This is a genomic window from Microbulbifer maximicatervae (SeqCode) (genome assembly GCF_052468295.1).
Genome location: NZ_CP174340.1, coordinates 3190514 through 3305856, shown reverse-complemented (window position 1 = coordinate 3305856; position 115343 = coordinate 3190514). Strand labels below are relative to the sequence as shown.

The following is a 115343-nucleotide window of genomic DNA, read 5'->3' as shown; positions in this document are numbered from 1 at the left end:
TTTTTCCTGCAGCGAGCGCAAATTAGCAGCCGCCCCCTAAAACAGTTTGGGGAGGGGGAATTACAGCAAGCTGGGGAAAAGTTACAAAGCTGGAAATTGGTACCGGCGGGCACTGAGGGTTATCGCACTGCTGAGGTAACATTAGGTGGAGTCGATACTGCACAGGTCTCTTCCCGTACTATGGAATGTAAAACCCGGCAGGGGCTTTATTTTATTGGTGAGGTTCTCGACGTAACCGGCTGGCTCGGTGGGTTTAATTTCCAATGGGCTTGGGCTTCAGGTCATGCTGCAGGAGAGGTGGCTTAATGGTGTGCCGGTACAATAAAGTTTGAACACTGTAGAAAAAGTTTGAACACTGAATAATAAAGTTTGAACACTAATTATAAAGTGTGAATATTGCCACATCTGCGAGTGCACTCAGCGGGAGAGGTAGTCGTGCAGCCTATGCAGCAGGAATAAATGAGGATGAATATAACAATATATCCTTCGTTACTAGTTCAAAATCGATAACAAACCAAATCTTATATATAGATATTAAGTGCAAACTGTTGATTTGAATGCCACCTTTTAAGGCCTTCCGTATTTTAAGCCAAGCTCAGAAGTTGTGTAAGGCTTTATATGGCTCACAAAATACTCATTAAATGAGTCATAGAGCCTATTTCTATGACTCACAAAATACCCATTAAATGAGTCATAGAGCCTATTTCTATGACTCATAGTAGATTTACTTTGGCTGAAAATTTTATGAGATATTTTCTTTTTATAAGAAATTATCAAGACAATCCTTAAATCATATAACATAAAAAAATCAGATTTATAATAGGTAGAAACACTCTACGGTTTAGGCGTAGCGGTCCTACGAATTTGTAAGATCTGCTAAATTTCATAATGTTTGAATAAGGATGAACACAACCACTTAAATATGACCTCAGTATGTATACTATAGATACCGGATTAATAAATCTTACAGACCTAAGATGTTAATGCTTTAGTCATAAATCAGATTGGGGTGAAAAGTTTTGGCGCGACACAGAAGGTTAGAGAGGCTAACTGATTTTCAAAGAGCTCTGAAAAACAAGTATGGGCTGGGAGCTGGAGAAGAATACAAACCCTGGCTGAGAGTTCAGGATGTTAAATCTAAGGGAAATAGTGGAAAAATTCAGGGTATTAAAGTTAATAGAGAGCATCATACCCTCTCAGAAAACGAAAGCTGTCTCTTCTATCTGGTTGAAAACTGTGATTCAGTAATCGATATAAGGGAACAGTTTCCCCTTCTCCCCCTAGACTTTTCTATCAAGATTGCAAAGAATCTAGATATAAATCATCCAAAAGTGCCTGGTTCTGGATCATACAATGTCATGACTACAGACTTTGTTTTGACTTGCACAGATAAACACGACTTTTGGTATGAGGCTATCTCTGTTAAATCAGCCCAAGAACTATCAATAAAGCGTACAGCTGAAAAATTAGAAATTGAACGTATTTGGTGGGAGCTTCTGGGGGTAAATTTCCATATATATACTATGAATGAAATATCGGTTATTCAATCTAAAAATATTCAGTGGTTTACCTCTGCATATAGACAAGGACGTAGATTTAAGGAAAGTATAGAAAAGCAAGCCATAAAGACATTACATGTCGGGATCAATTTGATCGAAGATATATGCAATGGATTCTGTAAAAATGTAGATGTTAAGAACGATGAAGCTTTAGTACTTTTGAAGCATTTAATCGCTATTAAGAAAGTTGAGGTAGACTTAAGTAAACCGATAGCAGAGTCTGGAGTTATAGATATAACAAATATTCTTTCATCAATCGGTAGGTAAGCATGCGAGTTGAACGAAACAGTGTTTGGAGTATAACTGATATTGATGGGGTTGATAGTGGTGTGTATCGTGTTCTTGAACTTTTTTATGATATAAATATTCTGGTTCTTTTTAATCTTGAAGAATCTGGAGGTTTAAGAAGGCCTATTAAGATTGATAGCTCCAGATTTTTGTGTGCGATTAAAGGAGGAGCTGTGAAAAGAAACTTTAGTCCTCTTCCCTACTATCAGCTAGCTGATGAGGGGTTGATACCTGAAGCTCATATTAAAAAACGTGATAGAAATATTGAGCTGATAAGTGAGCTAATAGAAAATCCAGATTTTCTCCTTGAGATTTCTACTGAAGAAAGAAGCAAAGTTCTGGTAAATCAGGCGAAAAGTAAAGGGGTAAGGGCTCAGAGAATATATAGGTTATTAAATCAATATTGGAGGGGTGGGCAAGAAAGAAATGCCCTCCTGCCTGCTTACAAGAATTCTGGAGGAGCTGGAAGAGTTAGGGTCTCAGGAGGTCTTAAACGTGGAGCTCCAATAAGAATGCTTACACCGAGCATGGAAATACATCAAGGGGTTAACACTTCGGAAAATGATAAGAATAATTTTATTTTAGCGATGAAGAAGTATGGCTTGAAAGGGCGTCGAGTTCCATTTAGTCAAGTTTATGAAAAAATGTTGAAGGAGCTATACTCACAAGAACTAATACTGGCAGAGAGTGAATCTAGGTCGCCGAATGTTCCATCATATCGTACTTTTATATATTGGGTTAAAAAATTAATCCCAAAAAATGAAATAATCCGAAAGCAAACTACAGTGGGTGACTTTGAAAGAAACAAGCGTGGGTTAAGAGGAGCTGCGACAGATCATACCGAAGTTCCTGGAAGTTGCTTTGAATTGGATTCAACAGTACTGGATGTTCATATTGTCTCTGAATTTAGGCGCTCTCATGTTCTAGGTAGGCCTACTGTTTATTGTGTGGTAGATAAAGAAAGCAGGATGATTGTTGGGCTTCACGTTTCTATGGAATATGCTTCTTGGCGTGCGGGTCGTCAAGCTCTTGTCAATAGCTTTACGGATAAGAAAAGTTATTGTTCTAGGTTCGGTATCGAAATCGAAGATCATGAATGGCCTTGCCATCATATCCCCCAGCGTTTGCTTTGCGATCGAGGGGAGTTTATATGTAAGAGCGCTGAAAAATTAGCCGTTCCATTAATCGGTCACCTGAGTATAGCTCCACCTTATCGCGCCGATCTTAAAGGCATTGTGGAACGAAGATTCGAAATATTGAATAAAAATCTAGTCCATGAATTATTAGGGACAACTAGAGGACATCATTATATTCGAGGTGATCGTGATCCACGTCTCGATGCAACATATACATTAGATGAAGTAACAAAATTACTTATTGATGAGGTTATGGAGCATAATAATTCTCTATTTGACGGTTTAGCTGCACAATCCGTCTTGTTAGTGCAAAATGGATTGCCCCCTACACCGCTTAATTATTGGAATATCCATCTAAAAAAGCATCGGCATGCTTTAAGTAGATCAGAGGAGTCCGAAGTAAGGGCTAAACTTCTACCTGCGGTAGAAGTATCTATGACGAGTAAAGGTATCCGCTTAAATGAGGATATGTACTATGAATGTGACCGGGAAGAATTTCAAGAATGGAAAGTGCTTGCCAGGTCTACCAAGTGCTGGAAAATGGAAGCTCGTATCGATCAAGATAACTCTTCATTCATATATGTTCGCCTTAAGGAGCGCGAAGGGTTCACTAAATGCAACTTGATGAAGTTTTCTGCAAGCCTTAGTGATAAGCATCAAGCTGATATATTGTATTTTAAAGATTGGAAAAAGAAAGAAAAATGTAAAAATAAACCAGGTAAAAAGTCTATAGAAAGACATAATAGACGTAAATTAGTTAGCCAAGTAGCAAAAAGTGAAACAAAAAAAGATGTACAAGATAAGAGTAAGACTGAGCGAATAAAGGGAATGAGAACACGAAGAAAAGAGGCGGTTCTTGATAGACGAATTGAATACGGTGAATCCATTAGAGAAGAGAAATCAGAACTATATCCCGATGATGAGAACTTAGAGTCAAAAAGGAAAAATGAAGCTGTCTCATTAATAAAAAGGAAGAGGCGGAACCAGTGAGAGGTGTAAATTATGCAGAGTATAACATTGCAATACTCCCGGAGCATCGGGGGAACCCCTTGATCGAAGCATTACCAAAAAAATTGAAAGATGAGGATTTGGTAGAAAAATTAAGTAGCTATCCTTCATTTTCTGAAAACGAGAGAAAGTTGAGTGCTTTCGAGCGTATTGAATACCTTACAAGAATCGAAGAGTTAAGGCAGCCTCTTCCAGTATATCTAGAATGCTTTAGAGCAATTGAAATTGCGATTAAGAAAGGTTATTCAAGCAAGAATCCCCTGTCGCCGACAACCATGAACTATTTACACTACCCTGTAGACCAACGATCTAAAGTTGCTCCTAGAACAGGTTATTTCAAATCTAACGGGAGTGGTATAACTTTACTTGGGGAAAGCGGTGTCGGAAAAAGTTGTATGCTAGAGCAGATTTTAAATTGTTTTCCAGAAGTTATTGAGCATCGTAAATACCAAGGTGAGCCTTTATATATTAAGCAAGTAGTATGGGCTAAAGTAGATTGCCCAGAAAACTCAAGTATCAGAGCCCTTTGTCTTAAGATTTTATCGGAAATTGATAGAAAGCTTGGAGGAGAAGAGACTAAGCCAGAAAAAACGAGTGATCTACTTGTTAAGCAAATTGAAGCTAAAATAAAGTCTAGCTTTTTAGGTGTCATAATAATAGATGAAATGCAGCATTTAAATTTGGCAAAAGCTGGAGGCGAAGATAAATTTCTGGGGTTTCTTCATAATCTTATGAATGAATTGGGAGTTCCCATTCTTCTGTGTGCAAACCCTCCTTTTGACAAATTATTAGGGAAAACTCTAAAGACAGCAAGACGTGCAGAAAGTCAAGCTTCTTTTACTATGGACTTGATGAAAAATGATGAGGAGTGGACCATGTTTGTTGAAGAACTTTGGGTGTTGCAATGGACAAAGGAAAAAACTCCTTTAACTAAATCTCTTAGTGACAAATTATATGATCTATCTATTGGTAATATGGATCTGGCTGTAAGAATTTATAGGGAGTCTCAGCGTTTAGTAATTGGTTCAGATAACGAGTCTATAACAGAATATGTCCTGGAGTATGCAGCAAAAAAAGCTATAAATTTCTCCAAAAAATCTGTAGATGAAGCAAGGATAAATAGGCTTGAAAAATTTCGGCGTATCAGAAGGGAAAAGAGTAATAATAGGTCTAAGGTCGAAACTAGTGAAATTTCCGTTAAATCTATAGATACTTCGAAATCAGAAGTTATGATTATCCCCGGAGATTTAAATCGCCCCCAGCACCATGAATTTCATCAGAAGCTATCTTACTTGCAATCTATTGGTGACTTAAATGAACTTATTAAAGATCCAGACTTGATAAGGCGAGCATCTATTGCAGAGAATCCTGAAGCTGAGTTAAAAAAAATGGAAATTTTATTTAAAAATCCGATCAAGCATCTATCCTCAAAGTAAGTTTCACCCCATATTTGACAATATGCTCCTGCCCAAAGCTTTTCCTGATGAACTTTTCTTTAGTCGAATTATTCGCTTTGCTACTATTTCTGGATTAAAGGGTAAAGAGTTTAATAAAATATATCTTGCTGAGGAGAGGGCCTCCATACACCCCTTTTTGACATCGAATCTAAAAAAACTTTCAGCCCTGACAGATGATGAAGCGTACGAAATTTTATTTGGTCAGACATTGGCTCCAATATATATATTTTATTTGCCTAAGTATTCAAATAACATAATAAAATTTATGTTGAGTAATGATAGCGCGAGATCAATAAGGGAAAGTCAGCTCCCATCATTTGGTGCAGGTTCTTCGCTATGCTTGAAATGGTGTCAAGAGTGCGCCTGTAGCGATATAAATCAATATGGAGTTGCTTATTGGCATAGGTCGCATCAAATCCCTGGGGTCTCTTCTTGTGGTATACATCCAGTACTCTTAGAGAGAATTGACTTACTTAATCGTCAACGAATTAACCTTGGATTGTTACCATCAGTGACCTGCTGTGCTAAAGAAGCATCTAGTGTTGAATATAAGGTAGGTAAGTTTGGATATGATTTTTTAAGAAAGATCAAATGGCCTATTCCGTTAATAGATGTTACTTCAAAATATCGCCTTAAATTAAATAATATGGGCTTGGTAACGAATAGTGGCCGTATTAGGCGTCTAAAATTAATGCAAAATTTTTATGTATATTCACAGCAGTATCGGCCATTTTATAATAGCTCGCTCCCAAAATCTTCTGAAGACTTCAGATATGTTTCTCAACTTTTAGTTCAAGGAGCAAGCCATAATCCCTTCCAGCACATTTTTTTCTCAAGTTGGCTTTTTTCTACCTTCCAGCAATTATTAGAGGATCATAATAGTGTAGAGTTTGAATTCCAAACCCGTAAAAAGGATTTTGCTATGAGGACGAAAAGGAAAGAGAGGAAATGTATTGATATTCTACGAAGCAGGTCGCTTAATGAAACCTCTAAAATTACAGGGAAAAGTAGAACTTATCTGAAAAGACTTGCAGCGCTCCACGATATCCCCTTGAATCTTAAGCCAAAGAAATTATCTAAGGCTTGTAGAGATGAAATTATTCACCTTGGGTATACAAGAATGAACCGGCATCGAATAGCTACAATTTGTAAAATTGGTGTAGGATCAGTAGAACAAGTTATCTCAACTCATCCTGAACTAGTAACTTATCGTAAACGATGCCATATGGAGTCAATGCGACGTCGCTATAGGCTAAAAATCCTTAAATATTACAAATCCCACCCTAAAGCAATTCGTAAAGATATTAAGTTACACTGTAATAAAGCCTTTTATTGGTTGTATTTATATGATCGTGAATGGCTAGAGGTTGCTCTACCTAAACCTCTAAAGGCTAAGGGGAGGTATCCTAAAAAATAGAGAACATATTTATTGATTGAGAGGTGCAGGAAGGCCTAAGGGATGTTTATAACCATACTTCTTGCGAAACTCATATCTCTGTATGTTTAGCCAAGTAATAGCACATCTTTTTGTAAAGTCAATATAATTATTGCTGTTAATTTCCATTCTTGAATAATCGCTTTCACGAGAGCTAGCTATAACACCAGAAATTGAACAGTCAGTGAAAGAATCTATATTCCATCGGGAACAAGATGCGCAGGCTCCCTTTTTATCTTTAAGTATAGGGAACTCCATTCCCCATCGTTTAACTTTTATAGTTTCAAAATTTTCTTTTTCGAAGTTTTTAATGATTTTATAGTTTGATTGCAATTCTTTACTGTACACATCATAAAAACTCATATGACAATATCTCTTCAATCTTGCTCTTAAGAGGTTCAGGTCGCTCTTCGTGGGTTCTGCTGATCTCCTATCAGAAAATTTCCCAATGTAATTTTTCTGATAGGATAAAGTCTGAACAAAATATTCTATGTAGGTTAGTTTTGCACAGGGAGAAAAGTAAAGTTTCCACTTACTTATGGGGTCCTCATAATGTTTATTATTGTAAACTTCTGAAGTTAAATGTTTTATTGAGCTGGATACTTTCTCCCAGTTAGCCGATAAAACACCTAAAATCACGCTTTTAATTTTGTTTTTTACTGAAGGGGTTCTTTTGATTTGCCATAACGGACAGTTATGCTTTTCGCAATATGATATATATAACCACTTGCTTTCGAAAAACGCATGGCCCTGATTTGCAAGTTTTTCTTCAATACACCTTTTACAAAACTTAATAGGTATTCGTTTTCCAGTAAATTGTCCATGAGAGTAGTTAAGAATTTGCGGGAAGCCTTTAAAATGTGTAAATCTATTTCTGCTAAAAGTGTCCTCTGTTCCGATAGAGTAAGTAGAGTCAAAAATGTCAATCAGTACTTTCTCGGGATAAAAAGTGAAATATTTTTTGGCTGTATCCGGAATTGAAGGGTACTCTCTCCATCCACCCCCGCCAGCTATTAAGCTATTTATATTCCGAAACCCAGCTTTTATAAAAACTCTTAATATAAAGGAATGGATGGATTCACCCGGCTGTTGCAGTGCTCTAAACATAGTTATACCATATTGTAAAGATAGAAATATTGTGTGGTTTGTAGTTTCTCTATCTAGCTTGCTGATAAGTTTGTTCTGAGAGCTATAGAGCTTCATAAATATACACACATATATTTTGAAATGGCTTATTATTTTTTATGAATACCTAATGATATACCAAGAAATCTAATATTTAATAATTAAAAGTACTTAAAGGACATGTTATTGTTTCCATATAGTATATCCCTTGAAAAATTTACAATACTCTATTGAGCCATGTCAATTGATGACGGGCTCGTTCTAAATATCTCACTCTGTTTATATGTATATTATAATTTTCGTATACTAATGGGATTTTTTTCATTTTTAAAAAATACTATAGGGTTTAGCATGGTTTTTCAGAATTGCTTCAATGGTATTAAGCACCTGCTGATTGTAGATCTTGAGGCAACTTGTTGGAATGATCGCCCACTATCTGTTGGGGTAATGGAGGTCATTGAATTCGGACTTGTACTGACTACTTTGGATGGTGAAATCTTAGCTAGTCATAGTCAATTTGTTAGACCAATGATTAATCCGAAACTTAGTAAGTTTTGCAGTGAACTTACAGGTATCAAAAATAGCATGGTGGCTAGTGCGCCTGATTTCAGAGAAAGCACGAGTCTCCTTAACTTATGGTTATCTCATTATGAGTATCAAGCCTGGGCTAGCTGGGGGGAATACGATTGGAAGCAGATCAAAGTAGAGCTGATACGGCACGGTTGCGCGCCAGATTTTTTTGCTAAACCGCATATCAACCTGAAAGCAGTATGGCAAGAAAAGACAGGTAAGAAGCGTCGTTCAGGACTTGGATCTGCTCTACAGTCTCTCGGTATTGTCTTTGAAGGTCAGCAGCATCGCGGTGTGGATGATGCACGTAATATTTCGAGAATACTTCCTTACTTGACTATTTAAAAAATGTATCGTTGGTTTGATGCGAATAGGTGATGTACTTATTATAAATATAATTTTGATTGTATGAGAGGCTTAACCTCTGCCTTTCATGTCATAGAAATTTGTCTCATTTATTCATAGATGGCTATTGTATTTTATGACTCTTAATCTTTTATTGCGGGAAGATCAAGAGTACTCGATTTAATATTGTTTAGATACTCCGCTTTGATTGGTTGTTGATATGAAAGTTAAATTATTTTATATGATTATGTAATCCTGGGTTTGTTCAAAAAGATTGTTTTATATTTTCTGGGACTCATTATAGATATCGTATCTAAAGGAAATGATACCCACCATATCTCCTATAGTGGCAGTTAAGTTACATATTTAGATCTCAGACTAGAGCTAGAGGGGTAGTGTTCAGAATTCTGTGTCATTTCTTTACTATTAGCAAAAAAGAGATGACCCATGACCAAACCTACTTTCGATATGGATGCCGCCGTCAAAGCCTTATGCGAGGGTAAAGACCTCAATGGCAAAGATGGCATCCTCACCCCTCTGATCAAACAACTCACTGAAGCTGCCATGAAAGCGGAGCTGGAAGAGCACCTCGCCAGCGAGGATAAGCCCAACCGCAAGAATGGCACCACCTCAAAAACTATGAAAAGCCCCGCTGGCAGCTTCGAGCTGCAGGCGCCGCGGGATCGTGCCGGCACCTTCGAGCCTCAAATCGTCAAGAAGCATCAAACTCAGCTTACCGACGAACTGGAACGCAAGATTACCGCCCTGTTTGCCCTGGGTAACAGCTATCAGGACATCCGCACACATATTGCCGATATCTACGGAATGGAGCTTTCCAACGGCACCATCAATGCCGTTACTGACAAGCTGCTGCCTGAACTACAAGCTTGGCGTGAGCGCGACCTGGAGGCTGTCTATCCTATTGTCTGGCTCGATGCTATCCATTACAAAATCAAGGAAAACGGTCGTTATGCCAGCAAGGCCATTTACACGATTCTTGGCCTCAATATCGAAGGCAAGAAGGAGTTATTGGGGCTCTACCTATCCGATCAAGAAGGCGCACATCATTGGCTGAGTGTTCTGACCGATCTCCACAACCGTGGGGTCAAAGATATCCTCATTGCTTGTGTTGATGGCCTGCAGGGTTTCCCTGAGGCCATAGAGAGCATCTACCCTAAGACCGAGATCCAGCACTGCATCATCCATCAGATCCGCAACTCACTAAAGTATGTAGCTTCAAAGAATCAATAGGCCTTTATGGCCGATCTCAAATGCATCTACAAGGCGGCAACGCTCAATGCCGCCGAGCACGCTTTGGACGAGCTGGAGACCAAGTGGGGTGACAAATATCCAATGGTGATTAAGTCCTGGCGGGGTAAATGGCCGACTCTCTCGGCCTACTTTAAATACCCGGAATACGTCCGCACACCGATCTACACTACGAATGCGGTGGAGGCTGTACACAGGCAGTTCCGCAAGTTGACCAAGACCAAGGGCGGCTTCGCCAATGAGAATAGCTTACTGAAGCTTCTCTATGCCGGTATACTAAAAGCCTCCGAACGCTGGACGCACCCAATTCAAAATTGGAATCTGACACTATCACAGCTGACGATCCACTTCCCAGATCGACTGGAGAAATACATCAGCCTATGAGGCTATTTGGCTGACACAGAGTTTCCTAATTACCACCCTTGCTAAGTCACATGTAACTGTATATAAATACAGCTATCATGTTGATCTGTAAGGGAATACACCATGGCTCGCAACAAGGTACAGTTCCAGAAGGGTATTAGTTTGACCCAATTCCTTAAAGCTTATGGTACAGAAGAGCAGTGCTTCGATGCTCTCTGTCAATGGCGTTGGCCAAATGGCTTCTGTTGCCCTCACTGCGGACATGACAAACATTGCAACCTCGCTTACCGCAAGCTCAAGCAATGTAACCGGTGTCGACGTCAGACATCGATTACTTCTCGTACGATATTTGACTCCACCAAACTGCCCCTTACTACTTGGTTTCTCGGTATCTTTCTGATTACCCAGGATAAGAAGGGTATTTCCTCTATGGAGCTGGCTCGTCATCTGGGTCTCTCTTACAACGCTGCCTGGCGTATGAAGCAGAAACTCATGCAGGTGATGATGGAGCGGGACCAACAGTACAAGCTATCCGGTTTTATTGAATTGGATGATGCCTATCTCGGTGGTGAACATACTGGATGCAAGCCGGGGCGCGGAGCTAAGGGTAAAACTCCCTTTGTGGCTGCCGTTGAAACTACCAAAGATAGACGTCCTACTCGTATCAAGCTCTCTATTATCAAGGGCTTCAGGAGCAGTGAGATTTCTACCTGGAGCAAAAAGCATCTTTGCAGCGGTAGCATGGTTATCTCAGATGGCCTTGCATGCTTCAATGCTGTCACAGAGGCTAATTGTGTACATGACAAGATTGTTTGTGGTGGTGGTCGAGCTTCTGTTGAAGAGCCTGAGTTCTATTGGGTGAATACGGTACTCGGCAATCTAAAAAGTGCACTGCGTAGTACCTACCATGCGATTAGGCCGAAATATGCGCAGCGATATTTGGCAGAATTTCAATATCGATTTAATCGACGGTTCGACTTATCAGCACTCATTCCAAGACTTTTTTTTTCTCTCTTCGGACACCTCCAATGCCGGAAAGACTGCTGAAAATTGGCTTAGTATAGGTGGTAATTAGGCAGAGTTTTGAACACCCTCGCTAGAGGTGGTATCGCTATACTTTATCAGCTTAATTCTAAGGTATTACATTTACCTAAGCCCTTTGCTCGAATCCGTTTAACATTGATATTTATTAAATGACGGATCACGAAGCGAAATAGTAATTTCTTAATGCCAGTTAAATTACTTCCATAGAGCAGATAAAAATCATCAGGTTGCGTATAAACTCCGAAATCGTCTGCGATACCTTCTTTCTGTATAAATGTATCTTTATCCTCCCAGTCAATGGGTGGGTTTTGTAGGCATTTTGTGGCAATACCATAGCCTTTAAACTCAGAGCATTGATTACGGAACCCTTCTTGGACTTTGTTCAGGTATGGGCGGTCGATAATATATCCTTCAAGGTTGATCCACCTATCATTTGAATATACTTCAACCCAGCTGTGGATAATTCGTTCAGGTACGATATAGAATAGATAACTAGGTATGGCACCTTTCTGAAGGTCTTTAAAAATAGTAAATCCATGAATGCGTGTAGGAATGCCAACAGCGCGAAGCAAAGCCATTAGCAATGTTCCTTTAGTGTTACATTGTCCGTACCCGTCTTTCAGTACCCTGCTAGCCGGAATACGATCATCACTATTGTAACCAAATAAAATATCATCACGAACAAACTTATAGATGGCACCAATGGCGTCATACTGAGATAGCTTACGCCATTTCTTATTTTCAATTAACATCTGAATGGTTTTATTCTCAAAGTCAAGCATAGGGGTTTCTGATAAGTATTCACGAGTAAGTGTCTTCATTCATTTGTTCTCCAAGGTAAGTTATAATGTGGGCTTATTTAAACTCTGCCCTCTCGTATAATTGAATAAACCTCCTAAGACTTCACGAAAGCTCTCTTATCAAAATCATTCCTAAATGAATGTCGCATAGACTTTTATTTGGGCTGCTTATTCAAAGTTAATCCCCCACTTTCATGCAAGGTTAACGGTTCCTGAAAGAATTTTAATCTACTTAATGAATTTAACATTAGTATTATGATCTCGCATCCCGATTACTTGAAGAATATAGCCCTTTTAAAGCTCTACCTTTCCAACCCAAATTCCGTGGACTATGGGACCGATAGACTCCTTACTAGTGTAAGTGTCGTTAACTGTAAATTGACCTCTTCTAGAGGCTGACTCCTCACTTGGAGAGAAGGTGTGACCAAATAGCCACTTTGGGGTTAATGATAACTTTAGGGCAGTGAGTTAAGTTGAGGTGTCTGAATTTACTTGCTAGAATCCCATTCAGTAGATTCTGGTCTCTTTGTAACTTTTATGAATGTAGTTCGACTATCATTTCTATTAATTGTGCTTATGGTCTTTCAGACCGCAGGTGCATTCTATGATAGCCATGAAGAAGTTCAGGAGGTAACGAATCACCTGTCTCTACATCATGATGAAGATCTGCCCGGCAATTTACCGTTTCAACCGGACAGCTCCCCTTCTGATTTAAGCTTACAGATCCCCTCCAGCGGGGATGAGGCTGATCAATCTTCGTTTCTTCTGGATTTATGTAATCACTGCTGTCATTGCCATGGAAGTACCTTTACCGCCCTGGTAGGTCAATCATTACTCTCTATTCTGAGCGGAATCGTTAATTATCGAGAATTCGGCAATACACGTGTTCCCAGTGGTTATTTTACCCCTCTACTCCGCCCACCTATAACCCAAGTCTGATTGCTCTAATGCCGCGCGAGTAAGGAGAGCTACAAGGCCCCCTTGCGCAATTAAAAACTGACTTGGGAGATACCCATGGATTTTTACTGCACGCTCACTGAGAGTGTGATTCGTCGTCGTGCCATATTCCAGTTGATGGTGGCGATAATGTATTTAGCTGCGCAATCAGTATCCGCGCAGGAGGGGGATTTACTGACATTACCAGATGCGATTGAGCTGACGCTCGCACAGAATCCGGAGCTTGCGGTATTCCCATTACAGAGAAGAGGTCTAGATGGTGCTGAAGAGACTGCAGCACTGCGGCCTGCGTTAAGCCTAGGAGGTGAGGCTCAATACAAGAACTTTGGTGATGGTGGCTCCAATAATGCGCCAGATCCCGAGGATGATGCCGACAATGAGCTTGAGTTGACGGTAACTTTATCCTCCGTAATTGAGCTAGGAGATAAACGTAGAGCTCGAATAGATGTAGTCAATGCCCAGCGTAATTTACTGATCGCGGATGAGCAAGCTAAGGCGCTAGATCTTCTGGCAGAAGTTATCCGTCGCTATGCTCAGGTTCTTGCTGCCCAGGAATTAGCTGTATTGGCTAGGGAGAAGGTATTACTCGCACGTGAAACGCTAAGCGCTGTCAGCGCCAGAGTCAGCGCTGCTGCTAGCCCGGTTTCTGAACGCCTACGAGCGGAGTCCGCCCTGACAAAAGCAAGCCTCGCTAAGCAGACGGATGAGAGCATGCTAGTGTACTACAGGCATGCCCTATCGGCTCTGTGGGGACAGCCGAGTATAGATTATCGAGTAGACTCCAGTGAGCTCTATCGTTTTGAGCCCGGCGCTAGTTTTGAGGAACTTTATGCGCGTGCGCAGGAAAACCCAGCTATAGCGCGCTTTGCTTCCGAAGAGCGACTGAGTGCTTCACAGCTTCGTCTCACCCAGTCCAACTCAAAGCCTGATGTTGGATGGTTTGCAGGTCTTCTCGTGAATCGGGCTGTTGACGAAACTACAGCTTTAGCTGGTTTCGAAGTTCCACTCTTTACCGCAAAACGCAATCGTGGTGCCGAGCTAACAGCAATGACTGAATTGGATGAGGTTATGCTCCGTCGTGAGGCGGCATTACTACAACTTTATCCTCAGCTATTTCTTGCCGTAACCGGTCGCGAACAGGCCCTGGCTACTGTCTCCAGTTTGCAGGATTCTGTAATCCCTAAGCTTCGCGAGGCATTGACTGAAGTAGATCGTGCCTATCGTCGTGGCCGGAGTTCTTATCTTGACTTAATTGTTGCTCGGGAAGAGTTGCTCGATGCTGAACGTGCACGAATCGAAGCAGCGCGGTCTGTACTTCTTTTCGGCGCTGAGATTGAGCAGCTTACAGCAGGGCCTTTAGGTTCCGAGAGTGTAGGAAGCGGAAAATAATTTTGGATTTAGATATGAGCAGATTAAGTAAAGTAATTCGCCTGGCAATATTATCCATACTCCTCATTTTCTCTGGATTTTGGATTGCAAGCCTGGGTCATGCAAATGGTGGTCATGATGAACATGTTAAGCAAGATGAAGAGCTGGGCTCCAATGATAGCCATGATGAGCATGATGAACAGGAAGGGAAACAATTCTCTAGTCATGGACATAGTGATAACCATGGCGGACATGATGAGCATCAGGAGGAAAAGGGCCCCAATGGTGGCCGTTTACTGACTGAGGGGGATCTAACGGCCGAGTTGCTTATTTATGAAAGTGGTGTAAAGCCAGAGTTTCGAGCCTGGATTTCTCTTAATGGTAAACCTTTAGAGAATGCTCGTGTTTCCGTAGAGCTTGAAAGACTTGGTGGAAAAGTGGATCAAATACCCTTTGCCTGGGAGGATAGTGTTGGGTATTACCGCGGTGAAGGCGTAGTAAAGGAACCTCACTCTTTTGATGTTGCCGTTTCTGTTTTTTACAACGGCGAGCGCACAAGTTGGGATTATGAGTCCCATGAAGGTCGAGTGCAGATCTCTGAACAAATGGCAAAAAAGGCAGGCATTAAAACTGCAATTGCTGCTCCAGGTATAATTAAAGAAAGCGTTACCTTATATGGTAAAACTGCGATAGATCATCGTAACCTCAGTCATGTGCGTGCACGTTACCCAGGAACCGTAATCACTGTTAAAAAAACGCTTGGCGATTTGGTAGCGAAAGGGGAAGAGCTTGCTTCTATCGAATCCAATGACAGCTTGCAAATTTATCCATTGGTCGCTCCTATTAGCGGTCAGATAATTGATAAGCAAGCCAGCCAAGGTGAATTCAGTGGCGAACGGGTGCTGTTTACCATAGCTAACTACGACCAGCTGTGGGCTGAGTTGCAAGTATTTCCGATGCGTCGCGATCAGATCAAATTAGGGCAACAGGTTTCAATTACAGCTGGTGAGCGTTCTTTTGAGTCAACTATCAGCAGCCTTGCTCCGAGCAGTAATGGTCAGCCCTTCGCGATTGCAAGAGCGGTGATTGAAAACCCCAATGAGCTCTGGACTACCGATCTAATGGTCCAAGGCCAAGTAGTAACCAATGAAAAATCTGTGCCTTTAGTGGTCGAGAATCGTGCACTACAACCTTTCCGCGATTGGACGGTGGTATTTATCAAAGTGGGAGAAACCTATGAAATTCGTCCACTAAAACTCGGCCGTAGCGACGGCACTGTAACCGAAGTGCTGAGTGGCCTCAATGAGGGTGATCGCTATGTCACCGAGAACAGCTACCTGATCAAAGCGGATATTGAAAAGTCCGGCGCTGCACATAGCCATTAAATGAGGCCAGAAGATGATTGAAAGTATACTGCGCTTCTCAATTGAGCGGCGCTACTTCGTACTGTCCCTGATCTTTGTATTGGTGGGCCTGGGGGTTTGGAGTTATCAGAGACTTCCAATTGATGCGGTTCCCGATATCACCAATGTTCAGGTACAGATTAATACCGAGGCTCCTGGTTATTCACCTTTAGAGGCGGAGCAGCGGATTACTTACACTGTGGAGGCGGCACTCGCCGGCTTGCCTAATTTAGAATATACCCGTTCGCTCTCTCGCTACGGTTTGTCCCAGGTCACTGTTGTTTTTAAAGAGGGTACAGATCTCTATTTTGCTCGGAACTTAATTAATAGCCGTCTCAGTAGTATTAAAAGTCATTTGCCTCCGGAGTTAGAGCCTGAAATGGGTCCCATTGCTACCGGACTCGGTGAGATTTTTATGTACACAGTGGAGGCTCTGCCTGGCGCCACCCAGCCCAATGGGCAGCCTTACGACGCCACTTCACTGAGGGAAATTCAAGATTGGATTATAAAACCGCAATTATCCTTAGTCCCCGGAGTTACTGAAGTTAATACCATCGGTGGCTATAACAAGCAGTATCACGTAACACCCGAACCTCGACAGATGCTTAACTTTGGCGTATCCATGGAAGATATCGCTCTAGCGCTGAGCCGCAATAACGAAAGTCGCGGCGCTGGTTACTTGGAGGGGAATGGACGGCAACTTCTGGTGCGTTCACCAGGGCAGTTGCGAAATATTGCCGAAATTGAGGATGTGGTAATTACCAGTCGCGCCGGGGTGCCGGTTAAAATTTCGGATGTAGCCGAAGTAGCTATTGGAAAAGAGCTTCGCACCGGTGCTGCCACTCGCGATGGTGAAGAGACCGTATTGGGCACAGCTATGATGCTGGTAGGGGAAAACTCCCGGGAGGTAGCTCGAAGTGTAGCGGAAGCCTTAAAGCGAATAAAATCAACCGTACCTGAAGGTATTAAGGTAGAGGCGGTTTATGATCGGACCACTCTGGTAGATAAAGCTATCGCTACAGTGCAAAAAAACCTTGTTGAGGGTGCGCTGCTGGTTATCGTGGTATTGTTCTTGTTGCTGGGAAATATTCGAGCCGCCTTTATTACTGCAGCGGTAATCCCGCTTTCCATGCTTGCCACCATTTTCGGCATGGTGCAAACGGGTGTTTCCGCCAATCTGATGAGTCTCGGAGCCCTTGACTTTGGCCTGATTGTCGATGGGGCCGTGATAATTGTGGAGAACGCGATTCGCCGACTTGCCGAAGCCCAGCATCGCAACGGAGGCAAGCTGCCCCTACAAGAGCGTTTGGAGCTAGTATTCCAAGCTACCAACGAAGTGATTCGCCCAAGTTTGTTTGGTGTTTTGATCATTACCGTGGTGTATATCCCTCTATTTTCGCTTACAGGTGTGGAAGGGAAGATGTTCCACCCCATGGCTGCCACTGTAGTGATGGCTTTACTCGCTGCACTGGTGCTTTCATTGACCGTTGTGCCTGCAGCAGTTGCTGTTTTCCTGACAGGTAAAATCAGTGAAAATGAAAACAAAGTTATTGTTGCGACCAAATCTTTATATAAACCACTGTTGATTGCTGCAATGAAAGTGCGCTGGTTAGTACTTTCTGGGGCTCTTGCATTAGTACTGTTCTGCAGCTGGCTTGCAACAACACTGGGTTCTGAATTTATTCCTCAGCTCAATGAGGGTGATATCGCTTTACACGCCCTGCGTATTCCTGGTACCGGTTTAGAGCAATCTGTAGAAATGCAAAGCTTGTTGGAGCAGCGTATTAAGGAGTTTCCTCAAGTAGATAAAGTATTCGCAAAAATTGGTACACCAGAAGTAGCAACAGACCCAATGCCGCCAAATGTAGCCGACAATTTTGTGATCCTGAAGCCCCGTGACCAATGGCCCGATCCGAAACTGCCCCAGGAACAATTGGTTGCTGAAATCGAAGAAGCTGTGCGTCAGTTACCGGGAAATAACTACGAGTTCACCCAACCAATCCAAATGCGCTTTAATGAACTAATTTCCGGCGTACGTGCAGACCTGGGTATTAAAGTATTCGGTGATGATCTGGATCAGCTGGTGGCTTCTTCAAATGAAATTCTCGGTGTGCTAAATGGAATTGAGGGTGTTGCTGATGCTCGTGTAGAACAAGTGGAGGGTCTACCGATTCTATCAATAGTGCCGAATCGAATCGCACTCGCCCGCTATGGAATAGATCTGCAAACCTTGCAAGATTTGGTTTCAGCGGCTATTGGAGGTGAAGAGGCTGGATTGATTTACGAAGGCGATCGCCGTTTTCATCTGGTAGTGCGTCTGCCGGAAGGCTTGCGACGAGACTATGAGAACCTTGGGGATTTACCTGTTCCGTTACCTACTGGTAGCCCATTGGGTAGCTATGTGCCCTTGTCAGAAGTTGCTAACTTGGAAATGACCCCTGCCCCCAACCAGATCAGCCGGGAAAATGGTAAGCGCCGTGTTGTGGTAACTGCCAACGTCCGCGACCGTGATTTGGGGTCCTTTGTTGAAGAGGCGAAGAGCCGTATTGATCAGCAGGTCTCTTTGCCTGCAGGTTACTGGCTAGTATACGGCGGCACTTTCGAGCAATTGGAATCCGCCAGTACTCGCCTCTCAATAGTGGTTCCACTGACACTATTGGTAATTCTGGGACTTCTGGTGATGGCCTTTGGTTCATTCAAGGATGCCTTAATTATTTTCAGTGGAGTACCCCTGGCGCTTACTGGAGGTGTCTTGTCCCTATGGTTGCGCGATATGCCTTTATCTATTTCTGCTGGAGTAGGATTTATTGCACTATCTGGTGTGGCGGTGTTAAACGGTTTGGTAATGCTCTCCTTCATCCGACAACTTCGTCAGCAAGGTGGTGAGTTGCTCACATCCATTATCGATGGTGCTATGATCCGCCTGCGTCCAGTATTGATGACTGCGTTGGTTGCAAGTCTCGGTTTTGTTCCTATGGCTTTGAATGTAGGTACTGGAGCAGAGGTTCAAAGACCACTAGCTACGGTGGTAATTGGAGGCATAATTTCTTCTACTCTCCTAACCTTGTTTGTACTGCCATTGCTTTATCGGATAGTGCATGGAAGAGAAGGTATATTGAAAATATAAACATAATTTATGATGCTCACCTTTGCTTATATTTAGGTAGGGGTGAGCAAAATTTTAATGAAAATATTTAAGTGTTTGTTGGTTCATTTTTGAGCATGAAAGAAATGGATGCGCTTGATATTTATATAAGATAAATAGAAAATAATAGATGTTTCTATTGCCTCAATGGAGTGACGGGTTTTTAGTGTGTAGGTTTAGTATGAGTTTACTGCTTGCAGATTTTTATTCTAGTTCAATGCCAACCTTTATAGGTCCTAAATTGAGTGGGCGGAAGTGCTGGTGCCCTTGATCTCTGATTTTAGTGAATTGTAATTTGACTTCTCATGAGGTTGACTAATAAATATGATCTGAATTTTTAAAGAAAGACAGGATCTAGCCTCGAGAGAGAATTTGAAGTAAGTAATTGTTGATGTTTAAAACATAAATATCCCTAAGTGGAGTTCTGTTTAGAGAGGGCATGAATATGTCTGAATGTGGTTGCGGTGTAGAGCAAGCAGATAAATTAGAGAGAAGCACTTTAATGGTGCTGCTAGTGATCAACGCAATTATGTTTGTGTTTGAATTAATTCTTGGATGGTTTGCTCAGTCAACAGGACTGATTGCTGACTCTCTAGATATGTTGGCTGATGCTGCTGTGTATGGGATCTCTTTATTTGTTGTAGGTAGAGGGGTTATATATCAAGCTAAGGCAGCTAATGTCAGTGGAATAATTCAAATTATATTGGGATTGTGGGTGTTGTATGAGGTTTGTAGGAGATCACTTTTTGGAAGCGAGCCAGAAAGTATACTAATGATATCAATAGGGGCCTCTGCCTTGTTAGCAAATGTTGTTTGCCTCCTAATAATATCAAAGTATAGGGAAGGGGGTGTACATATGAGAGCCGCTTGGATTTTTTCAGCCAATGATGTTGTCGCAAATTTAGGAGTGATTGTGTCAGGACTACTAGTGGCGGTAATCGATAGTCGTTTTCCTGATCTTGCTATAGGCTTAATAATTTCGGCTGTTGTCACTCGAGGTGGTTTTTTGATTCTTAAAGAGGCGAGGGAGTCCACTCGAAAAGCCAAAATATCCTAAGTGACCTTAAGGTTTTAATAGTATGAGTAATATCAACTTCTTAGTGGCTTGTCTAAAATAGTTTGTAGATCAATGGGAGTCTTACCTGAAGATGCTTGTCACTAATTTCTGAGAGCAAAAGATGCAATGATCCCTTAAGGTTTGAGTTGGCGAACTTATGAGTGCTTTTCTCTCATAGAGCAGTTTTGTGCATCCATTTTAATGCGTTATGACATGACGCACTTTTTTCACCTTTGACCTAGATGGTCTAGGCAGAAATTTTATTATTATATGCTGCCGAATATTCCCTTACAGCCTCCAAAGGATCTAGTCGAAGTATTGTTAGGTGTTGAATATCTTTCATTGGGGCATAAAAGCCTAAGAAGTCCTCAAGTGTTTTTTTTATAGCTCTAAATTTTTAGCCGACTGTAACTAAAAATTGATACGTACCTTCTGTTGAAAAGAATATTGAGCCGCGACATTAATGTCTACTAGGTGAGCTTCATGGCAAAGTATGGTGCAATGCTTTAGATCGGTGATTTGATCTATATCTCTTCAGTCTTAAAGCCGTATGGCAAATAATTGTCGAGCAGCTGTTTCATCGAGTTAGATGTTTCAGAAAGTTCTCTGTCGCTCATATTCTATAGGTAATATTGGTAATGATAACGATTTTCAATTAAGTGTGTGGTTCTGTGCCTGTAAAAATTTATACTCTTCATAACTTCCGGTCTAGTGGATACTTTTGGTGGGAAAGTTGAGTTTAATAATTTAACACTAAGTTAGGGTGAAGTATGGGGCTTAATTGGGAGGTGGCTCGGAGGTACTAGGAAGGTGTTCTGTTTCTTTTGATACTAAATATCGCCATTGCTAGATGAAATAAGAAAATGTTACGTAGATTGCGTGTGCCGTATGCTCTCTCATTTTGCAAAGTACTCCTAAAGTTAGCTAGAAATCAGATCTTATCTTCAGCCACATCTACGAGGTTTGGTATGCGCTTTATAATTGAAGCCGATTTTGTAGTGCTTCTTTAAGCTGGCCGGCAAAGATAATGTTTTTCAGTTCATCGGCGGATGTAGGTAAATCTATCCCTGGTGCTCAGCTTTCAGCATTTTTAGTTTGGTGGATGCTTCTAAAGTGCCTGCTGAATAGATATTTTCCCATGGTAATAAAATGTGTAAGCACGATTGGGTATTTCTGAGGGATGTCTAAAGCGGTATTCTGGTTTTTTGTGTGTTGAAAATGGCCATTGTTTCTGTGGTTTTAATTGTGCAATAGGGAATCTCGCAAAGATAATGTGGATAATTTTTTATTGATAGTTAAAAAATAAAGAGTAATAAATAGATTATTATGGATGGTTGTCATAAATGAGACTGAGTTTTCTATTTTAGTCATGAGAATTAATGGCGTTTAGTTGGTGTAGGTAAAAGAAAAGGAGGTGGAAGTACAGTTGCGCCTTACTTGGTACTATTCTCCTTAAAGTAGATCGTTGTAATAAAAAAATATCCAATAAATTACTTGGTGTTGCGGGGCGTGTTGTTAATTGTGGTGTGGTTTATATGAATGTGATGTATCAATCTTTACTTAAAAATACGAATTTTCTGCTGAAAAATAGCAGGGAGATTAAAGATTGAGGAAAAACGACAATGTAAGCTTGAATATTTGTGCGAATTTACTCTACCCCTAAGATTGAATTAATTCTATTAAGCTTGTCATCAAATAGTTTATATTTGTTAATTGGCTGGTCACAATATGTTACCAAAATATAAGCTGTAATTTGCTGTAATTGGCGGCAAGGTGCTTTCTTGGGTTTCCCGTTGGGAGTCGGAGTTCAGGTGTGAGTGCAAGCTTCAATAGTAAAAAAAATATGTATAAAGCCTGTTCGTTTTGTTGTGAGTTCATGATCGCAAGATGATTTTTATGTGATTGGCGGACCGATTGTTCTGGCTAATTTTTAGAGGTAATTTGAAGGGGTAAGATTGTAAGTGGGTGTAAGTGAGAGGGGCTGGTCATGTAGCAAAAAAAAAACCATACTACGCGGCAAGAAAAATAAAAAAATAAAGAAAATTACTTTGAAGTGATTGTTAAAATTTCTAATGTGTTTAATATTTCTCTCGGAAAATAATAAATAGAATCGATAAGTAGAGACTCTTGATGGTGGTCAAAGATTTACCCGGCAGATTTACCCGGCAGATTTACCCGGCAGGTTTACCCGGCATGATTCCCGGATGGGTCTTTCAGTCGAGTTCTAAATTCTCTGATGTTTAAACCATTCTTAATTCAAGCTTTGAGGTTTTTGTTAAGTTTTTTGATATATATCAGCTTGATTAAAACAGTAAAAAAATAGCCTAAATGCCTCCGCATAGACGATTGAGGCCGTGTCTTATTTGACTTTAAAAATGGAGATTGAAATGTCGATACAGTTACAAAACATACTCAAGGAAAACGGGTTAGACCCTTTAAAGGTGGCACTGTCATCTGTGGCGGAACTCTATTCGATGACAGAGGATAACTTACTGGATTTCAAGACAGGCTTGATCCATGAGGCATTCGCTTATCACTATGAGAACAATGCTTTTTTCCGCTCCGCTTGCGATAGCAAAGGAGTGACACCGGATATGATCTCAACTCCAGCTGACCTGATCAAAATACCTCTGATTCCCATTGAGCTTTTTAAATCAAACGATAGCCATAAGTTACTTTCAGTCAGCCTACGTGATGTAGAGCTAGAAATGCGAAGCACAGGTACCTCTGGTATTCCCAGCGTTTCGCGCCGCTGCGCGGACACCGTTGACAATGCGGTGCTGGGGATTTACTCGATGTATCGCGAATTCCTAAAGATCTCCAAAGGTGCCGGCCTTTATCTTTGCCCCTCAACCGAGGAAATTCCTGAAATGGGCATGATCAAGGCCCTCAATATGCTCGCAGGTCTGCTGGACACTCATAGATTCATGGTTCGGCAAGAATCTTTTAAGCCCGAAGAGGCCTTAGAACAGCTTGAGGATTGGAATGATAAATTCAGTCGCCATTTGATTGGTCCTCCATTCCTGATCAATCGTTTTATCAGCTACCTCAAAGCTACCAACACCCGAATTAAACTCGATAAGAGTAGTTACATCATCACTCTTGGGGGGTGGAAGCGCTTCTCAGGCCAGATGTTGTCACGTGCAGAATTCAACAGTGAATGTATCGAGTACTTGGGCGTTGAAGAGAGCCAGATCCGTGACATCTACGCCTTGGTTGAATCCAATGTCATTGCTATTGACGATGAGTATGGAATCAAGCATGTCTCCCCCTTCGTTCATTTCTCGGTAAGAGACCCCAAACAACTAGATCGAGAGGTCGAACCGGGCCAGACCGGCCAATTGGCAATTCTTGACCCTCTCGCACGTTCGACGCCTGGTTTCATGCTTACTGAGGACTTGGTGCGACTGTTGCCTGAAGCGAGTCGTTCGGGAAGAAGTGGTCAACGCATGCAGTATGTAATGCGCCTACCTGAGTCAAAAGAATTTGGTTGCTGTGCGGTTAATTTAGATAAGCGGCTTGAAGATTTGGACGCAGAGCAGGCTGCTAGCGGCAGTTGTCCAGTCGTCGCCTAATTACAGCTGTCCAAGATGGAGCTACAACATGTACAACGACATCATCATTGACAACTTTTCCGACCCGGCTCATGTCGGTGATATCAACGAACCCAATTACGAATATGAAATTGGCAATCCAGTATGTGGAGATCGGATTCGCGTTCAGATCAACATCACCAATGGACTGATTGACAGTGCTCGCTTTAGAGCTTGGGGCTGCGCTACTTCGGTGGCGACGGCCAACATTTTCTGTGCCTCGCTTGAGGGGTTGGCACCGGAACAGCTTGCCGGGAGAACAAGTAGCGAAATAGAAGGCATGCTTGGTGAACTAGAGCCATCACAACACCATTGTGTTGAGATTTTGCAGCAGCTTCATCATAGGTTGCTGAGCTTAGTTGGCAAAGATTGTCGGGAGGTGATGCCATGACAAATGCTCACTCGATTGAGGGTTACTTCGACTACAACGCCACAACCCCGGTGTCGGAGGCTGTAGCTACGGCTATGTCCTCTGCGCTTCGGCTCTTTGCTAATCCATCGGGGCGTACGCTTCCTTCGACCAGTAATCGTGAGCTAATCCAGCGAGCAAAGACCCATGTCGCTAGCCTACTGGGTACCGCGCCGGAAAAAGTTTTCTTTACCTCCGGCGGTTCTGAAGCCAATAACTGGGCTATTAAAGGAAGCCTGATGAACGACCTGGGTAGGGCCGGCCATATCCTAACCACGGCGATTGAGCACCCTTCAGTTCTAGAAACTATCCGATACTGCGCCCACCAATTCGGATTCGAAGTCACCTGCTTGAAGCCGGGACCGAGTGGCGCCGTCAGTTTTGAGGCTGTCGCTGAAGCTATCCGGCCTGACACCAGATTGATTTCCATGATGTATGCGAACAATGAAACCGGCGTTATTCAACCTGTGGATCAGGTGGCAAGGCTGACCCGCTCCCGAGGCATTCCGTTCCATGTCGACGCAGTGCAAGCAGTAGGTAAGCGGCCTCTTGATGTCGAGGCATTAGGTGCTGATTTTGTTTCTTTTTCCGCACACAAATTCTATGGTCCCAAGGGTATTGGCGGCCTATATATCCAGAATATAGATCGCATATCTCCCTTGATTCATGGTGGTGGACAAGAGATGGCAATGCGCTCTGGTACCGAGAATTTGGTCGCTATCGCCGGACTCGGTGAGGCTGCTGACGAATGTCGCAGGGAGCTTGAGTACTGGGATCATCACTGTCTGAAGTGCAAACAGCACTTGATCGAACAGCTTGGCAAATCCTCTATCGAAACACATATCAATGGTGCTAGTCATTATGAGGGGGCGATTTCCAATACCTTAAACCTATCGATTCCAGGCATTCGGGGTGAGGCGCTTGCTCTGTTAATGGAAAAGAAAGATGGGATTGTGGTGTCGATTGGCTCTGCATGCAGTAACAACAAGACCCGTCAACTATCGCCTGTATTACAAGGAATGGGGCTAAGTGATGAAGAAATACAAAGTGCGATCAGGATTAGCTTCGGCCGCTTTACCAGCCTTGATGATATAGATCGTTTTGTTGATTCATTGCAGCGGTGCGTGGCACAGCTCAAAAGCATGAGCTTTAAAGGGTGAGGAGTTGGGCTCATGACGGATAAGATTTTTCCAGCTCAGCGCTTCATGGATCAGTTCGCCCGACACGTGGTTAATGAGCCTAGCCGTACCGCCTGCGTATTCCAGCCTCATGGGCCTGATAGTGCTCTATCGCTGAGTTACGGTGAACTGAATCAGCAGGTACTGGAACGGGCCCGACTGTTAGTCGAGCGCGGATATAGAGGCCAGCCGCTTGCTCTGCTTTTCCCTGCTGGTCTTGATTTTGTGGTCAACTTCCTCGCCTGCCTCGCGGCTGGCGTCATTGCTGTACCCCTGAACCTGAGTCGCAATGCTCAGCAATTAGAGCGCACTGTTCGTATTCTTGGTGATGCAAAGACCAAAGCCATTCTGACGACCGCTGAGACTCGTGAACAGCTATTTGAGCAATTAGCAGAATTACCGGCGATTAATTTGGGCGACCAGGCCTGGATTGATGAGCAGCAGGTTGGTGCTGCTAAAGATGTAGAGTTACCTCTTCCGGCTCCAGATGAGTTGGCGTTTGTTCAGTACACCTCAGGCTCTACTGATCTACCCAAAGGTGTGATGGTAAGTCACGCCAACATTATCGATAACCAATTGGCTATCCAGCAGGCGTGTGGCCACCGCGAAGGTGTAATTGCTGGCGGCTGGCTGCCACAGTTCCACGATATGGGACTGATAGGCCATATGCTGCAGCCATTGTTCCTTGGTGGTACCTACGTCTTCATGCCACCGATGAAGTTCGTTCAGCGTCCACGCCGGTGGTTAGAATTGATATCTCACTATCGAATTCATAGCTCTGCTGCACCTAATTTTGGCTATGAGCACTGCATCAAGTTCATAGGTGAGCGAGAGGACTTATCGGGATTAGACCTGAGTTGCTGGAAGGTGGCTTTGAATGGCTCTGAGCCTGTCAGCGCCGACACTATGAGGATATTTGCTGAACGTTTCCAGCCTTACGGTTTTTCCTCTACTGCTTTCTTTCCCTGCTACGGCATGGCTGAAACCACTTTGTTTGTCTCTGGAGGACCGAAAGGCGTAGGCATTGAAACCCTGGCTTTCGATCCCGCAGCATTTGACTCTGGTCGACTGCAATCTACTGGTGAGGGGCGTCAAGTGGTTAGCTGCGGTCGTATCACGCCAAGGATGATTTTGAAGGTTGTTGATCCGGAGAGTGGCCGGCTAGCAGATGAGGGTTGTATTGGTGAGATATGGATTAGTGGTGCCTCAATAGCACAAGGTTATCTTAACAACCTTGAGATTAGTAAGCAGCAATTCGGTGCTCGTATATCGCCCTGCGACGGTCATTATTACCTCAAAACCGGGGACATGGGCTTCGTCCGTGACAATAAGTTGTATATCACCGGGCGGATTAAGGAAATGTTAATCCTGCGCGGCCGCAACCTTTATCCATACGATATTGAACGTACCTGTAGTGACCATCCTGATGCGGCAGGCAATAACGGAGCCTCGGTTTTCACTGTGGATAGCAATGGCCAAAACCGACTGGCAGCCATTGTTGAGATTCGCCGCCACGCCTTTCTTAACCGAAACCACGATGAACTCCGACAGGAGCTGCGTGAGGCAGTGATGTTGGCACATGATGTCGCCCTCGACCAGCTTTTGCTGGTCAAGCCTGGCGGTATTCCGAAAACCACCAGCGGCAAAGTTCGTAGGACTGCCTGCAGGGATCTGATTGCAGCCGAAGAGGCGCAGCTCGCATGAACCGTTGATAGGAAATATAAGATGACGAATGAATTTAGAATGAAAAACCTGGTGGAACAGATCACAGATTTTATCGCTGCTAAGACACCAGAATTTTCGATTGATAAGCACAGTGACACCTCTTTCTCAAGTCTAGGTCTAGACTCGGCAGACCATGTCCAGCTATCGACTATGGTGGAGGACCACCTCTCTGTTGACATCGATCCGACGCTAGCCTTCGACTACCCAACGATTAACGCTCTTGTGGCACATCTCGAAAAGAATTTTTCAAGAACAGCTTTGGAGCGCAGTTGATGTCGCGACTTGATTGCATAGTTATCGGTGGAGGCCAGTTCGGTCTTCACACCGCACGAATGCTGCAGCAGGCTGATCTCAACTACCTTCTGCTTGAACGGGATAGTATTGGCGACGTTTGGCGTAACCGGCTCGAAGGTATGAAGCTATTCACTTCACGTCAATTCTGTGCCCTGCCAGGACTAGCCTTTCCGGGCGATCCTGAGGGCTTCCCGACTACAGTAGAAATAGCTGATTATTTGGTCAGCTATGCAGGCCACTTTGATCTTCAGGTTCGAGAAGGCTGTGAAGTTGTTGGTCTCGATCGCCTTTCGAACGGCAGTTTTCAGGTCGACCTTGCCGACGGCACGTCTCTGCTCGCCACCAGTATCGTCAATGCAACTGGTGCTAATCAGATACCCCAGGTGCCGGCGATAAGTTCCCAACTTGCTGGAGAGGTGCAGCAACTAGACGGTAGTCTCGCCTCAACCGATGTCATTTCTGATGGCCACACTGTTGCCGTTATTGGGGATGGTGCTACTGGGCGTCAGATCGTGGACCGGCTAGCGGGACGTTGCAATGTGTTTTTGGCCACGGGTTCCCCACGTGGCCTGCCTCCCAACCGTTTGTTCGGACGTGATATTTTTTGGTGGCTTGATCGCTTGCGTATCCTTTCCGCCGATAAGAACAGCCTCATCGCGAAGATATTAAAAAAGCGTAACCCTGTCCCCTGTGGTGAATACAACAATAGACGGCTGAAGGCTAAAGGCGTAAAGATTGTTGGCCGTGCTTTGGAGTGCTCTGGCCGTCAAATCCGTTTCGACTCCGTCGGTTGGCATGACATAGATACAGTGATTTGGGCAACAGGCTATTGCGACCGAACGAGCTGGCTAAAGTTGCCGCACTGTGTCGATGAGAGGGGCTTCATTGAAAACTATGGAAGGACTCCAGAGCCTGGGCTTTTCTTAGTGGGACGTAAATGGCTTAGTTGTCGAGCGTCGGAGCTGGTAATGGGGGTTGAGAAGGATGTAGAGCGAGTAATGGTGCCGCTGCGAGCCTTTTTATCCGAAAGGAAAGAAATACCTTGAACAAAAATATAAAGACCGATTGGATCATTCGCTCTGGCGCCAGTAAGTGGCTATTAGCGCTGGTGCTGTTGCTCACATTGATGTCGGCTGTTGGCCTAAAACGGATGGGGCTGGCCAGTGATTATCGCGTTTTCTTCGATGATAACGATCGTGACCTACTGCGCTTGGAGCAGATGCAAGATACTTATAGCACGACTGATAACGTGTTCATCATGATTGAACCGGTGGATGACAACATCTACAACCAGCGTACTCTGAGCCTTATACATGAAATGACACGCGCGTTGTGGCGGACGGCCCATGTCTCTCGAGTAGATTCGCTAACGAACTTCCCCTATAGCTCTGCTGAAGACGATGATATTTTGATTGAGGAGTTCGTCTACGAGCTTGACGAATTGACGCCGCAAAGGATCGCCTTTATTGAAACTGCCGCTAGTAGTGAGAGGGACTTGGTTGGCAATTTGGTTAGTAAGAACGGACGATTTACCGCGATCAATGCGACCATTCGGTTGCCAGGGTTAGACCATAAGGCCGAAGTGCTAGCCGTTACCGGTGCTGTCGATGAATTGATTAAGTCATTCAAGATGGAATATCCGGATCATCGTTTTTTTGTCACCGGTGTGGTGGAGATGAACGGTGCCTTTTTCCAGGCGGCAAAAAAAGACTTCATCACGCTGATACCGTTGATGATCCTTTTTGTGCTGGTCAGCGCTGCTCTAATTCTCGGATCACCTGCTGCAGGTGGCGCTATTTTGACGGTAGTAGTGTTGGCACTGCTAGGGTCTTTGGGTCTAGCTGGTTGGCTCGGTATTCAATTGTCTGCGCCATCAGTATCGGCTCCAATCATCATGTTCACGGTGATAGTAGCGTCGGCCATCCACATCCTCAGCTATATTCAGCGCCAGATACGCAGTGGTGTTTCTCGTGAAGAAGCAGTCTTGCAATCCTACCGGCGCAATCTCAAGCCGATTGCGGTGAGCCATGTCACTACTATTATCGGTTTTCTGGCGATGAATTTCAGTGACTCACCGCCGTTTCGAGATCTTGGCAATATAGTTGCCTTAGGTGTGCTCTTCTCGCTACTTTTGTCGTTGACGGTTCTACCACAGCTTCTGCTGCGTATTCGTTTTTCAACGCGGGAAACAGGTGCCAACCGACTGATTAATCGCATGGCTTTGTTGTCAGGCTGGGTTATCGCTTACCGCCAGCGGATATTGTGGCTAATGCTACCTTTGTCCCTATGCGTCGCTGCACTCAGTCCATTGAATCAATTAAACGATGATTTAATCCGCTATTTTGATGAGTCGCAGCCCTTCCGTGCTGATTCTGAACGTATCGATCGCCACTTTTCTGGTATTTATACAATCGATTACTCGCTCTCGGTACCAGAGCAGAACGGTATGTTTCAGCCAGAGTTTTTACAGTTTCTTGATACATTCGATGACTGGCTACATGAGCAGCCAGAAGTTTTTACAACTGCAAGCCCCCTGCACCGAATCAAGGATCTTAACCGTTTGATGAATGGTGGTGATGAGGACTCTTACCGGTTACCTGGCGATACAATTACCGCTGCACAGCAGTTCCTGCTATACGAGATGTCGTTGCCGTTTGGTCGTGATGTGACCCATCAGGTGAATTTGAATAAATCCTCGGTGAAACTGACTGCACGATTAAAGAATCTAAGCTCGGTGGGCTTAATTGCTTTTGAAAAACGGGTCGAAGAGTGGTTATTGCAAAACCAACCTCGCTCCATTGATATCTATCACAGCAGTCCCGCAGTGATTTTTTCCCACATTGGTCAATCAAATATTGTAAGTCTCCTTGAAGGTGCCTCGCTAGCGTTTGTGGTGATTTCATTGACGTTGATGCTGGTATTCCGCTCACTCGATATTGGTCTATTGAGCTTGGTTCCAAACCTGCTTCCAGTCGCGGCAGCATTTGGATTTTGGTATCTCGTTAATGGTCAAATCTCAATGGGGCTGGCTGGGGTGTCGGCAATGGCGATCGGCATAATCGTCGATGATACAGTTCACTTCCTCTATCAGTATGTCAACGGTCTAAAGCGGGGGCTCAGTCCTGAAGATAGCGTAAGCGAAACCATTAGTAAGACTATGGGTGGGATCGTGATTAGCTCAATGCTGCTAGTGATAGGCTTCCTTCTATTGTCGACCTCGGCGTTCGAGAAAAATGCCCAGATGGGTATGCTCACGGGGATGTCTATTGTGTTGGCATTGGTGTTTGACTTGATATTACTACCGGCCTTGGTTCTAACCTTTATGCGCAGGACACGTACGTCGAACCTGCAATTTCGTACCGACAAGGAACTAAATAATGCGAACTGATTACCGTCTCCTCCTTCCAGTGACAATACTTTGTGGCCTAATCGGTTTGCCGGTTCAAGGCGCTGCTAGCGATGTTAGAAAGGGGCGGGAGGTCGCAGTGGCAGTGGATAACCGTGATCTTGGTTACGGCGACAGTGTTGCCGAATTGACGATGATTCTACGCAACAGGGCCGGAGATGAAACTCGACGTGAACTGCAGATCAGCTCACTTGAGAGTCACGAGGGTGGAGACAAATCGTTAATCCGCTTCAATTTTCCTGCCGATATCCGGGGCACGGCGCTTCTAACGCATCCGCAGTTAGAGGATACCGATAAGCAGTGGTTATATTTGCCTGCCTATTCCCGTATTAAGAGGATCTCATCTCGCAATAAGAGTGGTGCGTTCGTCGGTAGTGAGTTTTCGTTCGAGGACTTGTCTGATAAGGCGGTCGACGATTTCCGCTATACCTACGTGAGAGAGGAATCATGCGAAGATGGTGCCCTGGTTTGTGACGTAATTGACCGAGTGCCAGAAGACTCTCACTCTGCATATAGCCGGCAGCGGGTCTGGGTTGATCAGAGTGCTCGACGTATCTTCCGTATAGACTATTTCGACCGTAAGGAAACGCTGCTCAAGACTTTTTCCGCAAGGGATTTTCGCCTCTACGACGATCGTTATTGGAGGCCCATGGAGGTGGTTATGCATAATCAGCAGAGTGGAAACGTAACGATCTTAAGCTATAGCCGCATCGAGTTTGGTACCGGTCTCTCAGTTGCGAATTTCCATCGCAATACACTCCGGGATTAAGGGTATGGGGGTCTTGCGTTTAGCGTTTTGGGTGCAGCTGTGTCTAAGCCTTACCATTATGCCGGTCCTCGCAGAGGTCAAGGTTGACAAGTATTCTGTTGATATCGCGGCCACGGCTCGTATATTTGCAGAAGAGGAGTCGCTGGCCATTGATGATAGCTACCGCTTCGGACCGGGGCTGGAAATTGAAGCAAATGCTGAGGGGGATATTGGTGATACTGGCTATAAGCTGCGGTTGTTTGGTAGCTGGGATAAGCAGGATGGGGAGCGTCGTTATGCCGATATCCGCCAAGCCAGCCTTCACTGGCGCCGTGATCAGTTATCGCTGAATCTTGGTGTTAGCACTTTCTTTTGGGGCGTTTCTGAATCTCTGAATATAGTCAATGTACTTAATCAGGCTGACTTGCGCCAAGCTATCGACGGAAAGGAAAAGATGGGGCAGACCTTCGCATCTTTAGGTCTGCGTTTTGATAACGGCGAACTATCGATATTCTATCTGCCAACTTTTCGTGAGCGAGAATTTCCAGAGCGCCCGTCATTCGGACTACCGATTTCGGACCGGGCACTTTTTGAAAGCTCGAATAGAGGTGGAGATGTTGCTCTGCGAGGCCATTTTTACGCTGGTGATTTAGAAACAGGGATCGGTTACTTCAGAGGCACTAGGCGGGCGCCACTACTGGTAAGGCCTAGCCCTTCAGCGACGATGTTGACTCCCTTTTACATCGAAACCGAGAATTTTTTACTGGACACACTTTATCTCCTCGGCGACACGACCTTGAAGTTGGAAGCGAAAACTGGTCGCGAACTGGAGCAAGGTTTCTTTGCTGCAAACGTTGGCCTTGAGCACCCGATTTATTCGCTACCGGATAGTATGCAAGATCTGTCCTTGATCGCCGAATATCTAATCGACGATAGGGATGAGCAAGCTGAAACATTAGGTCAGAACGATCTCTTTGTCGGCCTTAGAGCTAGCTTCGGTGATACCGGTGACAGCGAATTTCGAGGGGTCATAAGTTATGACTTCGATAGTCATGGCAACTACCTCGACTTAGGCTTAGAACACCGTCTGAGCGATTATTTTAGAATCGAAACTCGGGCGTTTTTATTCCTCAATGTGGGCCGCAGTGATACTTGGCTGTATCCAGTACGGGATGAGGATTTTATCGAGTTTAAGTTGCATTATTCTTTTTGAGCGGACCCTATGAAGACTGGAGTTAACAGGGATATAGGTCTTTGGATTGCTACCGTGAAGGAGTTTGAAACTCTAATCGAGCATGATCCGCAAACTGTCTTCACCACAGTTAGCGAGGCTGAGCAGAAAAGATATAGTGGGATTGTTAATCGAGCGGCGGGCCTACATTTTCTGCTTGGTCGTTACCTATTGCGTTATGTTTTATCCGCTAAAAGTGGCGTAAGTATTTTGCCGGCAGATTGGGAAATTTTCCCTGATGAGCAAGGCAGGCCTAGAGTTTTAAACCAAAGTGTGGCCCCAATAAAATTTAGTATTTCTCATGCTAGTGGTGTGGTCGCGATTGCGCTTAGCTCTACCGTTGATCCAGGTATAGATCTGGAGCCCCTTGCTCGTGAACTGGGCTCAGGTCTAAATTTCAGGCATTTACTTAGTCCAGAGCAATATGACCAGGTAATGACTATCCCAAGCACTGCTCACTGTGAATTGTTAACAAGGGTTTGGTGCATTAAAGAGTCTGTGTCCAAAGTGTGTGGTTTGGGGCTTCGACTGCCTTTTTCTACGATCGAGTTTGATCTTGTATCTTTGCTTAACTCGCAACCAGCCACGTGGCTTGAGTGTAAGGTAAGAGAAATGGGGAGCTTTTGGTTTAACCTTTGCACGTTGGCGCAACGCTATTGGCTTTGTGTAGCGATGGAGTCGCCGGCGTTGTCGCCTTTGGGTCGATTGGAAACAAACCATTTTAACCTACTCAGCCGCAAGGCGTTTTAGAAACAAGACGTGGAGTTGGAAGTAGCTGCCGCACAAAATTAATTTTAGGTCCAGTTACGCTGCTTCAATGTCATTAATACAGGATGAGATGATGGACGTGCTCGAGTACATCAGGGAAAAGGAAAGGTTGCTTAGGGCTCGGATTAACAATTTGGACCTCAAAAGCACCCATGATAATCACCTGCATCAGTTGTCCTATTACATCAGTAACTTGCTTAAAAATTCATGGACTTCGAAAGCTGGGCCGGTTGTTGATCCTGCTACCAATCGTGAATTACAAGTCATTAAGAACCCTAAGGCCATCGCTTTCTACCAAGACTGGCAAGCACGTATTGGTCAGCAGATATATATTGGGCGCTGGATTGTAGTTGACCAGTCGCGCATTGACAGTTTTGCCGAAGTAACTGGAGACCGCCAGTGGATTCATATTGATCCAGAACGAGCAAGGGCTGAATCGCCGTTTGGAGGCACAATTGCCCACGGCTTTTTGGTCCTATCGCTAATTCCCGAGCTCACCGATGCTGTCAATCCGGAAAAACCGCCTTACCCTGAAGCTAGAATGATTATAAACTGCGGCCTTGAACAGGTGCGTTTTCCTTATCCAGTTAAGACTGGCAATCGTATCCGAGCTCGTACGACTTTAAAGTCCCTGGTGCCATCGAAGCGTAGTGTGGAAATGATCAATCATATTGAGGTAGAGGTTGAAGGTTCAGGTCGCCTGGTTTGTGTTGCGGATAGTGTGCTGAAACTTTACTTCTGAATTCAAAATGCACGCGCACCCTCCCGGCACTTACTAATTATCATAGGCAAACTGGGAGGAGAGTAATTCTCGATTGATCGCTCTTGCAAGAGCGCAGAATTAGCCATCTCTGGATAGAGATATGAACCTTGAGTATCTGTGATTATCGAAAGGTGTATTCCTGCTATCTGATAGGGAATTTCAGAGGCTATGGGGGCTGGGGTTTATTAATTTCCCTGGTTAAGTAGGGAAATGCAGCTGGGGGCGGCGTTAGACGTAAGACTTACCCACGTTTAGTAGACACCCTGTATAGTTAGGTTTAGGCCTAACACGGAGGTGTATCATGGGTAAGAAAAGAACTCAGGCGTATACGGAGGAGTTCCGCAGAGAAGCAGTTAAGAGAGCGGAAAAGGCTGGAGCAACAACGGCTTCTGTGGCGCGAGAGCTAGGCGTCAGCGCACAGCAGATCTACAACTGGCGTCGTCAATTTAATCGACTGTCTGATAAGCAGTTCAATAGTTTAGACGGTGTCGACTATTCCAAACAGGAAAGCGCTGAAGTTCGCAAACTCAAGAAGGAGCTGCATGAAGCTCGTCAGGAGGTTGAGTTTCTAAAAAAGGCAGCTGCGTACTTTGCGAACCACCAAGAGTAAAGTACGCATTGATACAAGAGCATGTAGGGTCATTCCCGGTTAGCTTGATGTGTCGGTGTTTAGAAGTCTCAAGATCGGGTTATTATCGATGGCGGGGGCGATTGCCATCTGCTCGCACGATTAGAGAGATACGAACAATCGAGAAAATCCGAGAGACGTTTGTTGAGTTTAAAGGTCGTTATGGCGCGCCTAGAATTGCTTGCGAGCTTCAAGAGTTAGGTGAGCCATGCTCGCGGAACTACGTCGCTAAGCTTATGCAACAGGAACATATTAAAGCGAGAAACGGCAAAGGCTTTCGATATAGTCAGCCCGTAGAGGGGAGCATTAACGTCTCCGCCAACTTACTTAAGCGTTGCTTTGATGTGGATCGACCAAATTGCCGCTGGACCAGTGACATTACGTATATCTGGGTTCTGGATAGGTGGCTATACCTCGCGGTAGTTATGGATCTGTACTCTCGACGTATTGTAGGTTGGGCATTCGACTCGCAGATGACCGATGAATTGACACGTCGAGCATTGAAAATGGCCCTAGAGCGACGACCAATAAAGCCTGGACTGCTAGTTCACTCTGACAGGGGTGTGCAATATCGATCGCAGAAATACCAGGATCTCTTGTCCGAAAGCAAGTGCAAGCCGAGTATGAGTCGCCAGGCTAACTGTTGGGATAATGCGGCAATGGAATCATTCTTTAGCAGGCTAAAAGTCGAGCTGGTCTATGCCGGAACATTCGAAAGCGAAGAGCAAGCAAAATCTGAGGTGTTTGAATACATTGAGATTTTCTACAATAGAGTTCGTAGGCACTCTGCATTGGGCTATGTAAGTCCAGCAGAGTATGAGCGAAAATACGCATAGTTAGAGTGTCTACTTTTTGTGGGCAAGACCAACGTGTCTTTACCACCTAGATAACTCTTTTATTTCTGACCTTTCTGACTGAGCGCTCCATTGCCGAGGATTAGTGGCTGCGTTGCTACAAATCTAGATGGATTCCATCAAAGATCGGGTGGTTCACTTGTAATGATGAGGTATGAGCGCTAGATTTGTAACCAACCAATAAGCAAATAAATAGAAAGAATTTTTTTAATAAAGATTTTTTTGGTATGCTATATCTAATTTTTTCTTTTTTTAGGATAAAATTGTCGGTATGTGTGTGTAATTTGAAGCAACTTACCTCTTCATTTATCTCACCTGTTTGATACCCCAAAGGTACATTTAGGCTCTTGAAGTGATTAGTGTTCAAACTTTATTGTTCCAAAATAAAATTAGTGTTCAAACTTTATTGTGCGAGAACAAATGGGAGATGTTATTCCTTTCAAAAGAAAAACCGCTTGGCAAAAGCACAAGGGCAGTACCCTATGCAGGGAAGGTTTTCATAAATGGAAAGTGGTCACCGAACGCAAGTTTGATGTAAAGCAGGGAAAGTTGGTTACTGAATATCGCTGTGAGCGCTGTGGTAAAACCAAAACCAAACTTCTTTAAGTGGTCTTCCTACGTGACCGTTTGCCGTAATTGGTGTTCTGCGTTTTTAATGTGGCGCCCAGGCTCTATAATTCCCACCTTGAAAGAGCTGCGGGTCTTTAATTGAGATGGTTCTCATTTTTATTGCGAGGCATTTATTACTTTATTGGCTGTTAGGCTGCGAAGGGGGTAAATGTGAGGTATGTAGTCTAATTCAGAGTAGGTGAATTTTTGTTTTTCCTGTGGAGTTCAGCTTACAAACTTTTTTATTTTTGCGTAGATAAAATAAATGATGATTTTGATAAAGATTGTAAAGTGGGGCTTTGTTATTTTGTTTTTCTGTTAGCATTTCTGTTGATTTATTTCGTTTAATAGCTGTTCTACCTTCTGTTTATAAGCATTATTTGTTTCTGCGTTTTCTAATGCAGATTCAATTATAGTTTTTAACATGCCTCCTGGAACTCTATGTGAAAACTCTTCATTTAAAATGATCCTGATTAATTCCTCGCGTTGTCTTTTGATGTCGGCCCCTTCTCTTTGAAGTCCTTGGATTCTTTCGGTCACTAATGACTTGAGATCGGAGGCTCTGCCGGTAGAGAAGGGGGGGGCTTCCTTTTTAGCTGTCTCTGTCGCAGTTGATTTTGAAGGGGGGGCTGCGAAGGGGATGGGTTGATTTTCTATTTTCATGGTGGCTAGTTTGATCCGTATTTGGAAAGTAACATTTCATTCATGACTATATTGCTTGAGGCTTCAGTCGTATTGCCCTCTGTATCGGATGGGGAGGTTAGTTGAATTATCTTGTCTATATCAGAGTTTAAAGCTGGGTTTTCATTATTCTTTTCTTTTCCCTTTTCGAGTAACTGTATTCCCTCTGGGTATTTTTCCTCTGTTATTAATAGAAGGCCGCTGGAGAATAGTTGAAAATAATCTGGAGCTTCCGGACTGCTAGCTAAATATTGCCAAACTTCCCTGGCCTCTGCGATTTTTTGACTTACTAAGTAAACTTGGCTTAGCTGAAAATGAGCTACCCATAAAAGGGGTTCCATTTCTATTGCCTTTTTCATTCCCTGTATGGCACGGTCAAACAGCTTAACTTGTGCATACTCAGCAGCAAGCATTAAGTGTTTTGCGGGATGTGCTTCACCTTCGATGCTGCGCTTAAATAAGTCAATTGCCCTGTCATGTTGCATTGCAGCGCTTGCTGCCATTGCGCAATGAAGTAGTTCTTCGGGGTCCAGGTTGGAATTTTCTTGTGACATCATCAATCTCCTTTGTGCTTATTCTCATTGTACATACCTACTTATACTCTATCTATAACAATTCTAACTATTAGGAATAGGTTGCAACTTTGCCAAGCGATGTTGAATGTTTGCTTGGTTGTTACTTTAAATTTTTATGGCAGTTCTTTTTCTCAGTAGTGGCTTGTGGGTCAATTCCCTTTTTTAGATAAAAAATGAAATTTTTTCTGCACGTTTTGGGTAAAACGTTGGATATATATTTAAAGCGTTGGTGTTTATTGGCATTTGTATGGGGCTAATACACTGCGCGCTATATAAGCAGAATAATGAAATTTTTTCGGGGAAATGCATGGTAGCCATTATAAGTGGAGATACGCTGGGTCTTTTCAATAGTACAAAGACCGGTATCGGTTCAGCGAGTTTTGGTCAAGGGCGTGAGTCTGTTTATGTGAACGCCTCAACCGGCAACCTGGTTTTGCGCCAACAGGATGAATTTGTAGCGGCAGCTGGCCTCGACTTGTCCATGTTGCGCACCTACAACAGCCAAGGGCAGATGGATGGTGATAACAACGACGGTTTTCGCTTCAATTTTTCCAACCAGCTGATCAACCTGATTGGCAGTCCCGGGCAGACGGGTAGCCAGGTTACCCGTATCGGTGGTGATGGCTCAGAAACAATTTACCAGTTTGATGCCCATCAACAGGCCTATGTTTCAAGTGACGGCGCCGGTGCCCACGACCAAATCATTTATGACAGTGGCAGCAATCAATGGGTCTGGCGTGAGGGCTCAAGTCGCAGTGAAGAAGTATACGGTCAGGTTAATGGCGAATGGAAAATGGTGGCCCGCGTGGATGCCGAGGGCCGGCAACTGGTTTTTGGTCATAACAGCAGCGGCTTGGTCGATAGCATCACCGATGCGGCTGGGCAGAGTTTCACCATTAGCTACAGCGGCAGTAAAGTTACCGGTGTTAGTGTTAGCACCGATGGCGCTGCTCAGCAGCGGCTGTATTACAGCTACGACAGTCAGGGGCGGCTGGACTCAGTAACCGTTGACTTAACCCCACAAGATAACAGCATTGCCGATGGCAATGTATACCGTACCGAATACACCTATGACGGCAGCAGTAATCGCGTTCACACGATTGAGCAAAGCGATGGCAGCTACATGGTGTTTATGTACGTCGATGTCGACGGCCTGGGAGATTATCGGGTCAGTGAAGTGCGCAGTGGTCGCCACTCTAACTCCGGTCTTGCAGAAGAGTTGGATGGCAGCGATCGGCGTATCACCACCTATAGCTATGACCTGGAAAATAACACCACCAAAATTACTCAAGTGGTTAACCCCGAATCCGATGCCAGCAGCTGGATTGGGCCGCAAACGGAATTGGTTTTTGATGGCGCCGGACGGGTTATCGAATTAAAAGCCCCTGCAGACCAAAATGGCGTGCGCGAGAGTACCCAGTACAGTTATGACGATGAAGGTAATTTAACCTCAAAAACTGATCACAGCGGCAATACCACGGTTTACGAATATGACAGTCGCGGCAATCAAACCCTGCTGCGCGACGGGCAGGGCAATACGCTCGAGCGGGAATACGACAGTTATAACCAGCTGATTAAGGAAACGGTCTACTTGCAACCGGACCCCGATGGCGATGGCGAGGAAATGCCAGCAGACCCCCGGGTAACCCACTATGTTTACGACGACATGCAGCGCCTGCGCTATGTGGTAGGCCACGACGGCACAGTACAAGAGACCCGCTACGACGACGCAACCGCTACCGCGCGCACTATCAGCAGTATCACCTACTTGCACCACGGCTACTTTGATCAGTTCTTGGTGGATACCTACACCCAGGCAAGCGTCAGTTACGATATTGATTTTAGTCTCAGTGCCCTGAATACCTGGGCGCAGGAAACCCAGGCGGACATACTCAGTAGCGAACTAGAGAATGCCACGCGCAGAAGCGATACCCGTTTGGACTTCCGCGGTCAGGTCTATAGCGTTACTGATTACAGTACCGTGGATGTGAATGGGGACGGCGTTCTCGATGGTACTGAATCCACCAGCTATACCGTTTATGATGCCCGTGGCCAACTGCTGCACACCGTGGACCCCCGCGGCACAGGTGCAGATTCCTCCAGTTATAAAACCAGCTATGTCTATGACGGGCTCGGTCGTTTGCTCAGTAGTACCGATGCCAAGGGTTACACCAGCACCAGTATTTACAATGACGCTCAGTCGCAGATTATCAGTACCGATGCCAATGGTTTACAGGTAACCCGCACCTACGCCACCAACGGCAGTCTGATTAGTGAGGTCTATCACGATACCCGCGACGGCCTCAGTGCTCGCGGGCAGGTCCAGTATTTCTACGATCACCTTGGGCGCATTCGGGCCACTCAGGATGCCGCCGGAGCCGTCAGCCACAGCCTTTACGATGATAAAGGGCAGATGGTGGCGGTGATCAGTGCCTCGGGCGCAATTACGGAATTCCACTACGATGCCGAGGGTCGGCAAATACAAACCACGCACTACAGCACCCCGGTGAGTGGCACCCAGCTGCAGAGCCTGCTGATTAAAAACGGCGATGCCCTGGTCGGTATTGAGGAGAGTGTCAGCCTGGAGGATTTGCGTCCGGCGGCCAATAGCAGCGCCGACCGCGCCACTTATCAATACTATGATGATGCCGACCGGGTGCGCTTCTTTGTCGATGCAGAGGGCTACCTGAGTGAAACCCTGTACACCGCCCAGGGCGAGGTGCTGAGCAGCACCCGATATAATCTTTATATTGAAGACCCCGCTGCAGAAACGACGGATTCGCTAGAGGCAAAATATGCCTCCAACGATGCCAGCCTCACGGTTGCCAGTAATAGTGCCACCCACTGGGTGGAGCCGGTACAGAGTTATGCCCAGGCGGATAGCCCTGGGTTTAACCAGCGCGATACCGCCAGCTACAGTGGCAGTGTCGATCTGGATAGCAGTCCCAGCACGCGCACCGCCCGTAACGATTACACGTTGTACGGCACTGTTTACCAGCGAGTGGAAAATACCCAGACAGAATCGGTCAGTGGCAGCGCAATTACCACCGCCTATACCCGTGCACCGGTACAGCCCTATACCTATGCCAGCAGCGCGATTGTGGCCGAGGAATATACGGCTATTGATAATCGCACTATTTATGTGGGAAATAACCATACAAGCCGCGCGGCTGAACCCCCGACCGGGATGGCTTTTTCCAGCACTGCGGTGCGCAATGTCGACGGCGCAGAGACACAAAGCAAAAATGTGACGGTCTATCCTCAAAGCAGTGCAGTTGAGTCCACATCGAGTAGCACCAAATTAACTGCGGGAACTTTTTCAAGTGCATCGGGGACACCAGATTCATTCAATCAGAGATTTGAGGGGTTTCGGGTACAGGTTAATATTGTCCGTACCGATGGTAGTTTACCCTCAGGTTTTGATTCTTCATTTGAATACCTTACCTCTAGCAATGACCTTAGTTTTGACGGTGATATCGACTTAACCAAGTATTATGGCGACAATCTACCGGCGGGAAATTATGAAGTAACTGTTACTCTTCATGAAAAGCGTTATACATGGGCTCGTGGTGGTGGTGGTACTGATATTGCGAATACTTCAATCCCAGCTGGGTACAGTTATATCCCTAAATATGAAAATGTAAAAAAAACATTTAATGTTGGCACCCGCATCAAATGGGATGACCCCGATACAGGAAGAGGGGAAACTACTAAATTCTATTATCGGGTCGGCAGTGGCTCCTGGGTAAGCAAAAGTATCTCTGCTAGCGGCAACAGCAATACCGTTGTAATGGATGATCCCCCCAGCGGCAGTCTTGCATATAAAGTACAGTATTACTCGGGGAGCACACTTAAACAGGAAGGTACTAATACCTTTACCGCTGTAGGTGGCTCCGATCAGGTAAAATCGACCAGTTTTAATGCTAAGCCGGAATCTGTATCCAATTCTTCAGCGTTAACAGGCTATTCGACCAGGACAGACATTAAGCAAATAAAAGCAGTGTCTGTGAACAATGTAACGGGTGCTAAATATACGACCTATACCTACCCACAGGATATGTCGTCGTGGAACGGTAGGGTAAACCTACGTATTGGTAATAAACTCCCCGATGGGGTTTATACGGTGACGCTGACAATCACCAAAACCAACAATTCAAGCTATACCGACTCATTAACTTACGAACAGGGCAATCAGCACTTTTATGATCCCACCATTATAAAATGGAGTCAGGATGCTCAGCCCGACGGCACCGCAGTATTGTTTAAGTACCGCCCTCAAGGAAGCAGTGGGAGCTGGACAGATATATCTCCAGTTGGTAGTGATGGATATCATAAAGCGACTCTGGATGTGCTGGAAAATGGTTACTATGACTTTATTATTGAGTATCGCGATGAAGGGCAGGTCATTAAATCTACCGATGGCTCTTTTAGAGTTAATAAGAGTGGTACCTCCGATGATAATACTAGTTTTAGTACCTCGTTTGAATCTGATGCCATTCGCTATATAAGCGTAGAGAATTCCTCAAGTATTACTGGTTATTTTAGTCGTGCCCAGGCCGCGATAATTTCTCGTGCTGAAGTGAGAGTCCGGGATATGGATACCGGCAGTTTGGTGGCAACAAGCACGAGCTTTCCCGCTGACTACCTGAGTTGGTTGGATGCAAATGGCAGCAGTTATAACGGTAATCTTAATTTAGCCGATGGAGATGAACTGGCCACTGGTCGCTATGAAGTAGAGGTCACCACTTATGATTTGAGTGGTGACGAAATCGACACGAATACTTTTGACTACGAGATAGGGGATCAAACTGAGTATCACCCCACCGAATTCCGCTGGCCCGCGAGTTCGCGCCCCGAGGGCACCAGTGTTATTTTTGAGTATGAACATAGCCCCGGTGACTGGCGCAGTGTCTTGGTCAATGACGAAGGGAGTGATTTTAAAGTCGTACTCGGCGATGTGGATGAGGGCAGTATCACTGAGGGGAGCTACCATTTCCGAATTCGATACGAGAAAGACGGACAAACAGTAAAGCAAACGATTGGCAACCCGACACTCACCGTAGATAAAGGGGTCGCGAAAACCAGTGATTTTGATTTCCAGTACACCACCGTCTCTCTACAGGAAGACACGGGGGTAGGGATTATTGGTTACCCGGTGGCAATCGGTTCCAGTCCGGCCTTGCAAAAAATCGTTGCCGAAGTGCGCGATCAAAATAACCAGTTGATCTCCAGTGCAGAGACCTGGCCCCAGTTGTATGACAGTTATAATGGCGAAGTAAATTTATCGGTCGGCAGTGACTTGCCCCCGGGCCAGGCTTATCGTGTTACCTTAACTCTGTATTACGACGATGACAGCACCGTCGACAAAGAGCCCTTTACCGTCGAGATCGGTGAGCAACCGGCCCAAGACCGGGTGATACACTGGTCTGATCCCAATCTGAGTTCCCACAGCTACTCCTGTCATACCTTTAACAGTGAGGATAGTTTTAATATCAATCACTGGAGTGTCTATGACGCTAGTCCCGCAGGGGCGACTGTTACACAAGTTTATGATTCGCAGTTGCAGCGTTCGGTGGTGGAGGTATCCGGCACTGGTATAGCTAATGGATTTAAACTGGGAATAAATGAAGCCGGGGATTCCTGGAATATTACCGATGGCAGCGTAGCTCGCACTGAAGTTCAATACTCGGGTGAGGGAGGTTTTATCCTTTACTATGAATTGACCAGTAGCCTTGCCAGCAGTGGAATAGCTTATGCGACGTACAGCTCTGAAGTGACAGAGCCCAACGTTTGGGTTGCCGGCTCTGGAACGATCTATTACCAATTTCCGCTAGAGGCCCAGTACAGGGATGGGAACTGGCATACCTTTGAGCGGGATATTGTTGCGGATGTTGCCTCCCTGGATTCGAACGAGCAGATACAGAGTATTGACCACCTTCTTGTACGCGGCAGTGGCCGCATCGGCACTGTAGAAATTGACTCGGTTTTTTCCGCTCAGTCAGGTGGGCTCAATATTCCTCGCCATGTATTGAATAGCGGTGAAAACCTGGATGTTAATAGCTGGGAGATTTACGACAGCACTCCAGCCGGTGCAACCATTGATCGGGTTTACGATGAGTTCTTGCAGCGGGATGTCGTCGCTTTCTCCGGTACGGGGACAAGTAATGGGTTTAAGTTACATAAAAATGCCGCGCACGAAGCATGGAATATTAGTGACAGCGCTCAGGCCCGTATTGAAGTTAACTTGCAGGGGGATACTTACTTATATTTTTGGATTGAGACTTCGGAGGGGGGTGCCTACTTAAAATATAACCCCTTTATCTCCAGTCCTTTTACTGAAGTTTCTGAGTCGGGGACTATTTATTATAACCTCCCTCTAGACAGCCAATACCTGGATGGCAACTGGCATGCTTTCGAGCGTGACTTGCGCCAGGATCTCGCTACTTTGGCCCCGGATGTTGAGTTGTTAGAGGTCGATCGTTTCCTGGTGCGCGGCAGTGGCCGTATCGGTGCGATTACCCTCGGTGAAGCCGATGAAGTCACCTACCTGGAGTACCGCCGGGTTGGGGGGAGTGATGTTGTACGTCACTCTTATAACAACGGCGATAACCTAGATATGAAACAGTGGCGGGTTTCTGACTCTAGCCCGGCGGGAGCCACCGTGACGGAGGTGTACGACACCCAGTTACAGCGCAAGGTGGTGGAGACTTCCGGTGATAGTGCCAATAATGCCTTTTCGCTCAGTAAAAATGCCGATAGGGATTCTTGGGATATTGCCGATGGGGTCAATGCCAGCGTTGAGATGCAATATGCTGGTGAAGGTGAATATCGAATTTACTACAAGCTGGACAGCAGTAAGGCCGCCAGCGGTATCGCCTATGCCAAGTACGATTCAGAAGCCACAGAACCCTATATTCAAGTGGTTTCCGGCTATATTTATTATACCTTCCCCCTTGATGATAAATACCTGGATGGCAACTGGCACACCTTCGAGCGGGATATCCTCGCCGATATTGCCTATTTGGACCCCACTGAAGAAATACAGGCTTTCCACGAATTTACTCTGCGTGGCAACGGCCGTATCGGCACCGTAGAAATTACGACCGATACCCCTGTCAGTGGCGAAAATCCCTGGCAGCGGGTGGCCGTGCAGCAAAACGGAGACCACTTCAGCGCTAACCTGGGGAATGATCTCAGCGGCGATTACGAGTATCGGGTTGTCACTTACCGGGATGGTGTTACCGACTATGTCGGTTACACCTACAACAGCGCCGACAACCTCAATCTGGACCACTGGGATATTTACAGTAATAGTTCGGAAACGGCGGCGCTCGGTACGGTTTACGACAGCTATTTACAGCGGGAGGTGGTCGAGATTTCCGCTCAGGGAATCGATGATGGCTTCAGGCTCTATAGCAACACCCTTGACCAGGGTTTTGGGGTTACTGATGCCAGTACGGTGAGTGCCCAGATCAACCTGAGTGCTCCCGCCGTACTTTACTACCGCATAGAGACCTCAGCGGGCTCCGCCTATGTCGAGTATCGCTCGGATATTTCCGCTCCCGAAATGGGGGTTAGCGGCGGCATAACCTATTATAAGCTTCCCCTGGGGGCGGAGTACCTAGACGGCAACTGGCATACCTTTGAGCGGGATATCCGCGCGGATATCGCGCAGTTGGATGCAGGTGTTGAGCTGGAGTCTGTGGATGCTTTCCTGGTGCGCGGCAGCGGCCGTATCGGCACCATTGAGATTGGTACTAATCGCCTGGACAGCAATCGCTACGGAGACAACGATCGCCTGCTGCGCAGTTTGTCTGGGACTTTCGCCGCCAACGACAGCGGTATTACCCCGGCCACCTGGGAAATGCCCACCTACCACCGCAGCACTGCGGAGGGCTATGCCGTTGAGGGCTACCTGAGTGCCGAGGAGGCGGCGGCGATCGCCTATATGGAAGCGGTGGTGATCGACAATGCCACCGGCACGGCCATCGGCGCCCCCGTGCAAACCTGGATCGATCCCGCCACCCTGCGCGATGGCTCCTTTGCCGGCCGCCTCAACCTGCTGATGGGCGCCACGCTGCCCGACGGCGATTACACCGTGCAGGTGACCCGTTACTACAACGATGGCACCAGCCTGGTGGATGACCCCTTCCAACAGCAGGTGGGGCGGCAGCTGCAAATGGTGGAAAACCCCCGTCTAACCCTGGCCCTGGACCCGTCCTACAGCGCCAGTGGGATGGAGCTATCCATTCGCTCACTGCCCGAGGGTGAGTGGGTCACTCTGCCGGTGGATGCAGAAAATGGCACGGTGGAGCTGGACAAGGACTTTTATGGCAGCGGTGTCTACGAATACCGCCTGTCTTACACCCTGGATGTGGATGGTGTTGCTGTGAGCAAGAGCGGCGAGGGCCGCTTTACCCTCGCTCCCGGCGACAGCTATACCCAATATCTCAGCGCCACGGCCAGTGGAGTGGACCTGGCCGATGCCCGTATCAGCCGCACTTTTTACGATGAGGCGGGACGGGTCAGCGGCACACTGGACCAGGAGGGCTATCTCACTGAGTATCGCTACAATCGCGCAGGCCAGCTGGTGGCAACCACCCGCTATGCCAACCGGGTGGCCAGCTATAGCGAGAGCGCACACTGGCTGAACAGCGGTACCCTGAAGACCCTGCGCCCGGTGGTGGACGCGCAGAATGACCGCACCAGCTACTGGATTTACGACGCCCAGGGTCGCGAAGTTGCCGAGATTGATGCAGAGGGTTACCTCTCCGAGCACCAGTACGATGTCGCCGGCAACCGGGTTAAAACCATTCGTTACGCCAGCGCACTCAACGGCCTCGACAACGCACTCGATGCGGTGAACGGCGATGCTTCGCGCCTCACCCTCAAGGGCCTCAATTTTATCCAACACCGTTTTAACGAAGACAATTTGGATCTGGGTAGTTGGGATATCTACGCCCAGAACTCCGGCAGTGCCACGATAGAGAAGGTGTACGATATTCGTATGCAGCGGGAAGTGGTGGAGCTTTCCGGTTCGGGCACTAACGACGGCTTCAAACTGTATAAGAACGCGGCGCACGAGCAGTGGAATATCGAGGGTAGTGCCAGTGTGCGTCTCGAGATGAACCTCAGTGCCCCCAGCCGGATCTTCTTTTCGGTGGAGACCTCGAAGGGTTATGCCTTTATCGAGTACAGCTCGCAGGTGACCAGCCCGGGGATCTATTACTCCTCCTCGGGAACTCCCTACTACCAGTTCCCCCTGGATGCCAGCTACCTGGATGGCAACTGGCACGCCTTCGAGCGAGATTTACAGGCGGATCTGGCCTCCCTGGACCCGGATGTGGAGCTGCTCAATATCGGCGTGTTCCTGGTGCGCGGCAGCGGTCGTATCGGCACCCTGGAAGTTACCACCGAGACCACTGGGCGCCTGGTCAGCAGTGATGACGACCAGGTGAGCGAGTGGCGCTACGACAGCCGCAACCAGGTGACCCACAGCACCGACGTCTACGGCAATACCAGTCACTTCACCTATACCGCCGACGGCCAGCTGCAGAGCAGCCGCAGTGGTCTCGCGATAACTTCCGGCTCGATCCTGGATAATTACCTGGACAACTACCAGGGCGATGCGACCTTTAGCGCCAATGACAGCGCCGCTCGCGACGCCCACTGGGAGTACGATGTACACGGACGGGTGACCGGTGAGTGGGATCACCTGGGGCGGCAGGTCAAAGGGTACAGCTACGATGCCGCCGGGCGGCGCTTGTCCAGTACCGATGCCAACGGTTACACCACCTATTATGCCTACACCGAAGACGGGCAACTGAAATATACCATTGCGCCGGTGTTCAAACCGGGCTCGGAGACCCTGGAGTGGCAGGTCAGCCAGCTGGCTTACAGTGTGTTTGGCGAGCTGACCCGCAGCCGTCAGTACGCCAATCGCCTCAGCGACAGCCTGCTGCACAGCTTGAACCTGAATGGCAATGCAGCGCAGTTGGACAGCTTGGTTGAGGGACTCGCCAGTGATGGGGACACCGTCACCAGCAGCGAGTACAACCAGCGCGGCCTGCTGATGAGCAGCACAGACGGCGAGGGTTTTACCAGCACCTCTACCTACAACGCCTTCGGCGAGCGCACCCACCTCAGCCAGGCCATCGACCGGGCCAACAGCCGCTTTGCGCAGACGGACTTCAGTTATAGCCGCCGCGGTGAAGTGCTGACCAGTAGTACGCACCTGAGTTACGGCGCCTATACGGCGGTGACCACGAGCAGTGAGTACAATGCCTTCGGCCAGGTACAGGCGACTGCGGATGCGCGGGGCAACCAGCGCGCGTATTTCTATGATCGCCTGGGGCAGGTGGTCGAGGAGCGCGATGCGCTGGGGCAGAGCACCCAGCTGAGCTATGACGCCTACGGCCGCGTCCTGACCCGCACCGACGCGCTCAATCGCACCACTATTTATAGCTATGACGATGTGCGCCGTTCACAGAAAATGACCACCCCACAGGGGGTGCACACCGAAACGCTGTTTACCATTCACGGTGAAACCCTCGAGGTCTCCCTTTACGCCAATGGCAGCTGGCACCGCCAGGCGCGCTATGAGTACGACACCCAGGGCAACTTGGTCAGTACCGAGAATGGGCTGGGTGAGGCGCGTCGCAGTGAATACGACGCTGCAGGCCAGCTCACCGCCACTTTGGATGAGCGCGGCGTGCGCACCGAGATGCGTTATGACCCCCAGGGACGGGTATTGACCCGCACCGAGGATGTGGGTGGACTCAACCTCACCACGACCCAACGCTACGGCCACCGCTTTGAAGAGACGGTGGATGCCAGTGGCAGCGTGACTCGCACGGAATTCGATCACAACGGCCGCGTGGTGCGGGTGATCGTGGATGCCAGCAGCGATAACTCGGGCCTCAACCTGCTCACTGAGTTTGACTACGACGGCCAGGGCAACCTGCTGCAGATGCGCGAGGGTTATCTCAGTGGCGGCGTGGCGGGCACCGCCAGTTACACCCGCACCCGAGTGTACAGTTACGACGAACTGGGACGGGTGCAAAGTGAAACGGTCGACCCGGATGGGCTGGCCATCGCAACTCACTACCAGTACGACCGGGATGGCAATCGCACCGCCGTGACCAATGCCCTCGGCCATACCAGCTATACGGTATACGACGCCGAAGGCCGCGCGGTATACACCCTCTCCGCCAGTGGCAACCCGGACAACCCGCAGTACACCCTGGTTCAGAGCCAGTACAACGCGGCCGGCGAATTGGTTGGCAAGGTGCAGTACGGCGCGTTCCTAGACAGCGCAGACCTGCCGGCGAATATCGCCAGTGGCGCCGCCCCCGAGGCGATTGCCGCACTGCTCGACAGTGGCGTGGCCCAGCGCAGCACCCGCTATATCTACAATGGCGACGGCCAGCTCACCTACACCATTGACTCACTGGGTCAGGTGAGCGAGACCCGCTACGATGTTGCCGGGCGCGTCAGTGCGGAGATCCGCTATGCGCACAAAATCAATCCGTCTACCGAGAGTGTCGACGACCTGGTGCGCGATACCAGCCTGGATCGGGAGACCCGCTACCAATACGACGCCGCCGGTCGCCAGACCCACCGCTTGCAGGTCTTTGAGCGGGATGGGGCCCAGTACGCTTATGTGACCGAGACCCTGTACACCGCCCGTGGGGAAGTGGCCGGAGAGATCACCTACGCCCGGGCCATTGCCCTGGCCAGTGAGACCACCGCAGACCTGGACCCCAATGCCGCCAACAATCGCCGCAGCCTCTTTATTTACGATGCCAGCGGGCGCCGCACCCACAGTGTCGACAGCCTCGGTTATGTGACCGAGACTCGCTATAGCGACAGCGATAACCGCGAGACGGTTATCCGCTATGCCAACCGAATTAGCGTACCCGCTGTCGCCGATTGGGGTAGCTTGCGCGCTGGAGACCTGTCTATTGGTAGCAGCAGCGCCACCGACCAAGTGTTCGTTACCCAGTACGACAGCGCTGGACGCAAAACCAGCATCACTGAGCAAGTTTGGAATGGCAGCGGACTCAGCAGCTTTACCGAGTACTACGGCTACGACGCTCTGGGCAACCGCACTGAGATCACCGATCAGCTCGGCTACAAGTCCTACCTCAGCTACGATGCCGCCGGTCGACTGACCCATCAACTGGTACCGCGCAATGGCTCACAGGGCTATCTGTCCACCTGGAACTACGACGCCCTGGGCCAGGTGCTGACCGAGACCCATTACAGCCAGGCGATCCCGCTGAATAGCGAACCCAGTAGTATCGATACCGGTGCCCTGGCACACGCCCAGGATCGCTCGACCCGCTACACCTATTCGGCCCGTGGTGAAGTGGTCCTCACCATTGACAGCGCCGATGTGATTACTGAACAGCGCTACACCGCCTTCGGTGAAACCTGGCTCACGATCGAGGCCAAGGGGCTGCCCGAGCAGCGGGTGACCTACCGCGGCTTCGACGCCCTGGGGCGGCTGGTAGAGGAGACTGCGGGTCTGCCGGACGCCGAGAGTGACACCATTGCCAATCGCGCCACCCTCGGTGAAGCTGATCTCGGTCGGCACGAGCGCATCGCCACGACCTACTTCAGCTACAACCACTTCGATGAGTTGGCGACCCTGGTCAGCCCGAGAGGCGAGATCTATGTCAGCGCCCAGGAGCACGACCAACTGGGGCGCAAAGTGGCTGAGGTGGATGCCCGCGGTGGCAGTACCCACTCGGTACTCGATGCCTTTGGCAATATCGTCGCCACCACCGACCCCAACGGCAATGTCGGCATTTTTATCTACGATGCCAACAATCGTCTCACCCACCAGGTATTGCCCAATGGCGGCGTAACGACCTATGAATACGACGCCTTTGGCCAAGCCACGGCGGTGCGCAGCTACGCCGAGAAGCTTGCTGGCGATGTGGATATTGCCGCACTGGATGCCGCCGCACTCGACGCACTGCTCAGTGGCAAACAGGATGTGGTGCGCGACCGCTATATCACCAACAGTTATGACAACCGGGGTCAGCTACTTTCGACGACGCAATACGGTTACGACTTGATTGCGTCCCAGGCAATCGCCAGTGAGACCCGCTATGAATACGACGCCGCCGGCAACCGCACTGCGGCCATCGACGCCCTCGGCGCCCGCACCGACTACCAGTTTGATGCCCAGGGGCGCATTACCCAGGAAACTGGACCGCAGTTTGCCGCAGCGCTGAGCGCCCACAGCACCGCGACAAGAGAAGTGCGCGCCATTACCGAATATGTCTACAACGCCTTTGACCGGGTGGAGATGACTCAGGGGCGCTACTGGGATGTGAGTGCCGCCAGTGAGAAAACCGATTCCCAGGGCCTGCGCACCACCGAGATGGCTTACGACCACCGCAGCCGGATGATCACCTCTATCGGACCGGAGTTTGCCGCTGCCAGCAACAGTGCATTGAGCACCCCAGACTTTGATGGCGCGATCGGCCAGGTCACCCTGCGCCAGGTTACCGAAGTGCGCTACGACGCCCTGGGCCGCCAGGTCTACGAAGGCCAGCGCGGCCTGAGTGGAGCCGCACTCAACAGCGACGGCAGTGTCTCCGGCACCCAGCACGGCCAGATCCAAGCTGTCGCCTCGGTTTACAACCGCCTGGATCAGCAGGTACTGGTTTTGGATGCCGATGGCGGCCTCACGTTTAACGTGTATACCGCCGCCGGGAACCTCACCACGGAGGTCCGCTACGACCAGCGCCTGCACATCGACGGCAGCACCTGGGACGGCAGTGCAGCCGCACTGGATCTCGACAGTGCCTCCGGGCACTGGCGCCACGATGCCCTGGCGCTACAGGATCGCGAACTTACCACCGGGCGCAGCACGCACTTCTACTACAACGCCAACAACCTGTTGGTGAGAACGGAAAGCGACGAGGGCATCTTCTTTGACCTCAACAACCTGGTCGACCCGGATTCCACCAGCGGTGACCAGGGCGAGCTGCAAGAGGGCTTCAGCCACGGCAGCACCCAGGGGTATCAGGTAAGTTACGATGCCAATGGCAACAGCATTATCCAGATCGACGGCAAAGACCAACCCAGCTTTGCCCTCTTTGATGCCGCCGGCAACCAAGTGCTGGTGGTAGACCGCCTCGGCTATGTCACTGAATCTGTTTACGATGGTCTCGGCCAAGTAATCGCGCAAACCCGCTATGCCATGGCCCTCAACTTTGATGGCCTCGGGGCCCCCGCCGACAATGAGGCGCGCCACGCCTGGCTGGAGTCTCTTTACAATGACAATCGCGATGGTTTGATTGCCAACCTCACTTCTGAGGAATATGACGAAGAGCTGCGCACCACCGAGTATGTCTACAGCGGCCGCGGCTTGCTATTGGAGGAGCGCCTCAAAGGCGAATCCTTCTCCCGTATCAGCAACTCGGGCACCGCCCTGAGTCGCAGCCAGGTAAGCAGCGATTTGGTGACCCGCTACGGCTATAACGAAACCGGCCTGCAAGACACTGCGGTGCGTTACGACGGGGATGAAAATGCCAGCGACAGCCGCACGGAGAGTGTGTCTTACAACGCCCTCGGCCAGCAGGCACAAACTCAGGGCGCGGAGTACACCGACTACAGCGGCGACCGCGTGCGCGCCACGGTGAGTTATCACTATGACCTGTATGGCAACCGCACCGCAGAGACAGTGCACAACGACGGCGACCAGGTGACCAGCCACCGCTACAACGCCCTGGGCGTGCGCACCGAGACTCGCGATGCGCGGGAGAATCGCGGCGATGCCAACTACCAAGGCACCACGGAGTTTGTCTTCGATGCCTTCGGCCATGCGGTCTACCAGACCAGCTACCAAACCGATATCGACAACCAACAGACCCAGGTGGTGACCTGGGTGCAATACGACGCCCAGGGCCGCGAGACCGCTCGAGTGAGCAGTGCCGACCAGGCCGTAGGTGGCGGTCTAGTGCAGCACGATATCGCCTACAACACCCACGGGCAGATTGTTGGCAAGGGTATCAACACCTCCAACCGCATAGGCTTCGCAGAGCACCAGTACCAGGAGTACTTTGTCTACGACGAGCTGGGTCGCCTGTTTAAAACCAACAGCGGCAATGGCACCCCGCGCATCTACTTGTATGACCAAAACGGCAACACCACGCTGGAAATCTCCGCCATCAATAACGATGGTCTGGAAGATGTCACCACCGTGCAGCAGGCGCTGAACGAGACCACCCAGAGTGAGACCCAGTGGAAATACAGCCTTTACGACCAGGAAGATCAGCTGATCACCGTAGTGGAGGCACCGCTGGATACCCCGGATGACAACCCGAACCTGGATGTGGGGTGGAATGTCGACAACGACGGCAGCGAAACCCAAAACGAGGTTAGCTATGGCGAGAGCAGTGGCAGTGTACCGACCGTAGGTGTCCGCAATCGGGAGACCACCCAATCCAGTAGTAGCTCCGTGTGGGTGGACCTGGGCAGCGGGGACATGCCGGCAAGCACCACTGTGGCTGCCAGTCATGTACTCACTTTACCTGCGGCGCGCAGTAAAACAACCGAGCGCAGCAGTATTTACTTTGTCGACGATGAGGGGCGCGGTTATACCAGCAACCCCGGCGATGCCGAGGCGGTGGACAGTGCCAACTCCTGGTTGGACAACAGTGATGAGCTTCTTTACCTGGATGAAAATGATGACAGGCTTCGTTTTGAGGAGCTGGGCCTTACTGCCGAGCAGCGGCAGGGACTTGATGAGTTACTCGGTAACGATGAGTGGCTTTTAGAGGGCAGTAGTACGCAGTCCCGCCGCGGTTATATCGAGCGGGATACTCTGGAGTACGTTACCAGCCGCCAGGTGACCCTGGATAGCGGCCGTACAATCACCGTGGAAACGGACCATATAGCGGTTATTGAACAGTTGCATGTTTTTGTACCCCTGTTCCACAACGGCGTTGAGTACGGCTGGCGCGAAGTGGTAGTGACCACCCAGAGTTATAACTACGACGTCACCAGTAATTTCCTGCAGGCCGGCGATGATGAGGCCGCTGATATCCTGGATGACGCTCAGAATAACCCCCTGGCGCTGATGCCCAGCCTGGATTGGACCCTGGCAGATAACACCCTCAGTCTCACCAGCGCGGATGTAGCCGATGTTTTTGGCAGCACCGCCAAGGTGCAGGTGCTGGCAAAGAATGCCGAGGGCGCAGTGGTAATGGATAACACCCAGTACGACTGGAGCGACGGCATGGAAATTGCCCTCGCGTCCGGGGTGCACTCGCTGTCGCTGACTTTCCTGTCCCCAGATGGCCTGGTGCTGCACGCCGTTGACCTCTACAGCAGCGGCGCGGCGACACAGGAAGGGAGCTTTGGCCTGCCGGGCGAAGGAGTGGGCCTGGAGCATTTACCGGAGGTAAATACTTTCTGGCTTTCAGCAGGTTATAAGGCGTCCAAGCAGGGCAGTGGTCAGAGTATCGATTTGAGTTATTCCGATTCGCTAGCTACCAATGAGACAACCTATGGACTGCCTCCGGGCAGCGTCGCTGCCAGTTACCCGGGGCAGGTAGAGGCTTATGGTGACGTGTCGGTTACCTATGATTCGGTGCAAAGTGTTGTTCTGGGTTCTGAGCCGACTGGCAACGGTGATCTCAGAATGTACGAAATGCAGGCTGAGATCACTTTTACGGTCTCGGGGTTGCGGGATGCGACAGGCGCTGAGCTGAATCTATCCATAGGTGGCAATTCGGCAACGGTTATCGTCACCGGTAATGGCACTTTTACGATCGCTGCCGGTTTCTACCGAGCGGTTACAGAGAGCCGGCCAAACCCTGCCATCTCCGTGTCTATGAAGACTAACGACCAGAGCTGGGGGCATTACGCCGGCGACGGTGGTGCGACTTATACCTCGCCTGAACGCGTCAAGGTCTACGCTTTGCCGCCGGGCACTGAGTCCATCACGTTTGCGGCCGATGGCGAGACGAGGAAGGTCGATGTACCTACCGGGCAGGATTGGGTTTATGTCGACACTTCAGATATGGACAACAGTGCTACCGCTCTCGACTTCGAGCTCTGGGCCTACAGCGGCAACAACCAGACCGGGACCTTGCTCAATCACGCCAAAGGCCAATTTAATAACGACAGTGGCGGCTCGGTGAGCAATATCACCAACGAGGTGCTGAAAACTGTTGACACAAATACTTATACCCGCAGTGCCAGTTCCGATGGTGACGCGAATAGCTCGGTGTTCTACTCCCAGGTGGGCATGTATAACCGCCAGGCAGTCCGCAATATCGCCTTGCAACTGACTGGTGCCGCCAATGACGAGACACTGATTGCCCACCACGCTAGTTATAACGCCTTTGGCGAAACCGTGGCCTCTATCGACAACAATGGCAATGCCACCCTGTACCAGTACGACAAGCGCGGCAATGTGGTGCAGGAGTTGAAACCAGAGGCGGATGTCTACACGGAGCAGATGACCCATTTCCGCGCCCACACCGCCACTGTGTACGGCGTTAACGCTTACGGCGAGACGGTGATGGAAAAAGTGGCTGCGCAAGCCGCCGCAGGCGCCAGCAGCGCCACCCGCACCGCTGTCGACAACTACAACATCAAGCACGAGCAGGTGAGCTTGCAGGACTATGCTGCGGGCTTGTTGGTTGCCAGCCAGGACGCGGTGGGAGACTACGATACCCAGGCCTTCGACCAGGCCGGCAACCTCAAGGGGACCAGCCAACTGGCCTACCGGGCCGGCGAGCGCGGCAGCGGTACCGGTGCGCTCTACTATCAGGTGGCCTACCACTACGACGCCAATAACCAGCTGGTGCGGATGAATCGCTTCCAGGACAGCAGCCGGGCGATCGACTACAACTACGGCGCCTCCGCCTACTACGATGAGTGGGACTACGACGAGTTTGGCAATCGCATCCGCCATCGCAACGCCCTCTACGGCGACACCCGCTATGTGCTCAATTCCAGCTTTGACAATACGGGCGATGCCAGTGCCAGCGGCACAGTTGGACAGGAGACCTATCGCTACGACGGTCTCGGCCGGGTATTGGAGTACACAAGTTACAGCGGCCAGGTGACGGATTACGCCTACGCCTGGAGTGACTATGTCACGCGCAGTGTGCTCGCCGCCAGCGGCGAGCAGGCCCAGGACGACGCCATCCAGGTGCGCCTGGGGGGCTATATCACCTCGGTGGCCAGAGCCGGTATGGGCGGTACCGTCGCGGTCAATTGGAGCCAGAGCTCCCGCGAAGACGTGATTACTGATGTCAGCGACTACTTTGGCAAAGCGGTCTGGCACGACGACTTAGGTGGTCACCGCATCGAATACTCCTATAACTATGCCGGCTGGCTGTCGCGTCAGACAGGCAATACCGGTATGAGCGGCGACGCCCTGTGGGAGGACCGGAACAGCCAGGATATTCGCTACACCTATTACCACAACGGCAACCTGTTCCGCACCTTCGACTACGGCAACAACGGCCTGGTCGATGGGGACCAGGCCGCAGTCGGGGATACGGTGGCGCCGGCGGTGACCGAGTATCGCTATGACAAGGCGGGCAACCGCACCGGTGAGCTCTATTACCGCTCTAACGACTTGTATAACAACAACGGACGCGTGGTGTATCAGCACAGCAACGCTGAATACGATGAGCAGGGCCGTATTGTCAGCATTGAGGGCTATGACGAATACGGAAATGCCTACCAGATCGACTACACCTTCGATGCCTTTAGTAATCGCCGCAGTGTCAGCAGTGTTTACAACGGCCGCTATGTGGATAACTTAGACGGCACTATCGAAGGGGAAACCCAATCGTTCTATTACACCTACGACAAGAACAACCGCTTTACCCTGACCCTGGGCGAATTCCAGGACGGCCAGATAGTGATGGGAGAGAGTGGAACCGCGATCAGTTACAACGGCCTGGATCAGCGTTATCAAGCTGTGCGCGCCAGTGATGGCAGCATTCGCGAGCAGTACGCCTACGATGCCAATGGCCGTGTCACCACCGTACATATCGACCAGGGCAGCGGCTTTGTCTTGCGCGCCCAACGAGTCAATAACCATGCAGGGCAGGTGACCGCCTCTTACGAGTATGACTCGGATGGCACCCTGTTTAGTGTGACCGAGAATCATCACAATGCCGATGGCACCCTACTGGGTTACCAGACGACCCGCTATGACGACAGCGGTCGGGCGACCGATGAGGTTACGCGGATGCGCAACACCTTCCTCGGTGATGGCGCAACAGTGGATACCTCGATTACCAGGGCATACCCCGAAGGCGGTGCGGCGCCCACGGTCACCACCTTGCACAACAGTTACGAGAAGTGGGACACCTACAAAACTAAATCGGTAGTGATCAACGCCGATAACGCTGATCTCACCCCGGAGCAGCGCGCCCAGTGGGAGAGCGGTGAGGCCTACTACACCTATGACAGCAACGGACATATACGCCGGGTCTACGATGTGGCCAATGAAAGTGCCAGGGCTTACGTAACCGATAAAGAGGGCCGCACTCTGGTGCGCGAAGAGATTCGCGATAGCGGGGAAACTACACTCGGTCGCGAGATGCGTCACTTCTATTACTTCAATGGCCACGCCGTGGGCGATGTGGGTAATGACCGGGTACCGAGCCGCTACGACTATGTGAAAGCGCTGGCGGAAACTGACGGTAGCGGCAACCGCCACCTAAACGACAACGGCGACCATGTACAGGCGGTGCAATCGGCAGACTTTGACCAGAACTTCCAGCCGATCAACCCCAGTTACCCGGCCGCCAGCTATACCAGTTACGAGGCCCAGGGCGGTGAAAGCCTGCAAACTATTGCGGCCACGATCTGGGGAGACTCCAGCCTGTGGTACCTGCTGGCGGATGCCAACGGTCTGCGTGGGGATGAAGTACTGACCCGGGGGCAGCGCCTGGAACTGCCCAATGTAGTCACCAATATCCATAACAATGCCGATACCTTCCGTCCTGTAGACGGCAGCCTACAGCTGGGCGATATCAGCCCAACCCTGCCAGATGTACCGCCACCACCACCGGTTGATTCCGATGGTTGTGGTTTGGCCCAGGTAATTGTGCTGGCAGTTGCTGTGGTGGCCTCGATGTATCTGGGGCCAGCTGTCTATGGAGTGGTATCGGGTGCACTTACAGCAGGTATAGGTGCTGGCGCTGCCGGAGCGATGGGTGCCTTTGCCGCCGGAGCTGCAGTCGCCACTACCAACCAATTGGCCAACATGGCTGTTGGTTTACAGAGTGGCTTCGATTGGAGTGGAGTTGCCAAAGCGGGTATTACCAGTATGGCTACATATGGAGCGATGGAAGGGCTGGAAACATTAGCAAAAAACAGCCAAACAATTGGAAAAACGGCAGCATATCTAAACAATAACCCTGCAGGAGAAGCATTAACAATCAACACCATTGAGCAAGGCATAAATATCACTTTTGGAGACCAAAATACATTTGACTGGGGATTACTGGCCAAGAACTACCTAACTGCCGGATTTACACAGCGATATGCATATCACGAGACATATGAGCAGCGTACATACTCACTTCCAAAGTCGAGTAGTGACGGCAATACAGGTAAGCGCTTATTTAATCTCAAGCAAATATTTAATAAGACATATGATGCAACTATCAACGAAGCAATCGAGAGCCTGATCTGGGAGAGGGATTTTGAGTTTGCCAATGTTGCCACTAAGGCGCTAATGACGCATGTTCAGACGGCATTCACCACTCAGGGTGAACCTAGTAGAGAGGTAGAAAACCTGCAGCTAACGGAAGAACATATGATAGCTGTGGAATTGGCTGCAGGCTCCTATGAAGATAATGATAAACCATTTACTGGTGCGCGAGGAGCAGAGGTATGGGGCGAAAAAGAACAAAAAGAATTCCTTGCTAAGTTTAGTGAAGAAGAGCTGGATGGGATTGTTGCAGGAACGGGTGGACCCAATACCCTTGGTCCCACTTTAACCAGTGAAAAAGCGCCTCAAGTGGCAGTAGATGTCTATTACCACAAAGAACGAAATCAACACTATGTCAACTATCAAGGGTCAAATGACTGGGTAGACTGGCTTATTGATAACCCATTGCAAGGCTTCGGGTTTAAGAGCCCGCAGTACGAAACGGCAATAAATTTAGTAAGGCTGCTGGATAAGGGCATTGATGGCGAAATTATTTATATTGGACATTCATTGGGGGGCGGCCTACAGGCATCGGGGTTAATAGCTACTCAAAGTAAAAATAAAGGAATTATGTTTAACGCAGCTGGGGTACACCCGAATACAGTTGATCGACGCACTCCTCGCGAAGGGCAGATCACCCACTTCACAAGCTCTTGGGATGTTTTACAACCGGTTAATAAATTCCTTACACCAGTGGATGTATTTGGGGATCAAATTTCAATCGGCAAAGCTGGTATTCACTCCGCAGAAGATATGATGATAAAAATGAAAACTTTATGGGCCGAACAATTGCAAAAAGGTATGAAATAATATTGCAAAACTGTAATAGACAGTAGCTCGATAAGAGGTCAGTGTAACAGTGCCGAAAAAGTTGAAAGTAAAAACCCTATAAAATAAAAGAAGGAAAGTCAGTAAAGTAAATGGCCGATCCAAATTTGGTAGGCGAGATCGGATAGGGGGCTCGCTTACCAAATGGGCAGCACTAATGACCATAAAGAAGGAGGTTGAATCGTTCTGTTAGTTGACGACGGGTTGCTATAGACTGCGTGCTGAGCAAGATAAATATATGGCTGGTGTGTAAGAAGCGTAGTTTGGTGCGCGGTATTTAGCTATTAAATAAGAGCCCTTGAATAGAGGGGGGATTGTTTTGTGTGTTAGGCTGGGGTTGAAAACCTCAGCCGAAGGCATGTTGTGTGGTAATTATATTTAAGAATCGACGGATGTTGGCAATTATGGACTGTCTTCATTTGCGCCTTAATAGTCGGCCATTGCTCTATTTTGAGGGCGGGGGAGGTATTTTTAAAAAAATATTTTTTTTTACTTTACACGGAAATTTTGAGTGGTACATTTGTAAAAGTTTTAAATGCCTAAATAAATTTATAGGTTATTAGGGATGGTGGCTTAGTGCGGAATTCTGAAATTACAAATAATAAATTAAGTTTTTGATCTGACAGATTTGGCATTGAAGGTTTATGGAAAATTTATTGAATAAAATAGAAAGGTATGAAGCCTTCTTTGCAGCTGATTCTGCCAATAAAAAATTAGCCGCTAACCTTATAGATTTATATATGAGGGCGGGTCAGTTAGATAAGGCCAAGTCCCAATTGGAGAGTGCCGTAGAGCATTGGCCCGAGGAGAGTGAATTTATATTTCAGCAGGGAATGTTGTGTTTGTATTTGAATCAGTATTTAGCTGCGATTGATAATTTCTCTCAATTGTATAGTGCGAGTATTCCGCAGGATGTGGTTAGGTACAATGTAGCTTGGGCTCAAATGGGGTTAGGTCAAGCAGATGAAGCTCTAGGTACCTTAGAGGAAATGAGCGGACTTACCTCTAGGGCGCAATTACTAAAAGGGCGAGCTCTACACTCTCTTGGACGATTCTCTGAAGCTGAAGCACTTGTCCTTCCACTGTTGAATGAGGATGAGCTCTCAGTTGAAGTGGAATCAATGTTAATAACAATCGCCTTAGATTCTGAGAATACAGAGTTAGCACAGGAGAGAGCAGAGAAGCTGATTGAAAGGTGCCCAGATAATCTTGAAGCAAACGTCACATTAGGTGTTGTAGAGTTAGAAACAGGCAAATTAAGCAAGGCCGACAGTTACTTTGAGGTTGCACTTTCAACAAAGCCTGATAGTGGTAGGGCCCATTTAGGTTGTGGTCTTGCTGCAATGTTGCGGCAGGATTTGAATAAAGCAATTTATCACCTCAAGAAAGCCGTTAGTGAGATGCCAAGCCACCTAGGTACTTATAATGCTCTTTCTTGGTGCTACATATTTCAACAAGATTTGAAACAGGCAAAGACAATAGCCTTAGAAGTGAAAAACTTAAACCCTAAGTTTGCGGAGAGTCAAGGGACTCTCGCAATTATTAGTGTTTTACAGGGGGATAAGCAGGAAGCCAAAAGATTTACAAAATTGGCAAATCGATTAAACCCTGCCTCATTTTCTGGACAGTTTGCAGCCTCTCTTTTGGCTCACGATGCTGGTGATGAAGAGACTTCAAAGAAAATTGTTAGAAACTTACTGGATACCAATATGAAAAAAGATGGCGGTTCGTTGTCTGATGCCTTAAAGCGGTTTAACCTACCTAATTAAATAGTTAGTTTAAGTTAAAGTATAAAGTTGTATAGGTTTGTGCGTGTGACTTTAGTATGAATCCAGAGGTAGCTTTAGACCTTGTTCGGGAAATGCTAAAAACTGCTGCAATGGTATCCTCACCGATTTTAGGCGTTGCTTTATTTGTAGGCTTAATAGTTAGCATTTTTCAGGTTGTGACTCAAATACAGGAGATGACATTAACTTTTGTCCCCAAAATGTTGAGTATAGTCGCGGTAATATTTGCTTTTGGAGCATGGATGCTCGGAACAATTGTAATCTACACGGAGGATATTTTTAGAAAAATAGCTGAGTTCATGTAATGTTAGTTAAGGCTGGAAGTGATTTTGCTATTGTAGTTTTGCTTGTTGCAGCCAGGTTGGCTCCAATTTTTTTTAGTTTTCCGCTGCAAGCCATAATTAATATACCGCTACGTATACGATTTTTTTTGACCATTTCTTTTTCTTTAGTGATTTCCAGTGCCCTGGATTTGTCCTCTATTGGCTTAGCTAACGATTTCAATCTAGCGCTTATGCTGATAAAAGAAATTGTTATTGGTGTTGCATTTTCAGCAGCGATTACAGCCGCCACAGCCACTTTTCTGATAGCCGGTAGGTTAATTGACTTTCAGATGGGAGTTGGAGCTGCGACGCAGTTTAATGCGAGTACAAGCTCCCAAAATTCATTAGTTGGAACAATGTTGGCTCTAGCTGGAACCGCGATTCTATTTGCTAGTGATACACACCATATTCTTCTTAAGGGGATTTACCAGTCATTTATAGTCGTCCCAATTGGAACAGGTATTGATAAAGTTGGAATTTTAAACTCAGCTGTATCTATGGGGAAAATGTTCCTGTATGGAGCGGTAATAGCTGCGCCAGTTATATTTGGCCTGATGATGGCTGATCTCGTGGTCGTTATATTCGCAAGAACAATGCCACAAATGAACCCTTACTTCGTTGGAATGCCGGCCAAAATTCTTATAGGAATTATTTTGCTAATAGTGTCAGTACACTACATGCCAGAACCTATAAGTGCAATCTTCCAAGGAATTACGGATAGCTGGCAAAAGGTAGCAGCCTGATGTCATCTAACGAAAGTTCAGAAAAAACGGAGCCAGCATCCCAGTTTAAACTGCAAGAAGCCCGAAAAAAAGGGCAGGCAGCGAAGAGTATTGAAGTTGTATCCTTAATAACTTTGTTAGGTTTTCTAATGATGTTATTAGCTTTCGGGAAGAAGCTAATCAATAGGGTTTTACACAATACATCATCTATGATGGGTTCTATAAATGATGTAAATAGCAACACTCAGAATGTATTAGCGTGGATCTCAAGTTCAATTAGTGATTGGGTATCAATACTCGCACCAATAATGCTTGCTACAGCAATTTTTGCAATTCTTGGAAATGTTCTACAAACGGGGCTGATTTTTTCGACAGCTACATTAAAGCCAGATTTTAAGAAGCTAAACCCTATATCAGGGCTTAAAAAAATTTTCTCGATGAAGAGTATATTTGACTTATTTAAGTCAGTTTTAAAGATTTCCATTTTAATCGCTTTCCTGACCTGGTATGTGGCTGGAGCTATGGAGTCTTGGGTCGGGCTTTTAGGTAGAAATCCAGCGAGTACGGCTGATATCTTTATTGATTTTGTCGTAGAAATATTTTTCATGACAGCTCCGATCGTTGCATTGTTTGCACTAATTGATTTTATTTTTTCGAAGAAAAAGTTCCTAAAAGATATGAGAATGACTAAGCATGAGGTAAAAGAAGAACACAAGAGAAGAGATGGAGACCCAACCCTAAAGCGTAAGAGGAAAGAACTACAGAAAGAGCTTAGAGATAAGCAGTCGGGTTTAAATAATGTACCTACTGCAACTGTAGTTATTACAAATCCAACACATTTTTCTGTGGCATTAAAATATGATGCCCAAGTAATGATGGCGCCAAAAGTTGTTGCCAAGGGCCGAGGAAACTTGGCGTTAAAGATACGTGATATAGCGCGATCAAAAAGAGTAAAAATCATACAAAGCCCTGCGCTAACACGAAGTATATACAAACAATCCAATATTGATGATTACATTCCATCAGACACATATTTAGCTGTTGCAAAACTGCTTAGCAAGCTAGAGCAAAGCAAGTCGGTTGTAAGATAGTGGAAAATAATAGATTGAAATTTTCATTTGAAAGATTGCTTGGTTCAAAAAGTGAACTGGCGCTGGTGCTGGGGGTCTTTGGAATTCTGGTTGTATTGTTTACGCCAGTCCCCTCAGCAGTTCTAGATTTCTTACTCCTTTTCAACTTGTCTATGGCAATTCTTATTTTGCTATTAACATTTTATATGGACAAACCTGTTGAATTTTCAACATTTCCAGCCATTCTTCTTATCGCAACACTCTTAAGGTTGTCGTTAAATATAGCAGCGACAAGGCTAATTCTGAGTAATGCTGATGCAGGACAAGTTATTGAAGCAGTAGGCGACTATGTGGTTGCGGGAAACTACATCGTAGGTCTTGTTATTTTCTTTATCCTAATTATCGTTCAGTTCATAGTTGTAACCAGCGGTGCTCAACGTGTGGCAGAAGTTGCGGCACGATTTACTCTTGACAGTATGCCTGGCAAGCAAATGAGCATTGATGCTGATCTAAATATGGGACTGATCGATGAGACTGAAGCTCAAAAAAGAAGAAAAGAAATAGAAAAAGAAGCGAATTTTTATGGATCTATGGATGGCGCTAGTAAATTTGTAAAGGGTGATGCTATTGCCGGAATCATTATTATTCTCATTGATATTGTAGGCGGATTAGCGGTTGGAATTGCGCAACTAGGTATGAACTGGGGAGATGCTCTTCATACCTACACCCTTATGACTGTAGGTGATGGTATTGTCACCCAAATTCCCGCTCTAATAATATCCACAGCGACAGGGATTATTATTACAAGAGCTTCAAGTGATTCTTTCTTAGGAAAAGAAATTGGAAGTCAGCTAGGTAAGCACCCAAAAAGTTTAGTGTTAGTGAGCCTGGCGTTAATTTTCTTTTCAATATTGCCTGGAATTCCAATTTGGCCAGTAGCAGTACTGTTGTGTATTTTCATTCCAATCATAATTTTGATAGCGAAATCCAGCGATACTAGTGAGGGAGAAGAAGCAGCAATTCCTCTGGCAGAGTCAACAGATGTAGCAGTTCAAGTTGCCAATTATAATGATATCACTGTAGAACCTATTGAGATCGTATTTGGTGAAGAGCTGGGGGAGTTTGTTTCGAAAGATACGATTTTTGTAGAAAAAGTTAAAGCTTTTAGGCGCCAGTTTGTTGAAGAAATGGGTATTGTTATACCTAACTTGAAGCTGTCCACCTCGATTAATAAGGAAAAAAATAGTTACGATTTAAAATTGTTTAACTCTGTGGTGGCAAGTTCTAGTTGTTTTCCAGACAAGACTCTTGCGATTTCAACAGGAAGTAAAATATCGATTTTAGGTCTGGAAACCAAAGACCCGTCTTATGGATTGCCTGCTGTTTGGATAGATAATTCACAAAAAGAGTTAGCCGTACAGCAAGGGCTAACTGTAGTTGATCCAGTTACTGTGTTATTTACTCATTTCAGTGAAATTATCAAAAGAAACTCAGAAGAACTTTTAACTAGAAAAGAAACTGAGCTACTGCTTGGAAGAGTAAAGGAGACACAACCAACTCTTTATGATGAGTTGATTCCAGAACAGCTCTCATTAAGTGATGTACAAAAAGTTTTGAAATTACTAGTAAAAGAAAAAATACCCATTTCAAATATAGAGCTAATTGCAGAATCTCTAGTCGATAAAGCGAGAATCACTAAAGATCCAGCAACTTTAGTCGAATCAATAAGGCAACAACTGTCAAGAGTTATCTGCGAGCCCTTATTAAATAAAGATAATACCTTGGAAGTTATAACGATAGATCCGAGTCTAGAGCGGAAATTGTTTGAATCAATTAATTATGATGAAACACCAGCTAGCATAAGGCTTGATCCAGCCATAGTAGAGAAATTCATAAAGAATATATCAAAATCAGTAGAGCAAATGATAAAGGGTGGGAATAAGCCTGTACTACTGTGCACAGGAAATTTACGAATGCATATAAAGAAGCTAACGGAGAGATACCTTCCGCATTTAGTCGTTATTTCTTTAAATGAAATTCCCAGCAATACAAATGTTAGATCTCAAGAAATAGTTAGTTTAAAAGGCAATGGCTTCTCGGCAAAGGATAAAATAGCATGAAAATTGATGGTATCTCACAAATATTAGCGAGCCTACACGGTGACATAAATCAATTGAGTAATGTTAGTCAAAACCTAGCCAATGTTAGCACGAATGCTTACAAAAAAGGATTTGCAGTAACCTCAGTTGCCATGAGCGAGGATAGGGCTCAAGCAGTCAACCAAGATTTGACTACTACGATCAGAGAGAGTGATTTCTCACAAGGAGTATTGAAAAGTACCGGAAGAAATTTACATTTGGCAATCGAAGGTAGTGGTTTTTTTTTAGTAAACGATGGAACCGATTACTGGTTGACGAGAAAAGGGGAGCTAAGTATCGATAACCAGGGATATTTAACCCTTTTGAGTGGAGCTCGCCTTCAAGGCTTACAAGGTGATATTGCGTTGGAGCCAGGTGAGTTTGATATCGATGAGACCGGTAATATCTACCAAGGAGAAAAAGAGTTCGTGGAGCAACTTTCTATGTTCAACGCACCTTTAAATAGCTTAGTAGAGGGTAAACCCGGAATGTACAAAAGTTCGTTAATGGCATCCACTGACCAAATTCATGTTCGGCAAGGATTCCTAGAAACATCAAATGTAGATCAATTACAAGAAATGGTTAAATTAATGGAGTTAGTTAGACATTATGAGGGAGGGTACCAAGTGATACAGAGCTATAGCACGATCATGGATGAAGCTATATCTAAAATAGGAAAAGTGTAGTCAGTAAGAAAAACCTGGGAGAAGCACATGATAGATGCTCTATATATTGCGGCAACAGGAATGAGAGCGGAAGCATCTCAAATTGATGTCATCTCTAATAATATGGCGAATTTGAATACACCGGCGTATAAGCGCCAAAGTGTTAGTTTCGAAACTTTAGTGCAGCAAACAGCAAGTCTACAGTCAAACACCCTACGTTCGAAAGGCATGGGATCAGTGGCAGATAGAGTTATTACCTCTTATGAACCTGGCAATATCCAGCCATCCCAAAGCAATCTGGACATCGCTATATCGGGTAAGGGGTTCTATGAGGTAGAGCTTCCGAATGGAACTTTTGCATATACCAGAAATGGACAATTCCAACTGGATGAACATGGGTATATAACAACCTCAGATGGTTATCGCCTAGCTGATAGAATTCAAGTCCCGCTCGATGCATCTGATATTTCTATTGATATCTCTGGTGAAGTGACAGTTACCTATTCTGATTCCTCAACCGACTACATTGGACAGATCACCTTGGCTGGTTTTTCAGCTGAACAAGATTTAGATGCAATTACCGGAGGTCTATACGTATCAACAGATAAGTCAGGAAATGCATATTATTCATCTCCAGGAGAGGATGGATTGGGTGTAGTTCGGCAGAATGCTATAGAAAAGTCAAATGTAGATTTAGTTGAGGAAATGCTGAGCCTAACTATGGCCCAACGTGCATATGAAGGAGGCTCACAAATTATACGAGCAGCTGATGAAATCATGAAAATAAACAATTCATTGAGAGTGTAAAAAGTGAGAGCTTGGACAGTTTACATACCTATTTTTATAGTTCTTTTATTTGTGCACTCTGCGCACAGTGAACAGAAATACTTAAGGTTGTATCCGTCTGCCGTACTTGGAAAAAATGGTATAGCTTTAGAAGATTTAGGGAAGACCAACACGAGTTTGCTTAAGAATCAAGTGCTATTTATTCCACAGTATCTGAAACTAAATCAGTCAATTAGTGGCTTTTGGTTAAGAAAGAGTGATATTTCCGAGCTCCTTGTACAACAATATCCCGAACATTCATTTTCGATATTGGGTCCTGACGTAATTAAAGTTAAATGCCAAATGACTGTTTTTAACGAAAAAGAACTACAGGAAAAAATAAAGAGTGTTTATAAAGAAGAGCTCTTAGAATCAAAAGAATTTTCTGTAAAGATCTTACAAAGAGCTGAAAATTTAAATGTTTGTAATTCCTTTGACAAGTACCATCTGAGTAGATCAGTCAAGGGCGAATTACGAAAGATAGAAGCAATAACAATTTCTTCTTTAGGACATCTTAAGCAGCCAAGTATCACGACAGTTTGGGTTGAAGTAGAAGATTACCGAGATGTATTAACAGCAGCAGAAAATATAGAACAGGGAACTCACTCTTCAAGTATTAGAGTAAAAAATAGTCTGGTAGATGTCACAAAAGTTAAGGGCGTAACTATAAAAGAAGTTCCCGCGGATACACGTTTGCAAAGAAATATCGGCATTGGTCAAGTGCTTGTGAAGGATAATTTTGAATCCATACCGGACATAGAATCCGGCGACACAGTTCGAGTAATTTCAATTGTCAACCAAGTCAAGGTATTCACTACCGGAACGGCTATGTCTGATGCAAACCTGGGTGAATATGTATCAATTAAAGTTGATTATGGGCAAAGTTACTTAGAAGGAAAGGTTGAAAATAATAAAACTGTAATAATTATGGAAGAGACATGAAGTTTTTGAAGAAAATATCAATTTTGTGTGTGACTTACTTAGCGTTAATAGCTGATTTTGCAAACAGCGAATCACTGTTTAATGAGGTTACATTTGAACCTTTGATGTCCGATTATAGAAGTGTAAATATTGGAGACACCGTGACAGTGGTTGTTGTGGAGTCTTCCCTTGCAGCTTCTAGCGAAGCAAACAGCACGAGTGCAGATGCAGGATTATTTGGTGCCATTAATAGTGGTTATAACTTCAAAATTAAGAATAAAGTATTTGATGCTGAAGCAGATGTTGCTTTAGGCTATGGAGCCAATAAAGGATCAAGTAGTAATAAAGACGGTTTACTTCAAGCGGTTATTACTGCAGAAATTGTAGAAATCCTGCCTACCGGTAACTTAGTTATTGAAGGAAGACAGCACCTCGTGGTTAATGGAGAGGACCAATATATATCAATATCCGGCATTGTTAGCCCTTTATATATAGATGCAGATAATACGGTCAGTTCAAATAGAATTAGTAGAGCTAGAATAATTTACTCTGGTGAGGACCCTCAGGCTATCACTGTTTGGCAAAAATTTACCCGTATTTTCTGTTGTTCTTCTGGGTCCCTTTTAGGTAGTGCAGAGGATAAATATCAAGCAAATCATCAGTTTGATAATGCCCTCTATGAGAAAAGTAAGTAAGAATTTTAGAGATTTTTAGCTATGTTCAGATATAAGTATATATATCCAAGAACGTTATTATTTATATTTATAGCTTTACTATCACAACCCTTGTTTGCCTCTGTCAGGCTTAAAGAAATTGCTCGAATAGAGGGGGTTCGAGAAAATGCGTTGGTTGGTTATGGATTGATAGCTGGCTTAGCAGGTACAGGAGATACAAGGAGGTCCAGTTCTACAATACAGTCAATAACAAATACTTTAGCTAGATTTGGAATATCTGTTAATGAGGACGATATCAGCAGTCGAAATGTTGCTGCGGTTATAGTGACCGCAACGCTACCTCCATTTAATCAGCCGGGCGATACGATAGATGTCAATATATCATCTATAGGTGATTCACGGAGCTTAATTGGTGGAACACTTTTAATGACACCTCTTACTGGAGCGAATGGCGAAATTTATGCACTGGCTCAAGGGCCAATTTCAGTGGGTGGATACTCGTATGGATTAAACGGTAATGTCGTTCAAAAGAATCATCCAACGGTAGGTATTATCGCAAACGGGGCTACCGTTGAGAGGGAAGTTACCACTAGATTAGTTAAAGATGGGTACTTAAGTGTAGTTTTATCACAGCCTGATTTCACCACAGCAGATAGAGTTACGAAAGCGATACAATTAAATTTTCCAAGTTTACATACCGTAACTCGCCATGCCGGAAAAATAGATGTTTCAGTACCCGATAACAGTAATCTAGTTGAACTTTTGTCGAAGATAGAGAATATATCAATTAATCCAGATATTACGGCAAAAATTATTATAAATGAAAGAACAGGAACTGTTGTATCTGGCGGTTTTGTAACTATAGAAGCAGTATCAATATCGCATGGTAACTTGGAATTAAGTATCGCTACAGAATATACGGTTTCACAACCGAATATACTGGCTTTATCAACAAAAAATACCTCTTTTAATGGTGATAATTCTTCGCCCATATCCACAGTAGTTGCTCCAAAAACAAACTTACAAGTTCGAGAACAGGGATTGTCGGCAGTTTCATTACCTCGAGGTAGTACCGTTAATGATTTAGTTAGAGCACTGAAACAAATTAACGTTAGTACGAGGGATATGATTGCTATATTGCAAGGCATAAAAGCAGCTGGTGCACTGCATGCAAAACTTGAGATTCAATAAAGGTAAATAATATGGCAGATCTAATAGGAAGTGTAACTTCAGAGATCTTGACAAAGTCTATAAATAGAACAGTCATGGAGAATAAGTTAATCGGAAATGATATAGCAAATATTGATACAGTCGGTTATGTAGGAAAAACTACATCCAAAGGAGTACTTTATCGTGAACTAGCAGAGCTCATTGAAAATCAAAGTACCGATGAACTTGAGTGGTTGGCGACTAATTGGGAGCCAAGAAGTGAAATAAGCTCACTAGAGGTTGTAACTTTAGAGCGACAGATGACAAGATTGGCTGAGAATACTCTTTTATTTGAGTCATTAATCACCGCGAAATCAAAATTGTCAGAAATACTAAAAGCAGCAGTTAGAGAGGGGCGCTGATGAGTTTAGATAGCTTTTCAATTAATTTAAGTGGTCTAAATTACCACAGACAAAAAATCGACTCAGTAGCGAGTAACATAGCTAATGCAAATGTCGTTGCAAAGAATAAATCCGAAGCCTACAAAGCGATAGATGTTGTAGCCTATTCCTCTCCAGAAAGTATAACAAAAGGTGTAGAAAATATATCAGTTATCGAGAAGAATTTGGAAGCTGGCAAGGTTTACTCGCCCTCTCATCCATTTGCAGACGCTGATGGCTATATTTATCGGGCAAATGTAGATATTGCAGAAGAGATGGTTGAACTTATGACTTCTATCCGCTCATATCAGGCCAATATTCAAGCTTTGGAAGCTTCGAAGAAACTTATACAGCTGTCTATAGATATGGGTAAACGATAATGAGCGTAAACGAAATTGATTCAATATCCTATTTGGGATATTTAGGTCCACAAAAAATAAATAATAACGATGACAATAAGGAAAGTTTTATTGATGTTATGAGCGCTATTGTGCGAACTGCTGATGACAAATATCGTAAGGCAGAAGAGTTGTCTCTTGATCTAGCTGCGGGAAACTTAGATAACGTACATGAAGTTATTGCAAGTATAAGTAAAGCAAAGCTAAATTTTGACTTGGTTGCCCAAGTAAGAAATAAACTTCTTGAAGGATATCAAGAAGTAATGAAAATGCAGATATAAGGGATTCATCTCATGCCTTTTGATTTTAAAAGCAACCAGATGAGAATTATTTTATTTTTCATTATTGTTTCTGTGTTGATTGCCTTAATCTTAATTTTTCTTTTTAATAAAGGAAAACCCGCTTTAGCATACGACCTCACAAATGACGAACTTGTCAGGGTGGCTGATGAGTTAGCTAGGGAGAATATTGCTTTTGATATAGAGCGAGGTACTGGTTCAATCTATGTTGATCAAAATGATCTATCCAAGTCAAGGATGATTGTTGCTGGAAGTGGAGCGTTAGGACAGCAAAATATAGGGTTTGAAATTTTTGACAGTTCGACCTACGGCCTTACTAATTTCTCCCAACGGGTTTTTTATCAAAGAGCTCTCCAGGGTGAGTTAGAGAAATCAATTAAGACACTGGCAATCGTTCGTAGTGCTAGAGTACACCTTGTAATACCTGAATATAAGGCTTTTCGTAAAAATAGCGAAGATGCGAAAGCTTCAGTAATACTTGACTTAAAAGATGGAAATACACTAGAAGCTAAAGAAATTATAGGAATACAGTTTCTATTGTCTTCCGCAGTTCCCAATTTAAACTCAGAAAATGTAACCATTATGGATGTAATGGGGCGCCTCTTATCGGGTCAGGATGATGGGATGTTTGGGGGATCGCAATACATGGATCTGAAACTGGAAGTGGAGCGCCACTATCACGAAAAGATTTCTAGATTGTTTTCTGGAATCATGAAACCTAATAAATTTGAAATTGTAGTTGATGTTACGCTTGACAATACAAAAAGAGAAAGCACAAAGAATGGAGTCGTTCCGTTATCGGATTCTGAAGCAGGTTTGTTAATTAACAGTAAATCGGATAGAAAGTTTAGAGAAAAGAAAGCTACGCCTTCAACAATAGGGTCCCTGGATGGACAGGACGATTCTATTCTTTCAGAAAGTATTGAAAATAGTTATCAATATACAACCGAGCTGGTAAAAACCAAAGAAGTACCTGGGGCGATACAAAAAATTAGCATTTCAGTAATTCTATCTAAGGATATTGAGGACTCAATAGTAGGTAAGCTAGAAAATCTAATTATAAATAGCGCTGGACTGGACTTGAAACGTGGAGACAGAGTTTCAGTTGAGAAAATTATACCGGTCGAGATTGTGGCTCCACTGCATACAGAGATAACACAGGTTAACAATGTACATTTGCGCAATCAAGTCAAGCTTAAACAGCCTGATGTTACAGACAAAGCTTACTTCAAACTGTCTCAGGAAGAAATATTGAGATTATTACAGCAGTACTGGTTGTATATTTTGCTGATTGTAATAGTTTTTTCTGTTTGGTTTTTAAATTATAGGAAAAATAGAATATCAAAGCCTGAAAGGGAAGCGCTGTTAGAAGACATCAGATTGTTTCTGGTTGGTGATATTAAAGAGGGAAGAAAAAATGTTATGTAGTGGAGGAAAGATACTTTTACTTAAATATTTATCACTCTCCAATTTTGATAAGCTATGGATTCAGTTTAAGTTAAGCATGGAGGAGAGAAAGTTATTTGCCAGGAGTTTGAAGACTGTTGATGGCGATAATATTAAGAATATCAGTTATAAAGAAATGCAAGGATTGGTTGATGAAGTTATGAAATCAACCAATACGTATTTTTCTAAAAAAAAATATTTTGATAATAGACTCCCTGCTTGTGTTTCGAAAATTATTGTCGGTAATGGTAACGATATTGCAATTGTCGATGATGAACTTTCTAGTCACCTAAAGGTGGTTTTGGAAGAGCTCGTTCGCCAGGAATTAAAGGGGACCACTAATGCCTAAGGTAATGCGTGGATCTGCAATATCAGTATCAGGCGTATATAGGCCAACTACGGATGTGAGTAACACACTGGAGATTGAGGAGTATTCTGTTACAGAAAGAACCACTGAAATTTATCCTGATTTTACAAAAAAAATTGAAATCCTGGAAACAAAAATAGGCGAGTTAACTTCAGATATCTCTAGAAAAGAAGCCAAAATTCAGGAGTTGGAGTCTCAGCTGACTACAATAAGAATAGAGACGCAAGGAATCTTGTCGTACTGTGATAAAAATGTAGCTTTGCAACAGTCCTCAGGGTATAGAGACGGGTATCAGAAGGCACAACTAGAAGTAAACGCAGAAAAGCTTGCGTTAGAAAAGAAGTACGGTCAAAAGGTTGAAGAAGAAATTGACTTTATTAAGAAATTATCGACTGAAATTCATTCAGATGTGGACAAGCTGTTCGTACTTCTAGCCTTTGAATCGTGCTGTAAAATTTTAGGAAGAGAATATTGCAAAAACGAAGGAATTATAGCTGTCATTAATTCAGCTTTAGATAACCTTAGAGCCTCAAACGAGGTGAGAATTTATCTTCATGAAGCAGATTATCTAAGATTGTCGGAGAATTTGGATCTCGTACGGGAGATTGCTGGAAGCCAAGTAAAGCTCATGATGAAAAATAGCCTCCCAGTAGGGGGGATTCAGGTAGAACATGATCAAGGCTTATGGGACATTGGCTTAGGGATACAGATGTCGGAGATTAATAAACTAATATCCGAAGCTATAAATAATGAGTTGAGCTACTGATGATTTGCACAGATCTCCTGATACAATCTATTCAATCGTCATTAACAATATCAAAATACGGAAAAATTGTTGGCTTCCATGGGAGCACATTTTCTGCTGTGGGATTGGATTCTTGTGTTGGGGATATTTGCTTAGTCAGCAAAGCTACTGGAGGTGAGAAAGTTCAAGCAGAAGTCATTGGTTTCGAAGATGATAGATTATTGTTGATGCCTCTAGGTTCAATTGTAGGACTTAGAGCTGGGGATAAAATAGAAAAGGGAGATAGGGTAAGCACGGTTAATTGTGGTGAGCATCTCATAGGGCGTGTGATAGATCCTTTCGGTTCTCCTTTGGATGGCCGAGGGGAGGTTAGAGGCTCGGCAATAAATATTGCTAACTTTGCTACTCCGGTAAACCCATTTTCTAGAGAGAAAACCTCTGAGATTGTGCATACGCAAGTACCAGTAATTGACTCCCTGTTGACAGTAGGATTTGGACAGAGAATAGGTATATTTTCAGGCAGCGGAGTTGGGAAAACTACATTACTGGGAGCTTTACTAAAAGGGGATAATTTTGAGATTAATGTTATAGCCCTAATAGGGGAGCGAGGTAGGGAAGTTACAGAGTTTGTTGAAGACGTTCTCGGAAGTGAAGGACTTTCAAAGTCAATTATTGTTGTTGCAACACCTGATCAATCGCCACTGGTAAGAGTTTATGCAGCAATTACTGCTTCAAAAATTGCAGAATTTTACTGCAAGCAAGGGAATAATGTTCTGCTAACTATGGACTCAATAACACGTCTAGCCATGGCGCAAAGAGAAATTGGTCTATCTCGAGGAGAGCCGCCATCATTTAAGGGATATACGCCATCCTGCTATTCAATGCTTCCCGATCTTATTGAGAGGGCTGGAAATTTTAAAGAGCGTGGATCGATAACTGCTTATTACACGGTTCTTGTGGAAGGGGATGATATGAGTGATCCAATAGCTGACTATATGCGTGGAATCTTAGACGGTCACTTCATATTGAATAGAGAAATTGCCGCACAAGGCAAGTACCCAGCCATAGACCTGCTAAATAGTGTAAGTCGTTTACTTACTGTTTTGGCCACCAAAGAAGAGCTTAATGTAATTAGAAAAATAAAGAATAGTCTTTCCTTGTTTGATGAGGCTAAAACTATGATAAAAATAGGAGCTTATAAAAAGGGTGATGAGCCGGACTTGGATAAATCAATTGTGGTAAGCTCTAAAGTTGATCAACTTTTATATTCCGGAGAGAGAAATTATCGGGATGTAATTCTAAAAGAGTTCGAGAAATTAATTCTAGAGCTATCCCTTTAGGCTTGATCTCAGTAGAGTATTGCAAGTGCTTAAAAATATAAAATATTTAAGGGAAGAAGTTCAATCACTAAGTGTTTACGCTAAGATGATTGAATATAAGATTTTTGAACTGAGTAGAACCAAAAAAGAAATTAAGCAAAAAATTCACAGTCTCTCTAATAAAATCCAGGTTGACACAGCGTCTTTAGCTGAACTTGAAGTCCAATATTTAGCTTTGTTGGAAAGTAGAGGCGCTAGCCCACACGAGATAGGAGTTCTTCATGGATACATTTCTATACTTGGAAAACGCATCAAGGTGAATAATGAAGAACTGGTGGATAAAGAGAGAAAACTAAAATCACTTAAAAATGATATTTTTGATAAAAGTATAGCTCTTGATGAACTTGGCTTTATATGCAAGGGAAAAAAAATAGCTTTAAAACTTAAAGAGGAGGCTGAATCTATTAATTATTTAAATAATATTTCGTCTCTTTCTTGCATACAGGAAAAATAGCATGCACCTGTCTAAAGACTTTCCCGACTATAACGTAAGTGTAACTAGAGACTCTTCAACCCAAGGCTTTTCAGCAGAAACGTCTAGGCTAGTTGAATGGGAAAAGGCTGTTATTTCTGCATCAGATCCAAGCCGGCAACTGGACAAGGTGCCTAGGGAGGTAGGTAGTGCTTCCAATTCTGAACCAAAAAATAGTTTTCTGAATAGTGCAGTCCAAGAGAATGAGTACCAAAAATCGATCTTTACACTAGAACAGTGTTTGGTCTCCAGTCATTCAATCCAAAAGAAAAGTAACACGTTAGATAAACTTTCAGAGTCTACCGTTTTACCATCTAGGGATAGAATCAATGAATTACAATTCTTAGATGGTAAGTTAAAAGATATTAATACAAAACCCCAAAGTAGAGTTGAAAAAGCTGTCACGCAGCAATTGTTAAGGGTTTTGCCAGAGAAAAGCCTGTTAAATTTTTGTTTTAAAGGTGATTTTGTTGAACTAAGGCTTCGTAATTATTTTGCAGATCTTAACGAGCTACTTGAAGTTGTTGATAAAATTCTAGACAAGTACGGCATTAGAGTAGATAAGTATTTAATTAATGGTTCATATATTACTAAAAATAGGCGATGACTTATGGCAATTGAATCTGTAGGGCGAGTAATGGAATCTCAGGGGGCAGATCAACAGGCCTCTGTAGAACTTGATGAATTCATGGAGATATTTATCACCCAGCTAAATTACCAAGACCCGCTCGATCCGGTTGATAATAGAGAGTTTCTGACGCAGCTAGCGGAATTTTCTAACCTAGAGTTGGCGCGTGCAACAGAGGCCGGAATTACTGAATTGCTAGAAGTTAATGCAGTAAGTCAATCTTTAAGTTTGCTTGGAAAGTTAGTAGAAGTAAATGGTGAAAATGGAACTACTATTGGAAATGTTGAATCTATTCGATTCGAACAGGGGGTACCCTATATTTCATTATCAACCTCCGACGGAATCTTGATACCTGATTTATCCCTTAATGATATCCGTATTGTAAAGGAATAGTTTTATGAGTCTTTCTAATGTTGTATCAAATAGTCTTTCTGGATTTAGTGCATTTACAAAAAAATTGGATGATTTAAGCCATAACGTTGCAAATATGAACTCCGTAGGGTTTAAGAAAAAGGAGACATTCTTTCAGGAAGTTAATGACAATGGTGGGAATGGAGTACACCTCTCCAATGAGAGGGTTTCATTCTCTAATGGAGATATTTACTCAACTGGAGAGAATACTGATCTGGCCATAGAGGGAGAGGGGTTTTTTATTGTTAGGAGCGAGACTGGAACATCTTATACTAGAGCGGGTCAGTTTGTATTTGACTCCGGAGTGCTTGTGGACTCAAATACAGGTGGAGAGGTACTAAGCATTACTGATAGTGGCGAGTTAGTAAATATAGATATCTCTGATATGCAGTTTTCTTCATATGAGCCAACATCAGAAGTTAGCCTGACAGGTAATTTAAGTTCGTTGTCGGCAGATGACATAGAATTTCCATCAGAAGATGAAAGTCCAATATCAGTAGATGTTGTAGATTTTTCGGGGCGAAATCAGAAATTATCTATAACCTATACAAAGCAGTCGACCGATGATTGGTTGGCTGAGGTAACGAACGAATCCGGTGAAATTGTAGGATCGGACACATTAAAATTCACCGCTGCCGGATCTCCGGTCTCTGGATTTAATACAATAAATGTGGCACTTGAATTGGATAATGGTAAAACACAAAATATTGTGTTTTCTGCTGGCAAAGCCGGGGAATTCACAGGTCTCACTAGTTTCCCATCCCAAACAAATGCTTTACAGTTACAATCTATAGACGGTAGAAGTTTTGGAACTTTGCAGGATATTAGCTTCGATAGCTCTGGTTCTATAATACTCACCTATACAAATGGAGATATTAAAAAACCTTACTCGCTTGGACTTGCATTGTTTGTAGATAAGAGTGTATTGAGCAGTATTAATAACAGTCATTTTTATAGTGATTCAGATCCTAGCGCCATAGCATCTGCAGATGAGAAAATGGTCGGGTATATAAAGGCTCAATCTTTGGAGCGCTCAAATGTTGATGTTACTGATGAGTTTTCAGAAATTGTTATTATACAGAGAGGTTATCAAGCCTGCTCACAAGTTCTAACCATATCTAATCAGATGATTGAAGAGCTATATAATAGTGCAAAAGGTGGCTAAATGCGAGCTAACTATTTCTATACTTATTCACCGAAACAGATTCAGCGAGTAGAAAATTTCATTATAGATAAGTGTAAAGAGTGGGGGCTACGTTGGTTCAAAAAAGAAGATATTAAGCCAACCGTCAAAAACTTATCTAATCTAAGTCTTGATACGAAGGCGATAAAAACTAGGAAATATTTTGGTGGCTGCTTACATATTGAAGCATGGGAGTTACAATCAAGCCAGATTGTTGGTGCATTATTAGGTAGACAAGTTTCATTGAAAGATACTGAGCACAATATATGTATAGAGCTTCTTAATAAGTTGTTTTCAGATTTAGCTTGCCAGTTTCCTAATGTAACCTTAGATAGTGAGCCTTCCTGCTTGAAGGAGAGTGTTTTTTGCTATGGCAGTGGATGGTGTGTCGTAGAGATACAAATATCTGAAGAACTTTATACTAAAATTTATTTGGGTCAAGAAATTGTATTTTCTTTGCTGGATATTGATCATAGCTCTATCTCAGATGACATTTCGATTTGCTCAATGGATTCGATTTTAAAAGATCAATCAGTCAAGTTTATTGCAAATGTGTCAAACTTGAAATTGTCCATTGAAGACCTATTGGAGATTGAGGTCGGAGATATCGTACTACTTGATAAAAAAATAGAAAGTAAAATAACTCTTAAATCTGAGAACGATGAGATTGACATTGTAGGTGAGATGTGCTCGAAAAAAACCAATAGCGCTGTGCGCCTTGCCTCTAATTAATTATTTAAGGAATATTATGACTGATAGAACTGTTGAGATCGTTGAGTTGCCGGAAGTTAAAGAATTCTCTGGAGAGAAAATATTTGAAACAATAAGTCCCCGCTTCTTTAAGGGAATCACTCTAGAGGTAAAGGTTGAATTAGGTAGTACAATCATCGCCCTTGATAGGTTAATGTCGTTGACTGTTGGTAGTGTTTTAGAATTAGACACTCCTTCTAACCAAAATGTATGCTTGAAAGTTGGAGAGGAAATTTTTGCAAAAGGTAGGCTTGTTGTAGTGGATGGGTTTTACGGTGTAGAAGTTGAGGAGAAATTTTCGATTTCGTAAAAATATTAGCGTCGACATGTTAAATTTAGTGATGCAGGTATTTTTTTCTGCTTTGTGTTTTTCTATTCTGGAATTATTCATTGATTCATGTTTTATGTGATTTTAGGTTTTTGATGCCATGAGAAGTTATCTTGCGTCTGCTCAGATTGGTTTTAAAGAGGAGTACTTTATTTGGGGTGGTGATTTAGGGCTGTACTGGTTAGTGGTACTTGTGGTTTTCGTGATTGTTGTTTTTTTTATACGTGCTAAGCAAAAAAAATCGTCGCAGGGTGTTAGTTCTAGGGTTTCTCTTAAAGAAAAGTTGCCTTTGTCTCAAACTTTAACTGTTTATTTGCTTGAAGTTGATGATGAAAATATCTTGCTTGTTTGTGGCCCTGGTGGATTGAGTATATCTAATGTCTCTAAAGCTTAAAAATAAAAATACTTTATTTGTTGTTGCTTTTTTAGTATTTATTTTTAATTTTCCATTAAATGGTTACTCTCAATCATTACTTCCAAATATTGCTGCTGAGCAACTTTCCCTAGCTGATGAGAATTCCACAGGAGTTGGTTTGTCAGCACCTTTTCAAATTTTACTAACTCTTACACTGTTAAGTGTTGCGCCTGCACTGCTGATGCTAATGACGGCTTTCACCCGGATAGTTATAGTTTTGTCTATGCTTCGCCAGGCATTGGCTATGCCTAGTACTCCCCCTAATAGTGTATTAATTAGTTTTGCATTTTTGCTGACCATATTCGTAATGACTCCGGTTTTTGAGAGAGTTAATGAGGATGCGATACAGCCATACCTTAATAAAGATCTTAGTTTTGAGGCGGCATTAGTAGGTGCACAGCCGCCACTAAAAGAATTCATGGTCGAACAAACTCGCGAGAAGGATATATCTCTTGTATATGAGATGTCTGGTAAGAGTGTGCCAGAGAGTATTGATGAAGTAGGGCTCTTCACACTTGTCCCTGCATTTCTAATTAGCGAATTACAATCTGCATTTTTAATAGGGTTTATGATTTTTCTGCCATTTTTAATGATAGATTTAATTGTAGCAAGCGTTTTAATGTCTATGGGAATGATCATGTTGCCACCGACTACAGTATCATTGCCCATTAAAGTGCTTGTTTTTGTGTTGATCGATGGATGGTCTCTATTGGCGTATTCGCTGCTTGGAAGTTTTTCTTAGAATTTAAATTTTCATTAAAAGTATGGAAGAAGATCTTACAGAGAAGTGGGTTTCTCTAGAAACATCAGGGTTAATGTCTGCACGAAATTATTTATTCGAATATTATCGAAGTTATAGCCATACTATTGCAGGCTTGATTTATAGGAAGTGTCAACATCTGGGGGTAGATTTACAAGATCTACTACAGCTAGCTGAGCTGGGCCTATTGGATGCGATAAGCAAATATGATAGGAAGAAAAAAGTATTTTTTAAAACGTATGCTTCTTTCAGAATAAAAGGCAGCGTTATGAATGGTGTAAGCTCCTACTCCGAAAGAGCAAGCTTACATAGCTACTTCTCAGGAGAAAATATGATGGAATTTAACATCGATTTTTCCACAAGAAGCGGCGACAGTCTGTTTGACTCAATTGTAGGTGCGACTTTAGACTTTGGCTACTCCTACCTTTTAGAGTCAAGTTGGCTCAATGGCGAAACCTCATTATCGGATTTCCCTTATGATTCATTGGAGGGACAAGCATTCTTTCAGCAAATATTGGATTACATAGAAAAACTACCAACAATTAACCAGAATCTAATTAGGATGAGGTATATTGAGGACAAGAGTTATTCGGATATAGCTAAAGCAATGAAGCTTAGTAAATCTAGAGTGGCGCAACTTCATAGTGATCTTCTAGCATCGATTAGAGAGCATGTTAACAAGCAAACGTGTTGGAACAAGGTTATTTAAATTTCCACCAATATTATATCGATTCTAGTGACACAGGTGTGACTTATGTCTTCACCTGTGTCTTTCCCTTATGCTGGCCCCGTAAATTGATTTAGTAACGATAGTAACGGCCTCGGTAGCGATAGTAGTCTCTACGTTTTCTCTCCCTATCATAAAGGTAGCCTGCACCGGCACCAATAACCGCACCTGCGGCAGTGCCACCAGGGCGCCCGCCACTGATCAAGGCACCTGTTACTGCGCCTATGCCGACACCGGTGCCGATTCGGCGGTCGGTATCACTCATATTGGCGCAGCCCGTACCTCCAAGGCTTGCAGTCAATACTGCGGCCAAGCTGAGATATTTGATAGCTTTGATACGCATAGACACCTCTGTTACTGGAAGGTTGAGGTATAAAGAATCGGCGCAGGCCGACTATTTCGGAGCCAGTGTAGAGTCCGCATGCACTGGCAACAAATCCAAATTGGGAGTTTCATTCCCTTTTTTTGTCGATATTTAGGTGGTTGTTAAGGTGTTTGAAAAACAAGACTTGGTAGAACTGGCTCGACTCAAAATGCCATTTGGAAAATACTCGGGCCGGGTTTTAATAGATTTGCCTGAGGAGTACCTGCTTTGGTTCGCAAAAAAGGGGTTTCCAGAGGGGCGTCTAGGACAGTTAATGGCATTAGCCTTGGAGATAAAAGTAGAGGGATTGCAGGGGCTTATTGATCCTCTGCGCTGACCTTTTAGCAGGTTTTCCCAGTATTGCAATCACCTTGGTCGGTTTGCTCTGCGGGACTTTGACATTAATATAGTAATGCCTAGGTGTGCTTTGCGGAGCGAAGCCCAAGAAAAAGCGGGCCGTAATGGAGACTGGACTGACCCGGAAATAGGCCCACAGCGGGTAACCACTGGTCTGAATGATTTCAGCGAGGTAGTAGCGGGAGTAGAGCCAGTCAGCTTAAAAGAGGGAGCGGTCGAAACGAATTCGGCCGCCACTCTTTTAAATTATTCTAAACTCAGTTCTCACCGACTAATATCCGTCGGCAATATTTTGTGAGAGAGTTGCCCGACTTGAAAGTCGGACGCAGCTATCTACTAACTAACTGATCAGAGTGGGATTCGGATAACAACACCACCCATAGTGTGGCCCAGCTCAAAGTCAGTGCGCGGGCTGTCTACGTGATCGTTGTGACAGCTCACACAAGCAGGTGAAACACCTACATCCGCATATACTGCAGTGAAGTACTCGGTATCACCTAGTTTTTCGCGGCCGTAAAAGTTTTTCCCCGGGTTGTCGATTACGTACTGCAAGCCCTCTTTTTCCATCTCAGTGCGCGGTTTGTTTTGCTTGTTGATTGGCCACAGGGAGAGCAGGGCATAGTTAAAGCCAGACTCATTTTCGGCAACACGCTCAGCTCCCATACGCATCATCTGCGCGGGGAGTGGTAGCAATTTCTTATCTTGCCAGTGCTCATCAGCGTCGAGGATTTTCTCCTCGTTCTGCAGGCGGTTTACAACCTTGTTGGTGTAGTTGGCCCTGTCTGCCTCGATAACGGCAAAGATGGCATCCGCCATTCGCTCCGGAGCAACTCCCTGGTTTTTCTCACAGCCGGTGAGCAGTGCCAGTCCAGCGATAATACAAGCGGCAATACGCATATTTTCCCCTCCTATTGGGATTGATTTTGCTTGTTTTTGCTTTTGGTAATCCTTGCAATACGCTCGCGGATCAGCTCGAAGGTTTCATGCTTCTCTGCGGGTTTATGCTTGAAATTATTGTTAATCAGAGTTTTGTCAGCCAGGGCAGCAAGGGAGAATTCGGCTCCATGACAGCTCAGGCAAACGGGCATCATTTTTTCATTGGGGCGAAGGTTATGATTTTGATTATGGTTAACTACAACCTGTTCGCCATGGGTTTCCCGTGGTAAATGGCAGCTGGCACAGCTTACGCCACCCTCTGGGTTTGAATTCCAGGTATCGAAGTGAGGGGACTCTTTGTAAGAGAGACTGTGCTCATCACTGTGGCAACCCAGGCAAGCCTCTACAGCGGCAAATTGCAGATTTACTTCATGGGGCCCGTGACAACTGACACAGCTCAATTCATCCGTTGCGCTGGTTTTCATGGGAAGGCGGGCCTGTTGTGGGGAGATGGCGCCGACCTGCTGGATAAAGCCCTCTTCCAGCTTGTTGGACATGCGCATTCCATGTTTTCCTTGAGTGAAGGATTCTTTTTGATTGCTGTGGCAACTAGCACATTGCTCGACAATCTCAACACTACTGAATTGCACTTGCCCATCGACGTGACAGCTGCTGCAGTTCACCTCTGTTTGTGCGTGAATACTCTGTGCCCAGACCGTTGCGATTTCTGCAGTCTGGCTAGAGCTACTAATGTCTGCTTCGCTAACTTTTAAAGGGGCTTTATCTGAATGCTCATTTAGCCAGGACTGAACTGCTGTACGAGCGGGAAGCTTTGCAGTTTCCAATAGATCAGGTTGATCAACATGGGCGATAAGGAAGTCTTCATACAGGGAGCCATTATCGTGATAGTTGTGGCAGCCCGCACTTGCGCAGGTTTCAAATCCCAGGTCTTTGTGACTACTGCGCTCTTCGGCAATATCGCTGTGGCAGTGAAAGCAAAAGTCGCCCGCCAGGGTTACGCCCATCTCTCCGGTGATTTGTGGTTTGTGCTCAGTGTGACAACTTACACATAGCCGGGCGTCAAGAGTCTCCAGAAGTACAGCATTGCGCGGATCTAAAAATTTCTGCCGGGGGTGTGAGTCGTCTACAAGCTCCAGTTCTTCCGCATGGCAATTCAGGCAAGCTTGCTGAACAGCATCCTCACCGGCAAAGCCATCGGTATGGCAGGAAGTACAAGCCAGCTCAATTTGATGGTGACCGTGCGTGGCATCTCCACTGATAAATAGAGATTTATCGTCAACGTTAAGGTTGTATGCCACCGCAGAGCCGATAGCCAGCGTTAGCAATACACCGTAATGCCAGAATTTAAATTGATATGATTTCATCTAGAAGTAATAAACCGCAAAAATATGGTAGGCGAGAAGGACCGGTAAGGCCCAGAGCAGGGCATAGTGAACTCGGGACCACCATTTTCGGTGTTCGCGAAGTTTCAGGTCAGTCCAATGGTGGTTGCGTGCCATAAAAACGCCGACGAGAGAACCAGTTGCGGTTGCAGTTAGAAATACCAGCATCAATGCTAAATTCAGGTTTTCACCAAGGCGGAAGCCTGAATGTACAGCGAGTGCAAGTAGAGCGATTAAACCTGTAACGCTGTGTGCATAGCGCCAGTGATCGACATGCCCAAGGCTAAGTTTATTCCAACGTTTCCTGATACTGAGAGCGGCAGTAAACAGGCACATAGCGAGAATGGTATAGCCCGTAACCTGCTTCCAAAAATTGTCGTACCAGAGCTTTTCCCAAAAAAGTGCAGTCTGCACTGAGGAGGAAACTGGAGCTGGCGGCATCAGGAAAGCCAGGGCTATCAGGATTAATGACAGAACAGAAGTTATCAATATTCCCTTGGAGTGTCGCATTACCAAGTTGGGAGCTGGCACATCCAGAAGCTCAGCCATTAGCGGGCGGCAACTACCGCAAACAGACCCGGCTGTTGTCGCTTGTTGCAATTCGTTTAAATTGCGCTTCCCAGCGGAAATAGCCTTGCATAATTCCCCTTTGGTGACAGAGTTACACTGGCAGACCAGATAACTATCGGGAAAATCTTTAATGCTATTGCCGCTTTTTTTGGCAAACACTCGCCCTTCGCTTTCAAAGTCTTTCAGTGTGCGCAGAGAGATTTTTTGCTCCTGTGCTACGGTCTGGCGCAATTCATTGGCTTCATCCCAGCTGCCAATATAAATGGCTCCAACGATGTATTCGCCTTTGATAAATAAGCGTCTATAGATCCCCTTAAAACGATTGCGATAGACATGACTCTCAACGCCTTCTTGCTGATTGAGGTTTTCCGGGGTTACCTCCCCCATTATTCCGCAGGGAATATGGGCAATTTTCAGCTGAATATCGGTATAAGTGCCGGAGTAGGGTTGCGAGAGAGATTTACCGCTATGGTTGCGACGAATATGTGAGCAGCAGCTTTCAGCTTGTTCGTAGCCCGGTCGGACCAATTGGTAGACTTTCTTGTCAAACTCAGCGCACTCGCCTACGGCGTAAATATCCGGGTCGGAAGTTTGCATCCATTCATTGACTACGATTCCGCGTTTAGTTGAAAGTCCGCTCTGTTCGGCCAGGCTAATTTCCGGCTTAATCCCTGTGCACAACACGATAGCGTCGACGGGAATTTTTTCGCCACTTTCAAAAGTGAGTAGGCGCTTGCTATCGCTCTTTTCAATGGATGTTAGGGAGTCCGAAATTTTTAACTCTACACCCAGTGCAGTGAGTGCGGACTTTAGGAACTCCTCTCCTTCTTCACCCAGGAGCCCGCTGAGTAAGTGTCCTCTGGATTGTAAAGTGATTTTGTTTTTAGGAGTTTTTAACGCGGTTGCAGCTTCAAGGCCCAGAGCACCAGCACCGATAACACAGATGTCTGCATTCTGCTCCCTTAACTCAAGTAAATCATTGGTGTTACGCAGACTCCGAAAAGGGTAAACACCAGGCAGATCCGCACCCGGAATCTTCGGAATAATAGGATTTGATCCAGTCGCTATTATTAGCTTGGAATAAGGCTGTATATTCCCTGCAGCATCGGTGACTGTTTTTTGGGAGCGATCGATAGAGACTATTTCACGGTCAATATATTCTGCCAGGCGGTGGTCACTTTGACTGAGAATAGGGTTATCAAGCTCCTCCAACTCTACATGGCTTGATAGATATTGAGAAAGTTTAACCCGGTTGTAGGGAGACTCTGTTTCTGCCCCATAGATAACAATTTGAGCTTCGTCACAGAATTCTAATAATTTTTGTGCGCAACGCACGCCCACCGGACCAGTACCGATAATTACATAAATTGGGTAGCTGTTATCATTAGTGTGGATGCCGCTTGGTAATTGCTCGACAAGTGTGTCGTCTAGCTCAGTCATACCTCCCCCCGACTGCTTTGATTTTCTATTAGTCTTTGTATTTTTAATTTGTCTGCCAGATGGCTTGCTAATTTTCTTAGACTAATATCCCACTCTTTAGTGTTTTTTTGAATTCTAATCCCTATATGTTTAAACAAAATTAAATAAACGTCTAGTGCCGATTAGAGCATGACGATAGAGAATTGGGTGTAAAGTAAGGTCAGGTCGGAAAATAAGGCTGGATTTAACTGGCGTGCACAGTTTTTTGACGGCTAAATGTATCTTGCCCAAATTCGGTGCTTATATTTAATTTGATTGTGAAAAATTGGCGGGGTGAGGGGAGTGCTTTCCAGTTACTTTGTGACCGCTGAGCGGCCAAAAAATATGCGGCCCCGTCCTTGTGGGCTGCGGACTGTAAAATAGTATGCCTATTGTAAAGATTTGTTTCTTATCGGCATTCCTAGGTTAAATATCTCACTACTCCTGATAAAAAAACTAAACGTTGCTTTTAGGAGGGTTGGTAAAGGACGTAGAGTTCTTTTTCTTCTAGGGCAGTACGGCGAGTTAGCGCTTCACCGATTTTCTGATAATCCATTTTGAAATCGCGAACCATTTCAGGAGTGAAGGCTTCGTGGTTATAGCGTTTGCAAAATTGCACAACCGCATTTGCAATTTCATTCATATCGGTGCGGAAATCTTTAACTACTTGCAGTGTGTGGGCGTCGCCAGCCAGTGCTTGCTCCAGGTATACGTAAAAACGTACATTTTCTTTGATTAGATGGGCCTGGAAGCCAGATTTAAATTGGGTCAGTAGCTGCGACAACTGGCGATAGTTCTGCTTCTCATAACCCTCTGACCACATGCGCTGAAAAATACTGATCAGGGTGCGGTGATCGTCTTCAAGGGCTTTGATTAGAGTGGGATCGTAAGAGATTGTGCGGGCACCTTTAGCTCCTGCATAAGAGCTGCGAGTATATTTTTCCTCAAGGTCCGCCGCGTCTTCTGTTTTGTTACTTCGGAACATTCCAGAAATAAAACTAAGCATGAATTTAGTCTCAGTAAATTTAAAGGTTTGTTATTAGGTCTGATAGCGCCGCGAAGTTGGGGGTAACTTAAAGAAAGCAAAGCTGTTTGGGTCCCGGCGGGCGTGGCGGATTTTACATTGGATGACAGTTGGTTTAACTGTTATGGAAGGGGCGAGTAAAGCAAAATTTCCAAAGTGAGACTTGTGTCACGCTTCAGATCTTTGCATTTTAATTTTTATCGAAATGTAGTTGATTATCGCCAGTAGAATCAAAATAAATTCAAATATTCAATTAATAAAAAACCCGGCATAGCCGGGTTTTTTTGATTGCTTGAGCTTAGCGCTGCTCGAGCGGTACATAATCGCGCTGCGGGTAGCCGGTATACAGCTGGCGAGGACGACCAATTTTGTACGGATTGGAAATCATTTCATTCCAGTGTGCAATCCAGCCTGAAGTACGGCCGGTGGCGAAAATTACGGTGAACATATCGGTGGGGATACCGATAGCCTTCATAATAATGCCGGAGTAGAAATCTACGTTCGGGTAGAGCTTCTTCTCTACGAAGTAATCGTCCTCAAGGGCGATTTTCTCCAGCTTCTTGGCGATCTTCAGCAGGGGATCATTTTCTGCACCCATGGCACCCAGAACTTCATCACAGATGCCCTGCATTACGCGGGAGCGTGGATCGAAGTTCTTGTAGACGCGGTGACCAAAGCCCATCAGGCGGAAGGGGTCATTCTTATCTTTGGCGCGCTTCACGAATTCGTCGATACGGCTTTCGTCGCCAATTTCCTGCAGCATGTTCAATACCGCTTCATTGGCACCGCCGTGAGCGGGTCCCCACAAAGTGGCAATGCCGGAAGAAATACAGGCGAACGGATTGGCACCAGAAGAGCCAGCCAGGCGAACAGTGGAGGTGGACGCATTCTGCTCGTGGTCTGCGTGTAGCAGGAAGATGATGTCCATTGCCTTGGCGACAACCGGGTCTATCTTGCTGGGCTCGCAGGGGTTGCCAAACATCATGTGCAGGAAATTCTCGGAATAGCTGCGGCTATTGTCCGGGTACATGAAGGGCATGCCCTGGGAGTGCTTATAGCACATGGCTGCCAGGGTTGGCATCTTGGCAATCAGGCGGTGGGCGGAAATCTCGCGGTGCTCCGGATTGGTGATATCCAGGGAGTCGTGATAGAAGGAAGCGAGGGCACCGACTACGCCACACATCATCGCCATTGGGTGGGCATCGTAACGGAAGCCTTTAAAGAAGCTCACCAGGGATTCGTGAACCATGGTGTGAGACATAATGGTGTCTACATACTTCTTCTTTTCTTCTGCGTTGGGCAGTTCGCCATTCATCAGCAGGTAGCAGGTTTCCAGGTAATCGGATTTTTCTGCCAGTTGCTCGATGGGGTAGCCGCGGTGCAGCAGTTGGCCCTTGCCGCCATCAATAAAGGTGATCTTGGAATCACATGAGGCGGTAGATACGAAGCCCGGGTCGTAAGTAAATAAGCCTTTACTGGTCAGACCGCCGACATCAATAACATCGGGGCCGAGGGTGCCGGAGCGAACTGGCATCTCAAGGGCGCCGTCGATACCATCGACTGTGAGGTGCGCTTTTTTATCGGACATTGCGGACTCCTAAAAATGTTCTTATGCCGGCCTTTTCCCGCTGTTTTCGGGAGCTAGCGGCCTTTTGAGCGGGGCCAAACTTAAGTGCCGCGCCGCAAATTGTCAAACCAAAAGGAATGGACGACCAGTCTATTGGCGACAGGATATCCGGTTCCGCTCCATACTCGTAGAGTATTTGTCTAGATAATGCACAGGAAAGTCTGAGGAAATCCCGCGATTCCCGATTTACTACGCGATACTGGTGGGAACCCGGCGTAATCGCAGGCGTTCGTTGTGTTTTGACTAGTGAATGCCTATAATCCGCGCGGCTTGCGCCATGGTACGGCTACTTTGTATAAGGCTTCATCAGGTCGAGTGCAAAGTAATCAGCAAGCAGCTCGTCCCTCCATTGAAAAGCTAACGGGCGCCCGGTCGTTCAGGGCAACAAGGTGTTTTTCCTGTGAACAAAAACAGACCTGTCAATTTAGACATTTCCACTATAAAGCTTCCCGCTACCGCTGTGGTTTCCATTTTGCATCGTATTTCCGGTGTAGTGCTCTTCGTTGTTGTTGCACTACTACTGTGGATGCTCGATGTCAGTTTGGAATCCGAGCAGGGATTCGCCGAAATTGCAGCGGTATTTAACAGTATCCCTGCCAAGCTCATTCTCTGGGCATCGCTGGCGGCACTTATTTACCACATTCTGGCAGGTGTTCGTCATCTGTTTATGGATATGGGAGTAGGTGAAAGTCTCGAAGGCGGCCGTCGCAGCGCTGTGTCAGTGCTGGTGCTGGCTGTAATCCTTATTCTTCTGGCGGGAGTATGGTTGTGGTAAAAACAGTAACAAGCTTTGGCCGTAGCGGTACTTTCGATTGGCTCTACCAGAGAGTCACTGCGGTAATATTGCTCGCCTATACCCTCTTTATAGTGGGTTTTATCTTTTTTAGTAAAGACTTCGGCTACCAGGCCTGGTCCGAACTGTTCGCCCAGCGCTGGATGCGTGTTTTCAGCCTGGTTGCCTTGCTGTCCACCATTATTCACGCTTGGATTGGCCTCTGGTCCGTGGTAACTGACTACATCACCAACCGGATGATGGGCGGTAAAGCCACTGTTCTGCGCTTGTTCGTAGAAGTGATTCTGGCTGCCGTTGCCGTGTTGTACGCGGTGTGGGGCATTGAAATTCTTTGGGGTGTATAAGCAATGGCGAACATGCGTACTATTTCATTTGACGGGATTGTAATTGGTGGAGGCGGTGCCGGTATGCGCGCTGCCCTGCAGATGGCCCAGTCCGGCTATAAAACTGCGGTTATTACCAAGGTATTCCCGACTCGTTCTCACACAGTATCTGCCCAGGGTGGCATTACCTGTGCAATTGCCAGTTCAGATCCCAACGATGATTGGCGCTGGCATATGTACGATACCGTTAAGGGTTCCGACTATATCGGTGACCAGGACGCTATTGAATATATGTGTTCCGTAGGTCCGGAAGCGGTATTTGAGCTGGAGCACATGGGCCTGCCTTTCTCCCGTACTGAGGAAGGTCGTATTTATCAGCGCCCCTTCGGCGGTCAGTCTAAAGATTTCGGCCGCGGTGGCCAGGCTGCACGTACTTGTGCTGCTGCTGACCGTACCGGCCATGCACTGCTGCACACCCTCTATCAAAACAACGTTAAGCACAAAACCGAATTCCTGAACGAATGGTTTGCGATTGACTTGGTGAAGAACCAGGACGGTGCTGTTGTGGGTGTGATCGCCATGTGCATCGAAGATGGCGAAGTGGTTTATATCAAATCCAAAGCGACTGTATTCGCTACCGGCGGTGCCGGTCGTATCTTCGCTTCCACCACCAACGCACACATCAATACCGGTGACGGTGTCGGTATGGCCCTGCGTGCCGGTATGCCGGTCCAGGATATTGAGATGTGGCAGTTCCACCCCACTGGTATTTACGGTGCCGGTGTACTCGTGACCGAAGGTTGTCGCGGTGAAGGTGGCTACCTGATCAATAAAGATGGTGAGCGTTTTATGGAGCGCTATGCGCCCAACGCCAAAGACCTCGCTTCCCGCGACGTTGTGGCTCGCTCTATGGTTCTCGAAATTCTCGACGGCCGCGGCTGTGGCCCGGAAGGCGATCACGTATTCCTGAAGCTTGATCACCTGGGTGAAGAGCTGCTCAACAGCCGTCTGCCCGGTATCTGTGAACTGTCCAAGACCTTCGCTCACGCCGACCCAGTTAAGGTGCCGATCCCGGTAGTACCTACCTGTCACTATATGATGGGCGGTATTCCCACCAACGTTCACGGTCAGGCTCTGACCCAGGACGCTGCGGGTAACGATCAGATTGTTGATGGCTTCTACGCCTGTGGCGAAGTTGCCTGTGTGTCCGTACACGGAGCCAACCGCTTAGGCGGTAATTCCCTGCTAGACCTGGTGGTATTCGGTCGCGCTTCCGGCCTGTTTATTGAGAAGTCCCTGCGCGAAGGTATCGAGCACCGCGAAGCTTCCGAGTCTGATCTCGAAGCCGCTATGGCTCGCCTGAATCACCTGGAAACCAATGAGAAGGGTGAGAAGGCTGCCGACCTGCGCAAAGAGCTGCAGGGCGTGATGCAGAACCACTTCGGTGTATTCCGTCGCGGCGACTTTATGGCCGAAGGTGTGAAGAAGCTTGCAGATCTGCGCGAGCGTATTGAAAATGTGCGCCTCGAAGACAAGAGCCGCGCGTTTAACACCGCCCGTGTTGAAGCATTGGAGCTGCAAAACTTACTGGAAGTTGCCGAGGCCACTGCAGTTGCTGCAGAGACCCGCACTGAAAGTCGCGGTGCTCACGCCCGTGAGGACTTCCAGGAGCGCGATGATGAAAACTGGCTGTGCCACTCTATGTATTTCCCCACGGAAAAACGTGTTGGCAAGCGTGCAGTAAACTTCGCGCCTAACACTATGGAAGCCTTTGAACCGAAAGCTCGGACTTACTGATTCGGGAGCGGAATAGAGTATGTTGAAAGTAAGCATTTACCGTTACAACCCGGAAACCGACAAAGCGCCTTATATGCAGGACTATGAACTGGACACCAAGGGCAAGGACCTGATGGTGTTGGACGTTCTGGAATTGCTGAAAGCCGAAGATCAGACCTTGTCTTTCCGTCGTTCCTGCCGTGAGGGCGTTTGTGGCTCTGACGGTATGAACATTTCCGGTCGCAATGGTCTGGCGTGCACTACGCCACTGTCTGAAGCTGCCCCCAAGGGTAAACTGGTTCTGCGTCCGCTGCCGGGCCTGCCTGTTATCCGCGACTTGGTTGTGGATATGGAGCAGTTCTACGAGCAGTACAAGAAGATTGAACCGTACCTGCAAAACGATACTCCGGCTCCGGCCATTGAGCGTCTGCAGTCTCCGGAAGATCGCGAAAAGCTCGACGGTCTGTACGAGTGTATCCTGTGCGCCTGCTGTTCCACTTCCTGTCCGTCTTTCTGGTGGAATCCGGACAAGTTTATCGGCCCAGCTGGTTTGTTGCAGGCTTACCGCTTCCTGGCAGATAGCCGCGACCTGGCTACTGATGAGCGCCTGTCAAATCTGGATGACCCCTTCAGTGTATTCCGTTGTCACGGTATTCAAAACTGTGTCAATGTTTGCCCGAAAGGACTGAATCCGACGCGCGCGATCGGCCATATCCGCAATATGCTGCTGACCCGCGCCGTGTAGGGGATGCTGCGGCCGGTTATCGGCCCGCTGGGGTTCGCGCTCTGCGAACCCGGTGCCAGGTAGGGTGCCAAGCAAACGACAAAAAACCGGTTCTAACCGGTAAAAAACTGAAAAGGGGAGGTGGCTTTGTGCGCCTCCCCTTTTGTGAGTGAAAGGAAAGCGCAGTGGCTCAAGAGAAGATAAGCACACTGCAATTGAGGTAGGCATCAACATGCACGAAAGTACCATGGAGCAGCTGTGGCGTAGCTCCCATATCTCCGGGGGCAATGCTGCCTACGTGGAGGAGCTTTACGAGACCTATCTGCACGACCCCAACGGTGTCCCCGAGGAGTGGCGCAATTATTTCGATAGCCTCCCCCGCGTTGAGGGCAGCAGCGATGTTTCCCACGCCGCTGTTCGCCAGCACTTTGAGCTGCTCAGCAAACACCGCGCGCGTCCGGTGGCCGCTCCCGGTGCGGCCGGCTCTGCCAATATTGAGCACGAGCGCAAGCAGATTAAAGTTCTGCAACTGATCGATTCCTACCGCCATCGCGGCCATAAAAAAGCGACCCTCGACCCCCTGGGCTTGATGGCTCGCGAACAAGTGCCCGACCTGCAACTGAGCTACCACGGCCTGACTGAGGGTGATTTCGATACCACCTTCAATACCGGTAGCCTGTTCCTCGGTAAAGAAGAGGCGACCCTGCGTGAAATCGTCGAGGGTCTGGAGAATACCTACTGTGGCAATCTGGGTGCGGAGATCATGCATCTCTCCAACCTGGAAGAGCAGCAGTGGTTCCAGCAGCGCCTTGAGCGCAGCCAGTCCAAAGCCAACTTCGGCACCGACATCCAGATTGAAATCCTGCAGCGCCTTTCCGCCGCTGAAGGCCTGGAGCGCCACCTGGACTCCAAGTACCCCGGCACCAAGCGCTTCGGTGTAGAGGGTGGTGAGAGCCTGATCCCGATGATGGACGCTCTGATCCGTCGCTCCGGCACCTACGGGGTGAAGGAAGTGGTGATCGGTATGGCCCACCGCGGCCGCCTGAATACCCTGGTTAATATCCTCGGTAAAAACCCGGCAGATCTGTTCCAGGAGTTTGAAGGCAAGAAGACCCTCGATACTTCCGGTGACGTGAAGTACCACCAGGGCTTCTCCTCTAACGTGATGACTCCCGGTGGTGAAGTGCATCTGGCCCTGGCCTTTAACCCGTCGCACCTGGAAATCAGTGCGCCCGTGGTAGTGGGTTCCGTACGCGCCCGCCAGGATCGCCGCAAAGATGCGACCGGTGAGAAAGTAATGCCGATCAACATCCATGGCGACGCAGCTTTTGCCGGCCAGGGTGTGGTGCAGGAAACCCTGCAGATGTCCCAGACCCGCGGTTACTACACCGGCGGTACTGTGCACATCGTACTGAACAACCAAGTGGGCTTTACCACCAGCAAGCGCGAAGATGCCCGCTCCACCGAGTACTCCACCGATCCCGCTAAGATGATCGATGCGCCGGTGCTGCACGTAAATGGCGACGACCCGGAAATGGTCGTATTGGCCGCGCTGCTGGCGGTGGACTACCGCTACGAATTTAAGAAAGACATCGTTATCGACCTCGTCTGCTACCGTCGTCGCGGCCACAACGAGACCGATGACCCCTCTGGTACCCAGCCGCTGATGTACCAGACTATCCGCAAGCACAAGACTACCCGCACGCTCTATTCCGAGAAGCTGGTGGGCGAGGGCATCCTCGACAAGGTTGCCGCAGACAAGCTGGCCAACGACTACCGCGACAAACTGGATGCCGGTGAAGACGTTGCTACCGGTCTTGTGAAGAAGCCGGACTCCTCCATGTTTGTTGACTGGAGCCCCTACCTGGGCCACGACTGGCAGGTGCCTGCAGATACCGGCTATGCGCTGCCGAAGCTGCAGGATGTCGCTACTCGCATGACCAACGTGCCCGATGGCGTGGTAATGCAGCGCCAGGTCTCCAAAATTTATGAAGACCGCCGCAAAATGGCCGGTGGCGCCCTGCCTCTGAACTGGGGCATGGCGGAAACTTTGGCTTACGGCACTCTGCTGGAAGAGGGCTTTATGGTCCGCTTTACCGGTGAAGACGTGGGTCGCGGTACCTTCTCCCACCGTCACGCGGTGGTTCACAGCCAGAAAGACGGTCAGAGCTATGTGCCTTTGCAGCATATGTTTGAAGACCAGCCGCCTTTCTATATCTACGACTCGCTGCTGTCCGAAGAGGCGGTGTTGGCGTTTGAATACGGCTACGCCACCACAACACCAAAGTCCCTGGTGGTGTGGGAAGCCCAGTTTGGTGACTTCGCCAACGGTGCCCAGGTTGTGATCGACCAGTTCATCACTTCCGGTGAGCACAAGTGGGGCCGTATGTGCGGCCTGGTAATGCTGTTGCCGCACGGCTACGAAGGCCAGGGCCCAGAGCACTCCTCTGCGCGCCTTGAGCGCTTTATGCAGCTGTGTGCGGAGCACAATATCCAGGTGTGTAATGCCACTACCCCGGCACAGATCTTCCACCTGCTGCGTCGCCAGGCGGTGCGCCCAATGCGCCGTCCTCTGGTGATTATGAGTCCAAAGTGGATTCTACGTCACAAGTTGGCCACCTCCAGCCTGGAAGAGCTGGCAGAAGGTCGCTTCCACAACGTGATCCAGGACCAGGGTGTAGATCCTGACAAAGTGAAGCGCGTGGTTCTGTGTTCCGGCAAGGTTTACTACCACCTGCTGGAAGCCCGTATGGAGCGCGAACAGGAAGATGTGGCGTTCGTACGAATCGAGCAGCTGTACCCATTCCCGGACGAAGAGTTTGTGGAAGCGGTTTCCGCATTCAAGAAGATCAAGAGTGTTGCCTGGTGTCAGGAAGAGCCCATGAACCAGGGCGCCTGGTACTCCAGCCAGCACCACTTGCGTCGCCTGTTGTCGGAAACCCATCCGAAGCTGGATCTGGAATATGTGGGCCGCGCCCCATCCGCAGCACCTGCGGCGGGCTATATGTCCACGCACCTTGAAGAACAGAATAAGTTCATCAACGAGGCGCTGACCGTCAAATAACCGGCGGCAGTAATAAGTGAAGAGTCAATCTCAGGAAACAGAAAAAATGACGATCGAGATTAAAGCGCCAACTTTCCCTGAATCAGTTCAGGACGGAACTGTCGCCACCTGGCATAAACAACCCGGTGAAGCTGTGTCCCGCGATGAACTGATCGTGGATATCGAAACCGATAAAGTTGTGCTGGAAGTTGTTGCACCTGCCGATGGTGCCCTGACTGAAATCATCAAGGGTGAGGGCGATACCGTTCTCTCCAATGAGGTGATTGCCAAGTTTGAAGCGGGCGCTGGCGCAGCTGCTGCCCCGGCGGAAGAAAAAGCAGAAGCTCCGGCTGCCGAAGCCGCAGCTCCTGCGGCTGGCGACAAAATTGCCATGCCATCTGCCAAGAAAATGGCTGCTGAGAAGGGCGTAGACCTGGCCGGTGTTGAAGGCACTGGCAAGGGTGGTCGCGTTCTCAAGGAAGACGTAATGAAAGCGGGCACTGCGCCGGCTGCCGCTGCTGTACCTGCCGCTGCAGTTGCTGAAGTTGCGGTTGCTCCGGGTGAGCGCGTAGAGAAGCGTGTTCCTATGACCCGTATGCGCAAGCGTATCGCTGAGCGCCTGCTGGACGCTTCCCAGTCCACCGCCATGCTCACCACCTTTAACGAGGTGAACATGAAGCCGATTATGGACCTGCGCAAGAACTACAAAGACCTGTTTGAGAAGACCCACAACGGCACTCGCCTGGGCTTTATGGGCTTCTTCGTAAAAGCTGCAGTAGAAGCGCTGAAGCGCTACACCGCAGTGAACGCGTCTATCGACGGCAACGATATCGTTTACCACGGTTACCAGGATATCGGTGTAGCGGTTTCCTCTCCGAAAGGCCTGGTTGTGCCGATTCTGCGCAATGCGGAGAACATGGGCCTGGCGGATATGGAAAACAATATCCGCGATCTGGGTGTTCGCGCCCGGGATGGCAAACTGTCTATCGAAGAGATGACTGGCGGTACCTTCACCATCACCAACGGTGGTGTATTCGGTTCCCTGCTGTCCACTCCGATTTTGAATCCACCGCAAACTGCAATTCTGGGTATGCACAAAATCCAGGAGCGCCCGATGGCGGTAAATGGCAAGGTGGAAATCCTGCCGATGATGTACCTGGCGCTGTCCTATGACCACCGTCTGATCGATGGTAAGGAAGCGGTTGGCTTCCTGGTAGCGATCAAGGAAATGATCGAAGATCCAGCGCGTATCTTGCTCGAAGTTTAAACAATAAATCTTGGGGCCTGCGGGCCCCCTCGATCACACTGCATTAGAAATATCTGGAACTGATCATGTCCGAAAAATTTGACGTAATCGTAATTGGCTCCGGTCCTGGTGGTTATGTCGCTGCCATCCGTGCCGCTCAGTTGGGCTTGAAAACGGCTTGTATCGAAAAGTGGAAAAACAAGGAAGGTAAATACGTAAATGGCGGTACCTGCCTGAACGTTGGCTGTATTCCTTCCAAGGCACTGCTGGACAGCTCCTGGAAATACCACGAAGCCAAAGATGCTCTCGACGTGCACGGCATTGAAGTCGGCAAGGTCAAGATGGATGTGAGCAAGATGATCGAGCGCAAAGGCGAGATCGTTAAGAAGCTGACCGGTGGTGTAGCAGGTCTGTTCACCGCCAATAAAGTAACCTCCATTTTCGGCACCGGCAAACTGCTGGCGAACAAGAAAGTGGAAGTAACCGACGACGAAGGCAACAGCACCGTCTACGAAGCTGAAAACGTCATTCTGGCTTCCGGTTCTGTACCGGTAAATATTCCGCCCGCTCCGGTAGATAACAAAATTATTGTCGATTCCACTGGTGCTCTGGAATTCACTGAAACTCCAAAGCGTTTGGGTGTTATCGGTGCCGGTGTTATCGGTCTGGAGCTGGGCTCTGTATGGAACCGCCTGGGCTCTGAAGTGGTTGTTCTGGAAGCGATGGATAAATTCCTGGCGATCATGGACCAACAGGTTGCCAAAGAGTCCCAGAAGATCTTCAAGAAGCAGGGCCTGGATATCCGCCTCGCTTGCCGCGTAACCGGCTCCGAAGTGAAAGGCGATGAAGTGGTTGTTACTTACCAGGACAAAGATGGTAAAGAGCACCAGGAAACTTTCGACAAGCTGATCGTTTGCGTTGGTCGTCGTCCTTACACCGAAGGCCTTCTGTCTGAAGATGCCGGTGTGAAGATGGACGAGCGTGGATTCATCTATGTCAATGACCTGTGCATGACTTCTGCACCGGGCGTATGGGCGATTGGTGACGTGGTGCGCGGCCCAATGCTGGCACACAAGGCCTCAGAAGAAGGTGTTGTGGTTGCCGAGCGCATCGCTGGCCAGAAGCCGATGATGAACTACGACGTGATCCCCAACGTTATTTACACTCACCCGGAAATCGCTGCGGTTGGTCGCACCGAAGAGCAGGTGAAGGCCGATGGCGAGCCCTACAACGTAGGCAGCTTCCCGTTTGCTATCAACGGCCGCGCTATGGCCGCCAACGATACCCAGGGCTTTGTGAAAATCATTGCTCACGCGGAAACTGACCGCGTACTGGGTGCCCATATTGTTGGCCCGTCTGCCGCAGACCTGGTTCAGCAAGTGGCGATCGCGATGGAATTCGGCTCCAGTGCTGAAGACATCGGTATGACGGTATTTGCGCACCCGACTCTTTCCGAAACTGTGAAAGAAGCGGCGCTGGGAGTGAACGGCCATGCGATTCACACCGTAAATCGCAAGAAGCGCAAGTAAGAATATTTTTCGATTTCGGGGCACTAATTATTGATTAATTAGCGCCCCGGTTTCATTTGTGGAATTTGAAATTTGCAACGACGGAAATTTTAAATTTCTCTTTCAGGTGCAGAGTGATCTGCAATTAGTAAACACATTTTATATGTGAATTGGTATTGACTATGAACTTGCATGAGTATCAGGGCAAACAACTGTTTGCGGAATACGGATTGCCGGTTTCCAAAGGCATTGCAGCGGAAACCCCGGCAGCGGCAGCAGCAGCGGCTGACGAAATTGGCGGTGATAAGTGGGTAGTAAAGGCCCAGGTACACGCTGGTGGCCGCGGTAAGGCTGGCGGTGTAAAGCTGGTAGATTCCAAGGCAGAGATTGAAGAGTTTGCCAAGAAGTGGCTGGGCGAGCGTCTGGTAACTTATCAAACAGACGAAAATGGCCAGCCGGTTTCCCGTATCCTGGTTGAAAGCTGCACTGACATCGACCAAGAACTGTACCTTGGCGCCGTTGTTGACCGCTCCACCCGTCGTATCGTTTTCATGGCTTCCACCGAAGGCGGCGTTGAGATCGAGAAAGTAGCGGAAGAGACTCCAGAAAAAATCCTGAAAGCCACTATCGATCCGCTGGTAGGCGCTCAGCCTTACCAAGCGCGCGAGCTGGCTTTCAAACTGGGCCTGAACCCGACTCAGGTTAAGCAGTTCACCAAGATCTTCCTCGGCCTGGCAAAAATGTTCCAGGAAAAAGATCTGGCCCTGCTGGAAATCAACCCGCTGGTAATCACCACCGAAGGCAACCTGCACTGCTTGGACGCCAAAGTGGTAATCGACAGCAACGCGCTATACCGCCACGCTGACCTGCGCGAAATGCACGATCCTTCCCAGGAAGATTCCCGTGAAGCGCACGCTGCCAAGTTCGACCTGAACTACGTAGCTCTCGATGGCAACATCGGCTGCATGGTAAACGGTGCTGGTCTGGCCATGGGTACCATGGACATCGTAAACCTGCACGGCGGCAAGCCAGCTAACTTCCTGGACGTTGGCGGCGGCGCGACCAAAGAGCGCGTTGTTGAAGCGTTCAAGATCATCCTGTCTGACGAGAACGTAAAAGCCGTACTGATCAACATCTTCGGTGGTATCGTTCGCTGTGACATGATCGCCGAAGGCGTTGTGGGCGCAGTAAAAGAAGTTGGCGTTAAAGTACCGGTTGTTGTTCGCCTGGAAGGTAACAACGCAGATCTGGGCGCCAAGGTTCTGAGCGACAGTGGCCTGAACATTATCGCGGCTACCAGTCTGACCGATGCGGCTCAGCAAGTGGTTAAAGCTGCGGAGGGTAAATAATCATGTCAGTATTGATTAACAAAGACACTAAAGTAATCTGCCAGGGCTTCACCGGCTCCCAGGGTACTTTCCACTCCGAGCAAGCGATTGCTTACGGCACCAAGATGGTTGGTGGTGTAACTCCGGGTAAAGGCGGCCAGACTCACCTGGGCCTGCCAGTATTCGACACCGTTAAAGAAGCGGTAGAGAAGACCGGCGCTGAAGCTTCCGTAATCTACGTACCTGCGCCTTTCTGTAAGGATTCCATCCTGGAAGCGGCCAACGCTGGTATCAAGCTGATTGTTTGTATCACCGAAGGTATTCCGACTCTGGATATGCTCGACGCTAAAGTGAAGTGCGACGAGCTGGGCGTGCGCCTGATCGGCCCGAACTGCCCGGGTGTTATCACTCCGGGTGAGTGCAAGATCGGTATTATGCCAGGTCACATCCACAAGCCGGGTAAAGTGGGCATCGTTTCCCGTTCCGGTACCCTGACCTATGAAGCGGTTAAGCAAACCACCGACTACGGCTTTGGCCAGTCCACCTGTGTGGGCATCGGTGGTGACCCCATCCCGGGTTCCAACTTCATCGATATCCTGGAAATGTTCCAGAACGATCCGCAGACCGAAGCAATCGTTATGATCGGTGAGATCGGTGGCACTGCTGAAGAAGAAGCAGCTGCTTACATCAAGGAAAATGTTACCAAGCCTGTAGTTTCCTACATCGCTGGTGTAACTGCTCCTCCCGGCAAGCGTATGGGTCACGCGGGCGCGATCATCTCTGGTGGTAAAGGCACCGCCGATGAGAAATTTGCTGCTCTGGAAGACGCTGGTGTTAAAACCGTGCGCTCCCTGGCTCAGATCGGCGACGCTCTGAAGGAAATTACTGGCTGGTAAGTAATTGCCAACTTTTAGTTTTCAAAAAAGCCACCCATTGGGTGGCTTTTTTTATGGCTGTATAAAGTCGGGTCAAATTAGGCAGGGTTGCGCTGGGCTCCCCCAGTAAATATTTTTACCTATCTTTACATTTTCATGGTGTTTACAGTTTTATCTGTTGTTAAGTTTTCTTTTTTTCGCTGAAAGTTGATTTTCATTCTCTCTTCATTTTTGTACTTCTATCTATAGGTCACGTAAGTCTGCGTTTTGTAAGGCTTTTCTTGTGGTTCCTAGCTCTTTTGGTTGCTTGTTGAAAATATTTGAATATTTTTTATTACAGAAATCGATTTTGGTTTTGGTGTTTGGAAAAGGTTTTTTGTGATCTCTCCCCTCTTTTTGTTTTCTATTTCTGTCGGGTGAGTTTTGACTTGCCGAATTTGGTGCGGCAGTGTTGGTTCTCGTTATGGCAGCGAAAATAACTTTTCAGGAGGTGCGTCAGCATGGGGCTAGCTATAGATAAAAATATTCGAAAAATATCCTATAAGATAGACTTTGGTGGATTTTCTTTGGATAGGAATGAAGAGGTAGGTGGGGTTTGGCCGAATGGTGTGGTGAAATATTATGTGCCCTCCAATTTAGATTCCGGTTATGTTAATTCGGTAAAAAAGGCTATGTCTCATTGGGAAATTTGCATTTATCGAAAGTTCAGATTTGCAGCGATTAAGTTTCTGCAGGTTGGAGCGGCAGGCCGTGGAGTGGTTACCATTAAGGACGACCGCAGTAGTGCGACGGTAGGGTTTACCAATAAAACCGATCAATATTGTGGTGTAGATTGGAAAACTAATAGAGCAGCGATTGCCTCCCTTCCCCATGAAATCGGTCATACACTGGGTTTGGCCCACGAACACATGCGTGCCGACGCTCCTCTGTCAGTGAAGAACACACTGGACTCCCTGCAGCAGCAAACTCGGGTGCAAACCCTCACCAGGTTTTTAACACACAATTCTGCTTTTGATGGAAACTCCATCATGATGTATGACGACCAGGCAAGGGCACTGGGGATTGTAAAAAACACTCGTGAGGGAGGCTGTAAAATATCGGCCAATCAGGTGAATAGTTCTACCTGGAATCCCAGTGCTGGGGATCTGGATATGCTTTCATATCTCTATGATGGCAATCGTCAGACCTTGCCCCATTCTTTTGCCGGGCCTTTGATGTAGCCGAAAGAACTAGGGTGCGATGTGGTTATTTTTTTGGAATAAAAAATAAGGGAGTTTTTTGCTCCCTTTTTTATGTTTCTACATGGTGTCGGGCTGAGCTGTAGCGGCCTCTTTAAAGTTCAATTTCATATCTGTTAATTAAGAAAAGACTTTGCTGGGTTTTGCCAGGAAAATATTGCCTTTTCGGTGTCGATGATTATTAACTGTCAGCTCTTAATGTGGCAGATAAAAATTCATTATCGTAAGCTGTAAATCGTGGCGTCCTATTGATCTAAATTCTGAAGAGTAACTCTAACTTACCTGTCAAATTTTAGCGGCTAGGGGTATAGGTAATATAGATACCACTGCTTTTCTAATTTTCCTTTCTCGTAGCTGGTGATATACACGACTTGCCCCCACTCCTATACTGCCGAAAACCAATTGTTTAGGAGCGAATATGACCAGGGCATTGATTGGGGTGATTGGAGGAAGTGGCCTTTACGATATGCCGAGGCTGACTGAGGTGGAGGAGGTCCATATCGACACTCCCTTTGGCAGGACTTCGGACGCCATTGTCTGCGGTAAGCTCGCAGGTGTACCAGTAGCTTTCCTGGCCCGTCATGGTCGCAATCATCACCTGATCCCCTCCCAAGTGCCTTATCGGGCAAATATCCATGCCCTGCGCCAGCTCGGCGTGCGCTACATCCTGTCTCTCTCGGCTGTGGGCTCCCTACAGGAAGAGGTACGGCCGCTGGATATGTTAATCCCCGATCAGTTCATTGATATGACTCGCCGGCGGCAGAGTACCTTTTTTGGAGATGGCGCGGTTGCCCATGTGTCCATGGCCGATCCAGTATGCTCTGCTGTCGCTGATAGTTTGGCGCGTGCTTTCACGCTGACCCAGGCAGAGCAGCCAATTGAGTTACACCGAGGCGGCAGTTATATCTGTATCGAGGGCCCACAGTTTTCCACCCGTGCCGAGTCCCACTGGTATCGCAGTATGGGGGCGTCGGTTATCGGCATGACCAATATGCCTGAGGCCAAGTTGGCCCGGGAGGCACAAATTGCCTACGCCACGCTGGCTATGGCTACTGACTATGATTGTTGGCACCCTCGTGAGGAGGCGGTAACCGCAGAGGTAGCGATTGCGAATCTTCAGCAAAATGCCACGCGCGCGCAGCAAATTGCGATGGAAACCATACGTATTTTAGGCGCTGAGCAACCGGAGTCCTCCGCTCATACAGCACTGTTGAGCGGTCTGGTGACTCCCCTCGAAGCTATGCCTGAGGAAACACAAGCTGTAATAAAACCACTGCTTGCTCCGACAGAACCAGAGCTTGAAGAAATGGAGCAGTGATATCGATGCGTGAGACCTTACCCCTGCTGGAGCTATCGGATTTCCCCTCCCTGCACCGAGGGGCCATTGAGACCTTGCAGGTCAATATTGGCTACCGTTGTAATCAGCGCTGTTTACACTGCCACGTCAATGCTGGGCCTAATCGAACCGAGATGATGTCGGACGACAATTTGGCGCTGTTATTGGAAGTTCTCACGGTCCGTAAACCCCGTGTGCTGGATGTGACTGGTGGGGCCCCGGAATTGCACTGGGGTTTTCGATCCCTTGTAAGAGGGGCGCGAGAGCGTGGAGTACATGTAATAGATCGCTGTAACCTGACAGTTCTTTTTGAGCCGGGCCAGGAAGATACTGCTGAATTCCTCGCTGAAAACCAGGTTGAGGTCGTTGCCTCCCTGCCGTGTTACTCAATCGATAATGTCGATAAGCAACGAGGTAAAGGGGTATTCGATAAGAGCATTGCGGCGCTACAAAAATTAAATGCATTGGGCTATGGCAAGCCCGGCAGTGGCTTAGAGCTCAACTTGGTCTACAACCCCCAGGGACCCTTTTTACCCCCGGAGCAAAGTGCTTTGGAGGCGGACTACCGAAGAGAGTTGGCGAACCACTTCTCCATTAAATTTAATCATTTGTTCGCTCTCGCCAATATGCCAATCAAGCGTTTTGGTTCCATGTTGGTTTCCAAGGGGCAGTTTCACGATTATATGGCGCTACTTAAAGGCAGTTACAGTGCGGATAATCTCGCTGATGTTATGTGTCGTAGCTTGGTTAGTGTCGATTGGCAGGGAAACCTATTTGATTGCGATTTTAACCAACAACTCAACATGCCTATTCCCGGCCGATTACATTTGCGAGATTTAATCGAGATAGATCTAAAGGGATCGGCAATTTGCGTTGCAGATCACTGTTACGGTTGTACAGCCGGGCAGGGAAGTAGTTGTGGTGGGGCTCTCTAGCTTTCTGTTATGGCGGATGGAACCTGAAAACGATGAGTAAAAAAATCCTGCTGGTAGCCGCCATTGTTGTATTGCTGGTGGCTTTCTACTTGCTTGATCTACACCATTGGTTGAGCCTGGAAAAGTTAAAGGATGGAGCGGAGGACTTTAAACGTTGGCAGATGTCGTCGCCGCTTTTAGTCGGGTTTTTGTTTCTGGTCTTCTATATTTTGGTGACTGGCTTATCACTTCCCGGGGCTGCAATTCTAACTATTGCGGCCGGTGCATTGTTCGGTCTTTTCTGGGGTACTGTAATCGTTTCTTTTGCTTCCAGTATCGGTGCTACCCTGGCCTTTTTAATGGCTCGATATTTATTCCGGGACTATATTCAGGGGCGTTTCTCAGAGCGGCTTCAAGTTGTCAATAAGGGAATTGAGCGGGAGGGGGCATTTTACCTTTTTGCGCTGCGATTGGTGCCGGCTTTCCCCTTTTTCCTAATTAATATCCTGATGGGGCTCACCCATATTAAAGCCTGGACTTTCTACTGGGTTAGTCAGCTCGGAATGCTGGCGGGTACGATAGTTTATGTAAATGCCGGCACCCAGTTGATGAGAGTGGAAAATCTCAAGGATATTTTATCTTTGCCACTGTTATTGTCTTTTGTTCTATTGGGTGTGTTTCCCTTAATTGCAAAATATGCGCTCAACTGGCTTAAGCGCAGGCGTCAGGCCGGGTGATCGATTTATGCAGAAACCTAAGAAATTTGATCGTAACTTAATTGTTATTGGTGGTGGTGCGGCGGGCTTGGTCACGGCTTATATCTCTGCAGCGGTTAAAGCAAAAGTTACTCTGATCGAAGCGGGTAAAATGGGTGGTGATTGTCTCAATACCGGCTGTGTACCCAGCAAAGCATTGATTATGTGCGCGCGGCAGGCCCATAGGGCGCGATGTGCAAGTGAGTTTGGCGTTATTCTTCAAGAGCCCGTAATTGATTTTCCCCGGGTTATGCAGCATGTCAGAGAATCTATTCAAGCAATCGAACCCAACGACAGTGTTGAGCGCTATACCGAGCTTGGGGTTGAAGTACTACAGGGAACCGCAGAGTTGGTAGACCCCTGGACGGTGAAGACCTGTCTAAACGATGGGGGAGAGCAAATACTGACGGCGAGAGCTATTGTATTGGCTACCGGCGCTGAGCCGAGTGCCCCGCCGTTTCCCGGACTCGATCAAGTGAATTACCTCACAAGCGATACCTTGTGGGATCGCTTTACCCAGCTACAAGCTCCGCCCCGCCGACTGGTGTTATTAGGTGGCGGGGCAATAGGTTGTGAGCTGGCACAAGCATTGGTCCGGCTCGGTTCGCAAGTCGTCTTGGTGGAGAGATCCGACACTGTATTACCGGAGCTTGATACGGAAGTATCCGCAGCCGTAACTGAGGCGCTCACCCGCGATGGTGTAGAAATATTAACAGATCATGAAGCCGTTGAATTTGAGGGTAGTCCTGAACGAAACGGTGGAACCTTAATTGTTCAGAATAAGGGCAATAAGGTTAGGTTGGAGTTTGATGAAGTAATTCTGGCGCTGGGTAGACAATCGAAATTGGCAGGTCTTGGGCTTGAAAACTTGGGCTTGCAGGAAAGTGGCAGGCTTCAATTGGATGGATACCTGCGTACAACCTATCCCCATATTCTTGCTGCAGGAGATGTTGCTGGACCTTATCAATTTACCCATATGGCCTCCCTCCAGGCCTGGTATGCGACGGTGAATGCACTTTTTGGTGATCTCAAAAAATTTGCCGTAGATTATTCATTAGTTCCCAGTGCCGTATTTGTTGATCCTGAGGTGGCCAGTGTTGGCCTTTCTGAGGAGGCCGCTCGTAAACAGAATGTTAATTACGAGATAACCCGCTACGATCTCGAACATTTAGATCGAGCGATTGTCGATGGTGCGCGCCGAGGTTTTGTGAAAGTACTCACGGTGCCGGGGAAAGATAAAATACTCGGTGTTTCCATTGTCGGAGAAAATGCAGCGGAATTAATTGCGGAGTTTATTTTGGCGATGAAATATGGGTTGGGATTGAATAAGATTTTCTCAACGATTCATATCTATCCCACTATGAGTGAAGCCAATAAATTTGTCGCGGGCAATTGGAAACGTGCTCACGCACCAGCAGCTATTTTACGTTTCTTAGAGGTTTTTAACCGCTGGAGGCGCAACTAATGCAGTTCAGTGTGATAGTCCCTCTATTAAATGAAAAGGAACAAATAGCCTCTTTACTGGATCACTTGCAGCAATTGAACGTGCAGGAAGATTGTGAGGTTATTGTCGTAGACGGCGGCAGTACCGATGGTAGTGTTGAGATTCTAGAGCAGTCTGATTTGCAGCTGGTCCACGCCACTCGGGGTAGGGCGGTTCAGATGAATGCTGGTGCGTTAATGGCTAAAGGTCAGTGGTTAGTGTTTTTGCATGCCGATAGCCGTCTACCCGCAGATGCCCTCAAGTCCATCACAAACCTCGAAAAGGAGAATGCCCACTGGGGGCGTTTTAATATTCAAATTGTCGGACACAGTTTTTGGTTTCCCTTGATTGCGACTTTGGTTAATTTACGCTCTCGTTTTAGTGGTATTGCTACAGGGGATCAGGCCATTTTTGTGCGCCGTGGTTTGTTCGAAGCTATCGGTGGATTCCCTGCGCAGCCGTTGATGGAAGATATTGAACTGAGTCGTCGGTTGCGCAGTTATTACTGGCCCTGTTGTTCTCGGGAAAAAGTAGAAACCTCAGGGCGTCGCTGGGAAAAGTACGGCGTATTGAGAATCATTTTATTGATGTGGCGATTGCGTTTTGATTACTGGCGGGGCGTATCAGCAGAGAGTTTGGCAAAGCGCTATGAGTAGTTTTCTATTGCCGCCCATGCGCCTTGTAGTGATGGCTAAGGCTCCGTTGCCAGGGTATGCAAAAACTCGGCTAATTCCTACTTTGGGAGAGAAGGGTGCAGCCGCTCTCGCATTACAGTTATTGCAGGATACATTGGCAGAAGCGGTGAAGGCAGATCTAGGTCCTGTCGAGCTGCATGTTGCGCCTAGCTCCCGACACCTTTTTTGGCAGGAGTTTAAATTGCCTCAGGGGGTAAAGCTTTACGGCCAGTCAGATGGTGATCTCGGTCAGCGCTTGTGGCGGGCTGCGAAAAGTTCTTATACCGCTGGCCAGGGGCTCTTTTTGTTGGGGACAGATTGTCCGGCATTAAATGCAGAAAGACTCCGATCCGCGGCTGTGGCGCTAGTGCATACGGACTCCGTTATGTATCCCGCAAATGATGGTGGCTACACCCTGTTGGGCTTGAAGTATCTGCATTCTCGCTTGTTTGAAGATATATGTTGGAGTACTGAAGTCGTTGCCCAGCAAACCCTGGAGCGATTACAGGAATGTGATATGCAGTGTCAGCAATTGGATGTGCTTGCGGATATTGATGAACCTGAGGATTTGCAGTTTTTACCTAGAAATCTTTCGAGGCGTCTGGCAGATTTTCGGGAAGCAGATTAAAAGTAATCGAGAGTAAGGAGTATTTCTAGCTTGAACCAGGAAGTGCTGGCTCTAGGAATATAACTTCCCGCGTGACCTGCCAGCGCCCATCTTCATGAATCAAATCGATCGCCAGTTTTAACAGTTGCTCCTGGCCAGCCAAATTGTTTTTTCGCGAGAAGATTACTAAAGCACCGTTTTCATTTGCCACTATGTGGTGAATTTTTTTCCAGTCGTTGAGAGGTAGTTCACCCGCGTCACGCTTGGCTTTAAACATATTGATGAAGGCCGTTTTGTCTGCCACCGTGACCCGGTCCGAAGGGTCTAGTATGAAGACCTGCATTTCCTGGTGGTAGACACTTTCCAGTTCGTCTTCTCTGCAGTACACCCCGGCCTGCACGAGGTAGTCAATAAACTGCTCGATCTCTCTTACCGTATCTGGATTATCCATTGCTCAGGCACTCCAATCGGGACCAGATGAATATAGATTAAGGTGGAGATATTTGGGGCTTTCTGCGGCCAGGCTAAGCTGGCCTAGAGGGGGATTAGAGAGCGGGGGCGGCGCTGGCTTCGGAATTCACTGCGCTGTGCTCAGCAAGGATCCCGCCGTTTTCATCATTGGCTGCGGCCAATCGTTGTTCCTCGATGCGGCTACTCCAGCTCAGAAGGGCTTGATAGTGGCGGATATTCTGTACATAAGTCACCGGCTCCCAGCCTCGGGCATAGCCGTGTTTGGTGGTCTTGTAATACTGACGCTTGGCCAGAAGGGGCAGGTGTTCGCGCACATCGGGCCAAAGATCTGGATTGCCGCCCATTCGTTCTGTCAGTACCCGGGCATCCTCAAGGTGGCCATAGCCTACGTTGTAGGCAGCCAGGGCCATCCAGGTTCTGTCGGGCTCGCGAATGCGATCCGGCAGTTTGTTGCGGATTTGTACGATATAGCGGGCACCACCCTCAATGCTCTCTTCGGGGTTTAGGCGGTTTACACCGAGATCTTTTGCGGTGTTCAGAGTCAGCATCATCAGGCCTCGCACACCGGTGCGAGAGCGGGCACGCGGATTCCAATAGGATTCCTGGTAGCTGAGGGCCGCTAGCAGGTGCCAGTCGAGGTCATATTGGTCGGCAACCTTTTGCATGGTGCCGCGCCACTGGGGCAGGCGCTCGCGGCTGCGCTTGGCAAAGGCCTTGGCGCCGCCCACATTTAGGTCGCTGACGTGGCCAAAAAACTCTTCCCGCAACTGGGCAATCATGCCATTGGTATTGGCGCGCAACATAAAGCGGCGTGCACTGCGATAGAGGCTGTCGTCATCACTTTGTGGGAAGGCCCAGGAAACCGGCTGGAACTGGGTGAGGTTGAACGCAACCGCGGTGTTTGGGTAAAGGCCGCGGTGAACCGCGTAAGCGTTGGAATCGACAATTGCATAATTGTATTTTCCTTCCTGCACCATCTCCACCAATTCCATGGCGTCCACGTCGGAGACTTCCTCCCAATCCAACTCTGTATAGCGGGTGGAGAGTTTCTTCATTTCTTCTGCGTGAGCACTACCGGCAATGACGGCGACCTTTTTTCCTTCGAGATCGCTAGTTTTGCGCGGCCGCTGTTCGCCAACTCGGTAGATAACCTGTTGGCGAATTTCAAAATAGGATGGGGTAAAGCGGACTTGTTCGCGACGCTCTGGAGTTACCGTGAGGCCGGCAGCTGCGAAGTGCGCGCCACCCTCCGGGTCGCGCAGCTGGTCGAACATTTCGTCCAGATCGTGCACGTCGCGAATTACCAATTTCACCCCCAGCTCTTCAGCAAATGCACGCAGCATGCCGTATTCAAAGCCGGTCGGGTTGCCAGAGGCGTCTTCGTAATAAGTGGTGGGGCCGTTTTGTGACAGGACAACCAATTCACCGGTGGCTTTGACACGCTCGAGTGTATTCGGTGCTTTACTGGCAACCAGCAGGGAGGCGCAGCAGGACAAGGCGATCCCTTTGCACACACGGCGGACGTAGCGCAGCATACGGCTTTTCATCATCATAGGCTGTCCTCTCTAGCTAGTCCGTTGGTTTATTTGCTGTTGTGCCTAAGGCCCTGTATGTCGATTTCGCTCTCAAATACGAGGGCAAAATTTGACGCAGTCCGCCAATTTTACATTATTTGACGACAATCTGCCCAGTTTGTCTTTTGAACACTGTGATCTGCGCGCTTGCAAAGCATTACAGACTTAGATAGGCGAGCCTGACTTTGATACAAAGTTGGTTTATTTACAGCCAAGCTTGCTGGTCTTTTGAACATTCAGGTTACTAATTAGTTCATGTGTACCCAAGTGTCGGGCGGGTGTGTTGGAGTAGCGATGCTTCAGGTACAATTGCGCCTCTCAAATTTCCGGGGCCTTGTGCGAAATCCCATTCGCGCAATCTTTCTCATTTAGACAAGAGGCTATCTCCCGCAATGTTAGTTCTGCGTGGTGCTCCTGCACTGTCGAAATTCCGCCATAAAAACCTGCTCAATCAACTGCGCGCGCTGCAACCGACGATCGACGATCTCTACGCTGAGTTCGTTCACTTTGCAGACAGCGACTCACTGGATAACCAGGAGATGGCCCTGCTGGAGCGACTGCTCCAATACGGCCCAACCGAGGAAAAGCACGAGCCGAAAGGCGAGTTGATCCTGGTAGTGCCGCGTCCGGGCACAATTTCTCCCTGGTCTTCCAAGGCTACTGACATTGCTCATAACACTGGCCTGAACAAAGTTCATCGCCTGGAGCGTGGCATCGCCTACTACGTTACCGGTGTCGAGTTAACTGAAGCTGAACGCCTTGTACTGGCCTCCCGCTTACACGATCGTATGGTTGAAGCGGTATTCACCGATTTTGCTCAAGCTGAGCAATTATTTGTGGAAGAAGCGCCGCGCCCGCTGCGCGGTGTGGATATTCTCGAGGGTGGTCGCGAAGCTCTGGAAGATGCCAATGTCACCTTGGGCTTGGCCTTGGCCGAAGATGAGATTGATTACCTGCTCACCAGCTTCCAAGAGCTGGAGCGCAACCCTACCGATGTAGAGCTGATGATGTTTGCCCAGGCAAACTCCGAGCACTGCCGCCACAAGATCTTCAATGCCTCCTGGACCATCGACGGCGAAGAAATGCCGCACTCCCTGTTCGGCATGATCAAGAATACCTACCAGAAGGGGGGGGACAATGTGTTGTCCGCCTATGCGGATAATGCAGCCGTCGTTACTGGTAGTGAAGCGGGGCGTTTCTATCCAGACCCCGAGACCAAAGAATACGGTTTCAGCACTGAAGCCATTCATCTGCTGATGAAAGTGGAAACCCACAATCACCCTACCGCGATTGCTCCTTTCTCCGGTGCTGGTACCGGGGCCGGTGGTGAAATTCGTGACGAAGGTGCAGTTGGCCGTGGCTCCAAACCAAAAGTGGGCCTGACCGGTTTTACGGTTTCCAACTTGCGCATTCCCGGCTGGGAGCAGCCTTGGGAAGCCAACTATGGCAAGCCTGAGCGTATTGTTACCGCTCTGGATATTATGATCGAAGGCCCGATCGGTGGTGCAGCATTTAACAATGAGTTTGGCCGCCCGAATATCTGCGGTTACTTCCGTACCTTTGAGGAAAATTTCGATGGCGAGCGTCGCGGCTATCACAAGCCGATCATGTTGGCTGGTGGTTACGGCAATATCCGCGAAGAGCATGTAGACAAGCCCGAGTTTTCCCCTGGCGCCAATCTGGTAGTGCTGGGTGGCCCGGCCATGTTGATTGGCCTCGGTGGTGGTGCAGCCTCCAGTATGGCCAGCGGCTCCAGCTCTGAAGATCTGGATTTCGCTTCAGTACAGCGCCAAAACCCGGAAATCGAGCGTCGCTGCCAAGAGGTGATCGACCAGTGCTGGCAGCTGGGTGAGAGCAATCCCATTGCCTTTATCCACGATGTGGGTGCGGGCGGTTTGTCCAATGCTTTCCCCGAGTTGGTAAAAGATGGTGGTACTGGCGGTAATTTTGAACTGCGCAATGTGCCCTGTGATGAGCCGGGTATGAGCCCGCTGGAAATCTGGTGTAACGAATCCCAGGAACGCTATGTACTGGCAGTGATGCCGGAAGACCTGGAGCGCTTTGAGCAAATCTGTGAGCGTGAGCGCGCGCCTTACGCCGTTGTCGGTGAAGCTACTGAAGACAAGCACCTGCTGTTAAATGACAAGCAATTCGAATCCAAGCCTGTGGACCTGCCGATGTCGGTGTTGTTCGGCAAGCCGCCGCGCATGCACCGTGAAGCAGAAACTCGCCAGGTGGAAAGTAAGGCATTTTCCACAGCAGATATCGACCTGAATGAAGCGGCTGAGCGGGTGCTGCGCCTGCCCACAGTGGCTAGCAAGAGCTTCCTGATCACTATCGGTGACCGCACTGTAACCGGTCAGGTTTCCCGCGATCAGATGGTCGGTCCCTGGCAGGTGCCGGTGGCCGATTGCGCGGTAACTACCGTTGCCTATGACAGCTACGCCGGCGAAGCCATGTCTATGGGTGAGCGCACCCCGGTGGCATTGCTGGATGCACCGGCCTCGGGCCGCCTGGCAGTGGGTGAGGCAATTACCAATATCGCCTGTACCCCAGTGAAGCAACTGTCCGATATCAAACTCTCCGCCAACTGGATGTGTGCAGCGGGCCATCCGGGTGAAGAGGAAAAACTTTATCGAACCGTAGAAGCGGTGGGTATGGAGTTGTGTCCTGAATTGGGCATTACCATCCCGGTGGGCAAAGACTCCATGTCTATGCGCACTGCCTGGGAGGAAGAGGGCGAGCAGAAATCGGTTACTGCACCGCTGTCTCTGGTAATTTCTGCCTTTACTCCGGTAACTGATGTCCGCAAGACAGTGACACCGCAGCTGCGCACCGATAAAGGTGAGAGTGAGTTACTGTTTATCGATCTGGGTGCCGGCAAAAATCGCTTGGGCGGCTCCTGTCTGGCGCAGGTCTACAACGAGCTGGGTGACAAGCCCGCAGACCTGGACGATGCCAAGAAACTGAAAGGTTTCTTCGAGGTGGTACAGCAGGCTCTGAATGAAGACCTGATCATGGCCTACCACGACCGCGCTGACGGCGGTCTGTTTACAACCCTGGCGGAAATGGGCTTTGCCGGCCGCGTGGGTATGGATGTGGAAATCTACGAATTGGGTGAAGACCCGATTGCGGCGCTGTTCAGTGAAGAGCTGGGTGCGGTATTGCAGGTTCCCGCCTGTGAAGCGGATATGCTGGTACAGCGCTTTGCCGCTGTGGGTGTACCCACCCACAAGATCGGTTACCTGAACAATAACGAACACCTGTGCATCACTAATAACGGTGTTGAAATCTTCAAGCGCTCCCGTGCTGAATTGCAGCAGATCTGGTCAGAAACCAGCTACCGTATCCAGTCCCTGCGCGATAACGCCGAGTGTGCCGAGCAGGAATTCGCTGCAATAGCCAAAGAAGACCCGGGCCTGACAGTAAACCTCACTTTCGATATCAACGACGATATCAGCGCACCCTATATCACTAAAGGTGTTCGCCCGAAAGTTGCTGTACTGCGAGAGCAGGGCGTGAATAGCCAAGTGGAAATGGCGCACTCTTTCCACCGCGCTGGCTTTAACGCTGTCGACGTACATATGAGTGACATCCTGTCTGGCCGTGTAGCCTTGGATGAGTTCAAAGGTTTGGTGGGCTGTGGTGGCTTCTCTTACGGCGATGTACTGGGTGCTGGTGAGGGGTGGGCTAAAACCATCCTGTTTAACGATCGTGCCCGCGATCAGTTTGAGGGCTTCTTCAATCGCAACGATACCTTCGGCTTGGGGGTGTGTAACGGTTGCCAGATGTTCTCAGTGATCAAAGAGCTGATACCAGGTGCTGATCACTGGCCGCGCTTTGTGCGCAACCTCTCCGAGCAGTATGAAGCGCGCTTCGCACTGGTAGGCATTGAAGACTCACCTTCCGTGTTGTTTAAAGGTATGGCGGGTACTTACATGCCGGTTGCCGTTGCTCATGGTGAGGGGCGAGTGGAGTTTGCTGACCAGCAGGCGCTCGAGAAGTGTGAAGCTTCCGGCACTATCGCGATGCGCTACCTGAATAACAAAGGGGAAATTACCCAAACTTATCCGGCCAACCCCAACGGCTCGGTAAATGGTATTACTTCCCTGAGTTCTGAGGATGGCCGCGTGACTATTATGATGCCGCATCCTGAGCGTGTTGCTCGAGCTGTTAGCAATAGCTGGCATCCAGATGAGTGGAAAGAAGATTCCGGCTGGATGCGCTTGTTCCGCAACGCGCGGGTGTTTGTCGACTAAGACAAGTCATTCCCTCGGTTTTTGCCTGCCGAGGTACGCGTAAAGACTGTGGTGGCCGTTTCAGGTCACCACAATCTTTAGTAAAAATAGAAATATTTCTGTAATATTTTTCAGCCCTTTCATTTCCTGGCGTATTTTTTCCCTTCCTTAAAGTAGAAACTTCAGCTACTGCTATACTTAAACGATTATTCGAAATAACGTTTTTGCTATGGTGCAGTTATCTGTTGTATTTGCAGTTTACTTGCTCATTGCTCCATCCAATGTCTTGCTGGGATTAGGGTTCACATTTAATTCCGCTCGATTCTTTTCAAATTTCATCGTTTTTAACCTTTTCAGAAAAAAGCAGTTTCTGAGGGGGTATTCCTGCCTGGTAAAAGTGATTAAGGAGAAAACTATGGCGTACAGCGAAACTCTGGCTGAAAAAGTGCGCAAATTACTTCAGGGAAATGAAGGCCTCAGTGAAAAGCAGATGTTTGGAGGTCTCGCTTTTATGTTGAATGGCAATATGGCCTGTGGGGTTGTTGGAGAGGAGTTGATGGTCCGGGTTGGGCCTGATGAGTATCAAACTGCGCTGGCCGAACGCTATACCCGGCCTATGGATTACACCGGGCGCCCCTTAAAAGGCATGGTGTATGTGGAAGAAGATGCTGTCGCAGAGGATTTGGATAACTGGGTCAGTCGTGGAGCGGTATTTGCGGGCTCACTTCCTCCAAAATAATCGCTTATATTCACTGAACTTAGCAAATTAGTTTCTTTTTATTGCATGGTGAGTGATTAGCAGTCAGGAGTTGGCGTGAGTTCGCTGTTTTCTACGCGTTGACTTCTGTACGGCCTACACTCAGCGAAATAAATGTGACCCCGGTTCTATTCCCTCTTGGTCCTTGCTGATTTACCGCTCAGTAGTCTGAAAGGATATTGATTATGTATTTTCTCGAATTGAATAACGGTGTAGAGATACCTCAGCTCGGCATGGGAATGGCTGCGATTGGCAGCTGGCAGCAGGATGATGAGTATGTAACAGAAGTTATCTTGAAAGCCATGTCTGTGGGATATCGTCATTTTGACACAGGATCGGTCTATGGAAATGAGCGAGCGCTGGGAAGAGCGATCAAAGAATCCGGCTTAGCGAGGGAAGAGCTTTTTATTACCAGTAAAGTTTGGGATACGGAGCAGGGAACTAATAAAACTCACGATGCATTTGCCCGTAGCCTGGAGCGCTTGCAGCTGGAATACTTGGATCTATATCTGATCCATTGGCCTATGCCGGCCTATACCCGGGAGACCTGGGGTGCAATGGAGGCGCTTTACCAGCAGAAAAAAGTGCGGGCCCTGGGAGTGTCAAACTTTCGTAAATCTGATATTGAACAACTGGCGACTTTCTCGGAAGTGCGCCCAGTTTGTAATCAAATTGAACTGCATCCCTACTTCACTCAGCAGCCTTTAGTAGATTATTGCCAGTTCCATAAAATTGCGATTTGCAGCTGGTCTCCTTTGGGGTCGGGATCTACATGGAGCGGTGTCGAGGCTCATGAAAAACCTCTCATAGATCCAGTAATTGTGGATATTGCGAAAAATCACGGGGTGACTTCGGGGCAGGTTATCCTTAAGTGGAATATCCAGCAGCATCGCATAGTTATTCCCAAGGCGGAAAGCCTGGATCACATACGCAATAACTTCTTAATATCTGATTTTAATTTAAGCAATGCGGAGATCCAGGCAATTAATGGATTGAACTGCAATAAAAGGTTGGGCGGTGATCCCGATTATGTTAATCAGAAAAATATAATGGTCAAAGTGCCCGATTAAATTTTTTCCAACAAAGCATAGGTCGCTATAGCGCAGGCGGAAGTAACATTCATTGAAGAATTGATACCCTGCATAGGTATGTGTACCACAGCATCTGCCAGTTCCAGAAGTTCAGGGTTGACCCCATCCTTTTCAGAACCCAATACCAAACATATTTTATCCCCTTTGGAAACGGGGGTATCTTTGAGTTCGACGCTATTTGAGGCAATTTCCAGGCAAATTAATCGATAGCCCTTATTTTTTAAGGTTTGCGCGATATTGACTGCAGATGAGTGATATTCGTAGGGAACGTACTTTTCTGTAGACCGGGAAACTTTCCGAATTTTGGAATTAGGTGGAACCAGGCTTTCACCAGTTAAATAAATTTTCTCTACGCCGAGTGCATCGGCGATACGAAATAGGCCGCCGACATTGCTCGGTGTACCGATATCGGTGGCTAAATAGCATAATGGGTAAGTGTCTGTGCTGGGTTGATGACTACTGTGATCTGTCTGCATTTTTCGGTTTGTTACTATAGGAAGTGGAGAAGTCACCACTTCCCCAGGAAAGTACTGCGGTATTGATGGGGGAGTTAGCGGCT

86 protein-coding genes and 2 pseudogenes (2 of these 88 running past the window's edge) are annotated in these 115343 nt (G+C 47.0%); 74 read left to right on the top strand and 14 right to left on the bottom strand.

Annotated features, from left to right (window positions below):
- The 5 genes from ACJJIQ_RS14745 to ACJJIQ_RS14725 form a co-directional block, all read left to right on the top strand.
- Positions 1-306 carry the final stretch of a BaiN/RdsA family NAD(P)/FAD-dependent oxidoreductase gene (locus ACJJIQ_RS14745; RefSeq protein ID WP_445362295.1) on the top strand. 903 nt of this gene lie to the left of the window's left edge, so the window shows 306 of its 1209 coding nt (coding positions 904-1209); its start codon lies off the left edge, out of view; the stop codon is at positions 304-306.
- A 713-nt stretch (positions 307-1019) separates the two neighbouring features.
- Entirely contained in the window at positions 1020-1826 is an 807-nt protein-coding gene (locus ACJJIQ_RS14740; RefSeq protein ID WP_152454496.1) for a TnsA endonuclease N-terminal domain-containing protein, read from the top strand.
- Positions 1827-1888: 62 nt separating this feature from the next.
- The gene (locus ACJJIQ_RS14735) at positions 1889-3973 is read left to right on the top strand and encodes a TnsB C-terminal domain-containing protein (RefSeq protein ID WP_216646258.1); all 2085 of its coding nucleotides are present in this window, start codon (positions 1889-1891) and stop codon (positions 3971-3973) included.
- A 59-nt stretch (positions 3974-4032) separates the two neighbouring features.
- Complete coding sequence (locus tag ACJJIQ_RS14730) at positions 4033-5427, top strand: ATP-binding protein (protein WP_216646257.1); 1395 nt, start codon at positions 4033-4035, stop codon at positions 5425-5427.
- 22 nt (positions 5428-5449) lie between these two features.
- Positions 5450-6865, top strand: coding sequence for a TnsD family Tn7-like transposition protein (locus ACJJIQ_RS14725; protein ID WP_152454494.1), 1416 nt, complete (start codon positions 5450-5452; stop codon positions 6863-6865).
- Positions 6866-6874: 9 nt separating this feature from the next.
- Here the strand turns inward: ACJJIQ_RS14725 and ACJJIQ_RS14720 are convergent, their stop codons facing one another.
- The gene (locus tag ACJJIQ_RS14720; protein WP_152454493.1) at positions 6875-7990 is read right to left on the bottom strand and encodes a hypothetical protein; all 1116 of its coding nucleotides are present in this window, start codon (positions 7988-7990) and stop codon (positions 6875-6877) included.
- Between the two features lie 327 nt (positions 7991-8317).
- Between ACJJIQ_RS14720 and ACJJIQ_RS14715 the strand changes: the two genes are divergently transcribed.
- The 3 genes and pseudogenes from ACJJIQ_RS14715 to ACJJIQ_RS14705 all read left to right on the top strand — a co-directional run bounded on the left by ACJJIQ_RS14715 (position 8318) and on the right by ACJJIQ_RS14705 (position 11619).
- Positions 8318-8923: a 3'-5' exonuclease gene (locus tag ACJJIQ_RS14715; RefSeq protein ID WP_216646256.1), complete on the top strand. Its 606-nt coding sequence runs from the start codon at positions 8318-8320 to the stop codon at positions 8921-8923.
- Positions 8924-9370: 447 nt separating this feature from the next.
- Positions 9371-10576, top strand: a pseudogene (locus tag ACJJIQ_RS14710) (IS256 family transposase).
- Positions 10577-10678: 102 nt separating this feature from the next.
- Positions 10679-11619: pseudogene (locus tag ACJJIQ_RS14705) on the top strand (IS1595 family transposase).
- Positions 11620-11676: 57 nt separating this feature from the next.
- Here ACJJIQ_RS14705 and ACJJIQ_RS14700 read toward each other — a convergent pair.
- A complete protein-coding gene (locus tag ACJJIQ_RS14700; RefSeq protein WP_152454492.1) occupies positions 11677-12420 on the bottom strand; it encodes a transglutaminase-like domain-containing protein in 744 nt (247 codons plus the stop codon).
- A 516-nt stretch (positions 12421-12936) separates the two neighbouring features.
- On the opposite strand from ACJJIQ_RS14700, the gene ACJJIQ_RS14695 reads away from it, so the two are divergent.
- The 19 genes from ACJJIQ_RS14695 to ACJJIQ_RS14605 all read left to right on the top strand — a co-directional run bounded on the left by ACJJIQ_RS14695 (position 12937) and on the right by ACJJIQ_RS14605 (position 36532).
- Positions 12937-13338: a hypothetical protein gene (locus tag ACJJIQ_RS14695; protein ID WP_282933837.1), complete on the top strand. Its 402-nt coding sequence runs from the start codon at positions 12937-12939 to the stop codon at positions 13336-13338.
- Between the two features lie 75 nt (positions 13339-13413).
- Positions 13414-14745, top strand: coding sequence for a TolC family protein (locus ACJJIQ_RS14690; protein ID WP_152454491.1), 1332 nt, complete (start codon positions 13414-13416; stop codon positions 14743-14745).
- Positions 14746-14759: 14 nt separating this feature from the next.
- A complete protein-coding gene (locus ACJJIQ_RS14685) occupies positions 14760-16109 on the top strand; it encodes an efflux RND transporter periplasmic adaptor subunit (protein ID WP_152456399.1) in 1350 nt (449 codons plus the stop codon).
- A gap of 13 nt (positions 16110-16122) precedes the next feature.
- On the top strand, positions 16123-19254 hold the full coding sequence (locus ACJJIQ_RS14680) for an efflux RND transporter permease subunit (RefSeq protein WP_152454490.1): 3132 nt from the start codon (positions 16123-16125) through the stop codon (positions 19252-19254).
- A 457-nt stretch (positions 19255-19711) separates the two neighbouring features.
- Positions 19712-20329, top strand: a complete 618-nt coding sequence (locus ACJJIQ_RS14675; RefSeq protein ID WP_253868658.1) for a cation efflux transmembrane domain-containing protein — start codon at positions 19712-19714, stop codon at positions 20327-20329.
- A 2387-nt stretch (positions 20330-22716) separates the two neighbouring features.
- A complete protein-coding gene (locus tag ACJJIQ_RS14670; RefSeq protein WP_152454489.1) occupies positions 22717-23904 on the top strand; it encodes a LuxE/PaaK family acyltransferase in 1188 nt (395 codons plus the stop codon).
- Positions 23905-23932: 28 nt separating this feature from the next.
- On the top strand, positions 23933-24313 hold the full coding sequence (locus ACJJIQ_RS14665) for an iron-sulfur cluster assembly scaffold protein (RefSeq protein ID WP_152454488.1): 381 nt from the start codon (positions 23933-23935) through the stop codon (positions 24311-24313).
- The gene (locus ACJJIQ_RS14660) at positions 24310-25491 is read left to right on the top strand and encodes a cysteine desulfurase family protein (protein ID WP_152454487.1); all 1182 of its coding nucleotides are present in this window, start codon (positions 24310-24312) and stop codon (positions 25489-25491) included. Before ACJJIQ_RS14665 ends, ACJJIQ_RS14660 begins: the two co-directional genes overlap by 4 nt.
- Positions 25492-25503: 12 nt before the next feature.
- On the top strand, positions 25504-27213 hold the full coding sequence (locus ACJJIQ_RS14655) for a fatty acyl-AMP ligase (protein ID WP_152454486.1): 1710 nt from the start codon (positions 25504-25506) through the stop codon (positions 27211-27213).
- A 21-nt stretch (positions 27214-27234) separates the two neighbouring features.
- Positions 27235-27507: an acyl carrier protein gene (locus ACJJIQ_RS14650; protein WP_216646255.1), complete on the top strand. Its 273-nt coding sequence runs from the start codon at positions 27235-27237 to the stop codon at positions 27505-27507.
- The gene (locus tag ACJJIQ_RS14645; RefSeq protein WP_152454485.1) at positions 27507-28574 is read left to right on the top strand and encodes a flavin-containing monooxygenase; all 1068 of its coding nucleotides are present in this window, start codon (positions 27507-27509) and stop codon (positions 28572-28574) included. Before ACJJIQ_RS14650 ends, ACJJIQ_RS14645 begins: the two co-directional genes overlap by 1 nt.
- On the top strand, positions 28571-30916 hold the full coding sequence (locus ACJJIQ_RS14640) for an efflux RND transporter permease subunit (protein WP_152454484.1): 2346 nt from the start codon (positions 28571-28573) through the stop codon (positions 30914-30916). The genes ACJJIQ_RS14645 and ACJJIQ_RS14640 overlap by 4 nt, the downstream gene beginning before the upstream one ends.
- A complete protein-coding gene (locus ACJJIQ_RS14635; protein ID WP_152454483.1) occupies positions 30906-31703 on the top strand; it encodes an outer membrane lipoprotein-sorting protein in 798 nt (265 codons plus the stop codon). Before ACJJIQ_RS14640 ends, ACJJIQ_RS14635 begins: the two co-directional genes overlap by 11 nt.
- A gap of 4 nt (positions 31704-31707) precedes the next feature.
- Entirely contained in the window at positions 31708-32895 is a 1188-nt protein-coding gene (locus tag ACJJIQ_RS14630) for a hypothetical protein (protein ID WP_152454482.1), read from the top strand.
- Between the two features lie 54 nt (positions 32896-32949).
- Positions 32950-33663, top strand: coding sequence for a 4'-phosphopantetheinyl transferase family protein (locus tag ACJJIQ_RS14625; RefSeq protein ID WP_172975418.1), 714 nt, complete (start codon positions 32950-32952; stop codon positions 33661-33663).
- Between the two features lie 67 nt (positions 33664-33730).
- Entirely contained in the window at positions 33731-34423 is a 693-nt protein-coding gene (locus ACJJIQ_RS14620) for a MaoC family dehydratase (RefSeq protein WP_282933835.1), read from the top strand.
- 322 nt (positions 34424-34745) lie between these two features.
- Positions 34746-35054, top strand: coding sequence for a transposase (locus ACJJIQ_RS14615; RefSeq protein WP_282933834.1), 309 nt, complete (start codon positions 34746-34748; stop codon positions 35052-35054).
- 8 nt (positions 35055-35062) lie between these two features.
- The gene (locus ACJJIQ_RS14610) at positions 35063-35908 is read left to right on the top strand and encodes an IS3 family transposase (protein WP_282933833.1); all 846 of its coding nucleotides are present in this window, start codon (positions 35063-35065) and stop codon (positions 35906-35908) included.
- A gap of 438 nt (positions 35909-36346) precedes the next feature.
- A complete protein-coding gene (locus ACJJIQ_RS14605; protein WP_445362294.1) occupies positions 36347-36532 on the top strand; it encodes a hypothetical protein in 186 nt (61 codons plus the stop codon).
- A 321-nt stretch (positions 36533-36853) separates the two neighbouring features.
- On the opposite strand, the gene ACJJIQ_RS14600 is transcribed toward ACJJIQ_RS14605, so the two are convergent.
- Both ACJJIQ_RS14600 and ACJJIQ_RS14595 read right to left on the bottom strand, forming a co-directional pair.
- A complete protein-coding gene (locus ACJJIQ_RS14600) occupies positions 36854-37198 on the bottom strand; it encodes a hypothetical protein (RefSeq protein ID WP_445358834.1) in 345 nt (114 codons plus the stop codon).
- 5 nt (positions 37199-37203) lie between these two features.
- Positions 37204-37773, bottom strand: a complete 570-nt coding sequence (locus ACJJIQ_RS14595; protein ID WP_444925669.1) for a tetratricopeptide repeat protein — start codon at positions 37771-37773, stop codon at positions 37204-37206.
- Between the two features lie 325 nt (positions 37774-38098).
- Here ACJJIQ_RS14595 and ACJJIQ_RS14590 point away from each other — a divergent pair, with 325 nt between their 5' ends.
- The 27 genes from ACJJIQ_RS14590 (at position 38099) to ACJJIQ_RS14460 (ending at position 80333) form a co-directional block, all read left to right on the top strand.
- Positions 38099-59311 carry a hypothetical protein gene (locus ACJJIQ_RS14590; protein ID WP_445362293.1) on the top strand — a complete coding sequence of 7071 codons (21213 nt, stop codon included), beginning with the start codon at positions 38099-38101 and terminating at the stop codon, positions 59309-59311.
- 662 nt (positions 59312-59973) lie between these two features.
- Positions 59974-61098 (top strand): tetratricopeptide repeat protein, encoded by a 1125-nt coding sequence (locus ACJJIQ_RS14585; RefSeq protein ID WP_445362292.1) that lies wholly within the window; start codon positions 59974-59976, stop codon positions 61096-61098.
- A gap of 56 nt (positions 61099-61154) precedes the next feature.
- A complete protein-coding gene (gene fliQ / locus ACJJIQ_RS14580) occupies positions 61155-61421 on the top strand; it encodes a flagellar biosynthesis protein FliQ (protein WP_444925666.1) in 267 nt (88 codons plus the stop codon).
- Positions 61421-62182: a flagellar biosynthetic protein FliR gene (locus ACJJIQ_RS14575; RefSeq protein WP_444896394.1), complete on the top strand. Its 762-nt coding sequence runs from the start codon at positions 61421-61423 to the stop codon at positions 62180-62182. Before fliQ ends, ACJJIQ_RS14575 begins: the two co-directional genes overlap by 1 nt.
- Positions 62182-63252: an EscU/YscU/HrcU family type III secretion system export apparatus switch protein gene (locus tag ACJJIQ_RS14570; protein WP_444896395.1), complete on the top strand. Its 1071-nt coding sequence runs from the start codon at positions 62182-62184 to the stop codon at positions 63250-63252. The genes ACJJIQ_RS14575 and ACJJIQ_RS14570 overlap by 1 nt, the downstream gene beginning before the upstream one ends.
- Before the next feature lie 14 nt (positions 63253-63266).
- The gene (locus ACJJIQ_RS14565) at positions 63267-65351 is read left to right on the top strand and encodes a flagellar biosynthesis protein FlhA (RefSeq protein ID WP_444925663.1); all 2085 of its coding nucleotides are present in this window, start codon (positions 63267-63269) and stop codon (positions 65349-65351) included.
- Positions 65348-66055: a flagellar hook-basal body complex protein gene (locus ACJJIQ_RS14560; protein WP_444925662.1), complete on the top strand. Its 708-nt coding sequence runs from the start codon at positions 65348-65350 to the stop codon at positions 66053-66055. The genes ACJJIQ_RS14565 and ACJJIQ_RS14560 overlap by 4 nt, the downstream gene beginning before the upstream one ends.
- Before the next feature lie 27 nt (positions 66056-66082).
- Entirely contained in the window at positions 66083-66841 is a 759-nt protein-coding gene (locus ACJJIQ_RS14555; RefSeq protein ID WP_444896398.1) for a flagellar hook-basal body protein, read from the top strand.
- Between the two features lie 3 nt (positions 66842-66844).
- Positions 66845-67801, top strand: a complete 957-nt coding sequence (flgA, locus tag ACJJIQ_RS14550) for a flagellar basal body P-ring formation chaperone FlgA (RefSeq protein WP_444925660.1) — start codon at positions 66845-66847, stop codon at positions 67799-67801.
- Positions 67798-68475, top strand: a complete 678-nt coding sequence (locus ACJJIQ_RS14545) for a flagellar basal body L-ring protein FlgH (RefSeq protein WP_444896400.1) — start codon at positions 67798-67800, stop codon at positions 68473-68475. The genes flgA and ACJJIQ_RS14545 overlap by 4 nt, the downstream gene beginning before the upstream one ends.
- A gap of 21 nt (positions 68476-68496) precedes the next feature.
- Positions 68497-69645 carry a flagellar basal body P-ring protein FlgI gene (locus tag ACJJIQ_RS14540; protein WP_444925658.1) on the top strand — a complete coding sequence of 383 codons (1149 nt, stop codon included), beginning with the start codon at positions 68497-68499 and terminating at the stop codon, positions 69643-69645.
- A gap of 11 nt (positions 69646-69656) precedes the next feature.
- Complete coding sequence (locus ACJJIQ_RS14535) at positions 69657-70025, top strand: hypothetical protein (RefSeq protein WP_444925657.1); 369 nt, start codon at positions 69657-69659, stop codon at positions 70023-70025.
- The gene (gene flgC, locus ACJJIQ_RS14530) at positions 70025-70423 is read left to right on the top strand and encodes a flagellar basal body rod protein FlgC (RefSeq protein ID WP_444925656.1); all 399 of its coding nucleotides are present in this window, start codon (positions 70025-70027) and stop codon (positions 70421-70423) included. The genes ACJJIQ_RS14535 and flgC overlap by 1 nt, the downstream gene beginning before the upstream one ends.
- Positions 70423-70722, top strand: a complete 300-nt coding sequence (gene fliE, locus ACJJIQ_RS14525) for a flagellar hook-basal body complex protein FliE (RefSeq protein ID WP_444925655.1) — start codon at positions 70423-70425, stop codon at positions 70720-70722. Before flgC ends, fliE begins: the two co-directional genes overlap by 1 nt.
- Before the next feature lie 12 nt (positions 70723-70734).
- The gene (gene fliF / locus ACJJIQ_RS14520) at positions 70735-72168 is read left to right on the top strand and encodes a flagellar basal-body MS-ring/collar protein FliF (RefSeq protein WP_444925654.1); all 1434 of its coding nucleotides are present in this window, start codon (positions 70735-70737) and stop codon (positions 72166-72168) included.
- On the top strand, positions 72158-72535 hold the full coding sequence (locus ACJJIQ_RS14515) for a hypothetical protein (RefSeq protein WP_445362291.1): 378 nt from the start codon (positions 72158-72160) through the stop codon (positions 72533-72535). Before fliF ends, ACJJIQ_RS14515 begins: the two co-directional genes overlap by 11 nt.
- Positions 72528-73319 (top strand): FliH/SctL family protein, encoded by a 792-nt coding sequence (locus tag ACJJIQ_RS14510; protein WP_445362290.1) that lies wholly within the window; start codon positions 72528-72530, stop codon positions 73317-73319. The genes ACJJIQ_RS14515 and ACJJIQ_RS14510 overlap by 8 nt, the downstream gene beginning before the upstream one ends.
- Positions 73319-74638 carry a FliI/YscN family ATPase gene (locus ACJJIQ_RS14505; RefSeq protein ID WP_444896408.1) on the top strand — a complete coding sequence of 440 codons (1320 nt, stop codon included), beginning with the start codon at positions 73319-73321 and terminating at the stop codon, positions 74636-74638. Before ACJJIQ_RS14510 ends, ACJJIQ_RS14505 begins: the two co-directional genes overlap by 1 nt.
- 25 nt (positions 74639-74663) lie before the next feature.
- Positions 74664-75131 (top strand): hypothetical protein, encoded by a 468-nt coding sequence (locus ACJJIQ_RS14500; protein WP_444896409.1) that lies wholly within the window; start codon positions 74664-74666, stop codon positions 75129-75131.
- A 1-nt stretch (position 75132) separates the two neighbouring features.
- The gene (locus ACJJIQ_RS14495) at positions 75133-75756 is read left to right on the top strand and encodes a hypothetical protein (RefSeq protein ID WP_445362289.1); all 624 of its coding nucleotides are present in this window, start codon (positions 75133-75135) and stop codon (positions 75754-75756) included.
- Between the two features lie 3 nt (positions 75757-75759).
- Positions 75760-76170, top strand: coding sequence for a flagellar hook assembly protein FlgD (locus ACJJIQ_RS14490; protein WP_444896411.1), 411 nt, complete (start codon positions 75760-75762; stop codon positions 76168-76170).
- A gap of 4 nt (positions 76171-76174) precedes the next feature.
- Positions 76175-77353 (top strand): flagellar hook-basal body complex protein, encoded by a 1179-nt coding sequence (locus tag ACJJIQ_RS14485; RefSeq protein WP_444896412.1) that lies wholly within the window; start codon positions 76175-76177, stop codon positions 77351-77353.
- Positions 77354-78103, top strand: coding sequence for a FliM/FliN family flagellar motor C-terminal domain-containing protein (locus ACJJIQ_RS14480; RefSeq protein WP_445362288.1), 750 nt, complete (start codon positions 77354-77356; stop codon positions 78101-78103). It begins immediately after the preceding gene.
- Between the two features lie 16 nt (positions 78104-78119).
- Positions 78120-78431, top strand: coding sequence for a FliM/FliN family flagellar motor switch protein (locus ACJJIQ_RS14475; protein ID WP_444896414.1), 312 nt, complete (start codon positions 78120-78122; stop codon positions 78429-78431).
- A gap of 118 nt (positions 78432-78549) precedes the next feature.
- The gene (locus ACJJIQ_RS14470) at positions 78550-78843 is read left to right on the top strand and encodes a hypothetical protein (RefSeq protein ID WP_444896415.1); all 294 of its coding nucleotides are present in this window, start codon (positions 78550-78552) and stop codon (positions 78841-78843) included.
- The gene (fliP, locus tag ACJJIQ_RS14465; RefSeq protein ID WP_445362287.1) at positions 78827-79606 is read left to right on the top strand and encodes a flagellar type III secretion system pore protein FliP; all 780 of its coding nucleotides are present in this window, start codon (positions 78827-78829) and stop codon (positions 79604-79606) included. The genes ACJJIQ_RS14470 and fliP overlap by 17 nt, the downstream gene beginning before the upstream one ends.
- A 22-nt stretch (positions 79607-79628) precedes the next feature.
- A complete protein-coding gene (locus tag ACJJIQ_RS14460) occupies positions 79629-80333 on the top strand; it encodes a sigma-70 family RNA polymerase sigma factor (protein ID WP_445362286.1) in 705 nt (234 codons plus the stop codon).
- Positions 80334-80424: 91 nt separating this feature from the next.
- On the opposite strand, the gene ACJJIQ_RS14455 is transcribed toward ACJJIQ_RS14460, so the two are convergent.
- A complete protein-coding gene (locus ACJJIQ_RS14455) occupies positions 80425-80694 on the bottom strand; it encodes a YMGG-like glycine zipper-containing protein (RefSeq protein ID WP_108734168.1) in 270 nt (89 codons plus the stop codon).
- 148 nt (positions 80695-80842) lie between these two features.
- On the opposite strand from ACJJIQ_RS14455, the gene ACJJIQ_RS14450 reads away from it, so the two are divergent.
- Positions 80843-81052 (top strand): DUF3820 family protein, encoded by a 210-nt coding sequence (locus ACJJIQ_RS14450; protein ID WP_282933831.1) that lies wholly within the window; start codon positions 80843-80845, stop codon positions 81050-81052.
- A 368-nt stretch (positions 81053-81420) separates the two neighbouring features.
- On the opposite strand, the gene ACJJIQ_RS14445 is transcribed toward ACJJIQ_RS14450, so the two are convergent.
- From ACJJIQ_RS14445 to gltA, 5 genes are all read right to left on the bottom strand, one after another.
- Complete coding sequence (locus ACJJIQ_RS14445; protein ID WP_282933830.1) at positions 81421-81969, bottom strand: Tll0287-like domain-containing protein; 549 nt, start codon at positions 81967-81969, stop codon at positions 81421-81423.
- Between the two features lie 11 nt (positions 81970-81980).
- Complete coding sequence (locus ACJJIQ_RS14440) at positions 81981-83333, bottom strand: cytochrome c3 family protein (protein ID WP_445362285.1); 1353 nt, start codon at positions 83331-83333, stop codon at positions 81981-81983.
- Positions 83334-85361, bottom strand: coding sequence for an FAD-dependent oxidoreductase (locus ACJJIQ_RS14435; protein WP_445362284.1), 2028 nt, complete (start codon positions 85359-85361; stop codon positions 83334-83336).
- 487 nt (positions 85362-85848) lie between these two features.
- Positions 85849-86385 carry a hemerythrin domain-containing protein gene (locus ACJJIQ_RS14430; RefSeq protein WP_413662988.1) on the bottom strand — a complete coding sequence of 179 codons (537 nt, stop codon included), beginning with the start codon at positions 86383-86385 and terminating at the stop codon, positions 85849-85851.
- Between the two features lie 316 nt (positions 86386-86701).
- Positions 86702-87991, bottom strand: coding sequence for a citrate synthase (gltA, locus tag ACJJIQ_RS14425; RefSeq protein ID WP_413662987.1), 1290 nt, complete (start codon positions 87989-87991; stop codon positions 86702-86704).
- A gap of 439 nt (positions 87992-88430) precedes the next feature.
- On the opposite strand from gltA, the gene sdhC reads away from it, so the two are divergent.
- The 16 genes from sdhC to ACJJIQ_RS14345 all read left to right on the top strand — a co-directional run bounded on the left by sdhC (position 88431) and on the right by ACJJIQ_RS14345 (position 106674).
- Positions 88431-88805 carry a succinate dehydrogenase, cytochrome b556 subunit gene (sdhC, locus tag ACJJIQ_RS14420; protein ID WP_282933825.1) on the top strand — a complete coding sequence of 125 codons (375 nt, stop codon included), beginning with the start codon at positions 88431-88433 and terminating at the stop codon, positions 88803-88805.
- On the top strand, positions 88799-89167 hold the full coding sequence (gene sdhD, locus ACJJIQ_RS14415; protein WP_282933824.1) for a succinate dehydrogenase, hydrophobic membrane anchor protein: 369 nt from the start codon (positions 88799-88801) through the stop codon (positions 89165-89167). The genes sdhC and sdhD overlap by 7 nt, the downstream gene beginning before the upstream one ends.
- 3 nt (positions 89168-89170) lie before the next feature.
- Positions 89171-90943, top strand: a complete 1773-nt coding sequence (gene sdhA / locus ACJJIQ_RS14410) for a succinate dehydrogenase flavoprotein subunit (RefSeq protein WP_282933823.1) — start codon at positions 89171-89173, stop codon at positions 90941-90943.
- Positions 90944-90962: 19 nt separating this feature from the next.
- Positions 90963-91667: a succinate dehydrogenase iron-sulfur subunit gene (locus ACJJIQ_RS14405; protein WP_282933822.1), complete on the top strand. Its 705-nt coding sequence runs from the start codon at positions 90963-90965 to the stop codon at positions 91665-91667.
- 211 nt (positions 91668-91878) lie between these two features.
- Entirely contained in the window at positions 91879-94710 is a 2832-nt protein-coding gene (locus ACJJIQ_RS14400; protein ID WP_282933821.1) for a 2-oxoglutarate dehydrogenase E1 component, read from the top strand.
- A gap of 46 nt (positions 94711-94756) precedes the next feature.
- The gene (gene odhB / locus ACJJIQ_RS14395) at positions 94757-95956 is read left to right on the top strand and encodes a 2-oxoglutarate dehydrogenase complex dihydrolipoyllysine-residue succinyltransferase (RefSeq protein ID WP_413662986.1); all 1200 of its coding nucleotides are present in this window, start codon (positions 94757-94759) and stop codon (positions 95954-95956) included.
- 65 nt (positions 95957-96021) lie between these two features.
- Entirely contained in the window at positions 96022-97464 is a 1443-nt protein-coding gene (gene lpdA, locus ACJJIQ_RS14390; RefSeq protein ID WP_445362283.1) for a dihydrolipoyl dehydrogenase, read from the top strand.
- Between the two features lie 161 nt (positions 97465-97625).
- On the top strand, positions 97626-98792 hold the full coding sequence (gene sucC, locus ACJJIQ_RS14385; RefSeq protein ID WP_282933818.1) for an ADP-forming succinate--CoA ligase subunit beta: 1167 nt from the start codon (positions 97626-97628) through the stop codon (positions 98790-98792).
- Between the two features lie 2 nt (positions 98793-98794).
- Complete coding sequence (gene sucD / locus ACJJIQ_RS14380; RefSeq protein ID WP_108734154.1) at positions 98795-99667, top strand: succinate--CoA ligase subunit alpha; 873 nt, start codon at positions 98795-98797, stop codon at positions 99665-99667.
- Between the two features lie 479 nt (positions 99668-100146).
- Positions 100147-100866, top strand: a complete 720-nt coding sequence (locus tag ACJJIQ_RS14375; RefSeq protein ID WP_444896421.1) for a M12 family metallopeptidase — start codon at positions 100147-100149, stop codon at positions 100864-100866.
- 436 nt (positions 100867-101302) lie between these two features.
- A complete protein-coding gene (gene mtnP, locus ACJJIQ_RS14370; RefSeq protein ID WP_445362282.1) occupies positions 101303-102202 on the top strand; it encodes an S-methyl-5'-thioadenosine phosphorylase in 900 nt (299 codons plus the stop codon).
- Between the two features lie 5 nt (positions 102203-102207).
- Entirely contained in the window at positions 102208-103155 is a 948-nt protein-coding gene (gene arsS, locus ACJJIQ_RS14365; RefSeq protein WP_413662981.1) for an arsenosugar biosynthesis radical SAM (seleno)protein ArsS, read from the top strand.
- Between the two features lie 32 nt (positions 103156-103187).
- Positions 103188-103871, top strand: a complete 684-nt coding sequence (locus ACJJIQ_RS14360) for a TVP38/TMEM64 family protein (RefSeq protein ID WP_445362281.1) — start codon at positions 103188-103190, stop codon at positions 103869-103871.
- 7 nt (positions 103872-103878) lie between these two features.
- Positions 103879-105354: a dihydrolipoyl dehydrogenase family protein gene (locus ACJJIQ_RS14355; protein ID WP_445362280.1), complete on the top strand. Its 1476-nt coding sequence runs from the start codon at positions 103879-103881 to the stop codon at positions 105352-105354.
- Positions 105354-106028: a TIGR04283 family arsenosugar biosynthesis glycosyltransferase gene (locus ACJJIQ_RS14350; RefSeq protein WP_445362279.1), complete on the top strand. Its 675-nt coding sequence runs from the start codon at positions 105354-105356 to the stop codon at positions 106026-106028. Before ACJJIQ_RS14355 ends, ACJJIQ_RS14350 begins: the two co-directional genes overlap by 1 nt.
- Complete coding sequence (locus ACJJIQ_RS14345; RefSeq protein WP_445362278.1) at positions 106021-106674, top strand: TIGR04282 family arsenosugar biosynthesis glycosyltransferase; 654 nt, start codon at positions 106021-106023, stop codon at positions 106672-106674. Before ACJJIQ_RS14350 ends, ACJJIQ_RS14345 begins: the two co-directional genes overlap by 8 nt.
- A gap of 25 nt (positions 106675-106699) precedes the next feature.
- On the opposite strand, the gene ACJJIQ_RS14340 is transcribed toward ACJJIQ_RS14345, so the two are convergent.
- Entirely contained in the window at positions 106700-107104 is a 405-nt protein-coding gene (locus ACJJIQ_RS14340; RefSeq protein ID WP_445362277.1) for a hypothetical protein, read from the bottom strand.
- A 94-nt stretch (positions 107105-107198) separates the two neighbouring features.
- A complete protein-coding gene (gene mltF, locus ACJJIQ_RS14335) occupies positions 107199-108677 on the bottom strand; it encodes a membrane-bound lytic murein transglycosylase MltF (RefSeq protein ID WP_445362276.1) in 1479 nt (492 codons plus the stop codon).
- Between the two features lie 413 nt (positions 108678-109090).
- Between mltF and purL the strand changes: the two genes are divergently transcribed.
- The 3 genes from purL to ACJJIQ_RS14320 all read left to right on the top strand — a co-directional run bounded on the left by purL (position 109091) and on the right by ACJJIQ_RS14320 (position 114763).
- Positions 109091-112957, top strand: a complete 3867-nt coding sequence (purL, locus tag ACJJIQ_RS14330; RefSeq protein WP_445362275.1) for a phosphoribosylformylglycinamidine synthase — start codon at positions 109091-109093, stop codon at positions 112955-112957.
- A 394-nt stretch (positions 112958-113351) separates the two neighbouring features.
- A complete protein-coding gene (locus ACJJIQ_RS14325; protein WP_282933807.1) occupies positions 113352-113675 on the top strand; it encodes a TfoX/Sxy family protein in 324 nt (107 codons plus the stop codon).
- A gap of 203 nt (positions 113676-113878) precedes the next feature.
- A complete protein-coding gene (locus ACJJIQ_RS14320; RefSeq protein WP_445362274.1) occupies positions 113879-114763 on the top strand; it encodes an aldo/keto reductase in 885 nt (294 codons plus the stop codon).
- Here ACJJIQ_RS14320 and ACJJIQ_RS14315 read toward each other — a convergent pair.
- Complete coding sequence (locus tag ACJJIQ_RS14315; RefSeq protein WP_445362273.1) at positions 114760-115260, bottom strand: TrmH family RNA methyltransferase; 501 nt, start codon at positions 115258-115260, stop codon at positions 114760-114762. The genes ACJJIQ_RS14320 and ACJJIQ_RS14315 overlap by 4 nt on opposite strands.
- Before the next feature lie 74 nt (positions 115261-115334).
- Positions 115335-115343, bottom strand: partial view of an SLATT domain-containing protein gene (locus ACJJIQ_RS14310; protein ID WP_445362272.1) — the end only. Its footprint extends 588 nt past the window's final position; 9 of the gene's 597 nt are visible here — the last part of the coding sequence; the start codon falls outside the window, past its right edge; the stop codon is at positions 115335-115337.

Bases quoted from the DNA above. Each gene is read 5' to 3' on its own strand.
- ACJJIQ_RS14725 (WP_152454494.1), top strand. From the start codon at position 5,450: ATGCTCCTGCCCAAAGCTTTTCCTGATGAACTTTTCTTTAGTCGAATT.
- ACJJIQ_RS14720 (WP_152454493.1), bottom strand. From the start codon at position 7,990: ATGTTTAGAGCACTGCAACAGCCGGGTGAATCCATCCATTCCTTTATA.
- ACJJIQ_RS14715 (WP_216646256.1), top strand. From the start codon at position 8,318: ATGGGATTTTTTTCATTTTTAAAAAATACTATAGGGTTTAGCATGGTT.
- ACJJIQ_RS14700 (WP_152454492.1), bottom strand. From the start codon at position 12,420: ATGAAGACACTTACTCGTGAATACTTATCAGAAACCCCTATGCTTGAC.
- ACJJIQ_RS14695 (WP_282933837.1), top strand. From the start codon at position 12,937: ATGAATGTAGTTCGACTATCATTTCTATTAATTGTGCTTATGGTCTTT.
- ACJJIQ_RS14690 (WP_152454491.1), top strand. From the start codon at position 13,414: ATGGATTTTTACTGCACGCTCACTGAGAGTGTGATTCGTCGTCGTGCC.
- ACJJIQ_RS14685 (WP_152456399.1), top strand. From the start codon at position 14,760: ATGAGCAGATTAAGTAAAGTAATTCGCCTGGCAATATTATCCATACTC.
- ACJJIQ_RS14680 (WP_152454490.1), top strand. From the start codon at position 16,123: ATGATTGAAAGTATACTGCGCTTCTCAATTGAGCGGCGCTACTTCGTA.
- ACJJIQ_RS14675 (WP_253868658.1), top strand. From the start codon at position 19,712: ATGAATATGTCTGAATGTGGTTGCGGTGTAGAGCAAGCAGATAAATTA.
- ACJJIQ_RS14670 (WP_152454489.1), top strand. From the start codon at position 22,717: ATGTCGATACAGTTACAAAACATACTCAAGGAAAACGGGTTAGACCCT.
- ACJJIQ_RS14665 (WP_152454488.1), top strand. From the start codon at position 23,933: ATGTACAACGACATCATCATTGACAACTTTTCCGACCCGGCTCATGTC.
- ACJJIQ_RS14660 (WP_152454487.1), top strand. From the start codon at position 24,310: ATGACAAATGCTCACTCGATTGAGGGTTACTTCGACTACAACGCCACA.
- ACJJIQ_RS14655 (WP_152454486.1), top strand. From the start codon at position 25,504: ATGACGGATAAGATTTTTCCAGCTCAGCGCTTCATGGATCAGTTCGCC.
- ACJJIQ_RS14650 (WP_216646255.1), top strand. From the start codon at position 27,235: ATGACGAATGAATTTAGAATGAAAAACCTGGTGGAACAGATCACAGAT.
- ACJJIQ_RS14645 (WP_152454485.1), top strand. From the start codon at position 27,507: ATGTCGCGACTTGATTGCATAGTTATCGGTGGAGGCCAGTTCGGTCTT.
- ACJJIQ_RS14635 (WP_152454483.1), top strand. From the start codon at position 30,906: ATGCGAACTGATTACCGTCTCCTCCTTCCAGTGACAATACTTTGTGGC.
- ACJJIQ_RS14630 (WP_152454482.1), top strand. From the start codon at position 31,708: ATGGGGGTCTTGCGTTTAGCGTTTTGGGTGCAGCTGTGTCTAAGCCTT.
- ACJJIQ_RS14620 (WP_282933835.1), top strand. From the start codon at position 33,731: ATGTCATTAATACAGGATGAGATGATGGACGTGCTCGAGTACATCAGG.
- ACJJIQ_RS14615 (WP_282933834.1), top strand. From the start codon at position 34,746: ATGGGTAAGAAAAGAACTCAGGCGTATACGGAGGAGTTCCGCAGAGAA.
- ACJJIQ_RS14605 (WP_445362294.1), top strand. From the start codon at position 36,347: ATGGGAGATGTTATTCCTTTCAAAAGAAAAACCGCTTGGCAAAAGCAC.
- ACJJIQ_RS14600 (WP_445358834.1), bottom strand. From the start codon at position 37,198: ATGAAAATAGAAAATCAACCCATCCCCTTCGCAGCCCCCCCTTCAAAA.
- ACJJIQ_RS14595 (WP_444925669.1), bottom strand. From the start codon at position 37,773: ATGATGTCACAAGAAAATTCCAACCTGGACCCCGAAGAACTACTTCAT.
- ACJJIQ_RS14590 (WP_445362293.1), top strand. From the start codon at position 38,099: ATGGTAGCCATTATAAGTGGAGATACGCTGGGTCTTTTCAATAGTACA.
- ACJJIQ_RS14585 (WP_445362292.1), top strand. From the start codon at position 59,974: ATGGAAAATTTATTGAATAAAATAGAAAGGTATGAAGCCTTCTTTGCA.
- fliQ (WP_444925666.1), top strand. From the start codon at position 61,155: ATGAATCCAGAGGTAGCTTTAGACCTTGTTCGGGAAATGCTAAAAACT.
- ACJJIQ_RS14575 (WP_444896394.1), top strand. From the start codon at position 61,421: ATGTTAGTTAAGGCTGGAAGTGATTTTGCTATTGTAGTTTTGCTTGTT.
- ACJJIQ_RS14570 (WP_444896395.1), top strand. From the start codon at position 62,182: ATGTCATCTAACGAAAGTTCAGAAAAAACGGAGCCAGCATCCCAGTTT.
- ACJJIQ_RS14560 (WP_444925662.1), top strand. From the start codon at position 65,348: ATGAAAATTGATGGTATCTCACAAATATTAGCGAGCCTACACGGTGAC.
- ACJJIQ_RS14555 (WP_444896398.1), top strand. From the start codon at position 66,083: ATGATAGATGCTCTATATATTGCGGCAACAGGAATGAGAGCGGAAGCA.
- ACJJIQ_RS14545 (WP_444896400.1), top strand. From the start codon at position 67,798: ATGAAGTTTTTGAAGAAAATATCAATTTTGTGTGTGACTTACTTAGCG.
- ACJJIQ_RS14540 (WP_444925658.1), top strand. From the start codon at position 68,497: ATGTTCAGATATAAGTATATATATCCAAGAACGTTATTATTTATATTT.
- ACJJIQ_RS14535 (WP_444925657.1), top strand. From the start codon at position 69,657: ATGGCAGATCTAATAGGAAGTGTAACTTCAGAGATCTTGACAAAGTCT.
- flgC (WP_444925656.1), top strand. From the start codon at position 70,025: ATGAGTTTAGATAGCTTTTCAATTAATTTAAGTGGTCTAAATTACCAC.
- fliE (WP_444925655.1), top strand. From the start codon at position 70,423: ATGAGCGTAAACGAAATTGATTCAATATCCTATTTGGGATATTTAGGT.
- fliF (WP_444925654.1), top strand. From the start codon at position 70,735: ATGCCTTTTGATTTTAAAAGCAACCAGATGAGAATTATTTTATTTTTC.
- ACJJIQ_RS14515 (WP_445362291.1), top strand. From the start codon at position 72,158: ATGTTATGTAGTGGAGGAAAGATACTTTTACTTAAATATTTATCACTC.
- ACJJIQ_RS14510 (WP_445362290.1), top strand. From the start codon at position 72,528: ATGCCTAAGGTAATGCGTGGATCTGCAATATCAGTATCAGGCGTATAT.
- ACJJIQ_RS14505 (WP_444896408.1), top strand. From the start codon at position 73,319: ATGATTTGCACAGATCTCCTGATACAATCTATTCAATCGTCATTAACA.
- ACJJIQ_RS14495 (WP_445362289.1), top strand. From the start codon at position 75,133: ATGCACCTGTCTAAAGACTTTCCCGACTATAACGTAAGTGTAACTAGA.
- ACJJIQ_RS14490 (WP_444896411.1), top strand. From the start codon at position 75,760: ATGGCAATTGAATCTGTAGGGCGAGTAATGGAATCTCAGGGGGCAGAT.
- ACJJIQ_RS14485 (WP_444896412.1), top strand. From the start codon at position 76,175: ATGAGTCTTTCTAATGTTGTATCAAATAGTCTTTCTGGATTTAGTGCA.
- ACJJIQ_RS14480 (WP_445362288.1), top strand. From the start codon at position 77,354: ATGCGAGCTAACTATTTCTATACTTATTCACCGAAACAGATTCAGCGA.
- ACJJIQ_RS14475 (WP_444896414.1), top strand. From the start codon at position 78,120: ATGACTGATAGAACTGTTGAGATCGTTGAGTTGCCGGAAGTTAAAGAA.
- ACJJIQ_RS14470 (WP_444896415.1), top strand. From the start codon at position 78,550: ATGAGAAGTTATCTTGCGTCTGCTCAGATTGGTTTTAAAGAGGAGTAC.
- fliP (WP_445362287.1), top strand. From the start codon at position 78,827: ATGTCTCTAAAGCTTAAAAATAAAAATACTTTATTTGTTGTTGCTTTT.
- ACJJIQ_RS14460 (WP_445362286.1), top strand. From the start codon at position 79,629: ATGGAAGAAGATCTTACAGAGAAGTGGGTTTCTCTAGAAACATCAGGG.
- ACJJIQ_RS14455 (WP_108734168.1), bottom strand. From the start codon at position 80,694: ATGCGTATCAAAGCTATCAAATATCTCAGCTTGGCCGCAGTATTGACT.
- ACJJIQ_RS14445 (WP_282933830.1), bottom strand. From the start codon at position 81,969: ATGCGTATTGCCGCTTGTATTATCGCTGGACTGGCACTGCTCACCGGC.
- ACJJIQ_RS14440 (WP_445362285.1), bottom strand. From the start codon at position 83,333: ATGAAATCATATCAATTTAAATTCTGGCATTACGGTGTATTGCTAACG.
- ACJJIQ_RS14435 (WP_445362284.1), bottom strand. From the start codon at position 85,361: ATGACTGAGCTAGACGACACACTTGTCGAGCAATTACCAAGCGGCATC.
- ACJJIQ_RS14430 (WP_413662988.1), bottom strand. From the start codon at position 86,385: ATGCTTAGTTTTATTTCTGGAATGTTCCGAAGTAACAAAACAGAAGAC.
- gltA (WP_413662987.1), bottom strand. From the start codon at position 87,991: ATGTCCGATAAAAAAGCGCACCTCACAGTCGATGGTATCGACGGCGCC.
- sdhA (WP_282933823.1), top strand. From the start codon at position 89,171: ATGGCGAACATGCGTACTATTTCATTTGACGGGATTGTAATTGGTGGA.
- ACJJIQ_RS14405 (WP_282933822.1), top strand. From the start codon at position 90,963: ATGTTGAAAGTAAGCATTTACCGTTACAACCCGGAAACCGACAAAGCG.
- ACJJIQ_RS14400 (WP_282933821.1), top strand. From the start codon at position 91,879: ATGCACGAAAGTACCATGGAGCAGCTGTGGCGTAGCTCCCATATCTCC.
- odhB (WP_413662986.1), top strand. From the start codon at position 94,757: ATGACGATCGAGATTAAAGCGCCAACTTTCCCTGAATCAGTTCAGGAC.
- lpdA (WP_445362283.1), top strand. From the start codon at position 96,022: ATGTCCGAAAAATTTGACGTAATCGTAATTGGCTCCGGTCCTGGTGGT.
- sucC (WP_282933818.1), top strand. From the start codon at position 97,626: ATGAACTTGCATGAGTATCAGGGCAAACAACTGTTTGCGGAATACGGA.
- sucD (WP_108734154.1), top strand. From the start codon at position 98,795: ATGTCAGTATTGATTAACAAAGACACTAAAGTAATCTGCCAGGGCTTC.
- ACJJIQ_RS14375 (WP_444896421.1), top strand. From the start codon at position 100,147: ATGGGGCTAGCTATAGATAAAAATATTCGAAAAATATCCTATAAGATA.
- mtnP (WP_445362282.1), top strand. From the start codon at position 101,303: ATGACCAGGGCATTGATTGGGGTGATTGGAGGAAGTGGCCTTTACGAT.
- arsS (WP_413662981.1), top strand. From the start codon at position 102,208: ATGCGTGAGACCTTACCCCTGCTGGAGCTATCGGATTTCCCCTCCCTG.
- ACJJIQ_RS14360 (WP_445362281.1), top strand. From the start codon at position 103,188: ATGAGTAAAAAAATCCTGCTGGTAGCCGCCATTGTTGTATTGCTGGTG.
- ACJJIQ_RS14355 (WP_445362280.1), top strand. From the start codon at position 103,879: ATGCAGAAACCTAAGAAATTTGATCGTAACTTAATTGTTATTGGTGGT.
- ACJJIQ_RS14350 (WP_445362279.1), top strand. From the start codon at position 105,354: ATGCAGTTCAGTGTGATAGTCCCTCTATTAAATGAAAAGGAACAAATA.
- ACJJIQ_RS14345 (WP_445362278.1), top strand. From the start codon at position 106,021: ATGAGTAGTTTTCTATTGCCGCCCATGCGCCTTGTAGTGATGGCTAAG.
- ACJJIQ_RS14340 (WP_445362277.1), bottom strand. From the start codon at position 107,104: ATGGATAATCCAGATACGGTAAGAGAGATCGAGCAGTTTATTGACTAC.
- mltF (WP_445362276.1), bottom strand. From the start codon at position 108,677: ATGATGATGAAAAGCCGTATGCTGCGCTACGTCCGCCGTGTGTGCAAA.
- purL (WP_445362275.1), top strand. From the start codon at position 109,091: ATGTTAGTTCTGCGTGGTGCTCCTGCACTGTCGAAATTCCGCCATAAA.
- ACJJIQ_RS14325 (WP_282933807.1), top strand. From the start codon at position 113,352: ATGGCGTACAGCGAAACTCTGGCTGAAAAAGTGCGCAAATTACTTCAG.
- ACJJIQ_RS14320 (WP_445362274.1), top strand. From the start codon at position 113,879: ATGTATTTTCTCGAATTGAATAACGGTGTAGAGATACCTCAGCTCGGC.
- ACJJIQ_RS14315 (WP_445362273.1), bottom strand. From the start codon at position 115,260: ATGCAGACAGATCACAGTAGTCATCAACCCAGCACAGACACTTACCCA.